Raw genomic sequence first — 111,641 nt, 5'->3', positions numbered from 1 at the left:
CAGCCGAAGGTGAGGTTGGCGCAGGGATCGGTGTCGGCGTTGCGGGAGTTCTCGGCTATGCCGGACGGGACGCCGCTCGGCGTGGCGCCGGGCGTGGACGGGGCCGAGCTCGGGCTCAGACTCGGGCTCGGGCTCGGGCCGTCCACGGAGTTCAGCTGGGTGCCGGCGGGCCGGAAGTCGCGGCCGAGGGTGACGGTGATCGACTCGGCGCCCGGCTCCTCGACCGCCCGGGCCCCGGGGAAGAGCGCGGCCACCTGGTCGGCGGCGGCCTTCATCGCCGGGTCGTACGCGACCTCGGTCTGCAGCCGCCCGCCGGTGGTCGCGCCGAGCGAGACGTTCTGGAAGCCCCGGGCCTTGAGTGCCTCCGCGCCCGAGCCGGCCAGCCCGGAGGTGCCGACCCCGTTGACCACGACCACCGGCGCCGCGGCCTGCTCGGGGGTGAGCGGCGCGGTCGTGGCGGGCGTCGCGGTGGGGGAGGCGGTCGCCGCGCTCGTCCCGGCGGTGCTCTGCCCGTCCAGGGTGCGGTCCTCCTTCAGGAGCTTCCAGAGGGTGTTGGCGTCCGGTTGCACCAGCCGGACCCGCTCCCCGGCGAAGCGCCAGGGCGCGGTGACGAAGGTGACGTCGGAGAGCTTGATGTCCTGCACCGAGCGGGCGAAGTCCACCAGCTTCATCGCGGTGCCGAGCCCCTCGTCCACGGTGAGGGACTTGGTGGCCGCGTCGGCGAGCGGCAGCAGGGTGGGCAGCGAGAAGCCCTGGCCCTGGACCTTCTTGATCATCGAGGAGAGGAAGGCCTGCTGGCGCTTCATCCGGCCGATGTCGGAGCTGTCGCCGATGCCGTGGCGCGCCCGCAGGTAGTCCACGGCGGACTGCCCGGAGAGCTTCTGCAGGCCCTTCTTGAGGTGGATGCCGTACTCGTTGACGTCGTTGGGGACGCAGGCGTCCACGCCGCCGAGGGCCTCGGTCATCGCGGCGGCGCCCTTGAAGTCGACCACGACGGTGTGATCGATCCGCAGCCCGGTCAGCGCCTCCACGGTGTTCTGCGTGCAGGCGGGGTTGCCCTTGGCGAATTCCCCGATTGTGAAGGCCGAGTTGAACATCTGGTCGGTCTTCGGCGCGGTCCAGGTGCCGGTCGGCAGCTTGCAGGACGGGATGGTGACCAGGGTGTCCCGGGGTATCGAGACGCCGACGGCGTGCTTGTGGTCGGCGTAGACGTGCAGCAGGATCGCGGTGTCCGAGTGGCCGACGCCCTCGTCGCCGCCGCCGAGCGAGCTGTTGCCCTCGTCGCGGGTGTCGGAGCCGAGCAGCAGGACGTTGACCGGCACCTGGGCGCCCGGGGTGACCGGGACGGGGGCCGGCGGGCGCTCGGTGGCGACACCCCCCGCGTCGAAGGTGGTGATGTTGTGGTCCAGCCGGTGGTAGAACCAGGCGCCGGCGCCCACGACGGACAGCACCAGGACGGCGGCCAGGCCGATGGCGGTCCGCAGGAATCGCCGCCGGCGCGAGCTGCTGCTCATCGTTGGGAGGCCCCCGTCTTCGTCTGCTGCTGTTCGGTGCTCGAACATTAGACGTTTCGGGAGGGTGTTCGGTTACCTGCCAGGGGGGCCGGTTCGGCTCCCTAGGCTGTGACGCTGGTCACGCTCCGGGGCCGGAGGCGCCCACGAGCATCCGCCGGAGCAGGTCGCGCAGGACGGTCCGCTCGTCCGGGCCGAGCGCGGCGAGCGGCTCGCGGGCGAAGTGCAGCGACTCGCGCAGTTCCTCGGAGGCGGCGGCGCCGCTGCCGGTGGCGGCGACCAGCTTGACCCGGCGGTCCTGCCGGTCGGCCTCGCGGGTGACGAATCCGCGCGACTCCAGCCGGTCGACGATGCCGGTGATGTTGGACGGCTCGCAGCTCAGCGTCTGAGCGATCTGCCGCATCGGCATCGGCCCGCGCCGCAGCAGTGCGAGCACCTTGGCCTGGGCGCCCGTCAGCGACCGGGCGGCGGCGGCTTCCTCGTACTCGCGGTGGAAGAGCGCGACCAGGTTGGCCATGAGGTCGACGACCTCGCGGGTGATCTCGTCGGGCTGCTGCGGCGTGGCGGCCGCGGCCGGCTGCGTGTCCATGGGGAGGAGTCTACCTGAAAAGTTGACAAGCTGAACCTTTCATGTCCATCGTTACTTCAGTTGCTCAACCTTTCAGATGCACAGCGACATCCAGCGACCCGTCGGGGAACCGCCGAACACACAAGGAGCACACCCCCATGGCAGAGCAGGCAGCGCCCGCCACCGCCCGTGAATGGCACCTCGCCGCCCGTCCGCAGGGCTGGCCGGTCCCGACCGACTTCGCCCTCGTCGAGGCCCCGGTCCGCATCCCCGGCCCGGGCGAGATCCTGGTCCGCAACGCCTTCCTCTCGGTCGACCCGTACATGCGCGGCCGGATGAACGACGTGAAGTCCTACGTCCCGCCGTTCCAGCTCGGTGAGGCCATGGACGGCGGCGCGGTCGGCTACGTGGTCGCCTCCGAGGCCGAGGGCTTCGCCCCGGGTGACGCGGTCCTGCACGGGCTCGGCTGGCGCGAGTACGCGACCCTGGACGCCGGGCACGCGGTCAAGGTCGACCCGGCCGCCGCGCCGCTCTCCGCCTACCTGGGCGTGCTCGGCATGACCGGCCTGACCGCCTACGCCGGCCTGCTCGCCGTCGGCGGGCTCAAGGAGGGCGACAAGGTCTTCGTCTCCGGCGCGGCCGGCGCGGTCGGCTCGATGGTCGGCCAGATCGCGAAGCTCAAGGGTGCCTCGTTGGTGGTCGGTTCGGCCGGCTCGGCGGAGAAGGTCGCCAAGCTGGTGGAAGAGTACGGCTTCGACGCCGCCTTCAACTACAAGGACGCCCCGGTCGCCGAGCAGCTCGCGAAGGCCGCCCCGGACGGCATCGACCTCTACTTCGACAACGTCGGCGGCGACCACCTGGAGGCCGCGATCGGTGCGCTCAACGTGCACGGCCGCGCGGTGCTCTGCGGCGCGATCGCCCAGTACAACGAGACCGCCGCCCCCGCCGCTCCGCGCAACCTCGCGCTCGCGATCGGCAAGCGGCTGCGCCTGGAGGGCCTGCTGGTCCGCGACCACGCGGCGCTCCAGCCGCAGTTCGTCGCCGAGGTGGCCGGCTGGCTGGCCTCCGGCGAACTGCGCCACGAGGAAACCGTGGTGGACGGCTTCGAGCGCGCCGCCGACGCCTTCCTCGATCTGCTGCGCGGCGTCAACACGGGCAAGATGGTTGTCCGCCTGGACGCCTGACGTATCGTCAGACCGCAAACCACCCCGCCGCCACCCTCCGGGTGCGCGGGGCGGTTCGCATGGACGGCGCAGAAGATCCGGCCGCACTACCGCATTCCGGCCGGATCCGAAAGTGCGTCATCCATCCTGCGGGGCGGCGCGGTACGGTGGTCCCGCCCGGCGATGGGGCCGTTCGGGGGAGAGATCCGGCCGAGGGGTAGACCTCGTTGAGGATTCGACTAGCATTGAGCGAAAGCCTGTCCGTTTTGCTCAATTTAGTAGCTTAATGTCGGTTAACGTGGGTAACCGTGGATCTACTGCAGGCACGAGGCAGCTGGGGAAGGCGACCCTCGTCCACAGCCTGGAGGTCCCGGTGACGACACGTGGAGTTCTCTACATCCACTCCGCGCCCCGCGCGCTGTGCCCGCACGTCGAGTGGGCCGTCGCGGGGGTGCTCGGTGTGCGGGTGAACCTGGACTGGATCCGGCAGCCGGCCGCGCCCGGGCACTGGCGTGCCGAGTTCTCCTGGCAGGGCGAGCCCGGCACGGCCTCGAAGCTCGCCTCCGCGCTGCGCGGCTGGCAGTTGATGCGGTACGAGGTCACCAGCGAGCCCTGCGCCACGGCGGAGGGCGAGCGCTACAGCAGCACGCCCTCGCTCGGTATCTTCCACGCCGTCACGGGCATCCACGGGGACATCCTGATCCCCGAGGACCGGCTGCGCGCCGTCCTGCTGCGCGCCCGCAGCGAGGGCGCCGACCTGGAGACCGAGCTCTGCCGCCTGCTCGGCAAGCCCTGGGACGACGAACTGGAGCCGTTCCGCTACGCCGGCGAGGGCGCACCGGTGCGCTGGCTGCACCAGGTGGTCTGAAGAACGAACGAGAAGGGGCCGGCGCTCGCGAAGAGCGCCGGCCCCTTTCGTGCGATCCGATCAGTGGGTGCGGAAGGCCAGCACCACGTTGTGGCCGCCGAAGCCGAACGAGTTGTTCAGCGCCGCGATCCGGCCCTCGGGCAGCGTGCGGGCCTCGCCGCGCACGATGTCCGCGTCCACGTCGTCGTCCAGGTCCTCGACGTTGATGGTCGGCGGAGCGACCCGGTGGTACAGCGCCAGCACGGTGGCGACGGTCTCGATACCGCCGGCGCCGCCCAGCAGGTGACCGGTCATCGACTTGGTGGCCGAGATGGCGATGTGGTCCAGGTGCTCGCCGAGCTCCTTGCGCAGCGCCTTCAGCTCGGCGGTGTCACCCTGCGGGGTCGAGGTGGCGTGCGCGTTGACGTGCACGATCTCGGCCTTGTCGAGGGTGTTGCGGTCGAACAGGTCGGCCAGTGCGCGGGCCACCCCGGCGCCGGTCGGCTCCGGCTGGGCGATGTGGTGGGCGTCCGAGGACAGGCCCTGACCCACGGCCTCGCAGTAGATCCGGGCCCCGCGGGCCTCGGCGTGCTCGACCGACTCCAGCACGACCACGCCGGCGCCCTCGCCCAGCACGAAGCCGTCGCGGCCCTTGTCGTACGGGCGCGAGGCGCGCTCGGGCTCGTCGTTGTTCTTGGACATCGCCATCATGTTGGCGAACGCGGCGATCGGCAGCGGGTGGACCGCGGCCTCGGTGCCGCCGGCCACCACGACGTCGGCGCGGCCGCTGCGGATCATCTCGATCGCGTAGCCGATCGCCTCGGCGCCGGAGGCACAGGCGGAGACGGGGGTGTGCACACCCGCGCGGGCGCCGACCTCCAGACCGACGTTGGCCGCCGGGGAGTTGGGCATCAGCATCGGGACGGTGTGCGGGGAGACCTTGCGGGCGCCCTTCTCCTTCAGCACGTCGTACTGGTCGAGGAGGGTGGTCACGCCGCCGATGCCGGAGGCGATGACGGCGCCGAGGCGCTCGGGGGCGAGCTTGGAGGACTCGTCGGTGGCCGGCGTCTCGTAACCGGCGTCGGCCCAGGCCTCGCGGGCGGCGATCAGCGCGAACTGCGCGGAGCGGTCCAGCCGGCGGGCCAGCGGGCGGGGCAGGATCTCGCCCGGGTCGACCGCGGTGCGCGCGGCGATCTTGACGGGCAGGTCCTCGGCCCACTCCTCGGTCAGGGCCGCCACTCCGGAGCGCCCGGCGATCAGGTTCTCCCAGGTGGTGGCGGCGTCGCCGCCCAGCGGCGTGAAGGCGCCGATACCCGTGACGACCACGGTACGGTTTTCAGCGGTCACTGGTCTCTTCTTCTCTCACGTTGGTGCGGGGGTCGGCGGCGAGCCGGGGGGTGGGCCCGGCCGGGCGCCCGGTGGGGCGTCCCGGCCGGAGATTCGGCCGGCTCGCAGGAGCCGGGCCGATGGTTGAGCTGATCGCTCAGGCGTTGGCGATGATGTAGTCCACCGCGTCGCCGACGGTCTTCAGGTTCTTGACCTCGTCGTCCGGGATCTTGACGTCGAAGCGCTCCTCGGCGGCCACGACGACCTCGACCATGGAGAGCGAGTCGACGTCCAGGTCGTCGGTGAACGACTTGTCGAGCTCGACGTCCTCGGTCGGGATGCCGGCGATCTCGTTGACGATCTCAGCGAGACCTTCCAGGACCTCGGCCTTGTCCATAGCCATACTGGCTGCTCCTCTTCGGTGTTGAACGCATCCGACCGGCGGACGGACGCGGGCTTGTGGATGAGTGGGGCGAAACGCGCCTAGGGGAGCGTAACGACTGCCGCGGCGTACACGAGACCCGCCCCGAACCCGATGATCAGCGCGAGGTCGCCACTGCGGGCCTCGCCGCTCTCCAGCATGCGCTCCATCGCCAGCGGGATGGAGGCGGCGGAGGTGTTGCCGGTCTCGGAGATGTCGCGGGCGACCGGCACCGAGTCCGGCAGCTTCAGGGCCTTGATCATGGCGTCGGTGATGCGCATGTTGGCCTGGTGCGGGATGAAGGCGCCGAGCTGGTCGGCGGTGATCCCGGCGGCGTCCAGCGCCTGCTGGGCCACCTTGGCCATCTCCCAGACCGCCCAGCGGAAGACGGTCTGACCCTCCATCCGAAGCGCCGGCCACTTGGCACCCTGCTCCGGGTCCTCGCCCGGCCCGTTGACCGCGTCGGGCTTGGCGAAGGCGGTGTCCCAGGCCTGCGTCTGCGAGATGACGTCCTTGTGGGAGCCGTCCGAGCCCCAGATCACCTTGCCGATGCCGGGCGTGTCGGACGGGCCGACGATCGCGGCGCCGGCGCCGTCGCCGAAGATGAACGCGGTCGAGCGGTCCGACTGGTCGGTCAGGTCGCTGAGCCGCTCGACGCCGATCACCAGCACGTACTCGGCGTTGCCGCCTCGGATCATGCCGTCGGCCAGGCCCAGGCCGTAGCCGAAGCCGGCGCAGGCGGCCGAGATGTCGAAGGCCGGGGCGGTGCCGCAGCCCAGCCGCTGGGCGATCTCGGTGGCGATCGCGGGGGTCTGCTTGAGGTGCGAGACGGTCGCGACGATCACGCCGCCGATCTGGTCGGGGGCGATCCCGGCCTGCGCGATGGCCTTGCCGGCGGCCTGCACCGACATCTCCGCGACGGTCTCCTCCGGGCCCGCCCAGCGCCGCTCGGCGATGCCGCTGCGGGTGCGGATCCACTCGTCCGAGGAGTCGATCCACTCCAGCACCTCGGCGTTGGGGATCACCCGGACCGGGCGGTAGCCGCCCACCCCGAGGATGCGCGAGAACCGGGCCCCGGTGGCCGGACGGATCTGCGGCTTGCTCATGCCTTGGTCTCCTGGTCCTTTCCGCCGTGTTCCGCGACGAGCTCGCGGGCCTTGTCCAGGTCGGCGGGGGTCTTGAGGGCAAGCGTCGCCACACCCTTGAGGTTGCGCTTGACCAGCCCGGTGAGCGTGCCCGCGGGGGCGAGCTCGATGACGGCGGTCGCGCCCAGCTTGTCCAGTGTCTCCATGCACAGGTCCCAGCGGACCGGGTTGGAGACCTGCGACACCAGACGGCTCAGCACCTCGGCGCCCGAGGAGACCACGCCGCCGTCCTGGTTGGACACGTAGCGCACCTGCGGGTCGGCCACGGTCAGCGTCGGGGTCAGCTTGGCCAGCCGCTCGACGCCCGGGGCCATGTGCTCGGTGTGGAAGGCGCCCGCCACCTTCAGCGGGATCAGCCGTGCGCCGGTCGGCGGGTCCGCCTTCAGCGCCTCCAGCTGGGCAAGCGTGCCGGCGGCGACGATCTGGCCGCCGCCGTTGTTGTTGGCCGGGGTCAGGCCGTGCTCGGCCAGCTTCGCCGCGACGGCCTCCGGGTCGCCGCCGAGGACGGCGGTCATGCCGGTCTCGGTGACGGCGGCGGCCTCGGCCATCGCGCGGCTGCGCTCCCGGACGAAGGCCAGCGCGTCGTGGGCGCTGAGCACTCCGGCACCGGCCGCGGCGGTGATCTCACCGACGCTGTGGCCGGCCACGGCGCCGACCAGCGTGCGGGCGGCATCCTCGTCGGGGAAGAGCGCGCGGGCGGTGACCAGACCGGCCGCGACCAGCAGCGGCTGGGCGACGGCGGTGTCCTTGATCTCCTCGGCGGACGCCTCGGTACCGGCGTGCAGCAGGTCGAGCCCGGCGACCTCCGACCAGCCACGCAGGCGGTCGGCGACACCGTCGAGCTCCAGCCAGGGGCTGAGGAAACCGGGGGTCTGAGCACCCTGTCCAGGGGCGACGATTACGAGCACGGTTCAACCCTCTCTCGCCAGGCGCCCAGGGGCGGGTAGGCGACGGTAACGAAGAAAACCATCCGGGATTGTAAGTTCCCTACATCCTGGTCAACCCTGCTCACCGACCGCCGTCAGTCGGCCGAGCGCCAGGGCGATCCGCAGCGTGAACGCCGAACGAACGTCAGAGGGCGCGTAGCCCGTGACGTCGGTCACACGTCGGAGCCGGTAGCGCACCGTGTTGGGGTGGACGAAGAGCATCCGGGCGGCACCCTCCAGCGAGGAGGCCTGCTCCAGGTAGACACTCAGCGTCTCCAGCAGGGCCGAGCCGGCCTCGTCGAGCGGTGTGTAGATCTCCTCCACCAGCTGGCGGCGGGCCGCCTGGTCGCCGGCGAGGGCGCGCTCGGGCAGCAGGTCGTCGGCCAGCACCGGGCGGGGAGCGTCCGGCCAGGCGGCGCAGGCCCGCAGGCCGGCCGCGGCGGCGTGCGCCGAGCGGGTCGCCGAGAGCAGGTCCGGCACGGTCGGGCCGACCACCACCGGACCGGGCGCGAACTGGCCGATCAGCGCCCGGGCGGCGTGCACCGGCTCCTTGTCGCCGCCGACCACGACCACCAGGCGCTTGCCCAGCACTCCGGTCAGCACGTGCAGCTTGGCGTACCGGGCGGCCCGGCGGATCGCCTCGACGACCAGCTCGCTGTCTCCGTCCGGGGCGCTGCCCATCACCACCCGGACCTGGCTCGGCTGGCCCCAGCCGAGCGCCGCGGCCCGCGAGAGCACTCCCTCGTCCGCGTCGCCGGAGAGCAGCGAGTTGACGACCAGCGCCTCCAGCCGGGCGTCCCAGGCGCCGCGCGCCTCGGCGGCCTGGGCGTAGACCTGGGCGGTGGCGAAGGCGATCTCGCGGGCGTAGACCAGTACGGACTCGCGCATGTCCGCCTCGTCGCCGGGGGCGGCCACCTCCTCGATGGCCTCCTCCATCACCTCGATCGTGGTGCGGATCAGCTCGACGGTCTGGCGCAGCGTGATCGCCCGGGTCAGCTCGCGCGGCGCGGTGCCGAAGACGTCGGTGGAGATCGCCTGGGCCGCGTCGGGGTGGCGGTACCACTCGGTGAAGGCGGCGATACCGGCCTGGGCGACCAGTCCGATCCAGGACCGGTGCTCCGGCGGCATCCGCCGGTACCAGCCGAGCTGGTCGTCCATCCGCGCGATCGCGGCGGTGGCCAGCTTGCCCGAGGACTTCTCCAGCCGCTTGAGCGTGGCGGCCCGCCGCTCGGCCCGCTCGGCGGCGATTCTGCGCTCCTGCGCGGTCAGGCGCGGCGCCGAGCGTCCGGGACGGTCGCGGCCCGCTCCGGGGGCCGGGCTCTTCCCGTCCTGCTCGGGCTTGCCCTTGTTCTCGGGATTCTCTGTGGGATCGCTCTTGGCGTCTGCGGAAGGGGCTGGCACAAGACAAGACTGCCTCACGTGAGTGACTGCTCGTGCACACACCCCGGCGAAGCGCCGTGGTGGCTCCGGTCACACCGGCTACCGTGGGGCCCGTGACCGACGCCCCCGCCCGCCCCCGCGCGGACCTCCGCCGCACCGCCGAGCGCCACCTCTCCACCCCGGCCGAGGGCGTCGAGACGAGACACGCGTTCTCCTTCTCGGGCCACTACGACCCGAAGAACACCCACTTCGGCGCGCTGCTCGCGTGCAACGAGGAACTCCTCGCCCCCGGTGCTGGGTTCGACGAGCACAGGCACCGGGACACCGAGATCCTCACCTGGGTGCTGGAGGGCGCGCTGGCCCACCGGGACTCCTGCGGCCACGGCGGGGTGGTCCGCCCGGGGATGATCCAGCACCTCAGCGCCGGCTCCGGCGTCAGCCACACCGAGCGCAACGTCGGCGGCGCCACCGGCCCGGTCCGGTTCGTCCAGATGTGGCTCCAGCCGGACGTCCTCGACGCGCCCCCGGCGTACGGGCTGCGCAGGGTGGAACCGGCGGGCGGCGGGTTGACGCTGCTCGCCTCCGGGCTGGAGCGCGACGCCGGGACGGACGCCCTGCGGCTGCGCCGCAGCGACGCCGCGCTCTGGCTGGCGACCGCCGGGCCGTGGCAGCCGCTGCCCCAACTGCCCGTCGCCGCCTGGCGGTACGCGCATCTGACGGCCGGCACGCTGGGCTACCGGACGATTCCCGGGCCGAAGGGCGCGGGCCGGTCGATGGTCCCCGGGGACAGCGTGCGGATCACCGGGGACGCGTTCGCCGACCCGACGGCCGGCGAGACCGGCGCCGAACTCCTGCTGTGGGAGATGCACTCGCCGGTCTCGTACGGCTGAGGCCTTACCCCAGGTCGGCGAGCACCGCGTCCGAGAGGGCCGGCCAGGCCTCGGCGGCCCACGGGCCGAAGTCCCGGTCGGTGAGCGCGATGCAGGCCACCCCGGCCTGCGGGTCGACCCACAGGAAGGTGCCGGACTGGCCGAAGTGGCCGAAGGTGGCGGGGGAGTTGGCGCTGCCGGTCCAGTGCGGCGCCTTGCCGTCGCGGATCTCGAAGCCGAGGCCCCAGTCGTTCGGGCGGCGGTGGCCGAAGCCGGGCAGCACGCCGTTGGTACCGGGGAAGGCGACCTCGCGGGTGGCCTGCCGGACGGTGGACGGGTCGAGCAGCTTGGGGGACTGCAGCTCGGCCGCGAACCTGGTGAGGTCGGCGACGGTGGACAGGCCGCCGGCGCCGGCCGGGGACCTGTGCGCGGTGTTGATCAGGGTGTCGTGCATGCCCAGCGGCTCGAACACCGCCTCGGAGACGTACCGGGAGAACTCGATCCCGGCGGCCTCGCCGAGGGCGCGGGCCAGTGCGTCGAAGCCCGCGTTGGAGTAGAGGCGGCGGTTGCCCGGCTCGGCGAACACCCGGTCCTCGTCGAAGCCCAGGCCGGAGGTGTGCGCGAGCAGGTGGCGGACGGTCGAACCGGGCGGCCCGGCCGGGTCGTCCAGCTCGAAGACGCCCTCCTCTACCGCGACCAGCGCGGCGTACGAGGTGAGCAGCTTGGTCACCGACGCCAGCGGGAAGAGGTGCTGCTGCGGCCCGTGCGCGCCCAGCACCGCGCCGTCCGCCCCCCGGACCACCGCCACCGCGGCGTGGGACACGGGCCAGTTGTCGATCATCCGCAAGCTCTCCATGGGCCCGACTCTAGTCGGGCCGAAATCCGGGTGGCGGGACCACCCGGACGGGAGGCTTGCCTGGAGTGCACTCCAACTCGGTAGCGTCATGGCCATCACACATCACCGGGGGGAATCGATCATGGCGACGCTCGCACCCGTCCACGCCGACCTGCGCAGCTGTGCCGAGGTGTTCAACCGGCCGCTCGGAGACGCGGATCCGACGCCGCGTCACACCATCAGCGAGGTCTCCGCGGCCAGCGGCCTGACCGCCCACACCCTGCGCTGGTACGAGCGGATCGGCCTGCTCGACCCCGTCGACCGCTCCGCGAGCGGCCAGCGCCGCTACTGCGACGCCGACCTGCACCGGCTGGCCTTCCTCGGCCGGCTGCGGCTCACCGGCATGACCGTGGCCGACATGCTCAAGTACGTGAACATGGCCCGCCGGGGCGAGGAGACCTACGAGGGGCGGCGGCAGCTGCTGGAGGCCCAGCGCGAGGAGGTCCGGCAGCGGATCGTCGACCTCCAGGCCACCCTCGCGGTCCTCGACTACAAGATCGATCTCTATGCCGGGAGGATCGCCGACCGCGGCGGCGCACCGGCCCCTTGCCAGCACCGAGCAGAGGAGGAGCAGAGCGCATGAGCCACCCCACCTTCCCCACCGCCCGACTCGGCACCGACGGCCCCCTCGTGGGCGTCCAGGGCCTCGGCTGCATGGGCATGAGCGAGTTCTACGGCCCGACCGACACGGACGAGGCGCTCGCCACCCTGGACGCCGCCCTGGAGACCGGGGTCACCCTGTTCGACACCGCGGACATCTACGGCTTCGGCCGCAACGAGGAACTGATAGGCCCCTTCGTCAGCGCCAACCGCGACCGCGTGGTGCTCGCCACCAAGTTCGCTATAGAGCGCAGGGAGGACGACCCGAACCACCGCGGCATCAACAACGACCCGGCGTACATCCGTGCCGCCGTCGACGCCTCGCTGCGCCGGCTCGGCGTGGACGTGATCGACCTCTACTACATGCACCGCCGCGACCCGGCCGTGCCGCTGGCCGAATCGGCCGGTGCCATGGCCGAGTTGGTGCAGGCCGGCAAGGTCCGTCACCTCGGGCTCTCCGAGGTGACCGGGGCCGAGCTGCGCGAGGCGCACGCGGTCCACCCGATCGCGGCCGTGCAGTCCGAGTGGTCGGTGTTCGCCCGGGACGTCGAGCGCTCCGCGGTGCCGGCCGCGGCCGAGCTGGGCGTCGCGTTCGTGCCGTACTCGCCGCTCGGGCGGGGCTTCCTGACCGGCGCGTTCCAGGCCGCCGAGCAGCTCGAGGCGGACGACGTCCGGCGCACCCAGCCGCGCTTCACCGGCGACAACGCCGCGGCCAACGGCGGGCTGCTGGAGCCGATCCGGCGGATCGCGACGGCCCGCGGGGTGACCCTCGCGCAGGTCGCGCTGGCCTGGGTGCACCAGCGGGCGCAGGTGCACGGGCTCACCGTCGTGCCGATCCCCGGCACCCGCAAGCGTGGCCGGCTCGCGGAGAACACCGCGGCCGCGACGGTGGAGCTCACCGCGGAGGAGCTGGCCCTGCTGGAGCCGGTGGCAGGCCGGGTGGCGGGGGACCGCTACCCGAACATGGCCTTCACCCAGGTCGGGCGCGAGTAGTCCGGACGGGCCCCGGGCATCGATCGCCGCTTCCCGGGGCCCTGCCGGCTCAGACGGCGCGGCCGAGCCAGGCGGCCAGGCGGGTGTGGACGTCGGCGTCCGCGGCGACCAGCCGGACCTCGGCGAACGGGACCTCCCCGCCGCGGCGCTCGGCCGGCAGCACCATCTCGGCGATCGCCAGCGCGGTGTGCGCGAGCGCGTCGTCCAGCGGGAAGCCGGTGCCGAGCGCCTGGGCGACGTCCCAGGAGTGGGTGACCGCCTCCATCACGTAGCCGCCGACCGCGGCCGCGCCGGGCACCTCGCCCCAGGGCGCGAAGGTCGGGCGGTTCAGCTTGGCGTCGTCCGCCCAGGCCGCCTCGACCCGGGCGCGGGCCCGCTGCAGCGCGGCCGGCCAGGCGTCGTCCGGCAGGACGCCGGTGGCCGCGACGACGTCCTCCGCCCGGCCGCCCTCGCCCATGTACGCCAGCCGGTGGATCCCGCCGACTATGTGGCCCAGCAGCTGGCGGAGGGTGAACTCCTCGCACGGGGTGGGCCGGTCCAGCAGGTCCGGGGTGATCTCGGCGACGAGCTTCTCCAGCTGGTCGAGTGCGCGGAAGTACTGCGGGCGGGGGTCCTGGTGGGCGGTCATGCGGGGTCAGCTCCCTTACGTCGGACGGGTTTTCGGCCTCGGAGAGCAATCTCCCAGTAAAACCTGACAAGTGCCGTCAGGATTTCTGCGATTCTTTCCGCCATGAAGGCCGACCGCCTGCTCTCGATCCTGCTGCTGCTCCAGACCCGCGGCCGGGTGCCCGCCACCGAACTGGCCGAGCGCCTGGAGGTGTCCGTCCGCACCATCTACCGCGACGTGGAGTCGCTGTCCTCCGCCGGCGTGCCGGTGTTCACCGAACGCGGCCGGCACGGCGGCATCGGCCTGCTGCCCGGCTACCGCACCGACGTCAGCGGCCTGACCGCGGACGAGGCCCGCGCGCTGTTCGTCCTCTCCGCGCAGGGCGCGCACAGCGACCTCGGGCTGGACGGCGCACTCGGCTCGGCGCTGCGCAAGGTGATGGCCGCGCTGCCGGCCCCGCACCGCCCGGCCGCCGAGCGGATCAGCGAGCGCGTGCTGGTCGACCCGGCGCGCTGGATGCAGAGCGGCGCCGCACCCGGCCCGGACCTGGGCGAGCTGCAGTACGCCGTGTTCGCCGACCGGCGGCTGCGACTGCGCTACCGGCACAGCGGCACGCCGGCGCCGGTCGAGTACACCGTCGACCCGTACGGGCTGGTGAGCAAGGCCGCGGTCTGGTACCTGGTGGCCGATCTGAACGGCGAGCCCCGGCTGTTCCGGGCCGACCGGGTGCTGCTCGCGGAGACGTCCGAGGAGCCGGTGCGCCGTCGCCCCGGCCTGGGGCTCGGCGACGTGTGGGCGGTGCTGCGCGAGCAGGTGGAGCGGGTGCCGAAGGAGCTGCCGGTGCGAGTGCGGGTCCGGCGCGGACGGCTGGACATGTTCGTCCGCATCCACGGCGGCAGGGTCACCGCGCCGCCGGAGGGGGCCGCCGGGCCGGCCGAGGAGTGGGTCGAGGTGGCGATGGCCTTCTCGTCCCCGGCGGCCGTGCGCTCGCTGCTCGCCTTCGGCTCGGACGTCGAGGTGCTGGCCCCGCCCCCGGCCCGCCGCGAGCTGGCCAGGGCGGCGGCGGACGCCCTACGGCTCTACCAGGACCAGGGCAGGGACTAGTTCGACGCCGGCCTTAGGAGTTGGCGGCGGGCCGGACGACGTCCTGGTAGTGGCCGAGCGAGATCGCCGCGAAGTTGTGCAGGCTGTCGGTGCCCGTGGCGAAGTAGCCGGTGTGGCCGGCCGCGCGGGCCGAGGAGATCTGCTCGGCGCCGAAGCCGGCCGCGGTCGGGTCGGCGCCGTGGCCGAGTCCGCCGACCTCCAGGTACGGGACGTTGGCGATCCAGTCGCTGGGGTTGCGGGTGGCCCAGACGTGCACGCCGGTGCCGAGCTCGCTGGTGCTCTGCACACCCATGCCGGGGCTGCCGAACACCATCATGTCCGTGAGGCCGGAGGTGTCGGACGGCGAGGCCGCGGCGCGCGGGATCTCGGGGGCGACGTCGCCGCAGACCACCGACCCGTACGAGTGGCAGAGCAGCGACGGCGGCGCGTCCGGGCGGGTGGTCTCCTTGAGCCCGGCGAGCAGCCGCTGGAGCCGAGGGGCGGCGATGTCGGCGAGCCGGGAGGTGACCGCGTCCGGGCCGAGGCCGGACGGGGTGACGTAGCCGGTCCAGGCGATCACCGCGGTGCGGGTGCCCGGCGCCTGCTTGCGCTGCTCGGCGTGCAGGGCGCGGGCCATGCCGGCCGGGCCGCGCAGCGGGTCGGCGGCCTGGTCGAAGTGGCCGAGGTCGGCGTCCGAGCCGGGGACGACGACGGAGATCCGCTCGGCGTCGGCGAGGTCGCCCCAGACCTCGGTGACCAGGCCGCGGCCGCGCGGGTCGAAGGCGAGGATCTGGCGGTCGGGGGCGAGCAGGTGCTCGACGTCGTTGGCGCGGGAGACGGCCAGCGCGCGGGTGTCGGAGTCGAGCTTGTGGTCGGCGGCGCGGGCCCGGGCGCGGTCGCGTTCCTGGGCCAGGGCGATCTTGTTGGCGCGGTAGCGCAGGTCGAGCGGGGCGCCGTCGTAGTTGCCGACGACCAGCGGGTAGTCCTGGATCAGCCGGTCGAGCTCGGTGGGGGCCAGCGAGGCGAAGAACTCAGCGGCGGCGGCCGGCGTGGTGGTGGCCGGGTCGGGCAGGCCGCGGCCGAAGGAGTGGTCTTGGACCCAGGCGGCGCTGCCGGCCGGGGGCGTGGAGATCGCGAGCTGTTCGGTGGAGGCCGCTGCCGCGGCGGCCGAGGCGCCGGCGTCGGCGAGCACGGCACAACCCGCGAACGCCCCGATCAGTACCCGCTTCCAGCGCCGACGGTTGTGCACCGCACCAACTCCCTAGGGGCCCGTCACCAATTCCTGGGCGGGGCCCGGAGGGTGTGAGACTGCCAACTTCCCTGCGCAAGCCTAGAGGTCACGGAAGGGTGACGGGCCCGCCCAAACTGTGGGATGGGTCACATGAACCGCGGGTGTCCTCGCGGAGTCAGGGTGTGGCTCGCGCGTCGAACTCCTTGACGAGCCGCTTGGGGGCGGTGCGCCGCCAGGCCTCGATGACCAGGTCGCGCAGCTCCTCCGGGTCGACCAGGTCCAGCCGGACGCTCACCCAGCCGTGCCGTCCGACGTACGGCGCCGAGGAGAACACCTCGGGCTCGGCGGCCAGCAGCTCGGCCTGGTCCTCCGGGCTCGCCTTGACGGTGACGCTCTCGCCCTCGGGGGAGCCCATCGCGAAGATCTTGGCCCGCACGCGCAGCGTCTCGATCTCCCAGGTCGGCTCCTGCGCGGCCTCCGGGAGGGCGAGGGCCATCGCGCGGAACTCGTCGAACGTCACCATGGCGGCAGGCTATTGCACGACACCGACAACGCGCCCCGGTGCGCGCCGAGGCGCACCGGGGGCGTGTGGGGCCGGTCAGGACAGCGAGGCCCAGGCGTCGCAGGAACGGTCACCGAAGACCAGCTGGTCCGGGTGGTTGCCGCCGTCGGCGATCGAGATCCGGCGGTAGTTCTGGCCGGAGAACACCCAGTAGTCGCTCCTGCCGCCGACCCGCTGGCAGTCCGGGACGGCCAGGAAGCAGTCGACGCGGTTCAGGCCGTTCAGCGAGCCCCACGGGGAGAGTTCGCGGTCGGTGCGCTCGCGCACGTCGGTGTGCGCGGGGCCGTCCGCGATCGAGACCAGCCGGTACTGCTGGCGGCCGCCGGTGGTGTGGAACACCCAGTACCAGCTCTTGCCGCCGACCCGCTGCTGGTCGGGCACCGGCAGCCAGCAGTCCACCTGGCCGACGCCGCTGAGCGAGCCCCAGGCGGTGAGGTCGCGGTCCGGGCGCTCCAGCGCGGTGGTGTGGCTGCCGTTGCCGCCGCAGGTGATCGAGACGGCCCGGTACTGCTGGTGGCCGGCGGTGCTGTGGAACACCCAGTACCAGCTCTTGCCGCCCGGGTTCTGCAGGTCCGGCATCGGCAGGATGCAGTCGATCCGTCCGATGCCCTGCAGGCAGGACCAGGTGGTCAGCCAGGTGTCGTCCTCGACCTTGCGGTCGGTGTGGGCGGACCCGTCGGCCACCGAGATCAGCCGGCACCGGTCGCCGTGGAACGCCCAGTACTGGCTCTGCCCGTTGCGGCGCTGCTGGTCCGGGACGGCGAGGTACTCGTCGCACGGGTACGCCTTCACCGGCTGCGGCTTGGGCTGCTGGCCGCCGCCCCCGGGGATCTGGGTCTGCCCGGACGAGCCGCCGGTGAGCCGCCCCTCGGAGAGCGCCCTGAGGGTGCTGATGGACGGCATGAAGGCGTACACCGAGCCGGTGGTCCGCACGAACTGCGCGAAGCTCAGCGGGGTGTGCCTGATCAGGCCGCTCTGGTCCCGGCTCTCGTAGTCGACGTCGATTGCCTCCTGGGTGACCGGGTCCTTGCCGGGCACGGGCACCGGCCCCGCGTGTCCGGGCGGGGTCGTGTCCGTCTTGCGGCCGGGCGGGAAGTTCGGCTGGTCCATCCAGTCGGCCTGGATGAACTCGAACTGCCGCTGGATGTCCGCCTGGTAGCAGATGAACAGCAGGCCGCGCGGGTCGTCGGGACCGCCCGGGCCCTCCGAGGCCGGGTCGAACGGGGCCCCGTACGGGGTGCCGCGGCGCATGATCCGGCGGCCGTCGAGGTCCTTGGCGGGGAGCGGCGGCGTGCTGGGGTTCGGCTGGAGCCCGGCGCGCGGGCTGGTCTTGCGCAGGTGCGACCAGAGCGGGGTGGCCAGGCCCTCCGGGTCGTCCCGGAAGTCGAAGTCGTTGTCCGAGGAGGACACGGGGTCGTTCGGGGTGTCCCGGTCCGGGTGCTTGCAGACCGGGGCGCCGGAGCGCCAGCGGCCGACCATCCGGGCGGCCAGCCACTCGGCGGTGGCGCTGTCCGGGACGGCCTTGGCCTGCTTGAGCTCCTGCAGCTTGACCGAGACCTGCGCCCACCAGGCGGGGACGTCCTGGGCGAGCCGGCGGACCACCTGGAAGGAGCCGCCCAGTGCCCACTCGGGGTAGTCGGTGAAGCTGCCCGGCGCCGGCTCCTCGCCGCAGACGAACTCGCCGGCCGGGATGATCCGGGTGCCCGGGTGGCCGGCCACCTCCTCCTCGTTGTCCTGGCTCGGCCGGTCGAAGAACCGCACGCCGGGCTCGCTGATGCCGTCCTTGAACCCGAAGTGCTCCTTGCCGCGGCGGGAGCCCTGCAGGGTCTGGGCGTTCTGCTGGAAGACGGTGAGGACCCGGGCCTCGGCGGCGGCGATCCGCTGGGCCTCGACCTCCGCGCTCAGGTCGCGCTCGGTGTCGGCGGAGATCTTCAGGATGGCGTGGACCGGCTGGTTCTTGCCGTTGCCGAAGAGCCAGTTCTCCGGGGAGTTGTCGCCGGTGTCGCCGAGCGCGCCGGCCCGCTTCGCCGCGCCCTCCTTGAACGCCTCCAGGCCGGTGCCGACCGGCGGGGGCGTCGGGAACGGGTCGGTGGTGGAGAGCATCCGCATGCCGTCGTAGGTGAAGCTGATGCCGAGCCAGGTGGCGGTCAGCGTCTTGGGGTCGTCGCCGCCGGAGGAGCGCCTGGCCTCGCTGAACGCGTCGTTGAACGCGGCGACCTGGCGGGTGGTGGAGATCCGCGGGGTCAGTGCGCGCAGCCAGTCGCGGGCCCGGGCGGCGTCCTCGAACTTGAGGAACAGCAGCGTGACGTTGTCCTTCTTGAAGCCGGCGAGGATGTCGCCCTGGATCTCGTCGCTCTCGCGCAGTCTCAGATCCGATGCCATGGGTGGATTCCTTTCTGGATGGGGCTTTCAGGACTGGGAGTTGAGCTGGACCCACTGCGCGACGCTGGGCACGCCCTGGTCGTTGAGCAGGAAGAGCATGTACCAGCCGGGCGGCGCGGCCTTGGCGTCCGGCGGGGCCTGGAGCTGCAGCCGGTTGCCGGCCCGGCTGGTGATCCGCAGGTCGATGTGGCGCTGGCTGGTGTTCACCGAGTGGGTCGAGGTGGTCGGCGCCAGCAGGACGGCCTTCGAGGCGAGGGTCGGGGTCGAGGTGGTGACAGTGAACATGCGGTTGTAGACGACCGGTGCCGTCGGCACGTTGTTCAGCGTGGGCCGGGCGCCCTGGTGCAGGTAGGCGGGCTCGTAGATCTCGATGGTGCCGTTCATGGTGACGGGGCCGGTCGTGCCGGGGATGCCGCTCACCGTGCCGTCGATGTCCGGGTTGTTGGCGAGCTGCTGGAGCTCGTCGCCGGTCACCATGACGCGTCCGTCGGGCAGGACCACGGCGTTGGAGTGGTAGCCGCGCGGCAGCCGCTGGACCGGGCCGAGCTTCCAGTTGCCCTGGTCGTCGCGCAGCTCGATCTGGCGGTACTTGAGGTCGGCGTTGGGGTTGTACGGGCCGTTGCCGTAGTCGCGGATGTCGTACGCCCCGTTGACGGTCATCAGCCCGCCGTTGGGCAGCAGGATGGTGTCGTCCTGGGTGCGGCCGAAGGCGCGGGACTTCTCGGCCGTCCAACTGCCGTTGGAGAAGCGCAGGGTGCTCGGGTTGTCGCGGTCGCCGCCGAGGATCAGCGCGGAGTCCGGGCCGTTGACGCCGCCGGGCAGCATGACGGCGGAGCCGTAGTTGCGTTTGCGGCCGTCCGGGCGGGGTGTCAGGTCACTGCGGGACTCGGTGACCGGGTCGAACTTCCACTGCTCGTTGGCCTGGCGGCCGAAGCCGTAGACGTTGCCGTCGTTGAGCGAGAACAGGTGCGGGTAGTCCAGGGTGAACGGGGCGTCCGACCTGAGCCGGTCCACCGGGGTGTTGGTGGGGGTGTCGGTCCTGGCCGTGGGCACCGGGAAGCCCTTGGCGGGGAACCGTTCGACCACCGGGGTCGGGGTGCCCCAGCCGAGTTCGGACTGGCCGGACATGATCAGCTGCCGGCCGTCGGCACCGGTCACCACGGAGGGGTACCAGCGGCCGACGGACATGTCGGGGTTCCTCGTCCAGGTCTCGGACCACGGGTCGAAGATCAGCGAGAGCTTGGCGCCGGTGCCGCCGTTGCCACCGAGGTTGCCGCCGAAGACGCCGAGCATGCCGTTGGGCAGGAAGGAGTGGCCGGAGCAGAAGAACGGCGCCGGGCGGGGCTGGCCGAGGCCGTCCGGCATGTCGACGGTCGGCGGGGTGACCTGCTTGAAGGCACCCGGGCCGGTGCCCTTGGCCGGGTCCCAGAGGAAGGCCCGGCCGGCGTTCTCCGCGCCGGTGGTCTGGGTGGGGGCGGGTTCCTTCTCCGGGTTGGTCTCGATGCGTTCGAAGGAGAACAGCAGGACCTTGCCGGTCGGCAGCAGTGCGACGTGGTCGCCGAAGTCGGGGGACGGGAAGTAGTCGTTGAACACGCCGAAGGTCGCCGCGTCGAAGGCGGCGTTGTGGGCGGCCTGGGAGTCCGTCAGCGCGTTCAGCCGGTTGGTGCGGGTGGTCTGCGGGTAGTCGCCGATGCCGCGGATGGCGGCGCGCATCCGGGCGTGCTCCTCGGCGTGCTCCGGGCCGAGCGTCGCGATCTCGTCGTCCCGCATCTCGGCCATCACCCGGGGAGAGGTGACGTGCGGGGTGAGGTCGGTCTGACCCGGTTCGGCGGGCCCGCCGTGGGCGGCGGCCGGGCCCGCGACGCCGAGCAGGGTGCCGGCGGTGACCGCGCAGACCAGTGCGGCGGCCGTGGCGGCGGACCGGCGTAAGGACCGTGACCGGGGCATCGGGCCCGATGGGGGCAGGGACATGAAACTCCTCGGGAAGGGACGTTCGGGAGAGGAAGAGGCGTTCGGGAGAGGCCGGCGAATGCGGACGACGGGCGGCCATGGGCGTGCGCGGCCACGGCGATTTGGTCGCCGACCGTCACAGGACATCACAGTGCGTGGTGGTTCGCATGCGGGTGGACCCGGCGGTGCGGACCTGCGCCGGAACGGCCGAAGGGGCGTGGACCGATCGGCCCACGCCCCGTCCTTGCCTCCCCTTCCGGCGCAGGTCACACCGCTTCCGGCGCATACGCACCGAACAGTGCCGCCTGGCGCCGGCCGCCGTCCTGTGGGTGCGGGAGCGGGTGTTGAGGGCCCGTCGAACCGTCGGGCGAACCACCCGATCGCCACCAGGACGGCTCCGAACAGCGGAAGCGGGGCCGGCCGTCAGCCCCGGGGAAGCGATCGTCGCCACCGGCAGCCGCACGGTGGGGATCGGCGAGGGTTGGAGGACCAGCGCGACGGCGCGCCCGGTGCTACGCGGGGGTGCCGCGCCAGTGGCCGGCCAGGGCCGGGCCGAGCTGGTCGAAGTGGCGCTCGATCAGGGCGATCATGCCCTCCGGACCGTCGGGCTCCTGGTCGGCGGTCCAGGACAGGTGGGCGGCGCGCAGCACGCTACCGAAGACGGCGGCGAGCACGGCGGGGCGCAGGTCCTCGGCCGGGTCCAGTCCCTCGCGTTCGGCGAGCACCCGGACGACGATCCGCTCCTGCTCGGTGACCCGGCGCAGGTGGGCGGCGAGCAGGGTGGGCGCCTCCTCGATCATCCGCATGAGTTCCAGGGCGCTGGTGACCGTGCCCGGCCCGGAGGTCTTCGCGTTCCCGAGGTCGCGCCAGGACTGGACGATCGCGGCGCGCAGGGCCTGGAGCGGGGATTCGTCGGCCGGGCGGCGGCGCAGGCACTCGATGAAGTAGTCCTCGGCGTCGGCCATGACGGCGAGCGCGACCTCGTCCTTGTTGGCGAAGTAGCGGAAGAAGGTGCGCTGGGAGACGTCGACGGCGGTGGCGATCTCGTCGACGGTCGTGCCGGCGAAGCCCTGACTGAGGAAGAGCGTGTGGGCGGCCTGGACCAGGGCGTCGCGGGTCTGCTGCTTCTTGCGCTCGCGCAGCCCGGGCGTCCGCTCCAGGGGCGTGATCGGCACCGGGCCGGTCGGGGCGGCGGGGTTGGTGGCGTGAGCGGCCATGGTCGGGGCCTTCCGGGCGCTGCGGGTGGGTGGAGTGCAACCTTATCGGCCTGACAAATGTCAGTACCGGCCAGAAGTCAGTGTTTGCCGAATGTCAGTGTCTGACATAATCTCCCGCAGTGGCGCCCGCCGGGCCGGGCAACTCGTGGGGACGGGAGGGCCGGGGCGCCACGCCCACGCCTGTTCGCTGCACACGCCCCCGGAGGGCCCAGATGAGCCAGTCCGTCGTCGACAACGCCAAGGCGGACGTCCCGCCGCAGCGCACGGCACCGCCGGGGGGTGGGATCAAGGGGCACCCCTGGCTGACTCTGCTGACCGTCGCGGTCGGTGTGATGATGGTCGCCCTGGACGGGACGATCGTCGCGATCGCCAACCCGGTGATCCAGGAGAAGCTGCACGCCGCGCCCTCCGAGATCCAGTGGGTGACCAGCGGCTACCTGCTGGCGCTGGCGGTCTTCCTGATCACCGCCGGAAAGATCGGCGACCGGTTCGGCCACAAGACGGCGTTCCTGGTCGGCGCGGTCGGCTTCGCCGCCACCTCCGCGGCGATCGGCTTCGCCGGCGACATCCGGACCGTGATCGCCTTCCGGGTCCTCCAGGGCCTGTTCGGCGCGCTGCTCCAGCCGGCCGCGCTCGGCCTGCTGCGCGGGGCGTTCCCGGCCGAGCGGCTGAACATGGCGATCGGCATCTGGGGCGGCGTGATCGGCGCCTCCACGGCGGCGGGCCCGATCGTCGGCGGTCTGCTGGTCGAGCACGTCAGCTGGGAGTCGGTCTTCTTCATCAACGTCCCGGTCGGCCTGATCGCGCTCGTCCTGGGCCTGCTGGTGCTCAAGGACGTCCGGGCCGAGAACGCCGCCAAGTCCTTCGACCTGCTCGGCATCGCGCTGCTCTCGGTGGCGATGTTCGCCCTCGTCTTCGGCATCATCAAGGCCCCCGAGTGGGGCTGGGGGGATCCGTCCACGCTGCTGTTCCTCGGCGGCGCGGTGGTCCTGATGGTGCTGTTCGCGCTCTGGCAGGGCAAGGCCCGGGAGCCGCTGATCCCGCTCGGCCTGTTCCGTTCGCTGCCGCTGTCGGCGGGCACCCTGCTCATGGTGCTGATGGCCTTCGCGTTCTTCGGCGCGATCTTCTTCGTGACCTTCTACCTGCAGAACGTGCACGGGATGTCGCCGGTCTCGGCCGGCGTCCACCTGCTGCCGATGACCGGCATGATGATCGTCGGCTCGCCGGTCGCCGGGATCGCGATCGGCAAGCTCGGCCCGCGGATCCCGATCGTGGCCGGCATGCTGATCACCACCGCCGCGATGTTCGGCATGTCCACCCTGGACACCGGCTCCGGCACCGGCGTGATGTCGCTCTGGTTCGTTCTGATGGGCCTCGGCATCAGCCCGGTCATGGTCGGCGCCACCGAGGTCATCGTCGGCAACGCCCCGCTGGAGCTGTCCGGGGTGGCCGGCGGTCTCCAACAGTCCGCGATGCAGGTCGGCGGCAGCCTCGGTACCGCCGTGCTGGGCGCGCTGATGGCCGCCAAGGTCTCCGACGTGCTGCCCGGCAACTGGGCCGAGGCCGGTCTGCCGCCGGTCGAGGGCCCGCAGGCCGAGGGCCTCAGGCAGGCCGCCCAGCTCGGCATCGCGCCGCCGGCCCCGCCCGGCACCCCGCAGCAGGTGGTGGACGCGATGGCCGGCGCGGTGCACGACTCCTTCGTCAGCGGCATGTCGCTCGCCTTCGCGGTCGCCTCCGTGGTGGCCTTCGGCGCCGCCCTGCTCGGCCTGCTGACCCGCCGCGGCACCACCGACGCGGGCCCGGCCGTCCACATCTGATCTTTCTGAACCAGCCCTGAACCCGCCCTGAACCGGCGGCCCCGGACACCGGCGGAGTCCGGGGCCGCCGCACGTCCTCGATCGGCCCTCGGTTTGACCGGGACCATCCATCAGCGTGTGCTGGAAGAGGTCGCACAGGATTGCGGGAACGCCATGGGCTCTCACGACGACACGGCACCCGGCCCGCCGCCGGCGGAGGAACCCCGGGTGATCGCCGGACGCTACCGGCTCGGCGAGCTGATCGGTCGCGGCGGCATGGGCACGGTGTGGGTGGCCCAGGACCTCAAGCTCGGGCGCCAGGTCGCGGTGAAGGAACTGACCGTCAGCGGTGTGCCGGAGAGCGAGCTGCCCACCCTGCACTCGCGGATGCTCCAGGAGGCCAGGGCGGCCGCCCAGGTCAGGCACCCGGGTGTGATCACCGTCCACGACGTGCTGGAGCAGGACGGCCGGCCGTGGATCGTCATGGAGCTGATCGACGGCCGCTCGCTCGCCGACGTCATCGCCGAGGAGGGCACCCTGCTGCCCCGGGACGCGGCCCGGGTCGGCGAGCAGGTGGCGGCCGCGCTGGACCAGGCGCACCGGCACGGCGTCCTGCACCGGGACGTCAAGCCCGCCAACGTGCTGCTGGAACGCGGCGGCCGGGTGGTGCTGACCGACTTCGGCATCGCGATCATGATCGGCTCGCCCAGCCTGACCAGGACCGGCGACATCGTCGGCTCCCCCGACTACGTCGCCCCCGAGCGGATCCTCGGCCACCGGGCGGGGCCGGAGTCGGACCTGTGGTCGCTGGGCGCCACGCTGTACGCGGCCCTGGAGGGGCAGTCGCCGTTCCACCGCACCACCACCATGAGCACGCTGCAGGCGGTCATCGCCGACCCGCTGCCCGACCCGCGCAACGCGGGCGTCCTGACCCCCGTCCTGGAGGCGCTGTTACGCAAGGACCCGTCCGCACGGCCGGACGCGGTCGAGGCCGTGCGCATGCTGCGCGAGGTGGCCGGCGGCAGAACGAGCGGTACCCTTCCGCACCTGCCGCCGGAGGGGCCCGCGCCCGACTACACCCGGACGCAGGCGACCCCGTCGACGCCGATACCCGGCCGGGCCACGCCTCCGCCGGCCGCGGGCGCACCGGTGGGCCCGCCACCGGCCGCGGGCCCCCTGGTGCCCGGGTACGGCCCGCCCGTGGCGCCCATGCCGACCGGCCCGCCGAGCCCGCCCGGCGGGTATCCCGGCCCGCCGGCACCGGCCGAGCGGCCGGGCCCGGACGACGACCGCGGCCGTCGGCGGCGCCGGGTGCTGGCGATTGCGGGGAGCGCACTGGCACTGCTGCTGGTGGGCGGTGTGACCTACGCGGTGGTCAACAGCACCTCCAGCGGGCCCGCGACCCCGGCCGTCGCCCCGGCCGCCTCGCCGTCGGCATCGGTCCCGTCCGCGCCGACCCCCACGCCCACCCCCACTCCCACCGCGGCGCCCACGCCAACCGTCACGGCCACGGCCACGGTCACGGCGCCGGCCACCCCCGCGCCCGCCACTCCCGCCCCGGCCACTCCAGCGCCCGCCCTGCCCCCGGCCCCCGCCGGCTACCGCTGGGTCGACGACCCGGCCGGATTCCTGGTGGCCGTCCCGCAGGGCTGGACACGGGCCGAGCACGGCGGGCAGATCGACTACTCGCCCGACGGCGGCGTCCACCTGCTCCGCTTCGGCGTCACCCCGGGCGCGACGCAGTCCTCAGAGCAGCACTTTTTGCAACTGGAGCAGACCGTCGGCCAGTCCCGCGACTACCAGCGGATCACGCTCCAGGCGAACGTCTACCAGGGCCGTGACGGCGCCGTGTGGGAGTTCACCTTCACCGACCAGCGTGGCCCCCGGCACGCGATCGACCAGGCCTTCATCGCCCCGAACGGCACCGAGTACGCGATCTACATGTCCGCGCCGGCGCAGGAGGACTGGACGACCACCCAGCAGCGCTTCAACACCGTCCTGAACACCTTCACGGTGAAGTGACGGCGCGGGCCGCACAATGCCGAACGGCCGGACCTCCCGAGGAGGTCCGGCCGTTCGCTAGGCGCGGGCTGCGCCATGTGCGGGCTGTCAGGCGTCGCCGCCGGCGGCGCCCGGGTCGGCCGCCGCCACGTCGAGCAGCCGGTAGCGGTCGATCGCGTCCTTCAGGGCGCTGCGGTCGATCTTGCCCTGCTTGGAGAGCTCGGTGAGCACCGCCAGGACGACCGACTGCGCGTCGATGTGGAAGAAGCGACGGGCCGCGCCGCGGGTGTCGGCGAAGCCGAAGCCGTCGGCACCCAGCGACTGGTACTGGCCCGGCACCCAGCGGGCGATCTGGTCCGGCACCGCGCGCATCCAGTCGGACACGGCGACGACCGGGCCCTCGGCGCCCTGGAGCTTCTGGGTGACGTACGGGACGCGCTGCTGCTCCTCGGGGTGCAGCAGGTTGAACTCCTCGGCCTCCACCGCGTCGCGGCGCAGCTCGTTCCAGGAGGTCGCGGACCAGACGTCGGCCTTGACGTTCCACTCCTCGGCGAGGATGCGCTGGGCCTCCAGGGCCCACGGCACGGCCACGCCGGAGGCGAGGATCTGGGCCGGGATCTGGCCGGCGGTGCCCGGGGCGTACTTGTGCAGACCCTTGAGGATGCCCTCGACGTCCACGTTCTCGGGCTCGGCCGGCATCTTGATCGGCTCGTTGTAGACGGTGAGGTAGTAGAACACGTCCTCGCCGTTCGGGTGCTCGGCGCTGGAGCCGTACATCCGGCGCAGACCGTCCTGGACGATGTGCGCGATCTCGAAGCCGTACGCCGGGTCGTACGCGACGACGCCGGGGTTGGTCGAGGCCAGCAGGTGCGAGTGGCCGTCGGCGTGCTGCAGGCCCTCACCGGTCAGCGTGGTGCGACCGGCGGTGGCACCGAGGACGAAGCCGCGGGCCAGCTGGTCGGCCATCTGCCAGAACTGGTCGCCGGTGCGCTGGAACCCGAACATCGAGTAGAAGACGTACACGGGGATCAGCGGCTCGCCGTGGGTGGCGTAGGCCGAGCCGGCGGCGATCAGCGAGGCGGTGCAGCCGGCCTCGGAGATGCCGTCGTGCAGCATCTGGCCCTTCGGCGACTCCTTGTAGGCGAGGAGCAGATCACGGTCGACCGACTCGTAGGTCTGGCCGAGCGGGTTGTAGATCTTCGCCGACGGGAAGAGCGAGTCCATGCCGAAGGTGCGGTACTCGTCGGGCGCGATCGGCACGAAGCGGTTGCCGATGCCCTTGTCCCGCATGAGGTCCTTGAGCAGCCGGACGAACGCCATGGTGGTGGCGATGGTCTGGTTGCCGGACCCCTTCTTGACCGCCTTGTACGCGTCGTCGCCGGGCAGCTCCAGCTTGCGCGGGCGCACCTTGCGGGTCGGCACGTAGCCGCCGAGCTCCTGGCGGCGGTCGTGCATGTACTGGATCTCTTCCGAGTTGCGGCCCGGGTGGTAGTAGGGCGGGTAGCCCTCTTCGAGCTGCTTGTCGGTGATCGGCAGGTGCAGCCGGTCGCGGAAGCGCTTCAGGTCCTCGACCGTCAGCTTCTTCATCTGGTGGGTGGCGTTGCGGCCCTCGAAGTTGGGGCCCAGCGTCCAGCCCTTCACGGTCTGGGCGAGGATGACCGTCGGCTGGCCCTTGTGCTCGCGGGCCGCCTTGAACGCCGCGTAGATCTTCTTGTGGTCGTGGCCGCCGCGACCCAGGTGCTGGATCTGCTGGTCGGTCATGTTCTCGACCATGGCGCGCAGGCGCAGGTCGCCGCCGAAGAAGTGCTCGCGGATGTACGCACCGGTCTCGGTGGCGTAGGTCTGGAACTGGCCGTCCACCGTGGTGTTCAGCTTGTTCACCAGGACGCCGTCGCGGTCCTGGGCGAGCAGCGGGTCCCAGGAACGGTCCCAGACCAGCTTGATCACGTTCCAGCCGGCGCCCCGGAACTGGGACTCCAGCTCCTGGATGATCTTGCCGTTGCCGCGGACCGGGCCGTCCAGGCGCTGCAGGTTGCAGTTGACCACGAAGGTCAGGTTGTCCAGGCCCTCGCGGGCGGCCAGCGACAGCTGGCCGAGCGACTCGGGCTCGTCCATCTCGCCGTCGCCGAGGAAGGCGTACACCTGCGAGTCGGAGGTGTCCTTGATGCCGCGGTGCTCCAGGTAGCGGTTCATCCGGGCCTGGTAGATCGCGCCGAGCGGGCCGAGGCCCATCGAGACGGTCGGGAACTCCCAGAAGTCCGGCATCAGCCGCGGGTGCGGGTAGCTGGAGAGGCCGTACGGAGCCTTCGACTTCTCCTGGCGGAAGGCGTCGAGCTGCTGCTCGGTGAGTCGGTCCAGCAGGAACGCGCGGGCGTAGATGCCCGGGGAGGCGTGGCCCTGGAAGAAGATCTGGTCGCCGGACTCGCCCTCGGCGTCCTTGCCACGGAAGAAGTAGTTGAAGCCGACGTCGTACAGCGACGCGGAGGAGGCGAAGGTGGCGATGTGGCCGCCCACGCCGATGCCGGGGCGCTGGGCCCGGGAGACCATGACGGCCGCGTTCCACCGGGTCGCGTTGAGGATCTTGCGCTCGATCTCCTCGTTGCCGGGGAAGAACGGCTCGTCCTTGGTGGCGATGGTGTTGACGTAGTCCGTGCTGCGCATCTCGGGCACGGCGACACGCTTCTCGCGGGCGCGCTCGATCAGGCGGAGCATCAGGTAGCGGGCACGCTCGCGCCCCCGCTCGTCGATGGCCGCGTCAAGCGACTCCAGCCATTCCGCGGTCTCCTCGGGATCGAAGTCCGGGACCTGACTCGGAAGGCCGCCAATGATGATCGGGTTGCGATCGGATCCGGAAGCCACGCTGTTCCTTCACTGTCGGTCGAAACTGAGGTGTGTCGCGCCGCCTCCATCGTGCTACCGCGCTCGGAGATCCGTCATCTCTACCGATCGGTAACCGTTCCGCCTGGTGGGCGGGACGGTCTGGCGGTGTGCGGTCACGGGCTTCGTCGCCTGCGCCGCGCACCCCCGGGTGTTACGAACAGAGGTGGTCCGACCTGGTTTCCCGTCGCCCGATGGCGGGCGCCCGGGATGAGGGCCAACAGGAGACTCTACGCCCGCGCGACGCGCGGACCCGAATGCCGTTCGCATCTCGGGCATGAGTGCGGCCTGTCGGCCGGGACCTCCCGAAGCATCCTTGTCTCACACAGAGAAGGGCAAATCGATGTGATTCCCGACACGTCGACCGGCGTGTCCCGCTGCGACACGTCAACCTTTGGAGGGGATCGGGGGTCGGGTACTTGCGCGAACCGCCGCGCCCGTGTGGACTACGGCCACAGCCTCGGCATGGACGCCGAGCCGAATACTGGAGGTTATTCCCGTGAGCGCGACCGCGGACCCCGCGGACAAGTCCAACCCGGCGGCCCGTCTCGGCTTCGAAGAGGGCCAGATCATTCAGGAGCTGGGGTACGACGAAGACACTGACCAGGATCTCCGCGAAGGCATCGAGGAGATCATCGGGGCGGATCTCGTCGACGAGGACTACGACGACGTCGCCGACGCCGTCCTGCTGTGGCACCGCGACGACGACGGAGACCTCACCGACGCCCTCGTCGACGCCCTGGAATACCTGGCCGAGGGCGGTCTGATCTGGCTGCTGACGCCCAAGACCGGCCGTGACGGCCACATCGAGGCCTCCGACATCGCGGACGCGGCCCGCACCGCCGGCCTCTCCCAGACCAGCTCGATCGCGATCGCCAAGGACTGGGCGGCCACCCGCCTGGCGACCAAGTCCGCGGCCAAGCCGGGCGGCAAGCGCTGAGCCGGCCCTGATGCCCTAGCCGGGCCCCGCTGGAGCTTCCTCCAGCGGGGCCCGGCCGTTTCCGCAGCCCGTTGGAGCCGCCACCGCAGTGGCGTTCGCCCAGGGCGAAAGCGGACGACCGAACGGCCCTGCGCCTCACCCGTCCGGCCGAATCCACTCGAACGGATGCAAGGATGTGGCTCGCCGCGCCCGCCGCGCGGCGCCGTCGCACCAGAAAGGTCCCACCATGGCCATCGAGGTCGGTACCGAGGCTCCGGACTTCGAGCTCAGGAACCAGCACGGCGAGCTGGTCCGGCTCTCCGACTTCCGGGGCGAGAAGAACGTCGTCCTGGTCTTCTACCCGTTCTCCTTCACCGGCGTCTGCACCGGCGAGGTCTGCGCGATCCAGAAGGAACTGCCGCGACTGCAGAACGACGAGGTCCAGGTGCTCGGCGTCTCCAACGACTCGCCGTTCACCCAGCGCGTCTACGCCGACCAGGAGGGCCTGGACTACCCGCTGCTGTCGGACTTCTGGCCGCACGGCGAGGTCTCCCGCGCCTACGGCGTCTTCAACGAGGAGAAGGGCTGCGCGCTGCGCGGCACCTTCGTGATCGACAAGGCGGGCGTGGTCCGCTGGAACGTCGTGAACGACCTCCCGGACGCCCGGGACGAGCAGGAGTACCTGAAGGTCCTCGGCGCGCTCTGACGCCGGCGCACGGCCGTACGGGCCCGGCCGGCCGAACTCGAACGGCCGCGCCGGGCCCGCATGCGTGTCCGGACGGGAACCCCGCACTACGCTCGAGCCGTTGATCGGAGGAGGCACGGGAGCCGCTGGCCGGCCGGCGCCTCGGACCGCACCACCCGGGGGTACCAGCGTGTGCCTCCCGATTCTTGGAGGACACGTGGGAGTCAGCCTGAGCAAGGGCGGCAATGTCTCGCTCACCAAGGAGGCCCCGGGCCTCGCGGCCGTGATCGTCGGCCTGGGCTGGGACGTCCGGACCACCACCGGTACGGACTTCGACCTGGACGCCAGCGCGCTGCTCTGCAACGACCAGGGCAAGGTCGCCACGGACGGCAACTTCGTCTTCTTCAACAACCTGCGGAGCCCGGACGGCTCGGTCGAGCACACCGGTGACAACCGCACCGGCGAGGGCGAGGGCGACGACGAGGCGATCAAGGTCAACCTGACCTCCGTCCCGGCCGACGTCCAGAAGATCGTCTTCCCGGTCTCCATCTACGACGCCGAGACCCGGTCGCAGAACTTCGGCCAGGTGCGCAACGCGTTCATCCGCGTGGTCAACCAGGCCGACAACAACGAGCTGGCCCGCTACGACCTCTCCGAGGACGCCTCGACCGAGACCGCGATGGTCTTCGGCGAGCTGTACCGCAGCGGCGGCGAGTGGAAGTTCCGCGCCATCGGCCAGGGCTACGCCTCCGGCCTGCGCGGCATCGCCCAGGACTTCGGCGTCAACGTCTGACGCGTCGCGGCTGCTGCGCCGTCCGCCGTGGCGTCGCGCGGTCCGATCCGTCCGCGGACGGGCCGGTCCTCGCCTGACGCGGCACCACCCGGCCGGGGCGGCCGTGGACACCTCGGGGTCCGCGGCCGTTCCGGCTTCGTGCTGCCCGGGGCGCTGCGAGGATGTGAGTTCAGGAAGTTCAGGCGGCCAAAGGGGGCCGCCCGGGGTCGCGGTGGACTAAACCTGGAATGTCGCGCCCCGGGAGAAGGCAGGGAGGAAGAACAAGTCATGGTTGTCACGCTCGCCAAGGGCGGGAACGTCTCGCTCAGCAAGGCCGCACCGAATCTGACGCAGGTGCAGATCGGTCTCGGCTGGTCCGCCCGCTCGACCACGGGCGCACCGTTCGACCTCGACGCGAGCGCACTGATCTGCGGCGGGGGCCGGGTGCTCGGTGACGAGTACTTCGTGTTCTACAACAACCTCAAGAGCCCGGAGGGCTCCGTCGAGCACACCGGTGACAACCTCACCGGTGGCGAGGAGTCCGGCGACGACGAGGTGGTCCTGGTCAACCTGGAGCTGATCCCGGCCCAGGCGGACAAGGTGGTCTTCGCGGTGTCGATCTACGACGCCGAGTCGCGCCTGCAGAACTTCGGCCAGGTGCGCAACGCCTACATCCGGGTCGTCAATTCCGTGGACGGTCAGGAGATCGCCCGCTACGACCTCACCGAGGACGCGTCCAGCGAGACGGCGATGATCTTCGGCGAGCTGTACCGCTACGCGGGCGAGTGGAAGTTCCGCGCGGTGGGCCAGGGCTACGCATCCGGCCTCCGGGGCATCGCCCTCGATTTCGGCGTAAACGTACAGTAAGGGCGATCTGGCGAAAATCAGACTGATCGCACTCACTTCATGGTCATGAGAACAGAGGGCAGTGCGGGGGTGACCTGACCGGGCCCGGCCCGGTCAGGGCGTCTCGGGACGAGGCCGCACCCCGGCACGCCCCGAACCCGAAAGGTAACCAAGTCCCGTGTTCCTCCGCACTTTCGGCTGGTCGTTCGCGATCACCGTCGTCGGCCTGATCGCGGCCGGCCTGCTCTGGGGAGCTGAAGGCTTCGGCGTCGTGCTGATCCTCTCCGTCCTGGAGATCTCCCTGTCGTTCGACAACGCGGTGGTCAACGCCACGGTGCTGAAGCGGATGAACCCGTTCTGGCAGAAGATCTTCCTGACGGTCGGCGTGCTGATCGCCGTCTTCGGCATGCGCCTGGTCTTCCCGCTGCTGGTCGTCGGCCTCACCGCCAAGCTCAATCCGGCCACGGTCATCGACCTCGCGCTCCACCCGGACAACACCCACAACGGCCTCACGTACGGCCAGTACCTGGAGGCGGCCAACCCCGCGATCGCGGCGTTCGGCGGCATCTTCCTGCTCATGATCTTCCTCGACTTCGCGTTCGAGGAGAAGGAGCACAACTGGCTCGCCTGGATCGAGCGCCCGCTGGAGAAGGTCGGCAAGCTGGACGCCTTCTCCTCGGTGATCGCACTGGTCGCGCTGGTGCTCTCGGCCCACTTCTTCGCCGGGGAGCACGCCGAGACCGTCCTGCTCGCCGGAATCCTCGGCCTGGTCACCTACCTCGTGGTCGGCGGCCTCTCGTCGATCTTCGAGTCGGGCCTGGAGGAGGAGGCCGAGCGCGAGGAGGAGGCCGAGAAGGCCGGGAAGTCCCTCGTCCAGGTGGCCGGCAAGGCCGCGTTCTTCCTCTTCCTCTACCTGGAGGTCCTGGACGCCTCGTTCTCCTTCGACGGCGTGGTCGGCGCGTTCGCCATCTCCAACGACATCTTCATGATCACGCTGGGCCTCGGCATCGGCGCGATGTACATCCGTTCGCTGACCGTCTTCCTGGTCCGCAAGGGCACCCTGGACGACTACGTCTACCTGGAGCACGGCGCGCACTACGCGATCGGCGCGCTCTCGGTGATCCTGCTGGTCGGCATCAAGTACCACATCCCGGAGATCGTCACCGGGCTGATCGGCGTCGCCTTCATCGGGCTGGCGCTCGGCTCGTCGATCCTGCGCAACAGGCGCGAGGGCGCGAACGACGAGAACGAACTGGTGAGTGCCGGCAAGTAGCCTGCCGGGCACGCGAAACGGCCGCCTCCGGGATTCCGGGGGCGGCCGTTCGCTTTGCGCCGGGCGTCAGCCGAGCTGCTGCTCGATCGCGCGCAGCTTGCGCTCCAGGGAGTCCAGCTTCGGCATCGACAGGGTGTCGTCGTCGGCCGTCAGGTCGATCGCCGAGCTGCGGTAGGAGGAGCTCGTCGAGTCGGCGGTGGACGAGGCCGAGGAGTACGTCGTCGGCGCGGAGTAGGACGACGACGAGCCGACGGCGGCACGCGGGCGGCGGCCGGCGTCCAGGGCGCTCAGCGAGGCGGGTTCGAGCGCGGAGGTCGCGGAGTTCGAGGCGGTGGTGTCCGAACCGGCGGCTAGGGCAGGCTCCGTAGCGGTCGGGCCGTCGCCGGCAGCGGTGAGCGCGGGCACCTGACGGCCGCCGCGGGCCCGTGCGAACATGCCGCCCTGGCGCGAGATCGCCTTCAGCTCGGCCCGCTCGCGACGGTCGGCCGTCCGGGCGCGCGCCTTGGCGTCCAGCTTCGCCTGGCGCTCCTCGCGCACCTCCTCGACGGCCTCGTCCAGGCTGCGGACGTTCTCCAGCAGCATCAGCGACCACGCCGCGTACGTCTCGCGCGGGGCGCGCAGCCAGCGGACGATCCGGATCTGCGGCAGCGGGCGCGGCACCAGGCCCTGCTCGCGCAGCGCGGCCTTGCGGGTCTGCTTCAGCGCCCGGTCGAACAGGATCGCCGCCGAGATCGACATGCCGGAGAAGAACTGCGGGGCGCCGGCGTGGCCGAGACCGCGCGGCGCGTGCACCCAGTTGAACCAGGCCGAGGCGATCGCGAACACCCAGACCAGCAGACGGGATCCGAGCGCGGCGTCACCGTGGCTGGCCTCGCGGACGGCGAGCACCGAGCAGAACATCGCGGCGCCGTCCAGACCGAACGGGACGAGGTACTCCCAGCCGTTCGACAGGCCCAGGTTCTCCTTGCCGAAGCCCACCAGGCCGTGGAAGGACAGCGCGGCCGCGACGCCGGCGCAGCAGAACAGCAGTGTGTAGGAGGAGATCCCGTAGATCATCTCCTTGCGGCGCCGGCGCTCCTCGCTGCGCTCCCAGGAGTCGCCGGAGTCGTCCTTGTTGGTGTTCTTGAAGCGCAGCGTCGCCACCAGGACGGCGACGAACAGCAGGGCTGCGCCGCCGACGACGGTCCAGACCAGCTGTATGGAGGTCAGGTTCATTGCGGGTCGGGCCTCGGGTTTCCGGCAGGGGACGGGGTTCACGATGCGACGCATGTGGTCAAAGTCCGTATATATGACATGACCTGACGGTCAGTTCGTCGCCGCACGGCGTGCCCCGCGCGCCCGCGCAGGGGCGGACGGGACACCTGTGCGGCTAGACGATATCGCGTCCGAAGGGGCCGCATGGTACGGGAGGGCGGCTTCCTCCGGCCAATCGGCCCGCCGGTGAACGCCGGTGGGCCCGGCGGGGTAGGGGAGAGGGAGGTTTCGGGTATCCGTCGGCCGGTTCGATGCCCGATCATGGAGCGACGGACCGTCAGATCGCCTGGCGGAGGCAGGGGGAGGACTGGATGGTCTCGATCTGGGAGTACCTGCGCGGGGACCGGAACTACACGTTCGACAACCCGGGCGGCCAGCACAAGGTCACCCTCACCAAGTCGGCCCCGCAGCACGCGATCACCGGCTCCGCGGCCACCACCGGCTACCTCTACGTCAACCTGCACTGGACCATGCGCTCCGGCGGCGCCCGGCCGAGCAGCCGGGAGACGTTCAGGCGCATGTTCAGCCCGCGCATCCTGAGCCCGATGGAGCCGGACTCGCCGCAGGGCAGCGCACAGGTGAACGTCGACCTCGACCTGGCGTGCATGTACGAACTCTCCGACGGCACCCGGGGCGTGGTGCAGCCGCTCGGCAACTTCTTCGGTGACCTCCAGCAGCCGCCGTACATCAAGCTCAGCGGCGACGACCAGTACGGGGCGCCGTCGGGCGAGACGATGTACGTCAACCTGGAGAAGAAGGACAAGTTCAAACGGCTGCTGATCTTCGTCTACATCTACGACGGCACACCGGCCTTCGAGCAGTCCCACGCGGTGGTGACGATCGTGCCGCAGACCGGGCCGCGGATTGAGATCAAGCTGGAGGAGCGGGCCCGGGCGGCGCGCTCGTGCGCGGTGGTGCTGATCGAGAACGCGGGGGACAACCAGCTGACGGTGCGTCGCGAGGTGCGGTACGTCAACGGGTTCCAGGCGGACATCGACCGGCTGTACGGGTTCGGGATGCAGTGGCAGCGCGGGTACAAGAGCCCGCCGGGGAGCGAGTAGGAGTGTGACGAGCCCCGCCGGGCGGCCGTCGTGGGTGGCGGCTTTCGCGCGGCGGGGCTCGGCGGGTCTCGTCGAGTCTTGTCGGGTCTCGTCGGGTGTCTTCGGAGCCGGGTGCGTCCGTCAGCGGGGCTGGAACTGCGGGCCCTGCGGCGGCAGCGCGAACTCCTCGGCCGGGGGCTGGGCTTGGTTCGTCTGCGGCGGGGCCGGGTGCTGGGGCTGCTGCTGCCCGGTGTTCGCGGGCGGCGGGTAGCCGTAGCCGCCGGCGGCGTGCGGCTGGTGCGGGACCGACGGGGTCTGCGGCGGGTACCCGTAGCCGGCCGGCGGCTGTGCCGGGTTCGGCGGGGGGTAGCCGTAGCCGGCCTGCGCGGGCGGCGGCGGATAGCCGTAGCCCGTACCGGACTGCGGGGGCGGGTAGCCGTACCCGGTGCCGGGCTGCGGGGCGGGGTGCGCCGGCGGCGGCGGGGTGGTCGGGGGTACGGCGGACGGCGTCATCGTCGGCGGGGTCGAGGGCGGCGGGGGAGCGGTGGTGCCGGTCGTCGGCGCCGCGGTGGGCGGGGGCGGGGTCGCCGGTGCGTTGGCGGCGGCGCCCGTGGCGGCCTCCTGGCGGGCCGCGTTCTGCGGGACCGCCGGAGCCAGGGTGAAGGTGCCGGGCTCGGGCCGGGCGGCCGGGCGCGGATCGGGCAGCGGGGTGCTGCGCGGGTCGACGGCGTGGGTGGGCGCGGGTGCCGGGGGCACGGGCGGGTTGGCCGCGGCCTCCGCCTCGTCGTCGACGGTGATGCCGAAGTCGGTGGCCAGTCCGATCAGCCCGGAGGCGTAGCCCTGGCCGACCGCCCGGAACTTCCAGGCGCCGGCCCGCCGGTACAGCTCGCCCGCGACCAGCGCGGTGACGGCGTCGGCGTCGGTGACCGCGAACTCGGCGATCGCGGGCCCGTTCTCGCCGGCCGCGGCGTCGAAGAGCAGCACGCGCAGCCCGGCCACGGCACCGAAGGCGCCGCCCTCGGCCGAGCCCGCCAGGACCACCCGGTCCACGTCGGCCGGCAGCTTGGCCAGCTCGACCTCGACGGTGTCGGTGATCTCGGCGCCGTCCGGGGTCTGCTGCTTGGGCAGGTGGCGGACCAGGCCGGAGGGGTGCCGCGGCTGGTTGTAGAAGACGAAGTCGGCATCCGAACGGACCCTGCCGTCGGTGCCGAGCAGCAGCGCGGACGCGTCCACGTCCGGCGCACCGGGCGTGGCGCTCCAGCGCAGCACGGCGCGGACCGCCGCGGCCGGCAGTGCGATGTTGGCGCCCTTGGCCATCACGTGCGTCATAGCCGACCATCCTGCCTCTTCGCCACCCCTTCGGACAACGTGACCGAAGCCGCCGCGGGTGCGGCGGATTTTGCCAAGGCTTGCGTTTGACGGCCCGTTGCCGGGTGTCGGCAAGTCCGGGTGAAGCGGACGGTAGTCTTCCGGGACTCCGGTGGTCCGGGACGGGGGCCGAGCCGCATTCGGCCGGAACTCGTCCGTACGATGGGCCGCCGGACGGCCCGGGAGGGCGTGGCGAAGGGCGGACGAAGGAGCGCACGAGAAGGGCGGGGCGCGGAGGGCAGCCGCAGTCCCGTGGCCGGGAACCACCATGCCCGGTGGACCGGTTAACCATCGTGTCGTCCCGTGCCGCCGCACGCCGCCTCGCACCCCCGGAACCGGACCGGCGGCCGTCGAAACCTCTGAGGAGAGCACCTTGCGCCATTTCGGCCACCTCGCCGACGACGTACGCGGCCGGCTCTTCCTCGAACAGCCTCGGCCGTTCTCCCCGGAGAGCGATGCGGCGGTGCTCGCCACCGCGCTCGGCGGCACCCTCTACAGCCCCGCCACCAGGCCCGCGCTGGCCGCCGACATCCGCAAACAGGCTGCTCGGGGCGTGGTGTCGATGGTGCTCTGCCTGGAGGACGCGATCGCCGACCACGAGGTGGACGCGGGAGAGCGCAACCTCGTCGAGCAGTTCGCGGACCTGGTCAATGATTTCACTGACTGCGCACATGTTCATCCCCTGCTCTTCATCAGAGTTCGCGCTGCCTCCCAGATCGTGGACCTCACCCGGCGGCTCGGACCGGCCGCCGCCCTGCTCACTGGCTTCGTCTTGCCCAAGTTCACCGGGCGGAGCGGCCGCGCGTACCTCGACGCGCTCGCCGAGGCCGAGACCGTCGGCGGACGGCGGCTGTTCGCGATGCCCGTGCTGGAGTCGCCCGAACTCGCCCACCTGGAGACCAGGCGCGAGCAGCTCTTCGGCATCGCCCGGCTGCTCGCCGAGCACCGCGACCGGGTGCTCGCCGTCCGCCTCGGCGTCACCGACCTCTGCTCCGCGTACGGCCTGCGCCGCTCGCCCGACCTCACCGCGTACGACGTCGCGCTCGTCGCCGGGGTGATCGGCGACGTGGTCAACGTCCTCGGCCGGGCGGACGGCACCGGGTTCACCGTCACCGGGCCGGTCTGGGAGTACTTCCCGGTCCAGGAGCGGATGTTCAAGCCGCAGCTGCGGCGCACCCCGTTCGCCGAGGCGTCCGGCTTCGCCGAGGCGTCCGGGGCGGCCCGGACCTCCGGCGAGGAGGTCCGCCGGCGGATCATCGAACACGACCTGGACGGGCTGATCCGGGAGATTGAACTCGACCGCGCCAACGGCCTGCTGGGCAAGACCTGCATCCACCCCAGCCACGTCCCCGCAGTCCACGCCCTCTCGGTGGTCACGCACGAGGAGTACTGCGACGCCCGGGACATCCTCCGCCAGGAGCAGGACGGCGGCGGGGTGCTGCGCTCGGCGTACACCAACAAGATGAACGAGGCCCGGCCGCACCGGGCCTGGGCGGAGCGGGTACTGCTGCGCGCGGAGGTGTTCGGGGTGGCCCGGGAGGACGTGAGCTTCGCGGAACTGCTGTCGGCCTGCCTGTGCGGGGCCTGAGCCTGAGCGTCCCCTGTTCGCCCGTCTGTTCGCCCGTCTGTTCACCCCGTCCGTTCACCCCGTCCGTTCGCCCCGTCTGTTCGCCCCGTCTGTTCGCCCCGTCGTTTCACCGTCGTACCACCGAAAGCAGGACCAGAGTGCGGGACCAGAGCGAAAGCAGGACCAGAGTGACAGCAGAGCAGACGTGGACCGGCCGCTGGGTCGCCGACCGGGCCGGGGTCGACCTCGCCGGATCCGACCGCCTCACCGCCCTGGTCGGCCTGGCCCTGCGCGAGAACCGCAAGCGCGCCCACCTGCTGGTCTCCACCGTGCTCGGCAAGCACGTCCCGCAGCGCCCCTCGGTCGTCCACGGCGCAGGGCTCGACCTCGGCCGCCGGGTCCGCGAGCTGCTCGGTGCCGAGGCCGCCGCGCGGGCCGTCGTCCTCGGCTACGCGGAGACGGCGACCGCGCTCGGCCACAGCGTCGCCGACGGCCTCGCCGCCCCCTACCTGCACTCCACCCGCCGCCCGGTGCCCGGCGTGCCCCCGCTCGGCGGTTTCGAGGAGGAGCACTCGCACGCCACCGCTCACCTGCTCCTCCCCGCCGACCCCGAACTCCTCGCCGGGGACGGCCCGTTGGTGCTCGTCGACGATGAGTTCTCGACCGGCCGGACCGTCCTCAACACCATCCGCGAACTGCACGCCCGCCACCCGCGCGCCCACTACGTCGTCGTCGCGCTCGTCGACCTGCGCGCCGAGGCCGACCGGCGCCGGCTCGCCGACGCCGCCGCCGAACTCGGCGTCCGGCTGGACCTGGTGGCCGCCGCCACCGGTGCCGTCCGGCTGCCCGCCGACCTCCTCGACCGCGCCGAGCGGCTGATCGCCGAGGCCGGTCCGGCCCCCGACCTCCCGCCGGCCGCGCCCGCCCCGCTCGTCCGGGTCGACCTGGACTGGCCCGCCGGCCTGCCCGACGGCGGGCGGCACGGGTTCACCGCCGAGCACCGCGCCCGGCTCGACGCCGCGCTGCCCGCGCTGGCGCGGCAGCTGGCCGACGCGCTCGGTGCCGAACTGCCGCGCCGCGCCCTGGTGTTGGGCTTCGAGGAGCTGATGTACACGCCGCTGCGCCTCGCCGACGCGCTCGCCGACCGGCTCGGCGGCGACCGCGTCCGGTACTCCACCACGACCCGCTCGCCCGTCCTCGCCGTGGACGACCCCGGCTACGCCATCCGCACCCGCCTTGCCTTCCCCGCCCACGACGACCCGCAGGACGACGCCTCGCGCGAGCGCTACGCGTACAACGTCGCTCCCGGCGCCGACCTGGCCCGCCGCTTCGACGCCGTCGTGCTGGTCGTCGACGACGTCGCCGACACCCCCGCCCTGCACGAGGGCGAGCGCGCGCTGCTCACCCAGCTGCGGCAGGTCACCGACCGGGTGGTGCTCGCGGTGCTGCCGTCCCACCGGCCCGTTCCCGCGCCCGTCCGGGCACTGCCCCGCCCGCTGCGCGGCCCCGCGTTCTCGTCCTACCGCCCCGACGAGGTGGCCTGGCTGCTCAAGGACCTCTCCGGCCTCGCACTCGAAGCCCCCACCGAGGAGCGCGAGGAGGCCGTCCAGAACGGCGGGGCGCACTACGCCGAATCGCTGCCGGTCGAGTACCAGCCCAGCCCCGAGTACCAGGAGCTGTTCCACCAGGCGCTGCGCGTCTCCGCCCGCCGGATCGCCCTCGCCGTCGGCACCGTCGCCGAGACGCTGGTGCGCGAGCGCGGGCGGGGCGTGGTGCTCGCCTCGCTGGCCCGGGCCGGCACGCCCGTCGGCATCCTGGTACGCCGCTGGCTCGCCTTCGCGCACGGCCTGGACACCCCGCACTACGCCGTCTCGATCGTCCGCGGTCGGGGCATCGACCCCGTCGCCCTGCGCTACCTCGCGGCCCGCCACCACGCCCCGGACGTCGTGTTCGTCGACGGCTGGACGGGCAAGGGCGCGATCGCCCGCGAACTCGCCGACGCCCTCGCCGGCACGCCCTTCGACCCCGACCTCGCCGTCCTCGCCGACCCCGGCCGCTGCGTGCGCACCCACGGCACCCGAGATGACTTCCTGATCCCCTCCGCCTGCCTCAACTCCACGGTGTCCGGCCTGGTTTCGCGCACCGTCCTGCGCGACGACCTGATCGGCCCGGACGACTTCCACGGCGCCAAGCACTACACCGAGCTGGCCGGCGGGGACGTCTCCGCCGCCTTCCTCGACACCGTGACCGACCACTTCGCCGCCGTCCGCGCGGAGGCGCTCCTGGCCGCCGACCGGCTCGGCGCGGCCCCCGACCGCACGCCCGACTGGGCCGGCTGGGCCGCCGTCGAGCGGATCAGCGCCGAGTACGGCATCGGCAGCGTCAACCTGGTCAAGCCCGGCGTCGGCGAGACCACCCGGGTGCTGCTGCGCCGCGTCCCCTGGCGGGTCCTCGCCCGCCGCGGCGCCGGCCCCGACCTCGACCACGTGCGCCTGCTCGCCGCCCAGCGCGGCGTCCCGGTCGAGGAGGTCGACGGCCTGCCGTACACCTGCGTCGGTCTCATCCACCCCCACTACAGCCGCGGAGCAACCGGGCCCACCGGCAAGGCCGTTCCGGTGAAGGAGTCCTGATGAGCGTCCTCGTGGCCAGCGACCTGGACCGCACCCTGATCTACTCCAACCGGGCCCTCGCCCTGGACGTCCCCGACCGGCTCGCCCCGCGGCTGCTCTGCGTCGAGGTGCACGACGGCAGGGCGCTCTCGTTCATGACCGAACAGGCCGCGGCGCTGCTCGTCGAACTCACCCGCGAGGCCTGCTTCGTGCCTTCGACCACCCGCACCCTCGCCCAGTACGAGCGGATCAACCTGCCCGGCCCGACGCCCGGCTGGATCCCCCCGTACGCGATCTGCGGCAACGGCGGGCAGCTGCTCGTCGACGGCGTGCCGGACCGGGACTGGCGCGCCGAGATCACCGCGCGGCTCGCCGACGCCTCGGCACCGCTCGCCGAGATCGTCGAGCACCTCGCCCTGTGCGCCGACCCGGAGTGGACGCACAAGCGGCGCGTCGCCGACGAGTCGTTCGCGTACCTCGTCGTCGAGCGCGCGCAACTGCCGGACGGCTGGCTCGACGGGCTCACCGGCTGGTGCGCCGAACGCGGCTGGACCGTCTCGCTCCAGGGCCGCAAGGTGTACGCCGTGCCGGCGCCGCTCTCCAAGAGCGCCGCCCTCGCCGAAGTCGTCCGGCGGACCGGCGCGTCCACCGTGCTCGCCGCCGGGGACTCCCTGCTCGACGCCGACCTGCTGCTCGCCGCCGACGCCGCCTGGCGGCCCGGGCACGGCGAACTCGCCGACGGCGGCTGGACGGCCCCCGGCGTCACCGCCCTGGACGAGGTGGGGGTGGCGGCGGGGGAGGAGATCGTCCGACGGGTCCTGGCGCGGGTGCGGGGTGAGGTGGCGGCGGTTCCCGCTTAGACCGGCCGTGTCGTCTTAGCCGCAGCACCCTCCGCCGCAGCAGCCGCCTCCGCCTCCGCCGGCGGGGGCCTGGCGCTGCGGCGTGCTGCTGCTGCCGGTGACGGCGACGGTGGACAGCAGCTTCACCGTGTCCTCGTGGCCCTGCGGGCAGACGGCGGGGTCGTTGGCCTGCGCCATCGTGCGGCGCAGCTCGAACGTGGCGCCGCAGGAGCGGCAGCGGAAGTCGTAGCGTGGCATAGGGGCAGGGTACCGATGCGTCGTCCTGGCCGGTGTCGGCGGTGACGTCCTTGCTGGGCATGCCGGTGCCTTGCCGGTGCCTTGCTGGTCTACCGGTGACTGCTTGCCGTCCCTACCGGTGCCCTGCCGGTCTACCGGTGACGTCCTTGCCGTCGCTACCGGTGACCGCCGAGATCGCCGCGGATCAGCTCGATCACCCGGGCCGCGGTCTCCCGCACCCCCGCCAGCTCCGTCAGGAACTGCCAGTAGTCCGGGTGCCGGCCCGCCGCCTCCAGCACGGCCACCGCCCGGTCCAGCCGGGCGACCGCCTCGTCCAGCGGTGCCGCGTGCCGCGGGTCCGGCGCCTGGCGGCCGGCCATCGCCAGCCGCTGCGCGTCGCGCAGGGCGAACCGGGCCCGCTCGACCTCCCGGTTCGGGTCGTGCTGCACCTCGTTCAGCTGTCGCAGCCGCTCGTTCACCGCGACCACCGAACCGTCCGCGGTGTCCAGCAGCGAGCGGACGGTGCCGATGGCGCCCGTCGCGTCCGCCCAGCGCTGCTCGTCGCGGGCCCGCGACGCCTCCGCCAGCTTCCGCTCCGCCGCCCGCCCGGTCTCCGCGACCTGCTCCGGCACCCGCTGGAGGTCCTGCCAGCAGGCCGCGCTGAACCGGCGCCGCAGCTCGCTCAGCGCCGGCTCGACCGTCGCAGCCTTCGTCTCCAGCGCCTGGATCCGGGTCCGCAGGCTCCCCACCCGCCGGTCGATCTCCCGTGCCCGCTCCGGCAGCTGCGCCGCGTCCGCCGCGACAGCGTCCGCCCGCTGCCGCACGCTGTCGGCTCGTTGCAGGGTCGCCGCCACGCCGTGCCGGGCCGCGCCCTCGTTCAGCCGCCCCAGCTCCGGCGCCAGCTCGGCCAGCCGGGCCGCCAGGTCGTCCGCCCGCAGACCGGCGGCGCGCACCGCGTCCAGCTCGTTGCTCGCCGCCAGCAGCGCGCGCTTCGCCTGCTCGACGGCCGGGGTGACACGCATCAGCTGCTGCTCGGCGTGCTGCAGCGTCGGCTGGAGGTGCTGCAGGAACTCGTTCAGCTCCGCACGCGCCGACCCGAGCTGCCCCCGGACGTCCTCCAGCACGCGCCGGGCCTGCGCCGCCGCCCCGGCGTCCAGCGTCTCGTCATCCAGGTCGTACGCGTCCAGCGCGCCCAGGTAGTTCACGGTGACCTGGTTCACCCGGCCGGAGATCGCCTCGAAGTCCGCCTGCGCCCGCTGCGAGGTCGCGCCGTCCCCGGCCGCCCGGACCGTCTCCACCGCCAGCTGCACCTCGCGCTGCGTCGAGTCCAGCTCGTAGAACGCCTCCTGCGCCGCGTCCCGGGCCGCCCGGGCGTCCGCCCGCACCCCGTCCCCGCCGCGCCGCCCCCACCAGCCGCTGCTCCCGGCCGACGCCAGCCCGAACGCCCCCAGCGCACCCGCGATCACCACCGGCAGCACCAGAGCGTCGGCCAGCGCACTCCCGGCCCGACGCCGCCCCTGCCCGCTCCCGCCGGCCACCGTCACTGCGCGCTCCCTGCTCCGATCGCTGATCCGCCGCCATTCTTCCCGATCACCCCACCCCACGGGCACCCCACCCGTCCCACTCCCCGACCACCCGCGCAACACCACCCCCCACGACCGGGTACCCTAGGCAGTCGTCGTGCCCCCGAAGGGCCGCGACGGGGGGCGCGTAGCTCAGTGGTAGAGCGCTGCTCTTACAAAGCAGATGTCGGCGGTTCGAAACCGTCCGCGCCCACCAGCGCAAGTGCCCCGGACCGATCGCGGTCCGGGGCATTTGTCATCTCAGGCTGACATCAGTGGCGGCGATTGAGCAGCCGATCTATGTTGCCGAGCGCCTCGCGCTGGGTGTCTTGGGCGACGTGGGTGTAGACGTTCATCGTCAGCCCGATCTGACTGTGGCCGAGGATCTCCATCACCACCCGCGGCGGCACGCCGCACGCGACGAGCAGCGTCGAGCACCCGTGCCGGGCGTCGTGCAGCCGGATGGCCGGGACCTCGGCAGCCTTGGACACCCGGACGAACGAGCGGTAGAGGTTGGTCGGCTCGATCGGCCGGCCGGTTCGGGTGGTGAAGATGTAGCCGCTCTCCTCCCACTTCTCCCTGGCCGCGCGCCGGGCCTTGTCCTGCCGCATCCGGTGCCAGCGCAGCGCCGCCACGCAGATCCGGGGGGAGCGGCACCGGTCGGCGCTTCCCGCTCTTCGTAGTTAGAGCGCGAATGGCAGGGGTCACAGCACTCTGCTGTGACCCCTGCCATTCGCGCGGGACTCACCACTCACTGCGCGGTGTCAGCCGCCAACCTGTATCGACGACCTGCGTTGCGGCTGCCGGCTGCCGCAGGTCACGCCAGGTGGCCCGCCGCGCTGCCAAGGGAGCGCAGGTGGGCGTGGACGGTGGCGGGATCGGTGCCGGTGAGCGCGGCGACCTCGGCTTTGGGCAGATCGAGGACGAGGTGAAGCACGAGTACATCCTGTTGAGTCTCACTCAGGTGGGATACCGAGCCGAGCGGGTGAGGGCCCGCCAGCGCGCAGACGCGGCGGCGCACGGTCTGCCAGGCGCAGGCGGCCGGGCTGCGAGCGGCCAGGACGCGAGGCCAGCGTTCGGCGAGTTCGTCGTACGCCGCCTTGATGGCCTGGTACGCCTCAGCCGCTGGCAGGAGGAGAGCGGCGTAGCGCAGGTATCGGTCGTGGTTGAGGTCGTGAAGGGCGCGCAGGCCGAAGTCAGGGTCGAGGAAAGCGGCGCCCGTGCGCTGGGGTCGGTGGGGTGAGGTGCGGGCAGGCGGTGGCGTCGTCGCGGGCATGGGGTTTCCCGAGTGGTCGGGGTGAGGGCGGCGGTCCGGCCGGAGCGTCGTGTGGTAGCCGGAGTGTTTCGGGAGGGGGTTGGGGCCGGGGCCCGGGCTGGGGACCCGGCGACGGGTCGGCTCTGGGCTGTTGGGGTCGGGGCTCAGGATCTACGGGGTGAGGTGGGCGGGCAGTAGCGACGCGGGACCCGGATAGGCAGGCCCGCACTGGTTGTGCCGGACGGCAGGTTGGGGGTCATGGGGCCGGGGGCCTCGACAAAGCCGCGCAGGCTCTTCGACTGGCGCAGGAAGTGGTGACGCAGGTAGCTGATGTCGCGCATCAGCCCGGGCACCTCGCCGCGCTCGTCCTCTTGGAAGAGGTCGGCGACGAGGAGGGCGGGCAGAGGGCGGGGTGGTGGCAAAAGCCGGCGCGGACGGGCCAGGCGGGGCTTGTCGGGGCGCATCCGATTGTGGCTGGCCCGGTCCCACGCGCCCGCCCATGCCGCCATCATGGTCGCGGACACCCCAAGGCCACGCACGAGCGCGATCACGTGCTGCCGGCTGGGTATCGCGCTGCCGCGTAAGATCGCGCAGAGCGTGCTCTTGGGCAGCACCAGCCCACCGTCCTCGCGGCGTCCCGCTCTCTTCTCCAGTTCCCGAAGCGAGGGCTGGCCCGAGCGCGCCCGCAGCTCCACCATCGCCCTGCACAGCTGCCCGAAGTCCTCGATGACGTCGGGGTGGCGGGCGGCTTCGGAGTCTAGGAAGTCGTTCATCACGCTTCGCAGATCACCGAAGCTGTGGTCGCGGGCGTGGTGGGTGCGGCGGCGCCGCTTCTGTTCGGCCAGGCGGGCGGAGCGCCACAGCTGCCGGGCTCGGGCGAGGTCGCCGCCGCAGGCGGCGGTGAACTCCTCCACGAGCTGCCAGGAGGGCACCCGCTCGCCGCTGGCGCCCCGGGAGAGCATGGTTCGGTGGTACTGGGTTGTCTTGGCCATTGCCGCGTAGGTGAGGCCGGACCGCTGGCGCTGTTCACGGAGCCACAGCGCCAGCGATTCCAGCTGCTTGGTATCGGCGGCAACGGCGTGTTCACGCCGTCCCATGAGAGGTCAGATCCGCCCCTCCGCGTGGGTGGCGCGCAGACTCTGGACGGTGCGGCCGGCCAGGAACGCGGCACCGCCCAGGAGGTCGAGGATCCCGGCCAGCGGCAGGCCGAGCGCGGCTAGGACCGCGGCCAGGACCGTGATGACGACGACGATCACCACCTCCCCGCCCCGCAGCGAGCCGGCGCCCTGCGTGGGACGGGGCCGCTGCGGAGAGCCGGACGGCGGGACCAGGCTGGGTGCGGTGGTGCGACTGCGCAGCCAAGCGCGCATGTGTTGCTCCTAGCGTCGTGAGGGACACGACCCGGACGAGGACACGGGCCGTGCGGTTTGTGCAGCGCACGCGTGATGGCCTATTCGTGCGATCTGCGGGACTCCACCAACACGCCCACCGCGAAAGGGGATTGCCGTCCCCTCCCTTGGGCGCGGTGTGATCCTCTCACCGGCAACAGGCAAGGGACGAATCCGAATTCAGCTCTATCGCACTTTGATTCATGCCTGTCCGAGCCCAGGACGTGTCGGAAACTTCACCAGTAGCGGAACGGGTGGGAAACACCGCAGGCCACAGCCATGGCTGGCTCGGGATTGGTGCGGGTTAGTCCAGGAAATGGTTGCCCTGTAGGCGTCCGCGATGACACCCTCACGTCAGCGCTGAATCCGGCCACTGCGCCGGTCCCCTGGGCGTCGTGGACTCCACCATGGAAGCAGGGACACCTCCGGGCACTAACTGCGTTGCCGCGCACGGGCCCTGAGGGTGGCCGCCCCATCTCTCGGGCGACCACCCTCTCCCCGCGCCCTCCCCTCACACCCCATCGGGTCGCCCCTCGCCCGCCTACCGGGGAGTGGCCGAAATCGGACGCTCGCACGATGGCCGGCAACAACATCGAGCAGGCCCGATCGCCCAGACGGTCCGACACGGATCGCCCTGGGAGAATCCTGAGGAGATCTCGGAACCGAGGCCGTCCCGGCCACGCCAAGGCCAACGCAAACCAACATTCTGACCAGGGCGAACGTCAATCCGCGCAGGTCGGCCTATACCCCGGACCTCATTCGGGACGAAGAGGTCGTGGGTTCAATCCCGCCACCCCGACCCAGGTCAGAGGCCCCTGCTGGAGGGATCCGGTAGGCCCGCTGTCGTTGTGCGTGGACAGCTGCGTGACTGCCTCAGGCCGGACGGAACGTGGTTGATCAACGACGCGGCTGCACCGGAGTCTGAGATCCTTTGATCGTTTCTGTCGTCAGCTTCTGACGCGTGGTCGCACAACTGATGGCTCTCGATGGTCGTGACGGAGAACGGGCGGACCGGGCGGCAGCTCATGGCAGCGGCTGCTCTGCTGCTTCCGCTGGTCACCGCCTGTGGAAGCTCCGGGCAGGCGCCCGCCTCGGGAAGCTCCGGCGCAGCTCCTGCCCAGGCTTCACCACAGACGCCGCCGGCCCCGTCCTGCTCCCGGCCACCGACCGGAAGAACCTCTCGAAGGCCGTCTCCGCCGACGGCAAGAAGCTCCTGTTCCGTTCCGTCCAGGGCAAGCAGGAGACCGCATTCGTCACCGACCTCGCCCCTGGCGCCCAGCCCCAGCAGATCACCCCCGGCGAGGGCGACTTCCCTCGGGCTACGGCGACGTCGTCCTGGAGTGGCGCTGACCCACCCGTCGGGCCCCACCAGAGGTCCAAGCGCCCCCGGGTATGCACCAGGGGGCTGACATCGCCACTGACACCAACATCTCTGGACGGAGGTGGACCCGCACACTCCGGGAAACACTCGCTTCGGTCCGCCGGAGGATATGCAAGCTGGTTGCGGGCGACTGCGTTTGATCTTGTAAAGCAGATGTCGGCGGTTCGAAGCCGTCCGCGCCCACCGACCGCCAGGGCCGGTTCGGGAGGCGCATGCCTTCCGGCCGGCCCTTCGGTGTTTTCGCGGCGACGACGCTTTCGGCGGCTGCGGACTGACGCTCCTGGGGGGCTGGGGGCTGGGGGCTGGAACGGCATGGGTCAGGCGTACTCCCGCGGGCGTACGCCCGACCGCCACTGGTGGAGGACGCCCGAGGGTGGGGCGCGGGTCTAGCCTTCCGGGCATGATGCCGCCCACGTCCCCGTCGCCGGAACAGCCGCCTGCCGGGCCGCACGAGGAGCCGCCCGGGCCGCCATGGCGTCCGCCGTGGGCGCGGGCGGGCGCGCGGGGCCGGCCGCCCGGGCTGGCGGTGGCCGCGGCGGTCGCGGTGGTGCAGGTGGTCGGGTCGACGCTGGCCGGGCGGAACCAGGGCGGGCGGGTCTCGCTGGACGCCTTCGGCTACGTTCTGTTGCTACTCGGACCGGCCCTGTTGGTGCTGCGCGGCCGGTGGCCGCTCGCTGTGGTGGCAGGTACCTCCGTCGTGACGGCGACGTACCTGGCGGCCGGGTATCCGTATGGGCCGGTGTTCGTGAGCTGGCTGATCGCCTGCTGCGCGGCGATCGGCGGCGGGCACCGCCGGGCGGCCTGGGCCGGGCTGGCGGGGGTGTACCTGGTGCACGTGCTGGTCACCTTCGTGCTGCCGCGCAGCTGGCAGCGCACGCCGCCGTCCACATTCTCCTGGCAGCAGGAACTCGGCTTGCTGGCCTGGCTGTTGCTGGTGATGGCGGTCGCCGAGATCGTCCGGTTCCGGCGCGAGCGGATCGCCGCCCACCGGGCCTACCGGCAGCAGTTGGCGCAGCGCCGGGCCGACGAGGAACGGCTGAAGATGGCACGGGAGTTGCACGACATCCTGGCGCACAGCCTGTCACTGATCAACATCCAGGCGGGGGTCGCGCTCGCGCTGCTCGACCGGCGGCCGGAGGAGGCCCGCACCGCGCTGACCACCATCAAGTCGACCAGCAAGGAGGCTCTCGGCGAGGTCCGCCAGGTGCTCGCGACGCTGCGCGGACCCGGGGCGGCGCCGCGCACCCCGGCGCCCGGGCTGGACCGGCTCGACGAACTCACCGCCCAGGCCGACCGGGTGGGCCTGGCCGTCGAAATGCACGAGCGTGGCGAGCGACGCCCGCTCACCGCAGCAGTCGACCTCACCGCCTTCCGGATCGTCCAGGAGGCGCTGACCAACGTCATCCGGCACTCGGTGGCCCGGCAGGCGGTCGTCGTCCTCGACTGGACCGTCCCGGGCGTGCTGGTCGTCAGGGTCGAGGACCCGGGGCCGGCGGTGCTCGGCGACGCCGGTGGGACGGGCAGCGGACTGGCCGGGATGCGCGAACGGGTGGCCGCGTTCGGTGGCACCATCTCCGCGGGGCCGCTGCCCGGCGGTGGGTTCCGGGTCCGGGCGGAGCTGCCGACACCGAAGGCGGAGGGCGAGTGATTCGGGTACTGCTGGCGGACGACCAGCTGCTGGTGCGGGCGGGCTTCCGCGCCCTGCTGGACCTGCAGGACGACCTCACCGTGGTCGGCGAGGCGGACGACGGCGAGGCCGCGCTCCGGCTCGCCCGCGAACTCGTGCCGGACGTCGTGCTGATGGACATCCGGATGCCGCGGATGGACGGCCTGGAGGCGACCCGGCGGATCGCCGAGGATCCGGCGCTGTCCTCCGTTCGGGTGGTCGTGCTGACCACCTTCGAGCTGGACGAGTACGTCTTCGAGGCGCTGCGGTCGGGGGCGGCGGGCTTCCTGGTCAAGGACACCGACCCGGCGGACCTGCTGCGCGCGATCCGGGTCGCGGTCGCGGGCGACGCTCTGCTCTCCCCCGGCGTGACACGGCGGCTGATCGGCGAGTTCGCGGCCCGGTCGAAGGCACCCGAGGCGGCGCCTGCCGGGCTGGCGGACATCTCCATGCTCACCGAGCGCGAGCGGGAGGTGCTGGCGCTGGTCGGGATGGGGCTGTCCAACGAGGAGATCGCGCGGCGCCTGGTGGTCAGCCCGCTGACCGCGAAGACCCACGTCAGCCACGCGATGATCAAGCTCGGTGCCCGGGACCGGGCGCAACTCGTCGTGCTGGCCTACGAGTCGGGGCTGGTGCGGCCTGGCTGGCTGGGCTGAGGCCCTCTTCACGCTACTCCCGGCCCGGCGTGTCGCGGACCGTCCGTACTCTCCCGGGAGTATTCCAACTGCCGCTGCTGGTAGGACGCGTGATGAGACCGCTCTGCGGGACGCTTCAGGCACTTCGGGAACCGCCCGAGGTGCTGGAGGCCCAACCGCCGAGGAGATGAACCACCATGTACACGCTGCTGGCCGACCGGGACGGGCCCGGTCCCTGGATCCTGCTGTTCCCGCTGGTCTGGATCGCCGTGTTGATCCTGGTGATCGCGGTGCTGCGCCGGACGGTCTGGCGGCGCGGCTTCGCGCACGGCGCGGACCACCCGATGGCCGTCCTGGGCCGCCGCTACGCCGAGGGTGACATCGACGCCGAGGAGTACCGCGCCAAGCGGGCCGTGCTCAGCGAGTCGCCGCGATCGCCGCGCGACCGCGGCGGAGGGGGTGCCGGCAGATGATGACCCTCGACGTAGAGCGCGAGACCAACGCCCGCTCGCCGACGCCGTCGAGATCTACGGCGTCGGCGGTACGGAGTAGGAGGTGAGATGGAAGGTCAGCTCGCAGCGCGCGGGAACACCTCCCGCAGCAGCGGGTTCGGCAGGCCGCGGCGGCGCCACTCGCGCGGGTAGCCGAGCGAGACCTCCTCGAAGGGCACGCCGTCGTAGCTGGTCTTCCGGGGGATGTGCAGATGGCCGTAGATCATCGCGGCGGTGTTGAAGCGGCGGTGCCAGTCGGCCGTCAGCTCGGTGCCGCACCACTGGGCGAACTCGGGGTACCAGAGGATCTCGGTGGGGTGGCGGACCAGCGGGTAGTGGTTGACCAGCACCAATGGCACGTCCGGGTCGCAGGCCGCCAGGCGCTGCTCGGTCAGCCGGACGCGCTCGCGGCACCAGGAGTCGCGGTCCGGGAATGGGTCCGGGTGGAGCATCCGCTCGTCCGCGCAGACGATGCCGCTCTCGTAGGCCGCCGCCAGGGAGTCCTCCTTGGTGGTCGTGCCGGGCGCACGGAAGGAGTAGTCGTAGAGGAGGAAGAGCGGGGCGACGGCGACCGGTCCGCCAGCGCCCTGCCAGACCGGGTACGGGTCCTCCGGGGTGACCACACCGAGGCCGCGGCACAGCTCCACCAGGTGCTCGTAGCGGGCGACGCCGCGCAGCTGCACCGGGTCCTCGGGGTGGGTCCACAGCTCGTGGTTGCCGGGGGCCCATACCACGCGGGCGAAGCGTTCGGCGAGCAGGCCGAGCGTCCACTCGATGCTGGTGGTCAGCTCGGCGACGTCGCCGGCGACGATCAGCCAGTCGTCGGGGGTCGTGGGCTGGAGCTTCTCCACCAGGTCACGGTTCTCCTGGTAGGTGATGTGCAGGTCGCTCACAGCGAGCAGCCGCCCGCCCGCTCCGGTGGGCTCCGGCTGTGTGCTCGTGCGGTACTCGGTAGTCACTCCTGCCCCCTGTGGTCACCCGGCCGTTGCCGCCACAGTACGGGTGCAGGCGGGAGTCGCGGGGCAGGTTGGCGGGATCAGCCGTTCGAAAGGTGGGTCTGACGTGGGCAAGTAAGGATTGCCGGGTTCAGGAGCCGGAGTCAGGATTCGGGCTCAGCAACCGAAGTCAGTAGCCGAGCTCGGAAGCCGGCACTCCGGGGGCCAGGACTCGGGGGGCGGGACTCGGGGGCCGGCACTCCGGGGGTCGGGACTCGGAGCCGGGCTCAGGAACCGAACTCCATGATCACGCCGTGCGCGGAGATGGTGGTGGCGGTGAAGATCGCCAGTGCGGCGATGCCGAGCACCAGACCCAGGACGGCCCGGCCGCGGCGCCGGGTGCCGCGGACCAGCGCCAGCGTGGCGAGGGTGATGGCGAGCGGCCCCAGGACGATGTTGAAGATCAGCAGGCCCGGGAGTCCGAGCAGGAAGGAGGCGACGGCCAGGTTGTCGGCCTCGACGGCCGCGGCCGGGCGGCGGGTGACGGGCCGGTGGTCGGTGGCGGTGCTCATGGCGGTGGCGGTTCCTCTCTGGTGAGTGCGCCGGGCGGGGGTCGGGGTCAGCGCTGCCGTAGGCGGGCGAGGCCCTCGCGGGCGCCGAAGGCGAGCAGCCAGGCGGTGATGGCGGCGGAGGCGGTGAGGAAGACCGGGAGCGAGGTGTGCGCGGCGGCGCCGATCAGGACGCCCATCGCGACCAGGGCGGAGAGCAGGATCACGGCTGGCCCTTCCTTTCGGTTTCGATTGCCGGTGTTCAATTGCCGGTGTTCGACTCCGGCCTCGGGTGCCGGCTCGGGGTTGCCGGCTTCGACGACCGCATTGGCTGACGGTCTCGACTGCCGGCTCGATACCCGATTTCGGTTGACAAGTGTTCACTGACTTCACCTCACTCTACGCCCGGCTGGCCAAGTTCGGCAAACACTTGTTTACTGAATGACGTGAATCACACCGTTGGGGCCAGGCAGGCCCAGAAGCAGCAGAGCCGCCGGGCGTTGCTGGACGCGGGCCTGGGCCTGCTGGCCGACCAGAACCTCGCGAGCCTCGGCGTGCGCGAGGTCACCCGCGCTGCCGGGCTCTCGCCGGCCGCCTTTTACCGGCACTTCCCTGACCTCGCCGCGCTTGGCGTCGCGCTGGTCGAGGAGTCACTGGCCAGCCTGCACGTCATGATCCGCTCGGTGCTCACCGGGGCGGGCGGCGCGGAGGAACTGATCGACCGTGCGGTGGACGTCATCCAGCAGCACGTCCGCGAGCACCGGCCGCACGTCCGCTTCCTCGCGCGCGAGCGGCACGGCGGGGTCCGGCGGGTGCGCGAGGCGATCGACGCCGAACTCGGCCGCTTCGCCGAAGAGGTGTGCGCGGCTCTCAGGCTCCAGTCGGCCTCGAAGGGCTGGAGCGAGGGCGACCTGCGGATGCTCGCCGAGTTGTATGTGGACCACATGGTGTCCACGGCCGCCGCCTTCCTGGAAGCGTTGGACGCGCAGGAGGCGGATCCGGCCCGCGAGGCGCGCATCGCCGCCACTGCGCGGCTTCAGTTGCGCCTGATCAGCCTCGGTAGGCGGCACTGGCAAGGGAGTTGACCGAGCCGGCCGGCCGGAGGCGGTGACGGCGGGCGGGTGAGACCGTGGCGCGCCCGAGCGGCTTCTCTGGGGGGGTAGGCCTCTTGACATAGCGTCATGTCCGCGACAGGTTTGGTGGGCCCCCACACCGAGAGGTCTCTCATGAGGAAGCCGCTCATAGGTGCGCTCGCCGCCGTCCTTGTCGCCGGAGCCACCGCACTGACCGGAGCCGTCCCGGCCCATGCCGCCGCCACCACCGTGAACAGCCAGACCGCCACCACCGTGAACAGCCAGACCGCCACCACCGCCGCCGCGAACGGCTGGACGGCGGCCCACCCCGCCACGGACACCAGGGCCGCCCCGCCCCTCGCCGCCGTCGACTTCGCCGGCACGGTGGCGCTCAGCAACTGTTCCGGCTCGCTGGTCCGGATGCCCCGTTCGGCCGGAAGCGATCCGGCGCTCGTCCTCTCCAACGGCCACTGCCTGGAGTCCGGGATGCCGGGCCCCGGCGAGGTGGTCGTCGATCAGCCGTCCAGCCGTACCTTCACACTGCTCAGCGGCTCCGGCGGCGGCGTCGCCACGCTGAACGCCACCAAGGTGGTCTACGGCGCGATGACCGACACCGACGTGTCGATCTACCAGCTCGACAGCAGCTACGACGCGATCCAGTCCCAGTACGGGATCGCCCCGCTGACCGTCTCCGCCGCCCACCCCGCCCAGGGGGTCGACATTCGGGTGGTCTCCGGCTACTGGAAGCGGATCTACTCCTGCTCGGTCGACGGCTTCGCGTACCAACTGCAGGAAGCCGACTGGACGTTCAAGGACTCGGTCCGCTACACCTCCGGCTGCAACGTGATCGGCGGCACCTCCGGCTCGCCGGTGGTCGACGCGAACACCGGTCAGGTGGTCGCCGTCAACAACACCATCAACGAGAATGGCGAGTCCTGCACGCTCAACAACCCGTGCGAGGTCGACCAGACCGGCGCGGTGACGGTCCACCAGGGCATCGGCTACGCCCAGGAGACCTACCTCCTTCCGGCCTGCTTCGCCGCCGGGAACCGGCTCGACCTCACCCTGCCCGACTGCGTCCTGCCCCGCCCCTGACCAGCACCGTTCCCCGATGGGTCACCCGCGACCGGCGGGTGGCCCATTCGGCCGTCTACCGGACGGCCGACGCACCGCCCGCACCGCAGAGTTGTGCCGACAAGGCGCCTGTCATGTCCGTTGACGAGATGGAGATTTGATGACCACCACGCTCAGAAGACTACTGGTCTCCGCTCTGCTGATACCGCTGCTGGCCGTCGGCGGCCTGGCGAGCCCGGCGTTCGCCGAGGGCCGGGACCATGTCGCGCAGAGCGACGTCGCCGCCGACCCGAACGCCGACATCAAGGCCCGCCTGGCGGCGATCCCCGGGATGACCGTCACCGAGGAGAAGCCGACCACCACCGGTCACCGCTACTTCCTGCTCACCTACACCCAGCCGATCGACCACTTCCACCCCTGGCTGGGCACCTTCCAGCAGCGCTTCAGCGTGCTGCACCGCGGCTACGACCGCCCGACCGTCTTCTACACCAACGGCTACACGCTCGGCACCAACCCGTCGCGCACCGAGCCGACCCGGCTGGTCGACGGCAACCAGGTCTCCATCGAGTACCGGTTCTTCACCCCGTCGCGCCCCGACCCGGCCGACTGGACCAAGGCCGGCATCCGCCAGGCCGCCGCCGACTCGCACCGGCTCGTCACCGCGCTCAAGAAGATCTACCAGCGCGAGTGGCTGTCCACCGGCGCCAGCAAGGGCGGCATGTCGTCCACCTACTACCGCCGGTTCTACCCGGACGACGTGGCGGGCACGATCGCGTACGTCGCGCCGAACAACACCGACGTCAGCGACGACGCCCCGTACACCGAGTTCTTCCAGAACGTCGGCACCCCCGAGTGCCGGGCGGCGCTCAACGCCGTCCAGCGCGAGCTGCTGGTGCGCCGGGACCGGCTGGAGCCCCGCTTCGAGGCCGACAACAAGACCGCCGGCTCCACCTTCAACGTCCTCCGGACGGCCGACCGGGCCTACGAGGGCAGCGTGCTCGACGTGGTCTGGGGGTTCTGGCAGTACAGCATGGCGTCCGACTGCGCCAAGGTCCCGGTGGCGGCCACCGCGACCGACGACGAGCTGTACAAGTGGTTCGACGCGCAGGAGGGCGTCACCACGGCCAGCGACCAGGCTCTGGCGAAGTACACCGCGTACTACTACCAGGCCGCGACGGAGCTGGGCGCGCCCTACTTCGACGTCTCGTACCTGAAGGACCTGCTGCACTACGACTACAAGGAGCTGTACGCGCCGCGGGCCTACGTGCCGAAGGAGATCCCGACCGCCTTCAACCCGTACGCGATGCGTGACATCGACCGCTGGGTGAAGCGCAGCGCCGAGCGGATCATGTTCGTCTACGGCGGCAACGACCCATGGGGCGCCAAGCCGTTCGAGCTCGGCTGGGGCAGCGAGGACAGCTACGTCTACACGGTGCCGGGCGGCAACCACGGCTCCAACATCGGCAAGCTGCCGGCGGCGGAGTCGGCGGAGGCGACCGCCAAGGTGCTGGAGTGGGCGGGGCTGGCCGACCAGGCCACCGCGCGCTCGCTCGTCGGGACGCAGCAGATCCCGCCGTTCGGTCCACTCGACGAGGAGGGCCAGAAGCTGGAGCGCCACCCGCTGTAATGAGCACCGCCCAGGAGGCCGCCCCCGGACCACGTCCGGAGGCGGCCTCCGCCACGTGTCCGAGCGCCCTCCGCCCGTATCAAGCCGCCAGCCGCCCGCCCTCCGCCGTATCGAAGCCGCAAGCCGCGGACTCCGCCACGTGTTCGACCACCCACCCTCCGCCGTATCCGGCCGTACCGCTCCCCGAAGCAGTGAATCAGTGCTTCAATTCTTCCATGGCCTATCGACGCACGCCCGCCGTGCAAGCCCGCCTGGACGCCCAGCGCGAGGCCGTGCTCCAGGCGGCCGTCGGGCTGCTCGCCGAACGCGGCTACGGCGGCTGCACGATGGCCGCGGTGGCGGACCGCGCCGGGATCGCCACCGGCAGCCTCTACCAGCACTTCGCCAACAAGGCCGAGCTGTCGGTGCAGTTGTTCCGCCGGGTGGTCAGCCGCGAGATGGCCGCGGTGAACTCCGCCGTCGCCCGCCGTGAGACGCCGGAGCAGCGGATCGCCGCCGTCGTCGAGACCTTCGCCGCCCGTGCCCTGCGCGCGCCGCGACTGGCGTACGCGCTGCTGGTCGAGCCGGCCGACGAGGTCGTGGACGCCGAACGCCTGGTGTTCCGGCGGGCGTTCCGGGACGTGATCGCCACCGAGATCGCCGCCGCCGTGGCGAGCGGACGGCTGCCCGGGCAGGATCCGGTGCTGACCGCCGCCGCCCTGGTCGGCGCGGTCGGCGAGGCTCTGGCCGGCCCGCTGGCCGCCGCACCCGACAGCACGGATTCCACCGCCGAGGTGGTCCCCGCCCTGGTCTCCTTCACCCTGCGTGCCCTGGGAGGACGCGATGACAGCGACGCATGAGGTCACCAACCAGGTGCCCCTGCCGTACGGACACGACACCGCCGCCGACCCCACCCTGCTCGCCGCCCTGCACCGGGCCGGCGCCGGCTGGGCCGAGCCGGAGCTGCGTGAACTCGGCCGCCTGGCCGGCTCCGAGCAGGCCGCCGAGTGGGGCCGGCTGGCCAACGAGAACCCGCCCGTGCTGCGCACCCACGACCGCTTCGGCCACCGGATCGACGAGGTCGAGTTCCACCCGTACTGGCACGAGCTGATGCGCACCGCCGTCTCGTACGGCCTGCACGCCGCGCCCTGGCGGGACGAGCGGCCCGGCGCGCATTCGGCCCGCGCGGCGAAGTTCTTCGTCTGGGGCCAGGTCGAGGCCGGCCACACCTGCCCGATCTCGATGACCTACGCCGCCGTTCCCGCCCTGCGCGCGAACCCGTCCCTGGCGGGCGAGTTGGAGCCGCTGCTGGCCGCGACCACGTACGACTACGGGCTGCGCGAGCCGCGCAGCAAGCGCGGGCTGATCGCCGGCATGTCGATGACCGAGAAGCAGGGCGGCTCGGACGTCCGCACCAACACCACCACCGCCACCCCGCACGCCGACGGCACCTACCGCCTCACCGGCCACAAGTGGTTCACCTCCGCGCCGATGTCCGACCTGTTCCTGACGCTGGCCCAGGCGCCGGGCGGTCTCAGCTGTTTCATGCTGCCCCGGGTCCTGCCGGACGGCAGCCGCAACCGCCTGCACCTCATGCGGCTCAAGGACAAGCTCGGCAACAAGTCCAACGCCTCGGCCGAGTTGGAGTACGACGGCGCGGTCGGCTGGCTGGTCGGCGAGGAGGGCCGGGGCGTGCCGACCATCATCGAGATGGTCAACATGACCCGCCTCGACTGCACCATCGGCGGCGCGTCCGGCATGCGCTACGGCGTCACGCGGGCGATCCACCACGCGCTCCACCGGCGGGCGTTCGGCAGGGCGCTGGTGGACCAGCCGCTGATGCGCAACGTGCTGGCCGACCTGGTGGTGGAGTCCGAGGCGGCCACCGCCGTCGCCATGCGGCTCGCCCACGCCACCGACCTCGCCCTCGCCGGGGACGAAACCGAGGTGCTGGTACGGCGGTTGGGCCTGGCCGTCGCCAAGTACTGGGTCTGCAAGCGCGGTCCGGCGCACGCGGCGGAGGCGCTGGAGTGCCTGGGCGGCAACGGCTACGTGGAGGAGTCCGGCATGCCCCGGCTGTACCGCGAGGCGCCGCTGGTCTCGATCTGGGAGGGCTCCGGGAACGTCGCCGCCCTGGACGCGCTGCGCGCCATGGCCAGGCGCCCGGAGACCGTCGACGCCTTCCTCGGCGAACTCGACGCCGCCGCCGGGGCGGACCGCCGTCTGGACGCGGCCGTGGCCGACCTGCGCAAGCAGCTCACCGACCTGACCGACCTGGAGTACCGGACCCGCCGGCTGGTCGAGGCCATGGCCCTGGCCTTCCAGGGCTCGCTGCTGGTCCGGTACGGCAGCCCGGCGGTGGCCGACGCGTTCTGCGCCACCCGCCTCGGCGGCGATCACGGGGCGGCCTTCGGCACCCTGCCGGCCGGCCTGGACGTGGCCGGGATCATCGACCGCGCCCGCCCGGTGCCCGCATGAACCCGGTGACCGACGAGGCCGAGAAAGTCCGCGCCTTCTGGCGGGCTCTCGGCCTCCCCGGCCTGATGGACGTGCACACCCACTTCATGCCGAAGAGCGTCCTCGACAAGGTGTGGGCGTACTTCGACGCCGCCGGCCCGCTGGTGAACCGCCCCTGGCCGATCACCTACCGCGAGGCGGAGGAGCAGCGCGTCCGGCGGCTGCGGGACTTCGGCGTCCGTGCGTTCACGTCCATGCTCTACCCGCACAAGCCCGGCATGGCCGCGTGGCTGAACGCCTGGTCCGCCGACTTCGCCGCCCGCACCCCGGACTGCCTGCACACCGCGACGTTCTTCCCCGAGCCCGAGGCGCCCGGGTACGTGGCGCGCGCGATCGAGGACGGCGCCCGGGTGTTCAAGGCGCACCTCCAGGTCGGCGGCTACGACCCGGCGGACCGGCGGCTGGACGAGGTGTGGGGCCTGCTCGCCGAGACCGGCACCCCGGTGGTGACGCACTGCGGATCCGGGCCGGTGCCCGGCAGGTTCACCGGCCCCGGCCCGATCGCCGAGGTGCTGGCCCGGCACCCGGGGCTGGTGCTGGTGGTCGCCCATCTCGGCATGCCCGAGTACCGGGACTTCCTCGACCTCGCGGAGCGCCACCGCGCCGTCCGGCTGGACACCACCATCGCGTTCACCGACTTCGCCGAGGCCGACGTCCCGTTCCCGCGCGACGAACTGCCGCGCGTGCGCGGGCTGCAGGACCGCATCCTGCTCGGCAGCGACTTCCCGAACATCCCGTACCGGTACGTCCACCAGCTGGAGGCGCTGGCCGGGCTGGGCCTGGGGGAGGAGTGGCTGCGGGCCGTCTGCCACGACAACGCGGCCGCGCTCTTCGGGATCAGCTGACGGCCCGCAGCACCCCCACCGCGTCCTCGTGCAGCCCGGGCGCGGCGGCGAGGAAGCTGTCGGCGGTGGCCGTCCAGGCCGCTCCGGCGGCGTCCGTCACCGTCGCGCCCGCCTCGCTCGCGATCAGCGCGCCGGACAGCAGGTTGCCCGCGTCGGCGCCGTACTCCCAGAACAGCGACAGGTGCCCGGAGCCGACCTGGGCCACCTGGAGGGCGGTCGGCCCGAGGTTGCGCACCGCCAGCACGGCGCCCGCCATCGCGGACAGCGATTCGCCGGCCCGGCGCAGCGCCACCGGGTCGGCGGCGACCAGCGGCGGCTGGCTGGTGCCGGCGACGGTCACCCCCAGCTCGCGCGGCAGCGGCGCGATCGGCCGCCCGTCCAGCTGCGCGCCGCCGCCGAGCACCGCGCGGTAGGTCCGCCCGCCGGCGAGTTCGGGCGCGTGCACCACGGCCAGCACGGCCGCGCCGTCCCGGACGAGCGTCGCGGTGACCGCCCACTGCGGCTGGCCGAGCAGGTACTGCACGGCGCCGTCGGTGGCGTCGCATAGCCACCACTCGCCCTCGGCGGGCACCGTGCCGTCGAGCTCCTCGTCGACCCACCCGGCCGCCGGGCGCAGGGCGGCCAGCCGCTCCCGCAGTTCGGCGGCGGCCGGGCCGTCCACCTCGGCGAAGCGCGCCATCGCCTCCTGGGGCGTCCGCCCCGGGGTGGGCTCGGCGGGCCGCTGCGCCGCCAGCTTCGCGCCGACCTCGCGCACCGCGGCCTCCACGCCCTCCGTCAGCGTCCACAGCTCCATCGCCGTACTCCCTGTCTCCGTCCCGGGCCGGAGTGGTTCCGGCCGCGGCAGGACAAGGAGTACCGTCAGATCTGCTGGACAGGACGCTCAAGCTCGCCAGAACGGCGGAGATCGGACGCCATGGACCTTTCGACTGCCGATCCGGACACCGTTCTCGACACTCTCGACCGCCGCCTGGTCTGCGCCCTCCAGGTGGACGGACGGGCCGAGACCGGCCAGATCGCCGAGGTGCTGGGCGTGTCCGCCCGGACGGTCACCCGCCGCCTGTCCCGGATGCAGCAGGCCGGCGTACTGCGGGTGGTGCGGATGCCCGACGTCGAGGACGCGGCCGTCGGCGCGCTGCTGCTGCGCGTGCGGGTCCTGCGCGGCACGGTGGACGCCATCGCGCGGGCGCTGTCCGACCGCCCGGACGTCCCGTTCGTCGACGTGATGCTCGGCGGCCAGGAGATCGGCGCCGTCATGCTGAGCGACACGGGCGCCCGCGACCGCCTGCTGTACGGGCAGCTTCCCGCGACGGCCGCCGTGACCGAGACCACCACCCATGCCGTCCTGCACGCCTTCGCCGACGCCGGGCAGTGGCAGGCCGGCTACCTGGACGAGGCCGAGGCCGCCGCCCTCGCCCGGCCCGTTCCGCCCCGCCCCGCGACGCCCCCGCCGCTGGACGAGCTGGACCGCGCGCTGCTGGCCCGGCTCGCCGAGGACGCCCGGCAGCCGCACGCCGCCCTCGCCGCAGCCGTCGGCGCACCCGAGTCGACCGTCCGGCGCCGGCTGCACCGGCTGGACGACGCCGGGCTGCTGCGCACCCACGCCACCGTCGACCCCCGGCTGCTCGGCATGGCCGTGGACGCGAACCTCTGGCTGGACGTGCCGCCCGGCCGGCTCGCCGAGGTCGGCACGGCGCTGGCCCGGCATCCGCAGGTGCACGGCGTGCTTGCCACCAGCGGCCCGACCAACCTGATGGCCGCCGTGTTCTGCCCGGACCACGGCGGGCTCTACCGGTTCCTCACCGACACCCTCGGCCCGTTCGGGGTGATCCGGGCCGAGACCGCGATCGTCGCCCGCGCGATCAAGCGCGCGGGCGTCCCGCTCCAACGGCCGGGCGCCGCCCGCTAGCAGGGACTTCGGACCGGAAGAGACCTTCGGACCGGAAGAGACATCAGACGCCGGTGGTCGACCCCGGCCGGACGATCATCAGCACCACGACCACCGCCCACAGCAGGTTGAACACCCCGGCCGTCATCGGCAGCAGCCGCAGGCCCTGGACGGCCTTGCCGTGCTGCTCGTCCCCGGAGTCGAGACCCAGCGCGTCCACGGCGGCCTGCTGCCCGGGCAGCACGAACAGCAGCAGCGAGAGCGCGGCGACGGCGGTCAGCACCATCGAGACGATCAGCCAGGACTGCCCGAGCACGTCCATCACCTGGGCCAGCCCGATGCCCATGACCGGCACGGCCACCCCCAGCAGCGCGTAGACCTGGGTGATCCGGTGCAGGATCCGCAGCACCCCGGCGTCGGAGGCCTGGTCGGGCCCGCCGGCCAGCGCCGCCTTCGCCCGGCGCGGGAACATGCTGACGGCCACCGCGACCGGGCCTATGAACAGGACCGAGGCGAGGACGTGCAGGCTCAGCAGGAACTTGGCCATGGCGGGGACACCCTTAATCCGGCGGTGGGAAGCTGACTCGGCGGGCGCTCGGTTCCGGCGCCCGATCCGGCACGCTAACACCGCTTACCCGGCGGCCCACCGCTCGGGTGGACTCACCTCGGCTGACCCGGCTCGCTCCGGCTCGCCCCAGCTCACCTCGGCTGACCCGGCTCGCCCTCCGGGCCCCTTCAGCCCGCCGTCGTCAGCTCGACGACCCGCGGCTCGGCGGTGCTGACCGCCGCCACCGCCGCCCCGTGCCCGGGGTCCGTCCAGTCGAGCAGGTGAAGATCCCGGTACCGGCTGCGGAGCGGGCCGTCCGCCGGGACGTCCAGGGGCACCGCGGAGAGGTCGACCTCGGACAGGGTGTCCATGCTCGCCCGCCCGATCTTGATCAGCGACTCCTTCCGCACCCACAGCCGCAGGAAGGCCCGTTCCGGCTCCGGGGCCGCGTCGACCAGCGCCAGTTCGGCCGGGGTGAGCACCCGCTCGGCCACCCCGCGGAGCGTGCCGCCGCGCGCAGCCAGCTCGACGTCCACGCCGACCGGATCGAACCCGGCGGCGGCCGCGACCACCCCGTGGGTGTGCGACAGGCTCACGTGGACGTCCGGGTGGTCCGGCAGGAACGGCTTGCCGTGGTCAGCCCGGCCGCAGTCGGGGCAGTTCTGGGCGAGCGTCAGGGTGGTGACCGGCACGCCGAGCAGCCGTGCGGCGCACAGCCGGACCAGGACGTGGCCGGCGGTGAAGTCCCGCCGCCCGGACTCCTTCCGGAAGCGCGCGGCACGCTCGTGTTCGAGGGCGGTGAGCAGGTGCTCGCCCGCCTCGGGGTGCCGCAGGACGGCCTCGGCGGAGGCGACGGCGACGAGCGGGGCGGGCCGGTCCTGGCGCTGGTCCTCGGTGGTCATCCCCCCAACCTAGGCCATGCCGCTCGACCCGTGGACGGCGTCGGCTCATGCGCCGTTCGGCTGGTCTTCGTCTCCGGATCCGAGGATCTGTGGAGTGCGGCCCGGGGGAGGCCGAGCGGGTTCAGCGGCCCGCCGGGTAGCCGTCGAGTCCGGACGCCAGCAGGCCGAACGCCCGCTCCACAGCCGCCTCGACGCGCCTGCGGACGGTCTCCACCGGCTCTCCGGCCACCATGCCCCGCCGGATCTCCGCCAGCACGGCCTGGTGCGCGCCCGCGATCGCGCCGGCCAGCACCCGGGGGAGGGGGTCGTCCGGCCCGGCTCCCGACTCCTCCGCCAGGGCCGTGGCCAGCGCCGCCTCGGCGCGTTCGCCCAGCTCCAGCAGCCGGGCCCGCAGTGCCGGGCTGTCCGCGACGATTCGCCAGAACGTCGCCATCGCCGGGTGCAGCCCGACGGTCGGTTCACCGCCCGCCAGCGCCGCCAGCAGGTCGGCCCGGACCGCCGCGACGGCGGAACCGCCCGTGGGCCGGCCCCGGACCACCTCGGCCAGGTGCGCCACGACCTCGTCCTGCCGGTCGAAGAACAGGTCCTCCTTGGTGGGGAAGTAGTTGAACACGGTGTTGGTCGAGACCCCGGCGGCCCGGGCCACCTCGGCCACCGTGACCTGTTCGAACCCGCGATCGGCGAACAGGCCCATGGCGGTGTCGGACAGCAAGGCCCGGGTCTGCTGCTTCTTGAGTTCGCGAAGTCCCATGGCGGCAGCCTACGGCAGAATCATGGTGTCACACTAAATTTGCAGTGACACCAAAAATATCGGCTACGGTGGCGGCATGACCTTCACCTTCGGCATCTATCCCGGCGGGCTGACCGGCGACGACACCGGCATCATCGAGCCCGTCCGCCCCGACGACCCGGCGCTGATCACCGCCGCCCTGAGTGAACTCCAGGGCGAAGCGCCCGAGTTGCTCGTCCGCGCCTATCGCTCCCACCCCAGCGGCGCGCACAGCCCTGAGTGTCCGGAGCAGTACGCCGCCGACGGCCGGAAGCTCGACCTCGTGCTCCAGTTCCGCAATCCCGCCGGCCAGTTGGACGGTTGGACGGAGTTCGTCCGGCGAACCGTCCGGGCCGAGGGCCACCGCCTCGCCGTCCTCCAGATCTGCGAGGAGCCGAACCTGGACCTCCCGCCCGTGGACGGCAGCATCCCGAACGTCCTCCAGGCGCTGGTCGACGGGGTGATCGCGGCCAAGGAGGAGGCCCTGGCCTGCGGATACGACGACCTGGCGGTCGGCTTCAACGCGGTGCCGTCGTTCGACCCGGCCGACACCTTCTGGACGGACCTCGGGCGGCTCGCCGACGAGCGCTTCCACCGTGCGCTCGACTACGTCGGCCTGGACTTCTTCCCGGACGTCTTCCGACCGGTCCCACCGGCTCAACTCGCCGACGCCGTACGGGCCGTGCTCACCGGCTTCCGGCGGGCCGCGCTGACCGCGGCGGGCATCGGCCCGGGGGTGCCGATCCGGATCTGCGAGAACGGCTGGCCCACCGGCCCGGGGCGCGACGAGGCGCGGCAGGCGGAGGTGGTCGAGGAGGTGGTGCGGACGGTCGCCGGCCTGGCCGACGAACTCGCCGTCACCGGCTACGCGTTCTTCGCCCTCCGGGACGCCGACAGCGCGGGCCCGGGCCTGTTCCATCACTTCGGGCTGCTCCGGGACGACTACTCCCGCAAGCCCGCCTTCGACGTCTACCGGCGCCTGATCGGGGAGTTGACCGTGGCGCGCTGAGCACGCGAAAGGCCCCTCGCCGTGGGCGAGGGGCCTGCGTATGCGCGTCGGTGGGCGTCAGTGCTCGTCAGTGCTCGTCGAAGAACCGGTCCACCGTGCCGCGCCTCTCGGCGACCGCACCCACCGGCTCGCCGACCACCCGGCCGGCCAGATCGACAGCCAGCGTGCCGACTTCGTGCCGGAGTTGGGCCTCGGCCAGCACGCGGTCGGCGGTCAGCTGCACGTGCGCCGACGCGAGCAGCCGGTCCCGGTCGCGGCTGCCCTCCTCGCGGGCCGCCGCGATGGCCGCCGCGCCCTGCTCGGCGTACTCCTGCCGTATCCGCGCGGCCTCGTGCCGGGCGTTCGCCAGCTGTTCCCGGGCGGCGTCGTACGCGGCCTCGGCCTCGGCGCGGATCGCCTCGGCCCGTTCGGCACGGCCCTCGGTCGCCTCCCACCGCTCGGCCCGGATCCGTTCGATCCGGGGGATGATGCCGCGGCCGAAGGCCCACATCATCAGGAAGAACAGGACCAACCCGAGGACCAGCGGGGCGGGTTCAGGCTGGAGCGGACCGAGTTCGAGATTCATGCGACCTCCCCTGGGGTCTGGCGAACAGTCACGAACGGTTCACCGAGGAGCGTCCCCAGGGGAGGTGAGCATGGAACTTTACCGAGGCATGACCTTCGTCACGCGGTGCGTCAGGTCACCTCGCCGCGACGGGAGAAGCGCTCCGCCCGCCACTCGCCGCTCTCCAGCACCTCGGCCAGCTGCCGGGCCGCGTCCCAGACGTCCGTGTGGGACAGGTAGAGCGGGGTGAACCCGAACCGCATGAGGTCCGGCGCGCGGAAGTCCCCGATCACGCCGCGCTCGATCAGCGCCTGCACCACCGGGTAGCCGTCGGCGTGCCGCAGCGCGACCTGGCTGCCGCGCCGGGCGTGCTCGCGCGGGGTCGCCACCTCGATCCCGTCCAGGCCCTCGACCAGCGAGATGAACAGGTCGGTCAGCGCCAGGCTCTTCGCCCGCACGGCGGCCAGGTCGGCGCGCTCCCACACGTCCAGGCTGGCGCCCAGCGCGGCCTGGCCGAGCAGCGACGGCGAGCTCGTCAGGAACCGCCCGATGCCCGCCTTCGGGTCGTACCCGGGCTCGAAGGCGAACGGCCGCGCGTGTCCGAACCAGCCGCTCAGCGGCTGCAGCGGACCGGCCGCCAGGTGCCGCTCGGCGACGTACAGGAACGCCGGCGCACCCGGGCCGCCGTTCAGGTACTTGTAGGTGCAGCCGACCGCGAAGTCCGCGTTGGAAGCGGCGAGTTCGACGGGCAGCGCGCCCACCGAGTGGCAGACGTCCCAGATCATCAGCGCGCCCGCTGCCTGCACCCGGGCGGTGATCCCGGGCATGTCCAGCAGCTCGCCGGTGCGGTAGTCCACGTGCGAGAGGACGACCACGGCGACGTCACCGTCCAGGTGCGCGTCCAGCTCCTCCGGCCGCACCAGCACGCTGCGCGCGCCCTCGACCAGCCCGGTCACGCCCTCGGCGATGTACAGGTCCGTCGGGAAGGCCTCGCCGTCCCCGAGCACCGTGCGCCGCCCCGGGCGCAGCCGCAGCGCGGCCGACAGCACCTTGAACAGGTTCACCGAGGTGGTGTCGCAGACCACGACCTCGTCCGCCGCGGCCCCGACCAGCGGCGCGATCCGCCGACCCAGCGCGTACGGCTGCTCGAACCAGCCGGCGTCGTTCCAGCTGCGGATCAGCTCCCGGCCCCACTCCTCCTCGACCACCTGACGCACCCGCTCGGGCGTGCGCGCCGGCAGCGCGCCGAGTGAGTTCCCGTCCAGGTAGATCACCCCGTCCGGCAGGGCGAACTCCTTGCGGAACGCCGCCAGCGGGTCGACGGCGTCAAGCGCCGCGCACTCCTCGCGCGTGATCATGCCCATCCTCTCGCTCACATCCCGTCCCGGATCGTCCACAGCTCCGGGAACACGTCCTGCTCGGCCGACTTGCGCAGCCAGGTCAGGCCGCTGGAGCCGCCCGAGCCCGGCTTGCCGCCCATGGTCCGCTTGACCGCGTTGAGGTGGCGCTGGCGCCAGCGGGTGACCCGCTCGGCGACGTCCAGCAGCGCCTCGGCGAGCGGCTGGAGGGCGGCGAACTCCGGCTCGGTGTATACCCGGCGCCAGGCCGCCTCGACCTCGTCGCTCGCGCGGTAGCGCTGCTCGGACACCTCGGGGCGGACCGCCAGGCCGCGGCGGGCCAGCAGGGCCAGCGCGTCGTCGTACAGGCCGGGGGAGCGCAGGGCCTCGGTCAGCTCGGCGTGCGTCTGCGGCACCTCGTCGTACATCTTCAGCAGCGCGGCGTTCTTGTTGCCGAGCAGGAACTCCAGGTGCAGGAAGGCCGAGGACTGGAAGCCCGAGGCCTCGCCGAACACCGAGCGGAAGGAGTTGAACTCCTGCGGCGTCATGGTGGCCAGCAGGTCCCAGGACTCCACCAGCACGTCCTGCACGTGCGTGCCGCGGCGCAGCGCGGCCAGCACGGACGGCAGGTCGTCCTCGCGCAGCGCCTGCTGGGCGAGCGTCCACTCGTGCCGCAGCAGGTCGAACAGCAGCTCCATCACCTGCGTGGTGACGATGAACGACAGCTCGGCCGGTACCTTGCTGCGCGGGTGCTGGAGGCTGTGCAGCTCGTCCAGGCGCGCGTAGCGGGCGTACGGAGTGCCCCGACCCGGCTCGCCGCCCCGACCGAACGACAGGTTGGGTGTCTCCACCGTGTCGTGCCCCATCCCGATCCCTTCTGTGCCCCGGGCGTCGTCGCCCGTCCGTGCCCCGGGCGATCGCCCGGACCGGTGATCAGACGGAAGGCCTGGTTCCACCGGGGGCCCCATTGTGCGGCGGTGTCGGCCCTCGATTGAATGGCCGCTGGACACCGCAACCGTCCCCGGGGCTGTTGTTCGCGAGGTGTTCGGCCGATTCTCTTTACGATCGAGAAGACAGCTGTTTTCAGCCACTCTGGGAGCCACCATGGACGCCGTCGACCGCCGCCTGCTCGCCGAGCTCCAGACCGACGCCAGGCTCTCGTACAACGAACTCTCCCGCCGGGTGAGTCTGTCCGCACCCGCGGTGGCCGAACGGGTCCGCCGGCTGGAGGCGGACGGCGTGATCACCGGCTACCACGCCCACGTGGACCTCACCCGCTCCGGCCTGCCGATCACCGCGCTGGTCCAGATCCAGTGCTACGGCCCGCGCTGCGTGCTGCGCGATCCCGATGTGGCGAAGTGGCCGGAAGTGCTCCAGTTGCACCGGGTCACCGGCGGGGCCTGCTGCGTGCTGCTGGTGGCGGTGCCGACGATGGCCGAGTTCGAGGCGCTGTGCGACCGCCTCGGCGGCTACGGCCAGCCGTCCAGCTCGATGATCCTCTCCAGCCCGGTGCCCTGGCGGCCGGTGGTGGCCCCGTAGGAGTGGAGGGGTAGGTTCCTCGGCATGCCGAATGATCGTCAGATCCTGCTGCTGCCCGGAAGCCTCCGCGCCGGTTCCACCAACGAGACGGTGCTGCGCACGGCCGCCGCCGTCGCCGCCGCCACGCCGGGCGTCGGCACCGCCTTCTACACCGGGCTGGCCGAGCTGCCGCACTTCAACCCGGACCACGACACCGACCCGCTGCCGGAGCCGGTCGCCGGGCTGCGGGCGGCCATCGAGGCCGCCGACGCGCTGCTGATCTGCACCCCCGAGTACGCCGGGACGCTGCCCGGCTCGTTCAAGAACCTGCTGGACTGGACGGTCGGCGGTACGGAGATCTCGGACAAGCCCACCGCCTGGATCAACGCCGCCGGTCCGGGCCGCGGCCAGGGCGCCGAGGCCACCCTGCGCGCCGTCCTCGGGTACACCGGCGCGGCCGTGCTGGAAGAGGCCTGCGCCCGGATCCCGCTGGACCGGCAGGCCGTCGGCCCGGACGGGCTGGTCGCCGACCCGCTGGTGCGGGAGCGGATCGGCGAGGTGCTGGCCCGGCTCGCGGCGGGCTGACGACCCCGGAGGCCGGCTCGGAGGTCGGGCTCAGTAGTGCGCCTCGGGGAGGTGGACGCCGAGCCCGGTCAGGCCGCTCAGGATCAGCTCCACGCCGACCGCCGCCAGCAGCAGTCCGAGCAGCCGGGAGAGCACCTCCAGCGAGGTGCGGTGGATGCGCCGCATCAGCGGCGCGAGCAGGGCCACGACGACGTAGTTGATCACCATGACGGCCAGGTAGGCCTCGGCGACGGTGGCCCGCCAGCCCCAGTCGTCCTTGGCGAGCGAGGCGACCAGGACGGCGGTGACGGCGAGCGGGCTCGCGATGTACGGCAGCAGCAGCGCGCGGAAGCCGTCCAGCATCGGGTTCCGCAGATGCTCGTCCGCCTCGCTCTCGGCGCCGAGGTGGACGCCGAAGACCAGCGCGACGGCGTAGACGAAGAAGATCGTCCCGCCGGCGAGCTGCAGCGACTGGTCGCTGATGTGGAAGAGGGTCGTGACCTCGTCCGCGGCGAAGTCGAGCACCAGGCCGACCACGGCCGCCACGATCGTGCTCAGCGCCGCCAGCCGCCGCAGCTCCCGGGTGGTCCGGGTGGCGGCCAGCCGGGCGAAGGCCAGCAGGACCTTCGGCGGGCCGACGACGGCGAAGAACGTGATGAACGCGCTGCTCAGGTTGAACACGGGCATGGGCCAAGCATGGCCGCGGCGATCACCGCGACCGGCTCGCCACGCCCCGGGCCCGGTGTGGCGCGAATCGTGCGGTCGGACGGTTCATTCCTGATCGCCGGCCGATTCGCCCGGATGGCGGTCCCGACTCGAAGGGGTGCGCACTCTCGGGTCCCATGGAAGTCGGATCACCACCCCGGGGACGAGCGGAAACGAGGATGCGACATGTGTCTCAACCGTAGGGACCTGGGCCTGCTGGCCCTGCGCAGCGCGATCGGCGGGGTGCTGATCGCGCACGGCACCCAGAAGCTGTTCGGCTGGTTCGGCGGCGCCGGCCTGGAGGGCACCACCAAGGCGATGGAGCACATGGGCTTCCACCCGGCCCGGCAGAGCGCGATCGCGGCCGGTCTCGGCGAGGCGGGCGGCGGGGCGATGCTGGTGGCCGGGCTGGCCACCCCGGCGGCCGGCGCGGTGGTGGCGGGGACGATGGCGGGCGCGGTGGCGGTGCACGCCCCGGCCGGCTTCTTCATGACCGCCGGCGGCTACGAGTACCCGGCGTTCCTCGGCGCGACCGGGCTGGCGCTCGGCCTGGCCGGCCCGGGCCGGTACTCCGCGGACCACCTGACGGGCCACGCCTTCGACCGGCCGTGGGTGGGCGTGCTGTCCTTCGCGGCGAGCGCCGCGGCGGCGTACGGGGTGGTGGCCCGGCGCCGGCACGTGGTGCGGCTGCGCGAGGAGCGGGCGGCGGTGGAGGCGGACGAGCAGGAGGGCTCGGGGCTGTCCTGACGGCGGGGGTGCCACCGTCACCCGGAGGCACCGCCCGGCTGGCGGGCCCGGCCGCCGCCCCGGAGGGTGGGCCGGGAGGTGTGCCGGGCAGCCCGGCGCCGGGCAGAAACGAGGGACGTCACATGGATCGCCAGCCGCTCACCCGGGCCACCCGCAGGGCGACGGCCGAGCCCCGGGCCACCGTGCAGGACCTGGACGCTCCGCTGCTGCGCCGCCGACTGCGGCCGGTGTCATGGGTGTTGGCCGCCGTCCTGGTCGGCGGGGCGGTCATCGCCGGCTGTTCGTCGGGCAAGAGCGCGAGCACTGTGGTGTCCTCGGCCGCCTCCGCGGTGGAGAAGGGCGCCTCCGCCGCCGCCTCGGCCGCGGCCTCCGCCGCCTCGGCACTGGCCTCGGCGGCGAGCGGCCTCGGTGGAGCGGTCTCCTCGGCGGAGGCGCGGGCATCGGCGGCGGTGTCGGCGGCCTCGTCCGCCCTCGCCGGGATCAAGGGCGGGCTGGACGCGAAGGGGGACGTGACGGCAGGCGCTACGACCATCGGCTCGGACGGGAAGGCGCAGGCGGAGCTGACCGTCACCAACCACGGGCAGCAGACGTACCGGTACGTGATCCAGGTCAACTTCACGGACGGCTCCGGCAAGGTTCAGGACGCCACCGTGGTGACCGCCCCGGACGTGGCCGCCGGGCAGAGCGCCCGGACCACCGCCCGCAGCAACCGGGACTTCTCGGGCACCGTCACGGCCGTGGTGGCGGCCGCGGTCCGCTACTGACCGTCAGTCACCGACCCTGCGGACCGGCGGGGGTGGCCCGGACGGGGCCGAACCTTAACGGCGGCTCAAGGTCCGGCAGCACCCCTTGACGGCGGAGTTGGTCTAGTCCATTTTTGTGCCCAGGTGCAGGGAGCCCCTGAACCGGCGTCGGCGGCCTCGCGCCGCGGGTGCCGGTTCGGCGCATCCCGGCGCCCCGTCACGGCCTGATCCCGCTCGATTCCCCTCCCTGATCTGTCATGCCCCTGTCGTCCGACCCCACCTCGGACGAGCCTCCGGAGCGACGGAACTCCCACGGACACCCCCCGCGGAAACCCCCACAACCAGGAGTCACGCACGCATGCTGCGCTCACGCATCGAAAGGGCCGAGGCCCCGGCTCAGGAAGGCGTCCGCCGCCGGCGCCCGAAGAGCCTGGCCGCGATCGCGGCCGGCACCACCGCCTCCCTGCTGCTCGGCGCGGGCCTCGCCCTGTCCGGCGGCGCCGCGGCCACCGCCGCGACCACCAACACCACCGGCGCGCCCGCCACCAGCGGCGGCATCAAGGTCGCCTACTTCGACCAGTGGTCGATCTACGCGAACGCGTACTACCCCAGGACGGTCCAGGACACCGGTGTGGCCGGGAAGTTGGACTACCTGATCTACGACTTCGCCAACATCCACCCGACCGACCTCGGCTGCTTCGAGGCCACCAAGGCCGCCAGCCAGGACGAGAACAATCCCAACGCGGGTGACGGCGCGGGTGACGCGTTCGCCGACTACCAGAAGAGCTTCGGCGCGGACATCTCGGTCGACGGTGTCGGCGACGTCTGGGGCCAGCCGATCGCGGGCAACTTCAACCAGCTGAAGAAGCTCAAGGCGAAGAACCCGAACCTCAAGATCCTGATCTCGCTGGGTGGTTGGACCTACTCCAAGTACTTCTCCACGGCGGCCGCCACGGACGCGTCGCGCAAGCACCTGGTCTCGTCCTGCCTCGACATGTTCATCAAGGGCAACCTCCCGGCGGACGCCGGCTACGGCGGCCCGGGCTCGGCGGCCGGCATCTTCGACGGCGTCGACATCGACTGGGAGTACCCGGGCGGCGGCGGCCACACCGGCAACATCTCCAGTCCCGCCGACAAGCAGAACTTCACGCTGCTGCTGCGGGAGTTCCGCAACCAGCTGGACGCGCAGGGCAGGGCCGACAACAGGACGTACGCCCTGTCGGCGGCGGTCGGTGCCGGCCAGGACAAGATCATGAACGTCGAGACCGACAGGATCGGCCAGTACCTCACGTTCCTCGACGTCATGACCTACGACATGCACGGCGCGTGGGACGCGCAGGGCCCGACCAACCACCAGGCCCCGCTCTACTCCGGCCCCGGCGACCCGATGACCCCGGCCAAGCCGGGCCACGGCAAGTACTCGATCGACAACGCGGTCAAGGCGTGGACGGTCGGAGACCCGGACTACGGCATCCCCGGAGGCTTCCCCGCCAACAAGATCAACATGGGTGTCCCGTTCTACTACCGCGGCTGGACCGGCGTCGCGGACAACGGCCACAACGGCCTGTTCCAGCCCGCCACCGGCCCGGCGGCCGGCGCGGCGATGTCCGGCAACGTCCCCGGCATCCAGATGTACAAGGAGCTCGGCGGCTTCGTCGACAACCCGGCCAGGACCTACTGGGACGACGCGGCCAGGGCCACGTACTTCTACGACGGCACCACCTTCTGGAGCGGTGAGGACGCCCGGTCCGTCCAGGCCAAGCTCGACTACGCGCACTGCAACGGCCTCGGCGGCTCCTTCGCCTTCTCGCTGTACGACCTGGGCACCAGGACCGCCCTGTTCGACACGATGGTGAACGCCACCAACGGCTCCGCCGCCGCCTGCCCGGCCCCGCCGTCCCCGACCGCGACCGCCACGGCCACCGGCACCGCGACGCCGACCCCGACGGCCACCGCCACCGCGACGGCGACCTCCACCCAGACCGGCCCGGCCGGCTGCCCGGCGGCCCCGAGCTGGGAGGCGAACGCCACCTACGCGACCCCCGGTCACAAGGTCTCGTGGAAGGGCCACTACTACACCAACAAGTGGTGGACCACGGGCGAGGACCCGAGCCTCAGCGGCCAGTGGGGCGTCTGGGCCGACAACGGCCCCTGCTGACACCCGGCTGACGGCAGTGTCCGGCCCGCCGGGAGAGTGACTCTCCCGGCGGGCCGGAGCCGTGTCCGCCTACGTCAGATCGGCGGTGCGCCCGAGCGCGTCCGGCTGGCTCTCCTCGATCCGCCGCAGCATCCGCGCCAGCATCGCGGACAGCACGGCCCGCTCCTCGCCCTTGACGTCCTGGAGCAGTTCCTCCTCGAACACCGCCGCCATCCGCATCGACTCCAGCCACTTGTCGCGGCCGTTCTCGGTGAGCTCGATGATCACCCGCACCCGGTTGGACTCGTCCCGTTCCCGGGTGACCAGGTCCTCGGCCACCATCCGGTCGATCCGGTGCGTCATCGCCGCAGGCGTCAGCCCGAGCCGCTTGGCCAGCTCGCCCGGCCCCAGCCGGTACGGGCTGCCGGCGACGACCAGCGCCTTGAGTACCTCCCACTCGGCGGAGGTGATCCCAAGCACAGTCAGTTGCCGGTCGTAGGCCACGCCCATCCGCCGGGCGACCCGGGACAACGTCTGCACGATGGTCTCCACCTGCGGGTCCACCGTGGGGAATTCCCGCTGGTAGACGGCCACCTGCTCGGCGATGCCGAGCTCCCGGGACTTGGCCGGCGCGGGCTTGTCCGTAGTCATGCGCACCAGTGTCGCACGGGGCCGTGCATCTCTTAAGCCTTTGACTCCTCAGCCTTCCAATGCTAAGACTTAACCATCAAAGTTTAGCTCTGAAATCTTCTGGACTTAAGAGTATCCAGTTGAATCCAGGAAGGGATGTGCACGGTGACCGGCACGGTGAAGCAGCAGAGGCAGCAGCGGCACGGGGCGGGCGGCCCGCTGCGCCGCGTCCAGATCGGCAACGCGCTCAGTGCGTTCGGCAGCGGGTTCACGATGCCGTACATGTTCGTGTACGTGGACCAGGTGCGCGGGCTGGGCTCGGTGGCGGCCGGGACGGTGTTCACCGTCTTCGCGCTGGCCGCGCTCGCCGTCCTTCCGCTCACCGGCCGCGGCATCGACCGGTACGGCCCCCGGCCCGTCCTGCTGGCCGGCACCGCGCTCGCCGCCACCGGCGCGTTCGCCTTCGGCCACGCCACGACCACCGCGGCCCTGCTGGTCTCGTCCTTCCTGTTCGGCGGGGGGATCACCACCTGCCAGCCGGCGCTCGCCACCATGATCGTCCGCTGCTCCACCACGGCGACCCGGGCGCACGCCTTCGCGCTGCAGTTCACCCTGGTCAACCTGGGCATGGGCCTCGGTGCGCTGGTCGGCGGGCAGATCGTCGACGTCGCCGACCCGGCCAGCCTGACCCGGCTGTTCACCATCGAGGCGGCGACCCTCGTCGGCCTGGCCCTGATCACCGGCACCGCCCGGATGCCGGCGGCCCCGCTGACCCTCGTCCAGCAGAAGACCGACGGGCCCCAGGGCCTGCGCGCGCTGGTCGCCGACCGGGCGATGCTGCGGCTCTGCGCGCTCGCCGGGCTGATCTTCTTCACCTGCTACGGCCAGTTCGAGTCCGGCGTCGCGGCCTTCGCCACCGACACCGTCGGCACCGCGCCCTCCACCCTGGGCTTCGCGATCGGCGCCAACGCGCTGACCATCGTCGTGCTGCAGATGTTCATGGTGCGCCTCACCGCGCGCCGCCGCCGCACCACCGCGATGGCCGCGGCTGGCCTGGTCTGGCTCGGCGCCTGGACGATGGCCCTGGTCGCCGGTCTGATCCGGACCGAGACCATGGCCGCCACGATCGCGATCGTCTCGATCTACGCCCTGTTCGGCGTCGGCGAGTCGCTGCTCGCGCCCACCATGGCCCCGATCGTCGCCGATCTCGCCCCGACCCGCCTGCTCGGCACGTACAACGCCGGGTTCGCCCTGGTGAAGCAGATCGCGATCGCGGTCGGCCCGGCCGTCGGCGTGCTGCTGGTCGGCTCCGGCACCTGGCCGCTCTACCTCGCGGCCATGGCGGGCTGCACGCTGCTGATCGTCGCCCTGGCGCTGCGGCTGCGCCCGCACCTCACGCCGGAGCAGGACAACGCGGCCCCGGCCGTGGTGGTCCACGCCATCCCGGTGCGGGAGCTGCAGACGGCCGCGTAGCGGGACGCGTGCACGGGCGTACGGACGGGCGCCGACCAGGTCACCTGGTCGGCGCCCGTCGCGCTTGGCTTGACCACCACCGCCCACATAGTGTCAGTGCCTGTTGACCGCCCGGCCCCGGCCGGCACGGCAGCCACCGGCACAGCGGCACACAGGCGAATCGGCGAGGCTATGACGCAAGCGGCGCTCACGCACCCTCCGGCAGCACCGGCCCCCGCACCGGGCCGGCCGGGACCGCTCCGCCGGGCCGCCGACCGGATCGAGTGGTCGGGCTGGCTCGGGCCGATCGGCGTCGCGCTCTTCGCCGGCCTGCTGCGGTTCTGGAACCTCGGCTACCCCAACGCCTTCGTCTTCGACGAGACGTACTACCCCAAGGACGCCTGGTCTCTGCTCCAGCAGGGCTACGAGGGCACCTGGCCGGACCACGCCAACACCGACATCCTGGCCGTCCCGCAGAGCATCCCGCTCACCCCCGCGTCCGAGTTCATCGCCCACCCGCCGCTCGGCAAGTGGGTGATCGCCATCGGCGAGCAGCTCTTCGGCCTGCACCCCTTCGGCTGGCGGTTCATGACCGCCCTGCTCGGCACCGTCACGGTGCTCATGCTGGCCCGGATCGGCCGCCGCCTCTTCGGCTCCACCCTGATCGGCTGCACCGCCGCCCTGCTGATGGCCGTCGACGGCCTCCAGCTGGTGATGAGCCGGGTGAGCCTGCTCGACGGCGTCCAGATGTTCTTCGTCCTCGCCGCCTTCGGCAGCCTGCTGATCGACCGCGACCACGCGCGCGCCCGGCTCGCGGTCGCCGAGGACGGCGACACGGTGACGCTCGGCCTGCGCCCCTGGCGGATCGCCGCCGGGGTGCTCGTCGGCGCCGCCGCCGCGGTCAAGTGGAACGGCGTCATGATCCTCGCCGCCTTCGGCATCCTGACCGTGCTCTGGGACCAGTCCGGCCGCCGCTGGGCCGGCGCCCGCCGCCCCTGGCGCTCGATGCTGCGCCGGGACGCCGTGCCCGCCTTCCTCGCCATGGTCGGCTCCGCCGTCGTCGTCTACGTCGGCGCCTGGAGCGGCTGGTTCGCGAGCGGCGGCAACGGCGGCGGCGGGTACGACCGGCACTGGGCCGACGGTCGGGCCGGGCTATCCCCGGACAGCTTCCTCGGCATCCCGCTGCCGCAGGTGTCGATGAGCTGGGTGCCCGCGCCGCTGCGCAGCCTCTGGCACTACCACTCGCAGATGTACGACTTCAACACCGGGCTGAGCACCCCGCACACCTACCAGTCGAACCCGTTCAGCTGGCTGGTCGTCGGCCGCCCGGTCTCCATGTACTGGGAGCAGGTCCCCATCGGGCAGCGGGGCTGCACCGCCCCCGGCGGCTGTGCGGCGCAGATCCTCGGCCTCGGCACCCCGCTGCTGTGGTGGACGGCCTGCTTCGCGCTGGTCTACCTGCTCTGGCGGTGGTTCTTCCGCCGCGACTGGCGCTCCGGTGCCGTGCTGTGCGCGGTGGCCGGGATCTACCTGCCCTGGTTCCAGTACCAGGAGCGGACGATCTTCTCCTTCTACATGGTCGTCCTGGTGCCGTTCCTGTGCCTGGCCGTCGCGCAGCTGCTCGGCGCGATCCTCGGCCCGCCCGGCTGCACCCCCCGGCGCCGCCGGATCGGCGCGGCGGCGGCCGGGCTGATCGTGCTCGCGATCGTCGGGTGCTTCGCCTTCTTCTACCCGCTGTACACGGCGGAGGTGATCCCGCTGACGTCCTGGCAGGACCGGATGTGGTTCACCAGCTGGGTATGAACGCCGGCGGCTCCTGCGGACTCGGGCGCCGGACTGCTGACCCGACCTCGTCGGGTACCCTGGACGGCGTTGAAGGGGAGTAGCCCTCCACCGGACCGTCGACATACTGGCCCCCCCGGGGCCCGGCGCCCGGGGCATCGCTCGGTGAGCGGTGCCGGCGAGACCTTCGGCCGCAGTGCTGTGACCATGACCAGTGCTGTCGGGCCGAGGCGACCCCTGACGGAACCGCGGCGGCCGGACAGCCCGACCGAGGAATCCGATCCCGATGAGTTTGACCGTGGCCGTCCTGACGTTCGGCATCATCTTCCTGGCCGAACTGCCGGACAAGACCGCCCTGGCCAGCCTGGTGCTCGGCACCAGGTACCGCGCGAGCTACGTCTTCGCGGGCATCGCCGCCGCCTTCGCGCTCCACGTGGGCCTCGCCCTGGCCGCCGGGCACCTGCTCTCGCTGCTGCCGCACCGCTGGGTGGAGGGCGTCACCGCGGCGCTGTTCCTCGTCGGCGCCGCGATGCTGCTCTTCCACGGCGGGGACGACGAGGACGGGCATGCCGCCAAGGAGCCGTCCGCGAACAGCTTCTGGAAGGTGGCCGGGGCGAGCTTCGCGGTCGTCGCGGTCGCCGAGTTCGGCGACCTCACCCAGATCATGACCGCCAACCTGGCCGCCAAGTACGCCGATCCGGCGGCGGTCGGCCTCGGCGCGTGGCTGGCGCTGTGCGCGGTCGGCGGGATCGCCATCGTGGGCGGGCAGAAGCTGCTGAAGCACGTGCCGATGAAGCTGATCGTCCGGGTCGCGGCGGCGATCATGGTGGTGCTGGCGGCCGTCGGCATCGTCAAGGCCGTCATCGGCTGACGGACGGCAGGGCGCCGGGTTCAGCAGCCCTGGTCGGAGGCGAGGGCGGCCTGGGTCTTGGGGCCGTAGACGCCGGTCTCGCCCTTGATGCGGTTGTCCCGCTGGTAGCTCATGAGCACCGTCCTCGTCCAGTCGTCGAAGGTGCCGGAGATGATCGACTTGTCGACGAGTCCGCACTCGGCGGCCCAGAGGCGTTGCTGCATGTCCCTGACGTCGGCCCCGATCATCCCGACCTGGAGCACCCGCAGGGTGGGCGTCGGTGTCGGGGTGGGGGTGGGCGTCGGTGTCGGGGTGGGGGTGGGCATCGGTGTCGGGGTGGGCGTGGGGGTCGGCGTCGGGGTGGGGGTGGGGGTGGCCGTTCTGGTCGGGCTCGGCCTGGTCGTTCTGGTGGGCGTCGGGCTCGGCGTCTCGCTGGTGGGCGGCGCCGAGCTCGGGGTCGGGGCGGCCTGGGTGGTCGGGTCCATCGGCGCGGGCACGAGCGTGTTGGTGGGCAGCGGCTGCGCCTGGTGGACCGGCTCGGGCGAGGGCGTCACCGCGTACGCGAGGCCGACGGTGAGCGCCAGCAGCCCGGCCCCGACGCCCGCGATCAGCATCTTGTGCCGGGCGATGGGGCTCTGCTCGGCCTGCTCGGCCGCCCGCCGCACGGCCCGCCCTCCGGCGGGCTCTGGTTCGGGTGCCGACTGGTCGAACGGGAAGAAGCCGATGTCGTCCCCGGGCTGGGGGTGCCCCGGCTGTCCCACGGGGGGCAGCACCGTCGTCGCGTACGCCCCGGGCCCGGTCGGGGGCATCGGCGGCAGGACGGTGGTGGCGTAGGCGTCGGCGTCCGGCCCGAGCGGAGGCGGCCCGAGCGGGGGCTGCACGGGGGCGAACGGCGGTTGCATCGGGGCGACCGGCGGCAGGACGGTGGTCGCGAACGGGTCGGCGGGCGGTCGCGGCTCCTCGGCCACCTGGCCGGCCGCCTGCGGCACGTACGGGCGGACCAGCGGCGGGCCCTCGACGTGCGGGAGGACGGTGGTCTCGGTGAGGCTCGGATCCGGGAGGCAGCCGCACCCGGCGGAGCGTGCGGTGCCGCACGTCGGGCAGTGCTGGTCCGGCATCGGCCGGTCCTCCTCGGGTCTCGGGCGTGCTGTCCGGGGCGGTCCCGGGCTCGCGATCGCGCCTGATTATGCAGGACGTCCCTGAGGGTGGACAGGGCCGTCCGACCGTCCCGCGGTGGGGTTGTACCGGTTGGTGGTGGTTGGCCCCTGATGAACAGTCGAGGTGAGGGTGACTGTTGTGGCGGTTACGGTCGGCTCGCGCGGGCGGTGCAAACCAGAGCAATTCCGGCAGTATTTCGGTGGCTTGGTGAGCGCGGAGTGATCACCGGCGCGGATCCGGCCTCAGCTGCTCCTTCTGTGCCGGCCGGCCGCCCGGGCCGGTGCGCCAGGGCCGCCGGAGGGAATGACGCCAGCAGCGGGTCGCGCCGGTGAAGACGGTCAGGTCGATCGCGGAGATCGGGGCGAGCCGCGCCTGACAACTTCCTGCCGATCCAAGGAAATTGATGCGTCTGTGGTGGCAAGTCCGCAGACGTCGAGCAGATCTGGACGTTCCTGAGCGGCACCGCCACCGTCGACCTCGCCGGCGACACGGTAGCCGTCGCCGCCGGCGACACCCTCGTCCTGCCGGCCGGCGCCGCCCGCGGGTCACGACCGACAAGGGTTTCACCGCCGTCGTCGCCGGTCCGTCCCCGGCGCACGCCTACAACCCGGACGCCGTCACCCCCGAGGGCGCCTGCGGCCTCGCGCCGAAGAACGACGAGCGCGTCGTGCCGCCGTGGATCGCCTGACCTACGGGGTGTGAGGTGTAGGAGACTGCTCGCAGTAACCGAGCCGGCGGCCGTTCGCGAGCCCCGGCGGACGAGAAGGAGCGGCATGTCCGTCGTCAAGATCAACGTACTGACGGTTCCCGCCGAGCAGCGCGAGGAACTGGAGAGGCGGTTCGCCTCGCGGGCCGGCGCCGTGGAGAACTCGGACGGCTTCGAGTGGTTCGAGCTCCTCCGCCCGGTCGAGGGCACCGATCAGTACCTGGTCTACACCCGCTGGCGCAGCGAGGAGGACTTCAAGGCCTGGATGGAGGGCCCCATGCAGGCCGCCCACCGTGGCGGTGCGGAGGGCGAGGCGCCCAAGCGCCCCGCCGCCACCGGCTCCACCCTCTGGTCCTTCGAGGTCGTCCAGTCGGCGGGCCCGAAGGCCTGAGCCCGTCGCGAACTCAATGCGAACAGCGCGCCCCGGGCTGCGTGAGCCTGGGGCGCGCTGGGCTGTGTGCGCTTGCGCCGCCCGAATGGGTGACTGAGATCGGAGTTTGACGCATCGTTGCCGCATTACGGTGAACATTGCGGCGCGGGCGGCTATCAGCGCTCCGCAAACAGTGAGCCCCGGCGGTGCTACCAACACCCCGGGGTATGGCACTAGGAGTAAAGGGCTCCCGAATGCACATCAATCGTATCCCTCGGCATGCCCCCGGGTACACGATCCTCGACAACGGGCACGTCGTCCGGAAGCACTCGCTGAGTTGGGCGGCGCGTGGCCTGCTCGGGTACCTGCTCAGCCTGCCCGACGGGGCTCGCGAGGACGTCCGCACGCTCGCCGCGAAGAGCGTGGAGGGGCGGGCGACTGTGGCGCGCGCCCTTCGCGAGCTGGAGACGGCCGGGCACTACGTGCGGCGGACGCAGCGGGACCCGCTGACCGGGCAGGTCCGGACCGTCGTCTCGGTCCACGAAGTGCCGGTGACGGGCAAGGCGGTTCACACCGTGCCGCCGCTTCCCGTGTCCCCGGCCGCCGGTTCGCCTGGAGCTGGGGCGGCAGCCGCCGGGAGGACGGGAAGCCCTTCCAAGAAGATGGTTCTCAAGGAAGTGGAAGTCCCTTCCGTCCGTCCATCCGAGAAGTTGACGGTCGGCATGGCGCTGCTGCTCGAACTCGGGCGGCGCGACCCGCGCATGGCGTTGGCGGGCAAGCCGCTGACCGACCAGGCCACGCGGGTGGAGGGGCTGCTCGCGAGGGGCTGGACGCGCGATGCGCTGACGGGGATCCTTTCCGCGCCGCTACCGGAGACGGTCACCCACAGCGTGGGGGCGATTCTCGCGGCGCGGTTGGCGAAGGTGCCGTCCGTCCCTTCGCCCCGCCATGCCGTGGACGGGGCGCGGCGACATGAATGTCCCGGGCGGGACGGGATGTGCGGGCGGCCTGTCGCGGTGGATGGGCAGCTCTGCAACTCCTGCGAGAAGCCTTAGACGGGGTTTCACTCACCCGGTGGCCGGAAGGTCACCGGTGCGGCGAAGGCGGCCCGTCGCGTCGTGCGGCGCAGGGCGCGCAGGACGGGGGTGCCGAGGGTGAGGCACAGCACGACGGTCAAGGCGGCCCGAGGCAGGTCCCAGCCCAGGGACGTGGTGAGGCAGTAGGTGGCGAAGCGGAGCAGGTTGGCCGGGAGCGGATCGCCGGGGACGAAGGAGACGGAGCTGGAGAGGCCGCCGATGTAGGGCCAGCCCTGAAGGTTCATGATCGTGCCGTACAGGAGGGAGGCGGCGGCCCCGTACCCCGCGAGCAGGACGAGTTCGCGGCGACCGCGCACACGGGCGGAGCCGGGGAGAAGGCCCGCGCCGAGGCAGACCCAGCCCATCGCGAGCATCTGGAACGGCAGCCACGGCCCGACGCCGCCGGTCAGCAGCGCGGAGGCGAACATCGACAGCGCGCCGAGGACGAAGCCGAAGCCCGGGCCCAGCACCCGCCCGGACAGCACCATCAGGAAGAACATCGGCTCCAGGCCCGCCGTCCCCGCGCCGAGGGGGCGGAGGGCGGCGCCGGCCGCGGCCAGAACACCCAGCAGGGCGACGGACTTGGCGTCCAGGCCGGGAGCGCCGCCGCCCGCCGAACGGCCCTCGGAGATCTGGGCGATCACGACGGCGAGCAGGAGCGGCAGGAGCAGGGCGAACAGCCAGGGCGCGTCGGCGCAATGGCCGACCAGGGAGGACTTGGTGGAGGCGAGCAGCGGCCAGCCGAAGGCGGTGACACCGACGAACGAAACCAGGAGAAGCGCCGCGACGGAGCGGCGGCCGAGCGGGACGGGGCGGCTCATGAGGCCAGCGCCTCCGCCACCTGGTGGACGGTGAGCCACGGGCCGGGAGCGAGGACCTTGGCCACCTGCGGAGCGAAAGCGGGCGAGGAGACCACCACGTCCGCCGTCGGCCCGTCCGCGACGATCTCGCCCTCGGCCAGGATCACCGTGCGGTGGGCGAGTTCGGCGGCCAGTTCGACGTCGTGCGTCGCCAGCAGCACCGCGTGGCCCTCACCCGCGAGACCGCGCAGGATCTCCACCAGCCGGGCCTTCGCCGCGTAGTCGAGGCCCCGGGTCGGCTCGTCGAGCAGCAGCAGCGGGGGCCGGGCGGTGAGCACGACGGCCAGGGCGAGGGTGAGCCGCTGGCCCTCGGAGAGGTCGCGCGGGTGGGCGGTGTCGGCGATGCCGGGCAACAGCCGCTCGACCAGGGCGCGGCAGGTGCCCGGAGTGGCGCCCGCGTCGGCGTCGGCAGCAGCGCACTCGGCGACGACGCTCTCGCCGTAGAGCAGGTCGCGCGGGTCCTGCGGGACGAGGCCGACCTCGCGGATCAGTTCGGCGGGCCGGGTGCGGTGCGGGGTGCGGCCGTTGACGCGGATGTTGCCGGAGGCGGGCGCGTGCAGGCCGACCAGGCTGCCCAAAAGCGTCGACTTGCCGGCGCCGTTGCGGCCCATCAGCGCGGTGATCTCGCCGGGGCGCAGCGCGAGATCCACCCCGCGCAGGGCGTGGACGGGGCCGCGCCGGACGGCCAGCCGCTCGGCGACGGCGATCGGGTCCCCAGCCAAGGCGGGCGCGGCCGCCGGTCGGTGGCCGTCGAGCTTCTCCCGGAGGGAGGCAGCCTTGCGGCGGGCGTCGCGCACGGACAGCGGCAGCGGCCGCCAGCCCGCCAGCCGTCCGAGGCCGACCACCGGCGGGTGCACCGGCGAGTGCGCCATCACCTCGGCCGGCTCGCCGAGGACGGGCGCGGCGCCCGGGGCGAGCAGCAGCACCTGGTCGGCGTACTGGACGACGCGCTCCAGCCGGTGCTCGGCCATCAGGACGGTGGTGCCGAGGTCGTGCACCAGCCGCTGGAGCACGGCCAGCACCTCCTCGGCGGCGCCCGGGTCGAGCGCCGAGGTCGGCTCGTCGAGGACCAGCACGCGCGGGTGGACGGTGAGCACCGAGCCGATCGCGACGCGCTGCTGCTGGCCGCCGGAGAGGGAGGTGAGGGAGCGGTCGCGCAGCTCGGCGAGGCCGAGCAGGTCGAGCGTCTCCTCGACGCGGCGCCGCATGACGTCCGCGGGCAGGCCCAAGGACTCCATGCCGTAGGCGAGTTCGTCCTCGACGGTGTCGGTGACGAAGTGCGCGAGCGGGTCCTGGCCCACCGTGCCGACCAGGTCGGCGAGTTCGCGCGGGCGGTGTTCGCGGGTGTCCCGGCCGCCGACGGTGACCCGGCCGTGCAGGGTGCCGCCGGTGAAGTGCGGGACGAGCCCGCTGACGGTCCCGAGCAGGGTGGACTTGCCGGAGCCCGACGGGCCCACCAGCAGGCAGAGTTCACCCTCGGGGACGGTCAGGTCGACGCCGGAGAGGGCAGGGGCGGCGGCGTCCGTGTACTGGACGGAGACCTGCTCGAAGGTGATCACGAAGCCCTCCGGGGCGGGGTCGGGGTGGCGAACGCCGGTACCAGGCCGAGGAGTACGGTCGCGGCGGCGGCCAGCGGCAGCACGGGGACGGTCGGCGGGACGACGGTCGGGGCGAAGGCGGCCGGGTCGCGGGTGGAGAGGTAGACGGTGAGGGCCGCGACGGTGGCGCCCGATCCGGCGGTGAGCCACTCGGGGAGCGTCCAGGGATCGGGCCGGTAGCGGGTTCTGACGGACCGTCGACTACCGAGCAGCAGTCCGGTGAAGGCGGCGGCCAGGCCGAGCAGCAGGATGGGGAGTGCCCAGCCGCCTCCGTCGGCGCTCAGCAGCCCGTACGCGGCCAGGCAGACCCCGAGCAGGCCGGCCAGGGTGAGCGCGGCCGTCGCCCGGGCGAGGCGGGGCGGGACGTCGGCGGTGCGGCCGAACCCGCGGGTGTCCATCGCGGCGGCCAGCGCCACCGAACGCTCCAACGCCCCCTCCAGGACGGGCAGTCCGACGCTCAGCAGGGCGGCGATCCCCTTGTCCGTCCGGCCGCGCAGCCGGCGGGCGGCACGCAGCCGCCGCACGTCGGCGACCAGGTTCGGCGCGAAGGTCATCGCCACGACGACCGCCACGCCCGCCTCGTAGAGCGCGCCGGGCAGGGTGCGCAGGAGGCGGGCCGGGCTGGCGAGCGCGTTCGCGGCGCCGACGCAGACGAGCAGGGTCGCCAGGCGCAGCCCGTCGTACAGCGCGGCGAGCAGGCCCTCGGCGGTGACGCGGCCGCCGACCCGCACGCCCTGGGCCCAGGCCGGGAGCGGCACTTCGGGGAGCGTGAACAGCACGTGCGTGCCGGGGATCGGCGAGCCGAGCAGCACGGCGAACAGCAGCCGGACACCGAGGACGAGGAGTCCGAGCCGCAGGAACGCGCCGTACGACCGGGACCAGGGTGCGTCGCCGCGCCGGGCCGCCACCACGTAGCCGGCGACGGCGGCGAGCAGCAGCAGGATCGCCGGATTGGTGGTGCGGGTGGCGGCGGCGCCCAGCCCGAGCGCCCACAACCACCAGGCCCCGGGGTGGACTTGGCGGGAAGCATGCATGGTGACGGACCTCATCGGTGACGGCGGCGCGCCTGCCGGACGGCACCGGCGGCGAGGGCGGCGACGAGGACGCCGCCGGCGATCAGACCGAGGTCGGGGCCGCTGGAGTCGGGGCCGCCGGACGAGGCCGAGCCGCCGGGCTGTGCGCCGGCGCCGAGTTGGTCGGCGCAACCGGCCTTCGGATAGCCGGTGATGGCGCAGAGCAGGCCGTTGGAGTCGTACCGCAACGGCGGCGCGACGGCGGCCAGCACCTCGGCGGAGGTGGCGCTCACGGGCACGGCGGCACACGCGGTGCGCTGCTCGGGCGGCTGCTCGGCGGAGCCGGCGTCGGCGGCCGTGCCGAAGTCCAGTACGACGGCCACCCGCTTACGGCCCTCCTGCGGAGGCGTGCCCGCGCACACGGAGGCGAAGTCGCCACCCGCGCGAGGCCGCGCGGCATCCCGCCCGCCGTCAGAGCTGACGGCGAACCGCCACCCTTCCACACCCCCGTCCGCCGGCACGTACACCGCGGGCCCCTGCTGCTGATACGCCCACCCGCCACTGCCGTCCCCCTTCCAGAACGACCAGTACCGGTACCCCGCCGCCTCCGCGGGAACGGCGGAGGCGGCGACCAGCATCACCCCGAGGAGGGCGGCGAGGAGGGCTCCGCGCCGCCTCCTCGCGGCGGAGCGATTGGTCAACGTCACAGCTTGGCGCCGCGCTTGCGCTGGAGGCTGAGGACGAGGCCGCCGCCGATGCCGATGAGCAGGCCGACGGCGATGAGCCAGTACTGGCCGATGCCGTCGTCCTCGGCCTTCTCGGAGGTGGGGCCGGCGCTCGGGGAGACGGCGGCCTTCGGCGCCGGGCCCAGCGCGGTCAGCTGGCCGACCAGGGCGGAGGTGTCGCGCTGGGCGGCCTGGGTGACGAGCAGGAGCGTCGCGGTGGCGCCCGCGTCGGTGCCGCCCTTCGTCCACGTCGCGCCGTTCTGGCCGAGCCAGTCGAGGGCGCCGGCAGCCTGCTGCGGGTGGCCGCTCTGGGTGAGGCCGAGGGCGGCCCAGGCGGTGGCGGTGTAGTCGGGGGTGGGCGCGGCGCCGGGAGTGGTGAGGGTGAGGTGGTTGCCGCCCGCGGCGAGCTGGGCGGTCAGGTACGCCCCGACGGCCTCCGCCGAGTCGGCCCGGGCGACCGGCGCGGCGGGTGCGCCGTCCGGGCACGGCAGCGGCTTGGGCGCGGCGTCGCTGCGGACGCCGGCGGCGACGGGCAGCCACCCGCCGGCCGCCGCGAGCGAGGCCTGGGCGGTGGCGAGGGCGTTGGGCGCGAGGGCGCCGGCGGACGGGTCGGGCTGGTAGGCGAAGGCGCCGCGCTGGTCGGCGGGCACGGCGCAGCCGAGCTGGAAGTGGGCGAGCCCGTCGAAGGCGTTCTTGCCGGCCTTGGCGACGCCTGCCGGGTCGGCCTTGGCGGCGAACAGGGCGTTGACGGCGAGGCCGGTGGAGTTGGCGTCGCCGGGGCTGCCCGGGTTGTAGGGCCAGCTGCCGTCGGCGTTCTGGTTGGCCTTCAGCCACTGGACGCCCTTGTCGACGGCGTCCTGGTGGCCGCCGAGCGCGGCGAGTGCCTGGATCGCGACCGCGGTGGCGTTGCTGTCCTCGGTCTTCGCGTCGCATCCCGCTCCGGAAGCGCGGAACGACGGCCAGCCACCGTCCTCGCACTGCTGCCCGGTGAGCCAGGAGACCGCCGAGTCGGCCGGGGCGACCTTGGCCGCCGCGAGCGCGGTGAGCGCGAGGGACTGCCGCCACACCCCGTCGTACGTCGGGTCGCTCTTGCCGTACAGGCCGTCGGGGGCGGCGGCTGCGGTCGGGGCGGGGCTGTCGGCGAGGGCCGGTGCGGCGGCGGTGCCGGCGAGCAGCGCGGCGGACAGGGCGGCGGCGCCCAGGCGGGCGACGGTGAGCATGGTGACGGGTACGCCTTTCGGTGAGCGGTGGTGGCCCGTTCGGGCCGTTCCGTAGTCCTCGACGGTGCCGGGCGCGTGCGTCCGGGCCGGCCGCTCGCCCCTCCCCGGGCGCTCCGACTCGCCCGGCCGCCAGGGGCGCCGGACTCACGGTTGCGGGTCAGTGCCGGATTCGCACCGGCTTCCCCCGGAGGTGGGGCGGGATGGAGTTGTGATGCCCGACGACTCTAGCCGCAGGGCCCCGCGGCACCCGACGGTGCGGGCAAGAACATGTTCCAGTTACGGCCGCCGGTCACGGCAGGCCGAGCACGGTCACGGCAGGGTGAGCAGCCGGGCCGCGGTGTGCAGGTCGGCCCGGACCTCGGCGATCGAGGCGCGGCCGGAGAGCCAGGCGACCAGCGCCGAGTGCCAGGTGTGCTCGATCACCCGGACGGCCGCGCGCTGGCTCTCGGTGGGCGGTTCGGACTGCCCGATCGCGTCCAGGATCAGCTGCCCGGTGGCGATGCTGACCTGGTCCACCTCGGCCCCGACCGAGCGGTCCGCGAAGGACAGCGCCCGGACCATCGCCTCGGCGAGCAGCGGCTCGCGCTGGAGCGCGTGGAACGCCCGGGTGAGCGTGTCGGCGACCCGCGGCGCCGGTTCGGGGTCGGTCGGCGGGTGCCGCCGGATGTGCTCCTGGAGGCCCTGCAACTGCTCCAGCATGACCGCGACCAGCAGATGCACCTTGGACGGGAAGTACCGGTAGAGCGTGCCGAGGGCGACCTGCGCGCTCTCCGCGACCTCCCGCATCTGCACCGCCTCGTACCCGCCGCGGGCGGCCAGGGCGGTGGCGGCCCGCAGGATCCGCCGCCGGCGCTCGGCCTGGCGGGCGGTCAGCGGCGGCTCGCCGCCGGCCGTCGCGGGCGCGGCGTGCGGCGCGGGAGTCGGGGGCGTGGTGGACGGCGGCAAGAGTGCTCCCGGGGCGCGAGAGTGGCGGCGTGCTCCGACCGGTCCGGCGGAGCGGACCGCGCAGGCGTGGCGCGAATCACCAGCCCTGACTCCTGAGTGAAAGCTACGGGCCGGTATCTTCGAGGTCTCTCATTGTTCACATGGTCGATGCCGAGTTCCACACCCACTGAAACCTGATCTACTTTAGCGACCGGCAGCACGATCGGCAGCCGCCGACGCAGCCACTGGTAGCAGCACCGATAGCAGCAGAGATGAGGGCCCAGGATGACCGCGCAGCCGCTGCGGATTGCCCTGCTGTCGTACCGCGGCGACCCCTTCTGCGGCGGTCAGGGCGTGTACGTACGGCACCTCTCCCGTGAGCTGGCCAGGCTCGGCCACCACGTGGACGTGATCGGCGCCCAGCCGTACCCCGTCCTGGACGAGGTCGAGGGCCCGGGCTCGGTGCGCCTCGTCGAACTGCCCAGCCTGGACCTGTACCGCGCCGACGACCCGTTCCGCACGCCCGCGAGCGACGAGTTCCGCGGTCCGGTGGACCTGCTGGAGTTCGCCACCATGCGCACCGGCGGCTTCCCCGAGCCGCTGACCTTCTCGCTGCGTGCCCGGCAGTACCTGGCCCGGCACAAGGGCCGCTACGACGTCGTGCACGACAACCAGACGCTCGGCTACGGCCTGCTCGGGCTCGCCCGGCACGGGTTCCCGCTGGTCACCACGATCCATCACCCGATCACCGTGGACCGCCAGTTGGAGCTGGACGCGGCCACCACCCGGCTGCGGCGGCTGTCGCTGCGCCGCTGGTACGCCTTCACCCGGATGCAGCGCCGGGTCGCCGCCCGGCTGGACCACGTGATCACCGTCTCCGGCAGCTCGAAGCGGGAGATCGCCGAGCACCTGGGCGTCGCGCCGGTCGGGATCTCGGTGGTGCCGGTCGGCGCCGACACCCGCCTCTGGGCCCCGGCGGCGCAGGTCGCGCGGGTGCCCGGGCGGATCGTCACCACGTCCAGCGCCGACGTGCCGCTCAAGGGCCTGGTCTACCTGGTCGAGGCGCTGGCCAAGGTGCGCACCGAGCGGCCGGCCCACCTGGTCGTGGTCGGCAAGCCGCAGAAGGAGGACGGCCCCGTCACCGAGGCGGTCCGCCGGTTCGGGCTGGAGGAGCACATCGAGTTCCGCAGCGGGCTGACCGACCAGGAGCTGGTCGACCTGTACCGCTCGGCCGAGGTGGCCTGCGTGCCGTCGCTGTACGAGGGCTTCTCGCTGCCGGCCGCCGAGGCGATGGCCACCGGCACCCCGCTGGTCGCCACCACCGGCGGTGCGATCCCCGAGGTGGCCGGGCCGGACGGGCGGACCTGCCTGGCCGTGCCGCCGGGGAACGCGGACGCGCTGGCCGCGGCGCTCGGCCGGCTGCTGGACGATCCGGAGCTGCGCGCGGAGCTGGGCGCGGCCGGCCGCGAGCGGGTGCTCGCCCGGTTCACCTGGGAGCGGGCCGCCGAGCTGACCGTCGACGCGTACCGCGCGGCGATCGCCACCGGCGTCGGCGCACGGGCCCGCTCCGGGCCCGGCTGGCGGTACGTGCCCTGAACCTCCGGACACGCCCCGAACCACCCGGAACCGAACGGCCCGGACTCCGAACCACCCGGAACCGAACCACCCGGACTCTGAACCACCCGGACGTGCCCCGAGTCGCCTCGGCCGCCCGCCACGACGCCGGACCGATCTGATGAGGCGTCAAGAATGCTCGGTAGCAAAGGAATGGGAGCTCTGCAGTGCTGACCGTCGATTTCTCGCGCTTCCCGCTCGCCCCCGGCGACCGGGTGCTCGACCTGGGCTGCGGCGGGGGCCGGCACGCGTTCGAGTGCTACCGCCGCGGCGCCAACGTGATCGCCCTCGACCAGAACGCCGAGGAGATCGCCGAGGTCCAGAAGTGGTTCGCCGCGATGGAGCAGGCCGGTGAGGCCCCCGAGGGCGCGTCGGCGGTCGCGATGGAGGGCAACGCGCTGGCCCTGCCGTTCGAGGACGAGTACTTCGACAAGATCATCATCTCCGAGGTGATGGAGCACATACCCGACGACAAGGGCGTGCTCAACGAGATGTTCCGCGTCCTCAAGCCGGGCGGCCTGCTCGCCGTCACCGTGCCGCGCTGGCTGCCCGAGAAGATCTGCTGGGCCCTCTCCGACGAGTACCACGAGGTCGAGGGCGGCCATATCCGGATCTACCGCGGCGACGAACTGCTCGGCAAGCTCAAGGACGCCGGCCTGGAGCCGTACGGCACCCACCACGCGCACGCGCTGCACTCGCCGTACTGGTGGATCAAGTGCGCGGTCGGCGTGGACAACGACAAGGCGCTGCCGGTCAAGGCCTACCACAAGCTGCTGGTCTGGGACATCGTCGGCACCCCGGTGATCAGCACGCTCACCAAGGCCGCCGAGAAGGCGCTCAACCCGGTCATCGGCAAGAGCTTCGTCGCGTACGCCTCGAAGCCGAACCGCGCCGAGCCCCGGCAGGCCGGCGCATGACCGCCGCCGTCCCCGAGGTGCTGCTGCTCGACGGGGTGCTCGACGCCGAGCAGGCCGCCGGCACCGTCCGCAGCATCCTCGCCGAGCAGCGGCCCGACGGCGCCATACCGTGGTTCACCGGCCACCACCTCGACCCGTGGGACCACACCGAGGCCGCGATGGCCCTCGACACCGCCGGCGAGCACGCCGCCGCCGAGGCCGCCTACCGCTGGCTCGCCGCCCACCAGAACCCGGACGGCTCCTGGTACGCCGCCTACGTCGACGGCGAGGTCACCGACCGGGCCAAGGAGACCAACTTCTGCGCCTACGTCGCCGTCGGGGTCTGGCACCACCACCTCAGCACCGGCGACGACACCTTCCTGGAGTGGATCTGGCCGGTCGTCCGGCGCGCACTGGACTTCATCGTCGGCCTGCGGCTGCCCGGCGGCCCGATCGCCTGGCGCCTCGACGAGGACGGCACCGCCACCGACGAGGCGCTGCTCACCGGCTCGTCCAGCATCCTGCACGCACTGCGCTGCGGCCTGGCCATCGCCGCGTACCTGGAGGAGCCGCAGCCCGACTGGGAGCTCGCGGCCGGCCGGCTGGGGCACGCCGTGGCCCACCACCCCGAGCGGTTCCTCGACAAGGACCGCTATTCGATGGACTGGTACTACCCGGTGCTCGGCACCGCGCTGCGCGGCAAGGCGGCGCTGGCCCGGATCGAGCGCGACTGGGACCGCTTCGTCGTCCCCGGCCTCGGCGTGCGCTGCGTCAGCGACCGCCCGTGGGTGACCGGCGGCGAGAGCGCCGAACTGGCCCTGGCGCTCTGGGCGATCGGCGAGTCCGACCGCGCGGTGGACATCCTGCGCTGGATCCAGAAGCACCTGCGGCACGACGACGGCTCGTACTGGACCGGGTACGTCTTCGAGGACGACGCGATCTGGCCCGAGGAGCGCACCACCTGGACGGCCGGCGCGCTGCTGCTCGCCGTGGCCGCGCTCGGCGGCGACCCGGCGACGGTCGCGGTGTTCAGCGGGGACGACCTGCCGGAGGGGCTGGTCGTCCAGGACTGCTGCTGAGGTCCTTCGGCGGGCATTCCTCAGCGGGCATCTTTCAGCGGGCATGAACAAGGGGCGGGACCGATCCGGTCCCGCCCCTTGTCGCTGCGTGGGCGTCAGCCGCGCTGGAGGCCCGACGTGTCGTTGAGCACGCCCTGGGTGCCGTCCTGGAGCTGGGCGACCAGCGCGGCACCGCGCTGCTCGACCGCCAGGTACCAGGTGCCGGGGACCAGCTCACCGACCGGCGCGCCGGCCGGGTTGTCCTTCGACGCCAGCGGACGCGGGGACGGGACGGCGAACCAGAACGGCGCGAAGTCGGCCGCCGGGCCCGGCCGCGGGGCCGGAGCCGGGGTCGGCTGCGCAGCCGCGGCGGCGACGTCCTGCGGGCCGGGCTGGCCGGGGGCCGGGTAGCCGTAGCCGCCCTGCTGGGCGCCGTACGCCGCGGCCTGGTTCGGGTCCTGACCCGGCGCCGGGTAGCCGTACTGGCCGGGCGCACCCGGCTGGCCGGGCTGGCCGGGCATCGGGTAGCCGCCCTGGTACGGGACGGCCGGACGGTCGGTCACCAGCGGCGCCTTCAGCGCGGGCACCAGCGGGCCGGCCGCGGCCGCGCCGGCGAGCACGATCAGCGAGATGAAGCCCAGCCAGGCGCCGAAGCCGTGGCCGACGTTGGGGCCCGAGTAGCCGCCGCCCAGCGCCCAGATCGAGGTCCACAGCGCGCAGACCGCGAACGCGACGCCCCACTGGTCCAGCCGCAGGCCGAGCACCTGGCGGTTGGTCGCGGCCGGGCCCTGGAACCGCTGCACCAGGATCAGTGCGGCGGCGGCGATGCCCAGCAGGTAGATGGAGGGCAGGATGGGGAACAGCTCGGTGCTCCACGCGTTCTGCGAGGTGTTGAGGCCCGCGCAGTACGCCCCGGCGCAGCTCACGGTCCAGTAGGGCAGGAAGGAGGCGATGAAGAGCAGGACGGCCGCGCCTGCGACGGCGGCGTCTCCCCTGGTGAGAGCGCGCAGATTCACTTACGTTCCCCTCGTTGACGTGTCGTGGACGGTGGTTCGTCCGGTCGGACCGACCGGCCGAGAACCCCCGAACGGACCAGAAGCCTAGGGCCAACCGCCCTGCCGGTGCACGGCGGGACCGGGAATGGGGCGAAGTCGTTGCAAACGGCGCAGCCCGTCGTCGCCGGACGTCAGCCCCGCGTGGTCAGAAACGCCGTCAGCGCGTCGGCGATCCCCTGGGCGGCCTGCTGCCGCCACTGAGGGTCCGTCATCCGTTTCGCGTCCGTCGGGTTGCGCATGTTACCGCACTCGATGAACACCTTGGGGACCGTGGAGAGGTTGAGGCCGCCCAGGTCGGAGCGGGTGTCCAGGCCGTCGTTCGCCGTGTAGTCGGCGTACGGTTCGCCGGTGGCGGCATGGAACTGCTCGCGCAGCAGCAGGCCGAGCCGGCGCGACGGTTCGACGATCGCCGAGTTGTCCGCCTTCCCGGCGACCACGCGGGCGGGCAGGATCACGTGGAACCCGCTGCCGCTCGCCGGCCCGCCGTCGCCGTGCACCGAGAGCGCCACGTCGGCGTGGGCGTCGGCGGCGGCCTTGGCGCGCTCGTCGATGCACGGGCCCCAGGGGCGGTCGCCGTCCTGGACGAGCACGACGCTGGCGCCGCGGGCGGCCAGGATCGCGCGGGCCCGGCGGGTGACGTCCAGGGTGTACTCGGCCTCGGTGTAGCCGGAGTTGGTCTCGGTGCCGGTGGTGTCGCACTCCTTGCGGGCGTTGCCGATGTCGACCTGGCGGTTGATCTCGGTGGCGTGCGAGAAGTTGCCGGGGTTGTGGCCGGGGTCGAGCAGGATCGTGCGGCCGGTGAGGGCGGCGGGGGAGGCGGGCCCGGTGGGGGTGGTGTCGGGCGTCGGGGCCGGGGTGGGCGCGGGGGCGGCGGTGGCTGCCGTGGACTGCGGGGCCGCTTCGGGCTGGGCCGGCGTGGGCTGGGCCGTTGCGGTTGCGGCGGTGGCAGCTGTGGTGGCGGCGGCCGAGGAGCCCGCCGGGGTGCCACCGCTGACGGCCTGCCAGCCCAGCCAGCCGGCCGTGCAGAGCGGCACGGCCGCGCCCACCACCGTGGTGACGCGCAGCAGGGTGGAACGGCGGGGCGGTCGGTTCGTCGGGACGGTCACGGGTGGTTCAGATCCTGTCCTGGGTCCGCGGGGTGAGACCGAACGCGTCGGCGATCGGCTTCCACTTGCCGACGAAGTCCGTCTTCGCCTGGGTCGCCTGCGGGTTGAGCTCGTCCGCGTGCTTCTTGTCCGGGGTGGTCGGGGCCCTGCCGGAGCAGCCCTGGGTGGCGACGGCACGCGCCCAGGCCGCGTACGCCCGGTCGATGTCCGCCGACAACTGCCACGCGGACTTCAGCGACTGGACGGCGTCCGCGCCGCCCGGCACGTCCGTGGTGGTCAGGGCGGAGAGCTTGCGCAGGAGTTCGTCGCGCTGCTTGGCGCCGTTGTCGAAGACCTGCGCCGCGCTGTCGATGTCGGTCTTCGCCGGGCAGCTGCTCACCTTCGCGACCGCGCTGCCGATCGGGGCCTTCGCGTTCTCGCCCTGGGTGAGCAGTTCGTCCAGGGCCGCCGCCTGCGTCTTGGCGCCCGGCCCGGCGGTGGCGGTCGGGCTGGCTCCTGCGCCCGCCGACGCCGGGTCGGGCGAGGTGGCGCTCGGCGCGGCGGCCGAACCGGTGGGCGCCGGGGCCGGCTGCGGGTTCCCGGACGGGGCCGCCGCCGTGGTGGCCGCGGGCGGGGCGGGTGCGGCCTGGTCCTTCTTGTCGTCGTCCTTGACGGCCATCAGCAGACCGCCGCCGATCGCCAGCACCATGAGGAGGGCGAAACCGATCAGCAGCGGCGCCTTGCGGTTGTTCGAGCGGTCCTGGTCGTCGTCCAGGTCCTCGTAGCCGGTCGGGTAGTCCGGCTGGGCCGGGTACGGGGGCTGCGGCGGGTACTGGTAGCCCGGCCCGGGCGCCTGCGCGGTGGCATGGGCGGGGAACGGCGACGCGGGCGGGGCGGGCGGTGGCACCGTCGGCGGAGCGGGCGGCGGCTGGGGAGCGACCTGCGGGAAGGCGGGCGCGGTCGGGGCGTCGAAGCCCGGGGCGGTCGCCAGGTACGGGCGGGCGCCCAGCAGCGGGCCCTGGTCTCCGACCTCGCCCGGTGCGGGCGGCGGGGCGACGGGCGAGGCGGGGGGCGGCTGCGGAGCGGAGGCCCGGGCGTCGGCGTCGGGCTGGCGCTGCCCGCGCACCCAGCCGCCGGCGCCGCCGCGCGCGGTGGGATCCCAGACCGCCGGAGCGGTGTCGTGCTGGTCCGTCATGTGCCGCAAGCCCCCACCGTCCGCCGATGCTCTGCCTGGTGCTGCGCGGACACCGTACCCTTCGAACCCCCGCCCGACAGCCCCGGCACGACGTTAGAGCATCGGCGCGCGACGGCGCAGCACACGCAGCGATCCCGTCACCGAGACCTCCTCGAAGCCCTCCGCCAGCGCCCGCAGGTACACCCGGTACGGGGCCTGACCGCCGTCCGCCGGATCCGGGAACACGTCGTGCACCACCAGCAGGCCCTCCGGCGCCAGGTGCGGCACCCAGCCCTCGTAGTCCCCGGTCGCGTGCTCGTCGGTGTGCCCGCCGTCGACGAACACCAGGCCCAGCGGACGTCCCCACAGCGCGGCGATCCGCGGCGAACGCCCGACCAGCGCCACCACGTGCTCCTCCAGCCCTGCCGCGTGCAGCGTCCGGCGGAACCGCGGCAGCGTGTCCATCAGCCCGACCTCGTGATCCACCAGCGTCGGGTCGTGGTACTCCCACCCCGGCTGCTGCTCCTCCGAACCCCGGTGGTGGTCCACCGTCAGCGCGACCGTCCCCGCCTCCCGGGCCGCCGCCGCCAGCAGGATCGCCGACCGGCCGCAGTACGTCCCGATCTCCAGTACCGGCAGCCCGGTCCGCCGTGCCGCCGTCACCGCGGCCGCGTACAGCGCCAGCCCCTCGTCCACCGGCATGAATCCGGTCGCCGCCTCGAACGCCGCCACCACCTCGTCCGCCGGACGGGCGCTCTCCAGCAGATCGGACATAGGGCTGCTCCTCGCGATGGGGGTGACGATGGGGCTGACGATGGGGGTGCTGCGTCGAACGGACCCTACTCGACGGTACGCCCGGCCCGGCCACCCCCCTTGTTCTGGAACGTGTTCCAGTCACGCTCCGGCCGGCGTGCCAGAATCGGCGCGACCGTGGATCCGAGGCACACCGGGAGCAGCCCATGCGCGCAGCCGTCCTGCACAAGACCGGCCAGGACACGCTCGACGTCCGGGAGGACGTGACGGCGGTCGGGTTCGGGCCCGGCATGGTCAGGGTGCGGATGCGGGCCGCGAGCCTGTGCCACTCCGATCTCTCGGCGATGAGCGGCGTGCTGCCGCAGCCGGCGCCGTTCGTGCCCGGGCACGAGGGCGCGGGCGACGTCGTGGAGGTCGGCGAGGGGGTGCGGGGTGTCACGCCGGGGGACCGGGTGGTGCTCTGCTGGATGGCGCCCTGCGGCGGCTGCGCGCACTGCGAGCGGGGCCGCGGCCACCTGTGCGTCGCGAGCCTGCGCCGGCTCGGCGCGCCCGCGTTCCGGTTCGAGGAGGGCGGCGCCGCGGTGGAGGCGTCCGGGTTCTACGGCACGGGGGCGTTCGCCGAGGAGGTGGTGGTCGCCGCCGACGCCGTGATCAAGGTGCCCGCCGACCTGCCGTACGAGGCCGCCGCGCTGATCGGCTGCGGGGTGACCACCGGCGTCGGCGCAGCCGTCAACACCGCGCGGGTGGAGCCCGGCGCGTCGGTGGCGGTGATCGGCGCGGGCGGCGTCGGGGTCGCGACCGTGCAGGGCGCCCGGGCGTGCGGGGCGGGCCGGATCACCGTGGTCGACCCGGTGGTGTCGCGGCGGGAGCGGGCGCTGGCCTTCGGCGCGACCGACGCGATCGCTCCGGAGGAGCTGAAGGCCGCAGCGAAGGGCCTGCCCGGCGGCGGGTTCGACTACGTCTTCGAGGCGGTCGGTCGGGCGGCGACCGTGCGGGCCGGGTACGACGCGGCGCGGCGCGGTGGCGCGGTGGTCGTGATCGGCGCCGGGGCACAGGACGACCCGGTGCAGTTCTCCATGGGCGAGCTCTTCTTCAACGAGAAGCGCCTGCTGCCCTCGCTGTACGGCGGGGCGCCGGTGGCGTCCACGGTCGCGCTGGTCGTGGACCTGTGGCGGGCCGGGCGGATCGACCTGGACGGCATGGTCACGCACCGGGTGGGGCTGGCGGACGTGAACGAGGCGATCGCGCAGATGCGCAGCGGCGAGGCGCTGCGGACGGTCGTCACCCTGGGCTGAGCCACTTGGTTGATCTGCTGGCCGCCGGGCCACTGGGCCGGGCCGACGAAGGGCCCGCACGCGCAGGGCGGTTTCTAGTGGTCGTTGCAACACGTGGTCGGTTGTCTAGGCCGCGAGGAGTTTAGCCAGACGCTCGGCTGGGGTTTCCCAGCCGAGCGTTTTGCGTGGGCGGCGGTTGAGCTGGTCGGCGACGGCGGCCAGGTGCTCGGGCGTGTGGACCGACAGGTCGGTGCCCTTGGGGAAGTACTGCCGCAGCAGGCCGTTCGTGTTCTCGTTGGAGCCGCGCTGCCAGGGACTGGCCGGGTCGCAGAAGTAGACCGGGATGTCGGTGGCCAGGCTGAACTCCGCGTGCCTGGCCATCTCGCTGCCCTGGTCCCAGGTCAGGGACCGCTTCAGCTGGACCGGGAGTGTCCGGGCGGTGGCCACTAGGGCGTCGCGGACGGTCTCGGCGGTGTGGTCGCCGGGCAGGTGCAGCAGCATCACGTAGCGGGTCGAACGCTCGACCAGGGTGCCGATCGCGGACTTGTGCTCCTTGCCGAGGATCAGATCGCCCTCCCAGTGGCCGGGGACGGCCCGGTCCTCGGCCTCGGCGGGGCGCTCGCTGATCATGACCATCGGGTCGGTGAAGCGGGAACGCCGGCAGTTGGCCTGCCGCTGGGGCCTGCGGCGGGCCCGGCCTGAGCGCAGGGCACCGGCGAGCTCGCGCCGCAGCTCGCCGCGGCCCTGGACGTAGAGCGCCTGGTAGACGGTCTCGTGGACCACGTGCATCTCCGGCCGGTCGGGGAACTGTCGACGTAGAGCGTGGCAGATCTGCTCCGGGCTCCACTGCTCGTCCAGCATCGCCTGGACGGCGGCGTGCAGCTCGGGGTTCTCGGTGATCTTGCGGGCCTTGGGGCGGGGCCGGCGAGCGTCCGCCCTGGCCTGGGCGGCGTGCGGACGGTAGTGCCACTGCCCGCGAGTGCCCTCGGTGCGGTTGCGGCGGATCTCCCGGCTGATGGTGGACGGACTGCGGCCCAGCTCCGCGGCGATGGCCCGCACGGTGGCCTTCTCCCGCAGCCGGTCGGCGATGTGGATCCGCTCGTCCTCGCTCAGATACCGGGAGACACCGGAAGGCGGCACCACCATGCGAATCGGTGGTGCCGCCTTCTGCCGCTGCTCGGCTCCGCGGCCGTGACGCCACTTCTGGCCGGTCCGGCGGGCGATGCCGACGATCCGGCACGCCTCGGTGTTCGTGTAGCCCTGCTGCATGAGCCGGGAGTATGCCTCCCGTTCCCGGCGCAGCTTCACAGGCCCCTGGGCCGTCCGGTCCTTGCGGATCTCGAAGTCCAATGCATCCCCTGAACTGGGGTGTTGCCACGACTCCTAGAACCCAAGGTTCCCCGGCGGGCCCTTGTGGCGGTCTGGTCAGCCCTGCTGGGCGGCGGCGCGGTGCCGGCCGTGCGGGTCGGCCTCGGAGCTGTCGTCGGCGGCGGACCGGCCGCGGTGCCGGCCGTGCGACGCGGTGTCCTCGGCCGTGGTCTCGTCGGCGTCGGTCCCGTAGAACGCGGGTCCGGTGGTGTCGGTGAGGGTGTCGGACATCAGAATCGTCTTTTCCGTGCGGAGGTTGCGGATGCATCGGCGCCCGCCCGGCACCGTGGATGCGCGGTCGGGTCCCCGTTCGGGCGTTGGGAACACGCCACAGCCGGTGATCGCGGCCCGTGCCCCGGCCACCATAACGGCCGGGACGGGCGAGATCCTATCGAGATCACGACGCGTGTCCCGCGCGCGGCGCGGTGCCGCCCGGGGCCGGCCGGGGCCGTCGGCGGGCCGGTTGGCAGACGAAGCGTCCGGTCGGCGCACCGGTGGCGGCGGTGTCCGGGGCGACGGTCGGTCAGTCCGCCCCACCAGTCCGCCCGGTCAGCCCGGCTGGTCAGCCCGGCCGGCCGGTCCGCAGGAAGCCGGCCAGCAGCTCGTGCAGCACGGCCGCACCCTCCTCGGCCAGCACCTCGTGCCCGGACCCGGCCGCCTCGACGTACCGGAAGTCCGCGCCCTCGACCCGGCCGATCCGCAGCAACTCGTGCCGCAGCGTACGGGACTGGCTCACCGGCACGACCTCGTCCCGGTTGCCGTGCACCACCAGCAGCGGGGCGCTCAGCCGGTGCGCGAGCTGGAGCACGTCGCGCGGCCCGCGGGCGTCGGCGATCGGCTCGCCGCCGCCCAGCCGGATGGCCAGCGCCCGTACCGGCGGCGCCGCCTCGGCCAGCAGCCGGGCGCCGGACAGGAACGGCGCGACCACCGCACAGCGCGCCACCTGCCCGGCCGGGGCGTGCGCCGCGGCCAGCAGCGCCAGGAACGCCCCGTAACTGACGCCGAACAGGGCCGGCGGCTCCAGCCCCAGCGCCGCGCGCTGCCCGGCGATGCCGTCTAGCAGGTACAGGACGTCGTCGAGGTCCGGCCCGCCCCAGGCGCCCCGGATCGCCAGCGCGTGCGCCACGCCGTAGCCGGTCGAGCCGCGCTGGTTCGGCGCGACCACGGCCAGCCCCTCCGCCGCCATCCGCTGCAGGGCCGGGTCGAACTCCAGCCGCCAGGCGTCCGCCGGGCCGCCGTGCAGCGCCAGCACCAGGTGCGGGCTGCTCAGCCAGGCGTCGCCGCCGTACACGACCGCCTCCAACGGGCTGGCGGGGCCGGCAAGTTCGAGGCTCTGGGCAGGCTGCCAGCGACCGCCGTCCCCCGGTGTCGTGCTGCCGTCCAGCCGCCAACCACCCGGCTCCGTACGGGAGATGGACGGGCCGCCCGGCTGCCAGGGCTGCCCGGTGTCCCGCCACGGCCCGGGCGATCCGGAGGCCAGCGGGGCCAGTTGCAGCGGCAGCGGCATCGGACCGGACGGCGCGGACAACGGGCCGTGCGCCAGCAGCGCGTCCACGTCCAGGGTCGCCAGGGCGGCCGGGTGGTCGGGCGAGGAGTACGGCATCCGCAGTCCCGCCTCCCCCCAGTGCCCGACCGCGCCGAGCCGGCCCGGCGGCACCGGCAGCGGATCCAGCCGGCCCGTCGCCGGCCGCCACAGCGCCAGGGTCGATCCGGCGCCGTGGTCGATCTGCACCGCCACCCGCGGCCCGTCCGCCGCCTGCCGCAGCGCCACCGGCCGCAGGAACACCCCCGCGACGTGCAGGGACTCCGGGAAGCGCAGCGGCTCGCCACCGCCCAGCACGCCCCAGCCCAGCCGATCGGTGCCCGGCGCGTCGCTGCGCACGATCGCGAACCGGGTGTCCGGGTCGAACAGCACCAGGCGGTCGTTGCTGTGCTCGGCGATCTCCAGCAGCGGGGTGACCGCGCCGGTGCGCACGTCCAGCGCGACACTGCGGACGGTCCCCGCGCTCACCCGGTCCAGCGCGAGCAGCGCTCCGGCGTGGTCCAGCCAGACGCCCCCGGCGTGCAACCCCGCCACCTCGGCGATCTGTTCGGGCTCGCTGCCGTCCGCCCGCACCAGCCAGACCGTGGTCGCCGGGCGGTGGTCGGAGCCGAGCGCGAGCGCCACCGGCGTCCACGCGGCTGAGCCGGGCGTCGACGGGAGCGGCAGCAGGCGCAGGTCGGGCATGCGCAGCGTGCCCAACTGCTGCTCGACGGCCGCGCCTTCGCCGGGGGAGCCGGGGGAGCCGGGGGAGAGGCGGACGAGGTCGTGCCGCTCGCCGTCGTGCCGGCAGACCAGGACGGAGCCGTCCGGCAGCGCGACCAGCTGCGAGCGCAGGCTCTCCGAGCGGTTCCCGGGCAGCGGCAGCGCGGTCGGCGTGGCCGGGCCCCCGTTCGTGGGGAGGTGCCAACTCTCGGCGTACCAACCGCCGTCGGCGGCGGAGGCGAGGCAGGCGGCACGGCTGCCGTCGGCCGCGAAGGCGAAGCCCAGCCGGCGCAGCGCCTGCGTCACGGTGCGGGTGGCCACGTTCACGCCGGGACCACCTCGCCCGCGCCGTCCCGGTCGCCGCCTCCCCGGTCGCCGCCGCCGTCCCTGTCGCCGCCTTCACGGCCTCCGGCGCCGTCCGCCGATCCGCCGCCCCCGGCCGTACGCAGCGATGTGCCCGCCTCCATGCCGCATTCACATCCCTTCGTCTCGGCCGGCGCGCACCGGTGCCCACTGCTCCGGCAGCGGTGGGCGCGGCACGGCCTGATCGTTTCCTCGGACGGATCGGGAGGCCTCGCCCGGACCTCGTGTCCCGCCCCCGGTCCGCGCCGGCCGAGGGTAATGTCCGGGTAACTCCCTTTCGCGGAAGTGAAGTTACTTTCGAGGGAGGGGAGGCTCAACGCGAATCGGGTCACTTCACTCATAAGGGTGAGCCGCTGCGGATCCGATGGTGTGCGAGGGGCGCGGGGCGGGCAACGGGCGCCCGTCGCACCGGCGCGCACGGCCCGCGGCACCGTCGCCCGAACCTCTCCGCCGGTTGACGCGCATCCGTACGCCGGCGGCACCCGCGTCCGAAGCGCCGTACGGCCCGGGGCGCGCAGCGCGGGCGGCGCCGACCGGGAGCGGCCGCGGCCCGACCGCGCCCGCGCGCACGGTAGTCTCGACAGGTGCCGAAACTGTCCGACGTCATCACCGCGCTCGAAGAGGTCTACCCGCCGCAGTGGGCGGAGTCCTGGGACGCCGTCGGCCTGGTCTGCGGGGACCCTCAGGCCGAGGTCAGCCGCGTCCTGTTCGCCGTCGACCCCGTGCAGGCCGTCGTCGACGAGGCCGTCGAGTGGGGTGCCGACCTGGTCGTCACCCACCACCCCCTCTATCTGCGCGGCACCACCAGCGTCGCCGCCACCACCTTCAAGGGCCGGGTGGTGCACACGCTGATCAGCAGCGGGATCGCCCTGCACGTCGCGCACACCAACGCCGACCACGCCGATCCGGGCGTCTCGGACGCGCTCGCCGAGGCCGTCGGCGTCCGGGTGACCGGCCCGCTGGTGCCGGATCCGACCGACCCGCTCGGCCGCCGCGGTACCGGACGGATCGGCCTGCTGGAGCCCCCGCTGCCCCTCTCCGCCTTCGCCGCGCAGGTCGCGCAGGGCCTGCCCGCCACCGCCGCCGGCGTGCGCGTCAGCGGCGACCCGAACCGGCTGATCAGCAGGGTCGCGGTGTGCGGCGGCTCGGGCGACAGCCTCTTCGCCGAGGTCCGCGCGGCCGGCGTGGACGCCTACCTCACCGCCGACCTGCGCCACCACCCGGCGTCCGAGGCCGCTGAGGCGGCCCCGGTCGCGCTGGTCGACGCCGCGCACTGGGCCACCGAGTGGCCCTGGCTCACCCTGGCCGAGCGGGCCCTGCGGGCCGCCGCCGACATGCGCGGCTGGGCCGTGGAGACCAAGGTCTCCCACCGGGTCACCGACCCGTGGACCGCGCACGCCCCCATGTCCTTCACCGCCTGACCCGATTCACAGGAGCTTTCCGCTTGAACGCCGCGCCCGCCGACCAGATCCGCCTGCTCGACCTCCAGGCCATCGACTCCAAGCTCGACCAGCTGGCCCACCGGCGCCGGAGCCTGCCCGAGCACGCCGAGATCGAGCAGGCCACCGCCGACCACACCGCGCTCAAGGACCTCGTCGTCGCCGCCCAGGCCCAGCAGGGCGACACCGCCCGCGAGCTGACCAAGGCCGAGCAGGACGTCGAGCAGGTCCGCGCCCGGGCCGCCCGCAACCAGCAGCGCCTCGACTCCGGCGCGATCACCTCGCCGAAGGACCTGGAGAACCTCCAGCACGAGATCGGCTCGCTCGCCAAGCGCCAGGGCGACCTGGAGGAGGTCGTGCTGGAGGTCATGGAGCGCCTGGAGAACGCCCAGACCCGGGTCACCGAGCTGACCGCGCGCCTGGAGCACTCCACCGTCGTCCTCGCCGAGGCCGAGTCCCGCCGGGACGCCGCCTTCGCCGAGATCGACGGCGAGGCCGAGAAGGTCCGGCGCGACCGCGAGACCGTCGCCGCCGTCGTCCCGGCCGACCTGCTCAAGCTCTACACCAAGCTGCGCGAGCAGCAGGGCGGCGTCGGCGCTGCCCGCCTCTACCAGCGCCGCTGCGAGGGCTGCCGCACCGAGTTCTCGATCACCGAGCTGAACGCCATCAAGGCCGAGCCGGCCGACAAGGTGGTCCGCTGCGAGAACTGCTCGCGGATCCTGGTCCGTACCGCCGACTCGGGCGCCTGAGCCCGTGGCGGCGCGCTTCATCGTCGAGGCGGACGGCGGGTCCCGGGGCAACCCGGGGCCGGCCGGCTACGGCGCGGTGGTCCGGGATGGTGACACCGGGCAGATCATCGCCGAGGCCGCCGAGTTCATCGGCCACGCCACCAACAACGTGGCCGAGTACAAGGGCCTGATCGCCGGGCTCAGGGCGGCCCGCGAACTCGACCCGGACGCCTCCGTGGACGTCCGGATGGACTCCAAGCTGGTCGTCGAGCAGATGTCCGGGCGCTGGAAGATCAAGCACCCCGACATGCAGCCGCTCGCCGCCGAGGCGCGGACCGTCTTCCCGCGCGGCCGGGTGACGTACACCTGGATCCCGCGCGAGCGGAACAAGGACGCCGACCGGCTGGCCAACGAGGCCATGGACGCCGGCCGGGCAGGGCGCCAGTGGGAGCCGAAGAAGCCGCCGAAGGCCGTCGCCGTCGACCAGCCGCCGCTGGAGACCATCGCCCCCAAGGCCGGCTGGGCCACCGAGGCCGACCTCGGCACCCCCACCACCTTCGTCCTGCTCCGCCACGGCGAGACCCCGCTCACCCCCGAGAAGCGCTTCTCCGGCAGCGGCGGCACCGACCCGGAACTCTCCGAGAAGGGCCGCTGGCAGGCCGAGCGGGTCGCCGAGGCGCTCGCCGCCCGCGGCAGCATCCAGGCCGTCGTCGCCTCCCCGATGCGGCGCACCCGGCAGACCGCCGAGACCGTCGCCGCCCGGCTCGGCCTGGAGGTCCGGTACGAGGAGGGGCTGCGCGAGGTCGACTTCGGCGCCTGGGAGGGCCTGACCTTCGCCGAGGTGCAGGAGCGCCACCCGGACGACCTGGCCGCCTGGCTCGGCTCCGCCAAGGCCAAGCCGACCGGCAGCACCGAGAGCTTCGCCACGCTCACCCACCGGGCCGGCGTCGCCCGGGACAAGATCCTCGCCCGCCACCCCGGCAAGACCGTGCTGGTCGTCTCGCACGTCAGCCCTATCAAGACGCTGGTCCGGCTGGCGCTCGGCGCCCCGCCGGACTCGCTGTACCGGATGGAGCTGTCCGCGGCCTCGCTCTGCGCCGTCCAGTACTACGCCGACGGGAACGCCTCGCTGCGGCTGCTCAACGACACGTCGCACCTGCGCTGAAAGTGGCGGGCTCGTCCGAGCCCGCCACTTGCCTCAGCGCACGTCGGGGTTCAGTGCACGTCGGTGACCACCACGTCCAACTGCCACGGCTTGCGGGCCGTGCCCTCCGCCGCCAGCTCCACCCGGTGGCCCAGCTCCAGCAGCGCGTCCATCAGCTCGCCCGGCGTCTTCGGCTCCGCACCCGCCACCAGCAGATCCCGGACCAGCCGGCCCTTCGTCGCCTTGTTGAAGTGGCTGACGACGCTGCGCCTGCCGTTCCGCTCCTGGAGCACCCGGACGGTCGCCGTCCGGGACACCACCTCACCGGCCGGCTTCCACGCCGCCGCGTACGCGGAACTGCGCAGGTCCAGCACCAGCCCGTCCGCGACCTCCGGCAGCACCGACGCCATCGCGCTCCGCCAGTACGCCCCGAGCGCTCCCAGCGCGGGAAGTTTCACGCCCATCGAGCAGCGGTACGGCGGGATCCGGTCGGTGATCCGCACGGCGCCCCACAGGCCGGAGAACACCAGCAGCGAGCGCTCCGCCCGGCCGTACGCGGCCTCGTCCAGGCTGGCCAGGCCCAGGTTGTCGAACAGCACCCCGGTGTACACCTCACCGGCCGGACGCGCCCCGGCCGACGGCAGGCCCGCGTTCCGGGCGATCTCGCCGCGCAGACCCGGGCTGAGCCCCAGCACCTCGGCGGCGGCGTCCTCGTCCCCCCGGCAGAGCCCGACCAGGGCGTCCAGCACCTCGCCACGCGCCGCCGTCAGCCCGGGCAGCGACAGCCGGTCGAGTGCCACCGGCACCCCGTCCCCGGACGCGGCCTTGCCCTCCGAGGGTGGCAACAGCACCAGCACAGCGGACTCCTCAACAGTTTGTGGCGCACGGACCCCGCCACCCTACTGCGACCGCTACTCGCCACCCGCCCCCGCGACGACGGCCGCCCCGGCCGCGAGCGCCAGGCAGAACGGCGAGTAGTACCGGGTGTCCAGCCGCCTGAACCGCTCCGAACGCTCGACCAGGTTCCCGAACACCGCCAGCCCGCCGATCCCGCGCGCCAGCATCACCCCGGACACCGCCCGCACCCCGGCCCGCCGCAGCCGTCGCGGCCCCACCGGCGGCAGCACGCCGGCCTCGGCCCCCACGAGGTACGCGGCCGACCCCAGCAGCCCCGCCACCGCGAGGCAGGCAGCCGCCGGCGGCACCCCGTCGCCCGTCCCGACCACGGTGTCCGCGAACTCCTCCGGCGTCCGCAACGGCCACGGCGTCACCGCCCACACCGCATGCAGCGCCCCCACCCCCGCCAACGCCGCCGACACCACGACCCCGGTCGCCTTCACCGCACTGCCCATCGACCGAACCCCCCTCCGAGAAGGACCACGTGAGCCACACCCTACGAGCCCTTACACCGGGCACCGCCGCCCGCTGAGGACGAGCCCAACGCCACCCGCCTGAGCACGTTTCCGTCCGCTGCCTCGCGGGTGCCCGGGAGGCAGCGGTCCACGGGAGTGGGCCATGCCGCGCCCCGACGACGCGGGCGCGTACGTCCTGCGGCTGGCCACCGGCGGGTACGACGACTCCGTCGCCCTCGCCGCCAAGGACCTCAAGTCGCTCTTGGGACGCTGAGGACGCTGAGCCTCCGTCCGGAATCACCCGATTCGCCCTACCCTGGCGTTCATGCCCCGCCGAAAGCTGCGCGTCAAGGCCGCCGACTCCGCCCGGATCAATGCCGAACTGGCCGAGCTCAGGGCCCGCCTGGAGATCCACGCCGAGTGGCCGGAGGCCGTGCTGGCCGAGGCGGAGGAGGCGGCCGAGCGTCCGCGGCTGCCCGAGTACGACGCCACCGACCTGCCGCTGTTCACGGTCGACCCGCCCGGATCGCGCGACCTCGACCAGGCCATGCACCTCACCCACCGCCCGGGCGGCGGCTACCGGGTGTACTACGCGATCGCCGATGTCGCCGCCTTCGTCCGCCCGGGCGGGGCGATCGACGCCGAGGCCCGCCGCCGGGTCGAGACGCTGTACTTCCCCGACCACCGCATCCCGCTGCACCCCACCCGGATCTCCGAGGACGCCGCGAGCCTGCTGCCCGGCGAGCCCCGCCCGGCGCTGCTCTGGCAGCTGGACCTGGAGGCCGACGGCGCCGTCGTCCTGGCCGACCTGCGCCGCGCCCTGGTCCGCTCCCACCGCCGCCTCGACTACGCGGCCGTGCAGCGCGCCGTGGACCTCGGCGGCGCCGACGAGCAGCTCGCCCTGCTGGCCACCGTCGGCCGGCTGCGCGAGGAGCAGGAGCGCGCCCGCGGCGGGATCAGCCTGCCGGTGCCCGAGCAGGAGGTCGAGGAGACCCTGCACGGCTACGTCCTCGGCTACCGGGCGCCCGGCCCGGCGGACGGCTGGAACGCCCAGATCTCGCTGCTCACCGGCATGGCCGCGGCCGACCTGATGCTCGACGCGGGGGTCGGCCTGCTGCGCACCCTGCCGGCCGCGCCCGCCGCCGCGTACGAGCGGCTGCGCCGGATCGCCCGCGCCCTGGACGTGGACTGGCCGGAGGGCCTCCCGTACCCGGAGCTGATCCGCTCGCTCGACCCGGACGTGCCGCTGAACGCCGCGTTCCTCAACGAGTGCACCGGGCTGCTGCGCGGCGCGGGCTACCGCGCCTTCGACGAGTCCCGCGGTCTGCCCGCCCCCGGCGATCCGGGCCATGCCGCGCTGGCCGCGCCGTACGCGCACTGCACCGCGCCGCTGCGCCGGCTCGGGGACCGGTTCGCGCAGGAGGTGTGTGCCGCGGTGGCCGCGGGGGAGGACGTGCCGGACTGGACGCGCGAGGCGCTGCCGGCGGTGCCGGCGCTCATGGCGGGTGGGGACCGCCGCTCGGGCGAGGTCGAGCGGGCCTGCGTGGACCTGGTGGAGGCCGAGTTGCTGGCCGGCAGGGAGGGCGAGGACTTCGCCGCGGTGGTCATCGACGTGGACGAGAAGCGGCCCGGCTCCGGCACCGTCCAGCTGCGCGAACCGGCCGTCCGGGCCCGCTGCGAGAGCGCCGGCGGACCGGCCGCCCTGCCGCTCGGCGGGCTGATCCGGGTTCGGCTGGCGGCGGCCGATCCGGCCACCCGGACGGTCCGGTTCGCCGCCCTCTGAGCGGCGCGGGTGGGAGGATCGTCCCGTGTCCGAACCTCACGCCCCCACCGCCCCCGGCCGGCGCCGCCGCCTGCTCGTGCTGGCGATCTGCTGCCTGAGCCTGTTCATCGTCGGCCTGGACAACACCGTGGTGAACGTCGCCCTGCCGGTGATCCGGCGCGACCTGGACGCCCCGGCGTCCGGGCTGCAGTGGATCATCGACGCGTACACCCTGGTCCTGGCCTCGCTGCTGATGCTGTTCGGCTCGGTGGCCGACCGGTTCGGCCGCCGCCGGGTGTTCCAGTCCGGGCTGCTGTGCTTCGCGGTCGGTTCGCTGCTGTGCAGCCTGGCGCCGAGCCTGGAGTGGCTGGTGGCGTTCCGGGCGCTCCAGGCGGTCGGCGGCTCGATGCTCAACCCGGTGGCGATGTCGATCATCGCCAACACCTTCACCGACCCGAGGGAGCGGGCCCGGGCGATCGGCGTCTGGGGCGGCGTGGTCGGCATCTCGATGGCGCTCGGGCCGCTGCTGGGCGGGTTCCTGGTGGACGGCGCGGGCTGGCCGTCGATCTTCCTGATCAACGTTCCGGTCGCCGTGGCGGCGATACTCCTGACCGCCCGTTACGTCCCCGAGTCGCGCGCCCCGCGGCCCCGCCGGCTCGACCCGGTCGGGCAGCTGCTGATGATCGTCCTGCTCGGCTGCGGCACCGCCGCCATCATCGAGGGCCCCGGGAGCGGCTGGACGTCCCCGCTGATCCTCGCCCTCGCCGCGACCGCCCTGGCCGCGCTGATCGCCTTCCCGCTGTGGGAGCGGCGGGTGGCCGAGCCGCTGGTCGACCCGCGGTTCTTCGCCAGCCCGCCGTTCACCGGCGCGACCGTCACCGCGGTCTGCGCCTTCGCCGCGCTGGGCGGCTTCCTCTTCCTCAACACGCTCTACCTGCAGGTCGTCCGCCACTACGACCCGGTCGAGGCGGGCCTGTGGACGCTGCCGATGGCCGGGATGATGCTGGTCTGCGCTCCGCTGTCCGGCCGGATCGTGGGCAGCCGCGGCCCGCGGGGACCGCTGGTCGCGGCCGGGATCGGCCTCGCCGCGAGCGGAGCGCTGCTGACCCGGCTGACGGCGGACTCCCCGGCGGTGCTGCTGCTCGTCGCGTACGCGCTGTTCGGTTTCGGCTTCGGCATGGTCAACGCGCCGATCACCAACGCGGCCGTCTCCGGCATGCCGCGCGCGCAGGCGGGCGTGGCCGCCGCCGTCGCGTCGACCAGCCGGCAGGTCGGGCAGTCGCTCGGGGTGGCGGTGATCGGCACGGTCGTGACCTCGGCGGTCGTCGGTCCGCTGGCCGCCGGTTTCGCCCCGGCCAGCCACGCCGGGTGGTGGATCCTGGTCGGCCTTGGCGGCGTGATCCTCGTCCTCGGCCTGGCCACCACCTCCTCGTGGGCCACCGCAGGTGCCGCCCGGGTCGCCGCCCGGCTCGGCGGCGACGTGCCGCTGCCCCGGGCCGGGGTGCGGGAGGCTCCTCCGGAGCGGCTACGATGACCACTACGGCGGAAGAGCCGGCCGGGCGGTCGCGACGGGTCCCTGACCCGCCGAGGAACGTCCGGGCTCCACAGAGCAGGGTGGTGGGTAACGCCCACCCGGGGTGACCCGCGGGACAGTGCCACAGAAAACAGACCGCCCGCCGCTCAGGCGACGGGTAAGGGTGAAACGGTGGTGTAAGAGACCACCAGCGACCGGGGTGACCCGGCCGGCTCGGTAAACCCCACCTGGAGCAAGGTCAAGATCGGTGCCCTCGGGCGCCGTGCGCGGATGTTCGAGGGCTGCTCGCCCGAGTCCGCGGGTAGACCGCACGAGGCTGTCGGCAACGGCAGTCCTAGATGGATGGCCGCCTCCCTGGGCCGCGCAAGCAACCCGGGAGACAGAACCCGGCGTACAGGCCGGCTCTTCCGTCGCCGACCTGAGGGAAGGCCCCCTGACCTGCGAAACAGCAGGTCAGGGGGCCTTTTCCTGCCTCGAAGACCTGTAACCACTTGCTGACTCTTCGTTTCTGTTTCTGCCTGTTTCTGGGTGTGCTGTGGCGATCGCGTGGCGGTGAGAACTGTCGAAACGACCATCCGAGACCCATGCGCTGATCACGACGGCACTCGACGCGCGACTCAGCTGGCCAGCGCCTCCCCGAGCAGCGCGTACGGCCGACCGGTGAGCTGGCGATGCAGCGTCTCGGCGCGGGATCGGATCAGACCCTCACGGTAGGTGGCCGGCAGCCGCTCCCACACCCCGGATGCCATTTCGGCGGCACCGGACGGGTCGCCGTCGACGTGCAGGCATGCGGCGGTGTCCACTGCCAGCAGGGCGCGCACCATCACCGACGGAGAATCCGTGAGCGCCAGGGCGTCCTCCTGTGCCTGGTAGGCGCTGCCCGTGTCGCCCAGCAGTGTGTACGCCTGCGACAGGTGCACGTGGTGCTTCTGCTCCGGGTAGCCGAACCAGGTGTCGGCGGCCTCGGCGCCGTCCAGGCGCTCCGCGAGATTGCGCGCGTCGTCCAGTGCTCGCCGGGCCCCATCGAGGTCTCCGGAGGCCGCCTGAGCCCGCGCGGTGACGGCCGCAGCGAGTGCACCACTCACCACTTGCTGCGGCGACTGACTCTGCCTCCGACTGGCGGTCCGCGATTCGTCGCGCACTCTGCCCGTGGTCATCAAGAGTGGGGTCACCGAGACGTCCGGGGGCGGCATGGGCCTCGTCGACAGCATCGCCAACCGCTGGGGCGTCGATGAAGCCCCATTCGGCAAATGGGTTTGGGCCGAGATCGGTTGACCCCACCAAACGCACTGCGGCAGGTGGGCCAGCACGGCGTCACAGCTACCGAATGCCGCTCAGCGAAGGAGGAAACACGTGCATGACCTGATCGCCAGCCCGTTCCTGGACGAATACCTGTTGGTGCGCCCCGGCGGCCGGGGTGGTCTCCGGCTCCCGCGGGCCAAGTACGAGGATCTGCGCCCCCTGGGTACCGCCGAGACCGCCCCCTCGTGGCTCGCGGACGCCGTGCGCGCCCAGTGGGCCGACCTGGACGTGACCGGCCGTCCTGCAAGTGACTTCCTGCTGGTCCGCCAGCCCTCCACCTGGGGCTATTCGCGAGCCAGTTGGGAGATCAACCTCGGCTGCAACTACAAGTGCAAGCACTGCTATCTCGGGCTCAAGGTCAACTCAGGTATGCCGCTCGCGGACAAGCTCACTTGCGTGGGCATCATGGCCGAGGCCGGTGTCCTCTGGCTCCAGATCACCGGGGGCGAGCCCACCGTGGACCGGGACTTCATGCCCTCGTATCGTCGCGCGTTCGAGCTGGGCATGATGATCACCGTCTCCACCAACGCCTCGTTGCTGTGGCGGGAGAACCTGCTGGAGATGTTCCGCGAGTGCCCGCCCTACCGGGTCACGGTGTCGATGTACGGGGCGACCAAGGCCAGCTACGACGAGCTGACCCAGCGACAGGGCGCCTGGGACCTGTTCATCCAGGGCATGAACGCCGCCCGCCGCGCCAGGCTCCCACTGCGGATGAGCATCATCGTCACCGAGGACAACGCCACCGAGGAACAGGCGATGATCGACCTGTGCGAGGGCTGGAGCCTGGAGTACAACGTCTTCACCAACATGACGCCGACCATCTACGGCGGCGGGGAGACGCTGACCGCGCAGTCCAAGGAGCACCTGCGGATGCGCAGGCCGTTCGGTGGCTGCAACGCCCGACACACCTTCTTCCACACCGACCCACACGGGCTGGTGTCCATCTGCAAGATCGGCCGTGACGACCAGATCAGTCTTCCCGCCGAGGGGATCGACGGCCTCGCCCGGCTCGGCGCCATCGCCGACCGCCTCATGCTTCGCACCGGTGGCTGCTCCGGCTGCCAGCTCTCAGGCTCGTGCACTGTCTGCCGGCCGCTGGCCAAGCACTACCAGGAGGCGAAGGCACCACTCGCAAGTTACTGCCAGCACGGGATCAAGAAAGCAGGATGACATGACCGCTGTAGCTGTCGAACTCTCCCCGAGGCGTCCGCTCCCGGACGACGGCCCGGCCCAGCGCCTGCCGTACCTCACGAGGCCGATCGCGGCCCCGACCCCGCCCGTCACCGAGATCATCGCCGTCGGCGACCTGGACGACGTCATGGACAGCGTGAAGTGCTCGTGCAACGCGGGTGACGACAACCCCCACTGAACCACCCGCTGATCGCACCTGATCAGTAACGCTCAGGCCCCGGCGCTCTCTGCGTCGGGGCCTGAGCCGTGCGGGGCGGGCGAGTAGGGTGCGGGTATGGATCTGCGCTGGGACTTGCTGCGCCCCGTGATGTGCGTCCCGTATTTTCCGACGCTCGGGCCGCTCCACCCCGAAGCTGTTTCCGCTGAGCTTCTGGCCGAGGTGTTCGCCGTCGCTGGCACTGGAGAATTCCTGCCGCACGACAAGGACCGGCGGTGGTCCGACCACAAGGACGAGCATGTCCTGGTGGACGCCGTCATTCAGGACCAGGCTCGCACACTGATCCCCACCATCACCGGTCGCGGCATCCTGCGCGTCCATCTCTATGGCGCCCGCGAGTACCGGCCGGAGGCCGAGGAGCTGGCCGCCAAGCTCGCCGCCGGGCGCGATGCATTCAAAGCCCGTGTGGTGTGGTTCCAGGACGCCGCCGACCCAGTGGCCGCCTCTACCCGTGTACAGCTCCGTGCCTTCGATCAGGACGCACCTGCCGTTGAGGGAATCGAGGCCCTCGGCCAACAGCCCGAAGCCATCCGGACCACCTTCCCCGAGTTCGCCGAGAAGCTGGCCGGCGAGGGCTTTGTGTTCCTGCACTCCCGGATCGACAGCGTCGGCCCCGTGCTGGTCGCTGTCCAGGACGAGCGCGTAGTAGGCGCAATCGGCCCCATGGAGACCATGGCCGACCCCATCGGTAGGCGACGCCTCCTCCCGCAGTACTTCGGTGTTCTGCCGGAACACCGAGGCCTCGGCCTCGGGCGGCTCCTGTGGCGCTCGGCGATGCACTGGGGCAAGGAGTGCGGCGCCGACTACCAGCTCTTGCAGACAGCTGCCGGGGGCGCATCCGACAGGCTGTGCCAGAGCGAGGGCCTGGCCGACCTCGGATTCGTCTGCACCACCACCGTCTGACGAGAGCCTCACGACGGACGAGGAGCCGCAGAAGAGGCGAAGTGGGTGGCGGTCGCCGAAGGTGTGGCGATCACGTGGCGATCGGACCGCCGGGAACGACGTTTCCGCAGGTCGCTGCTCGTAAAGAGACTGTTCCCGGCGTACAGGCCGACTCTTCCGCCCCCACGACGCCCCGTCGCGATGTTTCCTTCGTGCTGGTTCCTTCGTGACGGCCCTTTCGTGACGCCCCGTCATGCCCCCGGTCAGGCCGGGTGGGCGCCGACGGCGTCGCGGATCTGCTCGCCGAGGCCGCCGTTGACCCGGGCGCAGTTGGCGCAGCAGAAGAACCGGCCGGCCACCTCCACGCCGTGGCCGACGATGCGGACCTGGCAGTGCTCGCAGCGCGGTGCGAGCTTCTCCATCGCGCACTCGAAGCTGTCGAAGGTGTAGGTGTCGCCGGTGACCGTCTTGATCTCGAAGGCGAGCCAGTAGTCGTTCCCGCAGGTGACGCAGATGGCCATGGCGGCCGTCTCCTTCCGGTGAGGGGCCGGCGGGCCTGGGTGGCCGCGCGGACTCTCCCAGTGTCGGAGCCCCCTTCGGGGGCGGCCACTCGGCGCCACCGTCAGGCGGAGCGGGCCGACAGCTCCTCCAGTGCCCGGACGGCGCGCTCGGCGTCGTCGGCGCCGACGAACAGGTGGT

104 protein-coding genes, 1 tRNA gene, 1 other RNA gene and 1 pseudogene (2 of these 107 only partly in view) are annotated in these 111,641 nt (G+C 72.8%); 53 read left to right on the top strand and 54 right to left on the bottom strand.

The genetic code is table 11. The features are described from left to right. Together F7Q99_RS07240 and F7Q99_RS07235 are read right to left on the bottom strand one after the other, a co-directional pair. Positions 1–1,514 carry the 5' portion of an LCP family protein gene (locus tag F7Q99_RS07240; RefSeq protein WP_230210171.1) on the bottom strand. It extends 1 nt beyond the left edge of the window, so the window shows 1,514 of its 1,515 coding nt (coding positions 1–1,514); the start codon lies at positions 1,512–1,514; its stop codon straddles the left edge of the window (only 2 of its three bases are visible, at positions 1–2). Between the two features lie 118 nt (positions 1,515–1,632). After that, positions 1,633–2,100 (bottom strand): MarR family winged helix-turn-helix transcriptional regulator, encoded by a 468-nt coding sequence (locus F7Q99_RS07235; protein ID WP_153460557.1) that lies wholly within the window; start codon positions 2,098–2,100, stop codon positions 1,633–1,635. Positions 2,101–2,237: 137 nt separating this feature from the next. Between F7Q99_RS07235 and F7Q99_RS07230 the strand changes: the two genes are divergently transcribed. Next, positions 2,238–3,263: an NADP-dependent oxidoreductase gene (locus tag F7Q99_RS07230; protein ID WP_153460556.1), complete on the top strand. Its 1,026-nt coding sequence runs from the start codon at positions 2,238–2,240 to the stop codon at positions 3,261–3,263. Positions 3,264–3,615: 352 nt separating this feature from the next. After that, positions 3,616–4,110: a DUF3145 domain-containing protein gene (locus F7Q99_RS07225; protein WP_326846371.1), complete on the top strand. Its 495-nt coding sequence runs from the start codon at positions 3,616–3,618 to the stop codon at positions 4,108–4,110. 60 nt (positions 4,111–4,170) lie between these two features. On the opposite strand, the gene fabF is transcribed toward F7Q99_RS07225, so the two are convergent. The 5 genes from fabF to F7Q99_RS07200 all read right to left on the bottom strand — a co-directional run bounded on the left by fabF (position 4,171) and on the right by F7Q99_RS07200 (position 9,176). Continuing rightward, positions 4,171–5,436, bottom strand: a complete 1,266-nt coding sequence (fabF, locus tag F7Q99_RS07220) for a beta-ketoacyl-ACP synthase II (protein ID WP_326846370.1) — start codon at positions 5,434–5,436, stop codon at positions 4,171–4,173. A gap of 136 nt (positions 5,437–5,572) precedes the next feature. After that, positions 5,573–5,818, bottom strand: coding sequence for an acyl carrier protein (locus F7Q99_RS07215; protein ID WP_153460555.1), 246 nt, complete (start codon positions 5,816–5,818; stop codon positions 5,573–5,575). 80 nt (positions 5,819–5,898) lie between these two features. Continuing rightward, positions 5,899–6,942 carry a beta-ketoacyl-ACP synthase III gene (locus F7Q99_RS07210; protein ID WP_153460554.1) on the bottom strand — a complete coding sequence of 348 codons (1,044 nt, stop codon included), beginning with the start codon at positions 6,940–6,942 and terminating at the stop codon, positions 5,899–5,901. Further along, the gene (locus tag F7Q99_RS07205; protein ID WP_326846369.1) at positions 6,939–7,889 is read right to left on the bottom strand and encodes an ACP S-malonyltransferase; all 951 of its coding nucleotides are present in this window, start codon (positions 7,887–7,889) and stop codon (positions 6,939–6,941) included. The genes F7Q99_RS07210 and F7Q99_RS07205 overlap by 4 nt, the downstream gene beginning before the upstream one ends. Before the next feature lie 90 nt (positions 7,890–7,979). Next, complete coding sequence (locus F7Q99_RS07200) at positions 7,980–9,176, bottom strand: PucR family transcriptional regulator (RefSeq protein ID WP_153465904.1); 1,197 nt, start codon at positions 9,174–9,176, stop codon at positions 7,980–7,982. Between the two features lie 224 nt (positions 9,177–9,400). Here F7Q99_RS07200 and F7Q99_RS07195 point away from each other — a divergent pair, with 224 nt between their 5' ends. Continuing rightward, positions 9,401–10,177 carry a pirin family protein gene (locus F7Q99_RS07195; protein WP_195911006.1) on the top strand — a complete coding sequence of 259 codons (777 nt, stop codon included), beginning with the start codon at positions 9,401–9,403 and terminating at the stop codon, positions 10,175–10,177. A gap of 4 nt (positions 10,178–10,181) precedes the next feature. Here the strand turns inward: F7Q99_RS07195 and F7Q99_RS07190 are convergent, their stop codons facing one another. Then, positions 10,182–11,012, bottom strand: coding sequence for a serine hydrolase domain-containing protein (locus tag F7Q99_RS07190; RefSeq protein ID WP_153460552.1), 831 nt, complete (start codon positions 11,010–11,012; stop codon positions 10,182–10,184). A gap of 121 nt (positions 11,013–11,133) precedes the next feature. Between F7Q99_RS07190 and F7Q99_RS07185 the strand changes: the two genes are divergently transcribed. Continuing rightward, positions 11,134–11,634 (top strand): MerR family transcriptional regulator, encoded by a 501-nt coding sequence (locus F7Q99_RS07185; RefSeq protein ID WP_153460551.1) that lies wholly within the window; start codon positions 11,134–11,136, stop codon positions 11,632–11,634. Further along, positions 11,631–12,644 (top strand): aldo/keto reductase, encoded by a 1,014-nt coding sequence (locus tag F7Q99_RS07180; protein WP_153460550.1) that lies wholly within the window; start codon positions 11,631–11,633, stop codon positions 12,642–12,644. Before F7Q99_RS07185 ends, F7Q99_RS07180 begins: the two co-directional genes overlap by 4 nt. Before the next feature lie 49 nt (positions 12,645–12,693). Here F7Q99_RS07180 and F7Q99_RS07175 read toward each other — a convergent pair whose 3' ends face one another. Then, positions 12,694–13,272: a TIGR03086 family metal-binding protein gene (locus F7Q99_RS07175; RefSeq protein WP_153460549.1), complete on the bottom strand. Its 579-nt coding sequence runs from the start codon at positions 13,270–13,272 to the stop codon at positions 12,694–12,696. Between the two features lie 102 nt (positions 13,273–13,374). Between F7Q99_RS07175 and F7Q99_RS07170 the strand changes: the two genes are divergently transcribed. After that, positions 13,375–14,355 carry a helix-turn-helix transcriptional regulator gene (locus tag F7Q99_RS07170; protein ID WP_153460548.1) on the top strand — a complete coding sequence of 327 codons (981 nt, stop codon included), beginning with the start codon at positions 13,375–13,377 and terminating at the stop codon, positions 14,353–14,355. A 13-nt stretch (positions 14,356–14,368) separates the two neighbouring features. On the opposite strand, the gene F7Q99_RS07165 is transcribed toward F7Q99_RS07170, so the two are convergent. The 5 genes from F7Q99_RS07165 to F7Q99_RS07145 all read right to left on the bottom strand — a co-directional run bounded on the left by F7Q99_RS07165 (position 14,369) and on the right by F7Q99_RS07145 (position 21,676). Beyond that, positions 14,369–15,583 carry an alpha/beta hydrolase gene (locus F7Q99_RS07165; protein WP_326846368.1) on the bottom strand — a complete coding sequence of 405 codons (1,215 nt, stop codon included), beginning with the start codon at positions 15,581–15,583 and terminating at the stop codon, positions 14,369–14,371. A gap of 157 nt (positions 15,584–15,740) precedes the next feature. Then, a complete protein-coding gene (locus F7Q99_RS07160) occupies positions 15,741–16,088 on the bottom strand; it encodes an MmcQ/YjbR family DNA-binding protein (protein WP_153460547.1) in 348 nt (115 codons plus the stop codon). A gap of 75 nt (positions 16,089–16,163) precedes the next feature. Next, complete coding sequence (locus F7Q99_RS07155; protein WP_230210170.1) at positions 16,164–18,509, bottom strand: Dyp-type peroxidase; 2,346 nt, start codon at positions 18,507–18,509, stop codon at positions 16,164–16,166. A 27-nt stretch (positions 18,510–18,536) separates the two neighbouring features. Then, positions 18,537–20,480 (bottom strand): glyoxal oxidase, encoded by a 1,944-nt coding sequence (locus tag F7Q99_RS07150; RefSeq protein ID WP_230210169.1) that lies wholly within the window; start codon positions 20,478–20,480, stop codon positions 18,537–18,539. A 491-nt stretch (positions 20,481–20,971) separates the two neighbouring features. Continuing rightward, positions 20,972–21,676, bottom strand: coding sequence for a TetR/AcrR family transcriptional regulator (locus F7Q99_RS07145; RefSeq protein WP_153460546.1), 705 nt, complete (start codon positions 21,674–21,676; stop codon positions 20,972–20,974). Positions 21,677–21,888: 212 nt separating this feature from the next. Between F7Q99_RS07145 and F7Q99_RS07140 the strand changes: the two genes are divergently transcribed. Together F7Q99_RS07140 and F7Q99_RS07135 are read left to right on the top strand one after the other, a co-directional pair. Continuing rightward, positions 21,889–23,493 (top strand): MFS transporter, encoded by a 1,605-nt coding sequence (locus F7Q99_RS07140; protein ID WP_153460545.1) that lies wholly within the window; start codon positions 21,889–21,891, stop codon positions 23,491–23,493. Between the two features lie 153 nt (positions 23,494–23,646). Next, positions 23,647–25,494 (top strand): serine/threonine-protein kinase, encoded by a 1,848-nt coding sequence (locus tag F7Q99_RS07135; protein ID WP_153460544.1) that lies wholly within the window; start codon positions 23,647–23,649, stop codon positions 25,492–25,494. An 87-nt stretch (positions 25,495–25,581) separates the two neighbouring features. On the opposite strand, the gene aceE is transcribed toward F7Q99_RS07135, so the two are convergent. Further along, positions 25,582–28,332, bottom strand: a complete 2,751-nt coding sequence (gene aceE / locus F7Q99_RS07130) for a pyruvate dehydrogenase (acetyl-transferring), homodimeric type (RefSeq protein WP_326846367.1) — start codon at positions 28,330–28,332, stop codon at positions 25,582–25,584. Between the two features lie 517 nt (positions 28,333–28,849). Here aceE and F7Q99_RS07125 point away from each other — a divergent pair. The 5 genes from F7Q99_RS07125 (at position 28,850) to F7Q99_RS07105 (ending at position 32,845) form a co-directional block, all read left to right on the top strand. Further along, entirely contained in the window at positions 28,850–29,290 is a 441-nt protein-coding gene (locus F7Q99_RS07125; protein ID WP_326846366.1) for a DUF3052 domain-containing protein, read from the top strand. A gap of 226 nt (positions 29,291–29,516) precedes the next feature. Beyond that, entirely contained in the window at positions 29,517–29,975 is a 459-nt protein-coding gene (locus tag F7Q99_RS07120; RefSeq protein WP_153460543.1) for a peroxiredoxin, read from the top strand. A 196-nt stretch (positions 29,976–30,171) separates the two neighbouring features. Beyond that, a complete protein-coding gene (locus F7Q99_RS07115) occupies positions 30,172–30,747 on the top strand; it encodes a TerD family protein (protein ID WP_326846365.1) in 576 nt (191 codons plus the stop codon). Between the two features lie 267 nt (positions 30,748–31,014). After that, positions 31,015–31,593: a TerD family protein gene (locus tag F7Q99_RS07110; protein ID WP_153460542.1), complete on the top strand. Its 579-nt coding sequence runs from the start codon at positions 31,015–31,017 to the stop codon at positions 31,591–31,593. A 157-nt stretch (positions 31,594–31,750) separates the two neighbouring features. Further along, positions 31,751–32,845 carry a DUF475 domain-containing protein gene (locus F7Q99_RS07105; protein ID WP_326846364.1) on the top strand — a complete coding sequence of 365 codons (1,095 nt, stop codon included), beginning with the start codon at positions 31,751–31,753 and terminating at the stop codon, positions 32,843–32,845. 66 nt (positions 32,846–32,911) lie between these two features. Here the strand turns inward: F7Q99_RS07105 and F7Q99_RS07100 are convergent, their stop codons facing one another. Then, complete coding sequence (locus tag F7Q99_RS07100; protein ID WP_153460541.1) at positions 32,912–34,060, bottom strand: DUF2637 domain-containing protein; 1,149 nt, start codon at positions 34,058–34,060, stop codon at positions 32,912–32,914. Between the two features lie 350 nt (positions 34,061–34,410). On the opposite strand from F7Q99_RS07100, the gene F7Q99_RS07095 reads away from it, so the two are divergent. Then, the gene (locus tag F7Q99_RS07095; protein WP_153460540.1) at positions 34,411–35,160 is read left to right on the top strand and encodes a TerD family protein; all 750 of its coding nucleotides are present in this window, start codon (positions 34,411–34,413) and stop codon (positions 35,158–35,160) included. 120 nt (positions 35,161–35,280) lie between these two features. On the opposite strand, the gene F7Q99_RS07090 is transcribed toward F7Q99_RS07095, so the two are convergent. Next, positions 35,281–36,468, bottom strand: coding sequence for a TerD family protein (locus F7Q99_RS07090; protein ID WP_153460539.1), 1,188 nt, complete (start codon positions 36,466–36,468; stop codon positions 35,281–35,283). Between the two features lie 412 nt (positions 36,469–36,880). Here F7Q99_RS07090 and F7Q99_RS07085 point away from each other — a divergent pair, with 412 nt between their 5' ends. The 3 genes from F7Q99_RS07085 to F7Q99_RS07075 all read left to right on the top strand — a co-directional run bounded on the left by F7Q99_RS07085 (position 36,881) and on the right by F7Q99_RS07075 (position 41,543). Next, positions 36,881–38,095 (top strand): HpcH/HpaI aldolase/citrate lyase family protein, encoded by a 1,215-nt coding sequence (locus tag F7Q99_RS07085; RefSeq protein WP_153460538.1) that lies wholly within the window; start codon positions 36,881–36,883, stop codon positions 38,093–38,095. A 167-nt stretch (positions 38,096–38,262) separates the two neighbouring features. Further along, positions 38,263–40,704 (top strand): phosphoribosyltransferase, encoded by a 2,442-nt coding sequence (locus F7Q99_RS07080; protein WP_326846363.1) that lies wholly within the window; start codon positions 38,263–38,265, stop codon positions 40,702–40,704. Beyond that, positions 40,704–41,543 carry an HAD family hydrolase gene (locus F7Q99_RS07075; protein WP_153460537.1) on the top strand — a complete coding sequence of 280 codons (840 nt, stop codon included), beginning with the start codon at positions 40,704–40,706 and terminating at the stop codon, positions 41,541–41,543. The genes F7Q99_RS07080 and F7Q99_RS07075 overlap by 1 nt, the downstream gene beginning before the upstream one ends. A gap of 15 nt (positions 41,544–41,558) precedes the next feature. On the opposite strand, the gene F7Q99_RS07070 is transcribed toward F7Q99_RS07075, so the two are convergent. Both F7Q99_RS07070 and F7Q99_RS07065 read right to left on the bottom strand, forming a co-directional pair. Continuing rightward, positions 41,559–41,780, bottom strand: coding sequence for an FmdB family zinc ribbon protein (locus F7Q99_RS07070; protein ID WP_153460536.1), 222 nt, complete (start codon positions 41,778–41,780; stop codon positions 41,559–41,561). 155 nt (positions 41,781–41,935) lie between these two features. Next, on the bottom strand, positions 41,936–43,303 hold the full coding sequence (locus F7Q99_RS07065) for a hypothetical protein (RefSeq protein WP_153460535.1): 1,368 nt from the start codon (positions 43,301–43,303) through the stop codon (positions 41,936–41,938). Between the two features lie 160 nt (positions 43,304–43,463). Here F7Q99_RS07065 and F7Q99_RS07060 point away from each other — a divergent pair. Further along, a tRNA-Val gene (locus F7Q99_RS07060) sits at positions 43,464–43,538 on the top strand. Positions 43,539–43,593: 55 nt separating this feature from the next. Here F7Q99_RS07060 and F7Q99_RS07055 read toward each other — a convergent pair. The 4 genes and pseudogenes from F7Q99_RS07055 to F7Q99_RS07040 all read right to left on the bottom strand — a co-directional run. Further along, a pseudogene (locus F7Q99_RS07055) lies at positions 43,594–43,999 on the bottom strand (tyrosine-type recombinase/integrase); the annotation flags it as partial. A 139-nt stretch (positions 44,000–44,138) separates the two neighbouring features. Then, complete coding sequence (locus F7Q99_RS07050) at positions 44,139–44,597, bottom strand: sigma factor-like helix-turn-helix DNA-binding protein (RefSeq protein ID WP_153460533.1); 459 nt, start codon at positions 44,595–44,597, stop codon at positions 44,139–44,141. A 143-nt stretch (positions 44,598–44,740) separates the two neighbouring features. Next, the gene (locus F7Q99_RS07045) at positions 44,741–45,673 is read right to left on the bottom strand and encodes a helix-turn-helix domain-containing protein (protein ID WP_153460532.1); all 933 of its coding nucleotides are present in this window, start codon (positions 45,671–45,673) and stop codon (positions 44,741–44,743) included. 6 nt (positions 45,674–45,679) lie between these two features. Then, positions 45,680–45,946 (bottom strand): hypothetical protein, encoded by a 267-nt coding sequence (locus F7Q99_RS07040; RefSeq protein WP_153460531.1) that lies wholly within the window; start codon positions 45,944–45,946, stop codon positions 45,680–45,682. Positions 45,947–47,745: 1,799 nt separating this feature from the next. On the opposite strand from F7Q99_RS07040, the gene F7Q99_RS07035 reads away from it, so the two are divergent. The 3 genes from F7Q99_RS07035 (at position 47,746) to F7Q99_RS07025 (ending at position 50,119) form a co-directional block, all read left to right on the top strand. Beyond that, a complete protein-coding gene (locus tag F7Q99_RS07035) occupies positions 47,746–48,993 on the top strand; it encodes a sensor histidine kinase (RefSeq protein WP_230210168.1) in 1,248 nt (415 codons plus the stop codon). Then, positions 48,990–49,667, top strand: a complete 678-nt coding sequence (locus F7Q99_RS07030) for a response regulator transcription factor (protein WP_326846362.1) — start codon at positions 48,990–48,992, stop codon at positions 49,665–49,667. The genes F7Q99_RS07035 and F7Q99_RS07030 overlap by 4 nt, the downstream gene beginning before the upstream one ends. A gap of 176 nt (positions 49,668–49,843) precedes the next feature. Continuing rightward, positions 49,844–50,119 carry an SHOCT domain-containing protein gene (locus F7Q99_RS07025; protein WP_153460530.1) on the top strand — a complete coding sequence of 92 codons (276 nt, stop codon included), beginning with the start codon at positions 49,844–49,846 and terminating at the stop codon, positions 50,117–50,119. Positions 50,120–50,214: 95 nt separating this feature from the next. Here the strand turns inward: F7Q99_RS07025 and F7Q99_RS07020 are convergent, their stop codons facing one another. The 3 genes from F7Q99_RS07020 to F7Q99_RS07010 all read right to left on the bottom strand — a co-directional run bounded on the left by F7Q99_RS07020 (position 50,215) and on the right by F7Q99_RS07010 (position 51,847). Then, positions 50,215–51,096 carry a metallophosphoesterase family protein gene (locus tag F7Q99_RS07020; RefSeq protein WP_326846361.1) on the bottom strand — a complete coding sequence of 294 codons (882 nt, stop codon included), beginning with the start codon at positions 51,094–51,096 and terminating at the stop codon, positions 50,215–50,217. 263 nt (positions 51,097–51,359) lie between these two features. Then, positions 51,360–51,644: a DUF4190 domain-containing protein gene (locus tag F7Q99_RS07015; RefSeq protein WP_153460529.1), complete on the bottom strand. Its 285-nt coding sequence runs from the start codon at positions 51,642–51,644 to the stop codon at positions 51,360–51,362. A gap of 47 nt (positions 51,645–51,691) precedes the next feature. Continuing rightward, a complete protein-coding gene (locus F7Q99_RS07010; protein WP_153460528.1) occupies positions 51,692–51,847 on the bottom strand; it encodes a hypothetical protein in 156 nt (51 codons plus the stop codon). A gap of 219 nt (positions 51,848–52,066) precedes the next feature. On the opposite strand from F7Q99_RS07010, the gene F7Q99_RS07005 reads away from it, so the two are divergent. The 6 genes from F7Q99_RS07005 to F7Q99_RS06980 all read left to right on the top strand — a co-directional run bounded on the left by F7Q99_RS07005 (position 52,067) and on the right by F7Q99_RS06980 (position 58,735). Continuing rightward, complete coding sequence (locus F7Q99_RS07005; RefSeq protein WP_326846360.1) at positions 52,067–52,705, top strand: TetR family transcriptional regulator; 639 nt, start codon at positions 52,067–52,069, stop codon at positions 52,703–52,705. A 141-nt stretch (positions 52,706–52,846) separates the two neighbouring features. Then, positions 52,847–53,788 carry a trypsin-like peptidase domain-containing protein gene (locus tag F7Q99_RS07000; protein ID WP_153460526.1) on the top strand — a complete coding sequence of 314 codons (942 nt, stop codon included), beginning with the start codon at positions 52,847–52,849 and terminating at the stop codon, positions 53,786–53,788. Between the two features lie 139 nt (positions 53,789–53,927). Further along, positions 53,928–55,394 carry a S28 family serine protease gene (locus tag F7Q99_RS06995; protein ID WP_153460525.1) on the top strand — a complete coding sequence of 489 codons (1,467 nt, stop codon included), beginning with the start codon at positions 53,928–53,930 and terminating at the stop codon, positions 55,392–55,394. A gap of 215 nt (positions 55,395–55,609) precedes the next feature. Continuing rightward, the gene (locus F7Q99_RS06990) at positions 55,610–56,233 is read left to right on the top strand and encodes a TetR/AcrR family transcriptional regulator (RefSeq protein ID WP_153460524.1); all 624 of its coding nucleotides are present in this window, start codon (positions 55,610–55,612) and stop codon (positions 56,231–56,233) included. Continuing rightward, a complete protein-coding gene (locus F7Q99_RS06985; protein WP_153460523.1) occupies positions 56,217–57,851 on the top strand; it encodes an acyl-CoA dehydrogenase family protein in 1,635 nt (544 codons plus the stop codon). The genes F7Q99_RS06990 and F7Q99_RS06985 overlap by 17 nt, the downstream gene beginning before the upstream one ends. Beyond that, the gene (locus tag F7Q99_RS06980) at positions 57,848–58,735 is read left to right on the top strand and encodes an amidohydrolase family protein (protein ID WP_153460522.1); all 888 of its coding nucleotides are present in this window, start codon (positions 57,848–57,850) and stop codon (positions 58,733–58,735) included. Before F7Q99_RS06985 ends, F7Q99_RS06980 begins: the two co-directional genes overlap by 4 nt. Here F7Q99_RS06980 and F7Q99_RS06975 read toward each other — a convergent pair. Further along, complete coding sequence (locus F7Q99_RS06975) at positions 58,728–59,528, bottom strand: inositol monophosphatase family protein (protein WP_153460521.1); 801 nt, start codon at positions 59,526–59,528, stop codon at positions 58,728–58,730. The genes F7Q99_RS06980 and F7Q99_RS06975 overlap by 8 nt on opposite strands. A 120-nt stretch (positions 59,529–59,648) precedes the next feature. On the opposite strand from F7Q99_RS06975, the gene F7Q99_RS06970 reads away from it, so the two are divergent. Next, entirely contained in the window at positions 59,649–60,641 is a 993-nt protein-coding gene (locus tag F7Q99_RS06970) for an Lrp/AsnC family transcriptional regulator (RefSeq protein ID WP_153460520.1), read from the top strand. A 43-nt stretch (positions 60,642–60,684) separates the two neighbouring features. Here F7Q99_RS06970 and F7Q99_RS06965 read toward each other — a convergent pair whose 3' ends face one another. The 3 genes from F7Q99_RS06965 to F7Q99_RS06955 all read right to left on the bottom strand — a co-directional run bounded on the left by F7Q99_RS06965 (position 60,685) and on the right by F7Q99_RS06955 (position 62,820). Beyond that, on the bottom strand, positions 60,685–61,167 hold the full coding sequence (locus F7Q99_RS06965) for a DUF2269 family protein (protein WP_153460519.1): 483 nt from the start codon (positions 61,165–61,167) through the stop codon (positions 60,685–60,687). A 188-nt stretch (positions 61,168–61,355) separates the two neighbouring features. Then, on the bottom strand, positions 61,356–62,069 hold the full coding sequence (locus F7Q99_RS06960) for a 4'-phosphopantetheinyl transferase family protein (protein ID WP_153460518.1): 714 nt from the start codon (positions 62,067–62,069) through the stop codon (positions 61,356–61,358). Between the two features lie 121 nt (positions 62,070–62,190). After that, on the bottom strand, positions 62,191–62,820 hold the full coding sequence (locus tag F7Q99_RS06955; RefSeq protein WP_153460517.1) for a TetR/AcrR family transcriptional regulator: 630 nt from the start codon (positions 62,818–62,820) through the stop codon (positions 62,191–62,193). 76 nt (positions 62,821–62,896) lie between these two features. On the opposite strand from F7Q99_RS06955, the gene F7Q99_RS06950 reads away from it, so the two are divergent. Continuing rightward, positions 62,897–63,847, top strand: a complete 951-nt coding sequence (locus F7Q99_RS06950; protein ID WP_153460516.1) for a hypothetical protein — start codon at positions 62,897–62,899, stop codon at positions 63,845–63,847. 67 nt (positions 63,848–63,914) lie between these two features. On the opposite strand, the gene F7Q99_RS06945 is transcribed toward F7Q99_RS06950, so the two are convergent. From F7Q99_RS06945 to F7Q99_RS06935, 3 genes are all read right to left on the bottom strand, one after another. Continuing rightward, a complete protein-coding gene (locus tag F7Q99_RS06945; RefSeq protein WP_153460515.1) occupies positions 63,915–64,412 on the bottom strand; it encodes a F0F1 ATP synthase subunit B family protein in 498 nt (165 codons plus the stop codon). Positions 64,413–64,522: 110 nt separating this feature from the next. Then, complete coding sequence (kynU, locus tag F7Q99_RS06940; RefSeq protein WP_407697753.1) at positions 64,523–65,749, bottom strand: kynureninase; 1,227 nt, start codon at positions 65,747–65,749, stop codon at positions 64,523–64,525. Between the two features lie 14 nt (positions 65,750–65,763). Beyond that, a complete protein-coding gene (locus F7Q99_RS06935) occupies positions 65,764–66,594 on the bottom strand; it encodes a tryptophan 2,3-dioxygenase (RefSeq protein WP_153460514.1) in 831 nt (276 codons plus the stop codon). Positions 66,595–66,832: 238 nt separating this feature from the next. Between F7Q99_RS06935 and F7Q99_RS06930 the strand changes: the two genes are divergently transcribed. Beyond that, a complete protein-coding gene (locus F7Q99_RS06930) occupies positions 66,833–67,267 on the top strand; it encodes an Lrp/AsnC family transcriptional regulator (RefSeq protein ID WP_153460513.1) in 435 nt (144 codons plus the stop codon). 24 nt (positions 67,268–67,291) lie between these two features. After that, positions 67,292–67,831 carry an NADPH-dependent FMN reductase gene (locus F7Q99_RS06925; protein WP_153460512.1) on the top strand — a complete coding sequence of 180 codons (540 nt, stop codon included), beginning with the start codon at positions 67,292–67,294 and terminating at the stop codon, positions 67,829–67,831. 30 nt (positions 67,832–67,861) lie between these two features. Here the strand turns inward: F7Q99_RS06925 and F7Q99_RS06920 are convergent, their stop codons facing one another. Then, a complete protein-coding gene (locus F7Q99_RS06920) occupies positions 67,862–68,497 on the bottom strand; it encodes a MarC family protein (RefSeq protein WP_153460511.1) in 636 nt (211 codons plus the stop codon). Positions 68,498–68,701: 204 nt separating this feature from the next. On the opposite strand from F7Q99_RS06920, the gene F7Q99_RS06915 reads away from it, so the two are divergent. The 3 genes from F7Q99_RS06915 to F7Q99_RS06905 all read left to right on the top strand — a co-directional run bounded on the left by F7Q99_RS06915 (position 68,702) and on the right by F7Q99_RS06905 (position 72,163). Continuing rightward, positions 68,702–69,262, top strand: coding sequence for a DoxX family protein (locus F7Q99_RS06915; protein ID WP_153460510.1), 561 nt, complete (start codon positions 68,702–68,704; stop codon positions 69,260–69,262). 122 nt (positions 69,263–69,384) lie between these two features. After that, the gene (locus tag F7Q99_RS06910; protein ID WP_153460509.1) at positions 69,385–70,026 is read left to right on the top strand and encodes an FxLYD domain-containing protein; all 642 of its coding nucleotides are present in this window, start codon (positions 69,385–69,387) and stop codon (positions 70,024–70,026) included. A 337-nt stretch (positions 70,027–70,363) separates the two neighbouring features. Further along, positions 70,364–72,163: a glycosyl hydrolase family 18 protein gene (locus F7Q99_RS06905; protein ID WP_153460508.1), complete on the top strand. Its 1,800-nt coding sequence runs from the start codon at positions 70,364–70,366 to the stop codon at positions 72,161–72,163. A gap of 69 nt (positions 72,164–72,232) precedes the next feature. On the opposite strand, the gene F7Q99_RS06900 is transcribed toward F7Q99_RS06905, so the two are convergent. After that, positions 72,233–72,793 carry a MarR family winged helix-turn-helix transcriptional regulator gene (locus F7Q99_RS06900; RefSeq protein WP_153460507.1) on the bottom strand — a complete coding sequence of 187 codons (561 nt, stop codon included), beginning with the start codon at positions 72,791–72,793 and terminating at the stop codon, positions 72,233–72,235. A 144-nt stretch (positions 72,794–72,937) separates the two neighbouring features. Here F7Q99_RS06900 and F7Q99_RS06895 point away from each other — a divergent pair, with 144 nt between their 5' ends. The 3 genes from F7Q99_RS06895 to F7Q99_RS06885 all read left to right on the top strand — a co-directional run bounded on the left by F7Q99_RS06895 (position 72,938) and on the right by F7Q99_RS06885 (position 76,877). Beyond that, positions 72,938–74,245, top strand: a complete 1,308-nt coding sequence (locus tag F7Q99_RS06895; RefSeq protein WP_326846359.1) for an MFS transporter — start codon at positions 72,938–72,940, stop codon at positions 74,243–74,245. A 171-nt stretch (positions 74,246–74,416) separates the two neighbouring features. After that, the gene (locus tag F7Q99_RS06890; RefSeq protein WP_153460505.1) at positions 74,417–76,027 is read left to right on the top strand and encodes a dolichyl-phosphate-mannose--protein mannosyltransferase; all 1,611 of its coding nucleotides are present in this window, start codon (positions 74,417–74,419) and stop codon (positions 76,025–76,027) included. 265 nt (positions 76,028–76,292) lie between these two features. After that, positions 76,293–76,877 (top strand): TMEM165/GDT1 family protein, encoded by a 585-nt coding sequence (locus F7Q99_RS06885; RefSeq protein ID WP_153460504.1) that lies wholly within the window; start codon positions 76,293–76,295, stop codon positions 76,875–76,877. Between the two features lie 20 nt (positions 76,878–76,897). Here the strand turns inward: F7Q99_RS06885 and F7Q99_RS40320 are convergent, their stop codons facing one another. Then, positions 76,898–77,974, bottom strand: coding sequence for a peptidoglycan-binding domain-containing protein (locus F7Q99_RS40320; protein WP_195911005.1), 1,077 nt, complete (start codon positions 77,972–77,974; stop codon positions 76,898–76,900). Positions 77,975–78,787: 813 nt separating this feature from the next. Between F7Q99_RS40320 and F7Q99_RS06875 the strand changes: the two genes are divergently transcribed. Both F7Q99_RS06875 and F7Q99_RS06870 read left to right on the top strand, forming a co-directional pair. Then, a complete protein-coding gene (locus tag F7Q99_RS06875; protein ID WP_153460503.1) occupies positions 78,788–79,111 on the top strand; it encodes an antibiotic biosynthesis monooxygenase family protein in 324 nt (107 codons plus the stop codon). A 233-nt stretch (positions 79,112–79,344) separates the two neighbouring features. Further along, positions 79,345–80,145 (top strand): helix-turn-helix domain-containing protein, encoded by an 801-nt coding sequence (locus F7Q99_RS06870; protein ID WP_153460502.1) that lies wholly within the window; start codon positions 79,345–79,347, stop codon positions 80,143–80,145. An 8-nt stretch (positions 80,146–80,153) separates the two neighbouring features. Here F7Q99_RS06870 and F7Q99_RS06865 read toward each other — a convergent pair whose 3' ends face one another. The 6 genes from F7Q99_RS06865 to F7Q99_RS06840 form a co-directional block, all read right to left on the bottom strand. Then, on the bottom strand, positions 80,154–80,987 hold the full coding sequence (locus F7Q99_RS06865) for an ECF transporter S component (RefSeq protein WP_153460501.1): 834 nt from the start codon (positions 80,985–80,987) through the stop codon (positions 80,154–80,156). Further along, a complete protein-coding gene (locus F7Q99_RS06860) occupies positions 80,984–82,585 on the bottom strand; it encodes an ABC transporter ATP-binding protein (RefSeq protein WP_326846358.1) in 1,602 nt (533 codons plus the stop codon). The genes F7Q99_RS06865 and F7Q99_RS06860 overlap by 4 nt, the downstream gene beginning before the upstream one ends. Continuing rightward, a complete protein-coding gene (locus F7Q99_RS06855) occupies positions 82,582–83,673 on the bottom strand; it encodes a CbiQ family ECF transporter T component (RefSeq protein WP_153460500.1) in 1,092 nt (363 codons plus the stop codon). Before F7Q99_RS06855 ends, F7Q99_RS06860 begins: the two co-directional genes overlap by 4 nt. Further along, positions 83,670–84,338, bottom strand: coding sequence for an SCO2322 family protein (locus F7Q99_RS06850; protein WP_230210167.1), 669 nt, complete (start codon positions 84,336–84,338; stop codon positions 83,670–83,672). The genes F7Q99_RS06855 and F7Q99_RS06850 overlap by 4 nt, the downstream gene beginning before the upstream one ends. Before the next feature lie 2 nt (positions 84,339–84,340). Further along, positions 84,341–85,582, bottom strand: coding sequence for a prenyltransferase/squalene oxidase repeat-containing protein (locus F7Q99_RS06845; RefSeq protein ID WP_153460499.1), 1,242 nt, complete (start codon positions 85,580–85,582; stop codon positions 84,341–84,343). Between the two features lie 309 nt (positions 85,583–85,891). Next, on the bottom strand, positions 85,892–86,527 hold the full coding sequence (locus tag F7Q99_RS06840; RefSeq protein WP_153460498.1) for a TetR family transcriptional regulator: 636 nt from the start codon (positions 86,525–86,527) through the stop codon (positions 85,892–85,894). A gap of 264 nt (positions 86,528–86,791) precedes the next feature. Between F7Q99_RS06840 and F7Q99_RS06835 the strand changes: the two genes are divergently transcribed. From F7Q99_RS06835 to F7Q99_RS06825, 3 genes are all read left to right on the top strand, one after another. Then, a complete protein-coding gene (locus tag F7Q99_RS06835; RefSeq protein WP_153460497.1) occupies positions 86,792–88,102 on the top strand; it encodes a glycosyltransferase family 4 protein in 1,311 nt (436 codons plus the stop codon). 185 nt (positions 88,103–88,287) lie between these two features. Continuing rightward, positions 88,288–89,037, top strand: coding sequence for a class I SAM-dependent methyltransferase (locus F7Q99_RS06830; protein WP_326846356.1), 750 nt, complete (start codon positions 88,288–88,290; stop codon positions 89,035–89,037). Beyond that, complete coding sequence (locus tag F7Q99_RS06825; RefSeq protein WP_153460496.1) at positions 89,034–90,095, top strand: prenyltransferase/squalene oxidase repeat-containing protein; 1,062 nt, start codon at positions 89,034–89,036, stop codon at positions 90,093–90,095. Before F7Q99_RS06830 ends, F7Q99_RS06825 begins: the two co-directional genes overlap by 4 nt. A gap of 95 nt (positions 90,096–90,190) precedes the next feature. On the opposite strand, the gene F7Q99_RS06820 is transcribed toward F7Q99_RS06825, so the two are convergent. From F7Q99_RS06820 to F7Q99_RS06805, 4 genes are all read right to left on the bottom strand, one after another. Beyond that, positions 90,191–91,090, bottom strand: a complete 900-nt coding sequence (locus F7Q99_RS06820) for a hypothetical protein (protein ID WP_326846355.1) — start codon at positions 91,088–91,090, stop codon at positions 90,191–90,193. Positions 91,091–91,260: 170 nt separating this feature from the next. Next, complete coding sequence (locus F7Q99_RS06815) at positions 91,261–92,235, bottom strand: N-acetylmuramoyl-L-alanine amidase (protein WP_326846354.1); 975 nt, start codon at positions 92,233–92,235, stop codon at positions 91,261–91,263. A gap of 7 nt (positions 92,236–92,242) precedes the next feature. Further along, positions 92,243–93,418: a hypothetical protein gene (locus tag F7Q99_RS06810; protein WP_153460495.1), complete on the bottom strand. Its 1,176-nt coding sequence runs from the start codon at positions 93,416–93,418 to the stop codon at positions 92,243–92,245. Between the two features lie 84 nt (positions 93,419–93,502). Beyond that, on the bottom strand, positions 93,503–94,162 hold the full coding sequence (locus tag F7Q99_RS06805) for a class I SAM-dependent methyltransferase (RefSeq protein WP_153460494.1): 660 nt from the start codon (positions 94,160–94,162) through the stop codon (positions 93,503–93,505). Between the two features lie 185 nt (positions 94,163–94,347). Here F7Q99_RS06805 and F7Q99_RS06800 point away from each other — a divergent pair, with 185 nt between their 5' ends. Continuing rightward, positions 94,348–95,436 carry an alcohol dehydrogenase catalytic domain-containing protein gene (locus F7Q99_RS06800; RefSeq protein WP_153460493.1) on the top strand — a complete coding sequence of 363 codons (1,089 nt, stop codon included), beginning with the start codon at positions 94,348–94,350 and terminating at the stop codon, positions 95,434–95,436. 105 nt (positions 95,437–95,541) lie between these two features. Here F7Q99_RS06800 and F7Q99_RS06795 read toward each other — a convergent pair whose 3' ends face one another. From F7Q99_RS06795 to F7Q99_RS43060, 3 genes are all read right to left on the bottom strand, one after another. Then, positions 95,542–96,765: an IS30 family transposase gene (locus F7Q99_RS06795; protein WP_153460101.1), complete on the bottom strand. Its 1,224-nt coding sequence runs from the start codon at positions 96,763–96,765 to the stop codon at positions 95,542–95,544. 75 nt (positions 96,766–96,840) lie between these two features. Further along, a complete protein-coding gene (locus F7Q99_RS06790; protein ID WP_153460492.1) occupies positions 96,841–97,014 on the bottom strand; it encodes a hypothetical protein in 174 nt (57 codons plus the stop codon). A gap of 331 nt (positions 97,015–97,345) precedes the next feature. Beyond that, positions 97,346–99,355 (bottom strand): S9 family peptidase, encoded by a 2,010-nt coding sequence (locus F7Q99_RS43060; protein ID WP_153460491.1) that lies wholly within the window; start codon positions 99,353–99,355, stop codon positions 97,346–97,348. Between the two features lie 620 nt (positions 99,356–99,975). Here F7Q99_RS43060 and F7Q99_RS06780 point away from each other — a divergent pair. From F7Q99_RS06780 to F7Q99_RS06770, 3 genes are read left to right on the top strand one after another with little or no spacing between them, the layout of a single operon-like run. Next, positions 99,976–100,812 (top strand): Nif3-like dinuclear metal center hexameric protein, encoded by an 837-nt coding sequence (locus F7Q99_RS06780; RefSeq protein WP_326846353.1) that lies wholly within the window; start codon positions 99,976–99,978, stop codon positions 100,810–100,812. 23 nt (positions 100,813–100,835) lie between these two features. Next, entirely contained in the window at positions 100,836–101,579 is a 744-nt protein-coding gene (locus F7Q99_RS06775; RefSeq protein WP_195911004.1) for a zinc ribbon domain-containing protein, read from the top strand. A 4-nt stretch (positions 101,580–101,583) separates the two neighbouring features. Next, on the top strand, positions 101,584–102,723 hold the full coding sequence (locus F7Q99_RS06770; protein ID WP_326846352.1) for a bifunctional RNase H/acid phosphatase: 1,140 nt from the start codon (positions 101,584–101,586) through the stop codon (positions 102,721–102,723). A 50-nt stretch (positions 102,724–102,773) separates the two neighbouring features. On the opposite strand, the gene yaaA is transcribed toward F7Q99_RS06770, so the two are convergent. Then, positions 102,774–103,559 (bottom strand): peroxide stress protein YaaA, encoded by a 786-nt coding sequence (yaaA, locus tag F7Q99_RS06765; RefSeq protein WP_326846351.1) that lies wholly within the window; start codon positions 103,557–103,559, stop codon positions 102,774–102,776. 54 nt (positions 103,560–103,613) lie between these two features. Continuing rightward, positions 103,614–104,054, bottom strand: coding sequence for a DUF3995 domain-containing protein (locus F7Q99_RS06760; protein ID WP_153460490.1), 441 nt, complete (start codon positions 104,052–104,054; stop codon positions 103,614–103,616). A 325-nt stretch (positions 104,055–104,379) separates the two neighbouring features. On the opposite strand from F7Q99_RS06760, the gene F7Q99_RS06755 reads away from it, so the two are divergent. From F7Q99_RS06755 to rnpB, 3 genes are all read left to right on the top strand, one after another. Further along, the gene (locus F7Q99_RS06755) at positions 104,380–105,837 is read left to right on the top strand and encodes an RNB domain-containing ribonuclease (RefSeq protein WP_153460489.1); all 1,458 of its coding nucleotides are present in this window, start codon (positions 104,380–104,382) and stop codon (positions 105,835–105,837) included. Positions 105,838–105,862: 25 nt separating this feature from the next. Further along, positions 105,863–107,350, top strand: a complete 1,488-nt coding sequence (locus F7Q99_RS06750) for an MFS transporter (RefSeq protein WP_326846350.1) — start codon at positions 105,863–105,865, stop codon at positions 107,348–107,350. Positions 107,351–107,363: 13 nt separating this feature from the next. Continuing rightward, positions 107,364–107,760: RNase P RNA component class A (rnpB, locus tag F7Q99_RS06745), an RNA gene on the top strand. A 207-nt stretch (positions 107,761–107,967) separates the two neighbouring features. Here rnpB and F7Q99_RS06740 read toward each other — a convergent pair. After that, a complete protein-coding gene (locus F7Q99_RS06740; RefSeq protein ID WP_153460488.1) occupies positions 107,968–108,435 on the bottom strand; it encodes a hypothetical protein in 468 nt (155 codons plus the stop codon). 64 nt (positions 108,436–108,499) lie between these two features. Between F7Q99_RS06740 and F7Q99_RS42485 the strand changes: the two genes are divergently transcribed. From F7Q99_RS42485 to F7Q99_RS06725, 4 genes are all read left to right on the top strand, one after another. Then, on the top strand, positions 108,500–108,625 hold the full coding sequence (locus tag F7Q99_RS42485; RefSeq protein WP_268267536.1) for a hypothetical protein: 126 nt from the start codon (positions 108,500–108,502) through the stop codon (positions 108,623–108,625). A 78-nt stretch (positions 108,626–108,703) separates the two neighbouring features. Continuing rightward, the gene (locus tag F7Q99_RS06735; RefSeq protein WP_326846349.1) at positions 108,704–109,822 is read left to right on the top strand and encodes a radical SAM protein; all 1,119 of its coding nucleotides are present in this window, start codon (positions 108,704–108,706) and stop codon (positions 109,820–109,822) included. Between the two features lies 1 nt (position 109,823). Continuing rightward, a complete protein-coding gene (locus F7Q99_RS06730; RefSeq protein ID WP_097238145.1) occupies positions 109,824–110,021 on the top strand; it encodes a hypothetical protein in 198 nt (65 codons plus the stop codon). Between the two features lie 96 nt (positions 110,022–110,117). Next, entirely contained in the window at positions 110,118–110,963 is an 846-nt protein-coding gene (locus F7Q99_RS06725; protein ID WP_153460487.1) for a GNAT family N-acetyltransferase, read from the top strand. A 242-nt stretch (positions 110,964–111,205) separates the two neighbouring features. Here F7Q99_RS06725 and F7Q99_RS06720 read toward each other — a convergent pair whose 3' ends face one another. Together F7Q99_RS06720 and F7Q99_RS06715 are read right to left on the bottom strand one after the other, a co-directional pair. Continuing rightward, the gene (locus F7Q99_RS06720) at positions 111,206–111,463 is read right to left on the bottom strand and encodes a Prokaryotic metallothionein (RefSeq protein ID WP_153460486.1); all 258 of its coding nucleotides are present in this window, start codon (positions 111,461–111,463) and stop codon (positions 111,206–111,208) included. 101 nt (positions 111,464–111,564) lie between these two features. Beyond that, a protein-coding gene (locus tag F7Q99_RS06715; RefSeq protein ID WP_153460485.1) for an ACT domain-containing protein crosses the window boundary here: on the bottom strand, positions 111,565–111,641 show its 3' end. It continues 322 nt past the right edge of the window; the window shows 77 of its 399 coding nt (coding positions 323–399); its start codon lies beyond the right edge, outside the window — the gene reads right to left on this strand; it ends in the stop codon at positions 111,565–111,567.

Source organism: Streptomyces kaniharaensis (assembly GCF_009569385.1).
GTDB lineage: Bacteria > Actinomycetota > Actinomycetes > Streptomycetales > Streptomycetaceae > Kitasatospora > Kitasatospora kaniharaensis.
The sequence above is the reverse complement of the archived record's forward strand: the minus strand, read 5'-3'. Positions and strand labels throughout refer to the sequence as shown.

What these genes read in the sequence shown, in the direction of transcription:
- F7Q99_RS07235 (WP_153460557.1), bottom strand. Translation starts at nt 2,100, where the DNA reads ATGGACACGCAGCCGGCCGCGGCCGCCACGCCGCAGCAGCCCGACGAG.
- F7Q99_RS07230 (WP_153460556.1), top strand. Translation starts at nt 2,238, where the DNA reads ATGGCAGAGCAGGCAGCGCCCGCCACCGCCCGTGAATGGCACCTCGCC.
- F7Q99_RS07215 (WP_153460555.1), bottom strand. Translation starts at nt 5,818, where the DNA reads ATGGCTATGGACAAGGCCGAGGTCCTGGAAGGTCTCGCTGAGATCGTC.
- F7Q99_RS07210 (WP_153460554.1), bottom strand. Translation starts at nt 6,942, where the DNA reads ATGAGCAAGCCGCAGATCCGTCCGGCCACCGGGGCCCGGTTCTCGCGC.
- F7Q99_RS07190 (WP_153460552.1), bottom strand. Translation starts at nt 11,012, where the DNA reads ATGGAGAGCTTGCGGATGATCGACAACTGGCCCGTGTCCCACGCCGCG.
- F7Q99_RS07185 (WP_153460551.1), top strand. Translation starts at nt 11,134, where the DNA reads ATGGCGACGCTCGCACCCGTCCACGCCGACCTGCGCAGCTGTGCCGAG.
- F7Q99_RS07180 (WP_153460550.1), top strand. Translation starts at nt 11,631, where the DNA reads ATGAGCCACCCCACCTTCCCCACCGCCCGACTCGGCACCGACGGCCCC.
- F7Q99_RS07175 (WP_153460549.1), bottom strand. Translation starts at nt 13,272, where the DNA reads ATGACCGCCCACCAGGACCCCCGCCCGCAGTACTTCCGCGCACTCGAC.
- F7Q99_RS07170 (WP_153460548.1), top strand. Translation starts at nt 13,375, where the DNA reads ATGAAGGCCGACCGCCTGCTCTCGATCCTGCTGCTGCTCCAGACCCGC.
- F7Q99_RS07160 (WP_153460547.1), bottom strand. Translation starts at nt 16,088, where the DNA reads ATGGTGACGTTCGACGAGTTCCGCGCGATGGCCCTCGCCCTCCCGGAG.
- F7Q99_RS07155 (WP_230210170.1), bottom strand. Translation starts at nt 18,509, where the DNA reads ATGGCATCGGATCTGAGACTGCGCGAGAGCGACGAGATCCAGGGCGAC.
- F7Q99_RS07150 (WP_230210169.1), bottom strand. Translation starts at nt 20,480, where the DNA reads ATGTCCCTGCCCCCATCGGGCCCGATGCCCCGGTCACGGTCCTTACGC.
- F7Q99_RS07145 (WP_153460546.1), bottom strand. Translation starts at nt 21,676, where the DNA reads ATGGCCGCTCACGCCACCAACCCCGCCGCCCCGACCGGCCCGGTGCCG.
- F7Q99_RS07140 (WP_153460545.1), top strand. Translation starts at nt 21,889, where the DNA reads ATGAGCCAGTCCGTCGTCGACAACGCCAAGGCGGACGTCCCGCCGCAG.
- F7Q99_RS07135 (WP_153460544.1), top strand. Translation starts at nt 23,647, where the DNA reads ATGGGCTCTCACGACGACACGGCACCCGGCCCGCCGCCGGCGGAGGAA.
- F7Q99_RS07120 (WP_153460543.1), top strand. Translation starts at nt 29,517, where the DNA reads ATGGCCATCGAGGTCGGTACCGAGGCTCCGGACTTCGAGCTCAGGAAC.
- F7Q99_RS07110 (WP_153460542.1), top strand. Translation starts at nt 31,015, where the DNA reads ATGGTTGTCACGCTCGCCAAGGGCGGGAACGTCTCGCTCAGCAAGGCC.
- F7Q99_RS07100 (WP_153460541.1), bottom strand. Translation starts at nt 34,060, where the DNA reads ATGAACCTGACCTCCATACAGCTGGTCTGGACCGTCGTCGGCGGCGCA.
- F7Q99_RS07095 (WP_153460540.1), top strand. Translation starts at nt 34,411, where the DNA reads ATGGTCTCGATCTGGGAGTACCTGCGCGGGGACCGGAACTACACGTTC.
- F7Q99_RS07090 (WP_153460539.1), bottom strand. Translation starts at nt 36,468, where the DNA reads ATGACGCACGTGATGGCCAAGGGCGCCAACATCGCACTGCCGGCCGCG.
- F7Q99_RS07075 (WP_153460537.1), top strand. Translation starts at nt 40,704, where the DNA reads ATGAGCGTCCTCGTGGCCAGCGACCTGGACCGCACCCTGATCTACTCC.
- F7Q99_RS07070 (WP_153460536.1), bottom strand. Translation starts at nt 41,780, where the DNA reads ATGCCACGCTACGACTTCCGCTGCCGCTCCTGCGGCGCCACGTTCGAG.
- F7Q99_RS07050 (WP_153460533.1), bottom strand. Translation starts at nt 44,597, where the DNA reads ATGCCCGCGACGACGCCACCGCCTGCCCGCACCTCACCCCACCGACCC.
- F7Q99_RS07045 (WP_153460532.1), bottom strand. Translation starts at nt 45,673, where the DNA reads ATGGGACGGCGTGAACACGCCGTTGCCGCCGATACCAAGCAGCTGGAA.
- F7Q99_RS07040 (WP_153460531.1), bottom strand. Translation starts at nt 45,946, where the DNA reads ATGCGCGCTTGGCTGCGCAGTCGCACCACCGCACCCAGCCTGGTCCCG.
- F7Q99_RS07035 (WP_230210168.1), top strand. Translation starts at nt 47,746, where the DNA reads ATGATGCCGCCCACGTCCCCGTCGCCGGAACAGCCGCCTGCCGGGCCG.
- F7Q99_RS07025 (WP_153460530.1), top strand. Translation starts at nt 49,844, where the DNA reads ATGTACACGCTGCTGGCCGACCGGGACGGGCCCGGTCCCTGGATCCTG.
- F7Q99_RS07015 (WP_153460529.1), bottom strand. Translation starts at nt 51,644, where the DNA reads ATGAGCACCGCCACCGACCACCGGCCCGTCACCCGCCGCCCGGCCGCG.
- F7Q99_RS07000 (WP_153460526.1), top strand. Translation starts at nt 52,847, where the DNA reads ATGAGGAAGCCGCTCATAGGTGCGCTCGCCGCCGTCCTTGTCGCCGGA.
- F7Q99_RS06995 (WP_153460525.1), top strand. Translation starts at nt 53,928, where the DNA reads ATGACCACCACGCTCAGAAGACTACTGGTCTCCGCTCTGCTGATACCG.
- F7Q99_RS06990 (WP_153460524.1), top strand. Translation starts at nt 55,610, where the DNA reads ATGGCCTATCGACGCACGCCCGCCGTGCAAGCCCGCCTGGACGCCCAG.
- F7Q99_RS06985 (WP_153460523.1), top strand. Translation starts at nt 56,217, where the DNA reads ATGACAGCGACGCATGAGGTCACCAACCAGGTGCCCCTGCCGTACGGA.
- F7Q99_RS06980 (WP_153460522.1), top strand. Translation starts at nt 57,848, where the DNA reads ATGAACCCGGTGACCGACGAGGCCGAGAAAGTCCGCGCCTTCTGGCGG.
- F7Q99_RS06975 (WP_153460521.1), bottom strand. Translation starts at nt 59,528, where the DNA reads ATGGAGCTGTGGACGCTGACGGAGGGCGTGGAGGCCGCGGTGCGCGAG.
- F7Q99_RS06970 (WP_153460520.1), top strand. Translation starts at nt 59,649, where the DNA reads ATGGACCTTTCGACTGCCGATCCGGACACCGTTCTCGACACTCTCGAC.
- F7Q99_RS06965 (WP_153460519.1), bottom strand. Translation starts at nt 61,167, where the DNA reads ATGGCCAAGTTCCTGCTGAGCCTGCACGTCCTCGCCTCGGTCCTGTTC.
- F7Q99_RS06960 (WP_153460518.1), bottom strand. Translation starts at nt 62,069, where the DNA reads ATGACCACCGAGGACCAGCGCCAGGACCGGCCCGCCCCGCTCGTCGCC.
- F7Q99_RS06955 (WP_153460517.1), bottom strand. Translation starts at nt 62,820, where the DNA reads ATGGGACTTCGCGAACTCAAGAAGCAGCAGACCCGGGCCTTGCTGTCC.
- F7Q99_RS06950 (WP_153460516.1), top strand. Translation starts at nt 62,897, where the DNA reads ATGACCTTCACCTTCGGCATCTATCCCGGCGGGCTGACCGGCGACGAC.
- F7Q99_RS06945 (WP_153460515.1), bottom strand. Translation starts at nt 64,412, where the DNA reads ATGAATCTCGAACTCGGTCCGCTCCAGCCTGAACCCGCCCCGCTGGTC.
- kynU (WP_407697753.1), bottom strand. Translation starts at nt 65,749, where the DNA reads ATGATCACGCGCGAGGAGTGCGCGGCGCTTGACGCCGTCGACCCGCTG.
- F7Q99_RS06935 (WP_153460514.1), bottom strand. Translation starts at nt 66,594, where the DNA reads ATGGGGCACGACACGGTGGAGACACCCAACCTGTCGTTCGGTCGGGGC.
- F7Q99_RS06930 (WP_153460513.1), top strand. Translation starts at nt 66,833, where the DNA reads ATGGACGCCGTCGACCGCCGCCTGCTCGCCGAGCTCCAGACCGACGCC.
- F7Q99_RS06925 (WP_153460512.1), top strand. Translation starts at nt 67,292, where the DNA reads ATGCCGAATGATCGTCAGATCCTGCTGCTGCCCGGAAGCCTCCGCGCC.
- F7Q99_RS06920 (WP_153460511.1), bottom strand. Translation starts at nt 68,497, where the DNA reads ATGCCCGTGTTCAACCTGAGCAGCGCGTTCATCACGTTCTTCGCCGTC.
- F7Q99_RS06915 (WP_153460510.1), top strand. Translation starts at nt 68,702, where the DNA reads ATGTGTCTCAACCGTAGGGACCTGGGCCTGCTGGCCCTGCGCAGCGCG.
- F7Q99_RS06910 (WP_153460509.1), top strand. Translation starts at nt 69,385, where the DNA reads ATGGATCGCCAGCCGCTCACCCGGGCCACCCGCAGGGCGACGGCCGAG.
- F7Q99_RS06905 (WP_153460508.1), top strand. Translation starts at nt 70,364, where the DNA reads ATGCTGCGCTCACGCATCGAAAGGGCCGAGGCCCCGGCTCAGGAAGGC.
- F7Q99_RS06900 (WP_153460507.1), bottom strand. Translation starts at nt 72,793, where the DNA reads ATGACTACGGACAAGCCCGCGCCGGCCAAGTCCCGGGAGCTCGGCATC.
- F7Q99_RS06890 (WP_153460505.1), top strand. Translation starts at nt 74,417, where the DNA reads ATGACGCAAGCGGCGCTCACGCACCCTCCGGCAGCACCGGCCCCCGCA.
- F7Q99_RS06885 (WP_153460504.1), top strand. Translation starts at nt 76,293, where the DNA reads ATGAGTTTGACCGTGGCCGTCCTGACGTTCGGCATCATCTTCCTGGCC.
- F7Q99_RS40320 (WP_195911005.1), bottom strand. Translation starts at nt 77,974, where the DNA reads ATGCCGGACCAGCACTGCCCGACGTGCGGCACCGCACGCTCCGCCGGG.
- F7Q99_RS06875 (WP_153460503.1), top strand. Translation starts at nt 78,788, where the DNA reads ATGTCCGTCGTCAAGATCAACGTACTGACGGTTCCCGCCGAGCAGCGC.
- F7Q99_RS06870 (WP_153460502.1), top strand. Translation starts at nt 79,345, where the DNA reads ATGCACATCAATCGTATCCCTCGGCATGCCCCCGGGTACACGATCCTC.
- F7Q99_RS06865 (WP_153460501.1), bottom strand. Translation starts at nt 80,987, where the DNA reads ATGAGCCGCCCCGTCCCGCTCGGCCGCCGCTCCGTCGCGGCGCTTCTC.
- F7Q99_RS06855 (WP_153460500.1), bottom strand. Translation starts at nt 83,673, where the DNA reads ATGAGGTCCGTCACCATGCATGCTTCCCGCCAAGTCCACCCCGGGGCC.
- F7Q99_RS06845 (WP_153460499.1), bottom strand. Translation starts at nt 85,582, where the DNA reads ATGCTCACCGTCGCCCGCCTGGGCGCCGCCGCCCTGTCCGCCGCGCTG.
- F7Q99_RS06835 (WP_153460497.1), top strand. Translation starts at nt 86,792, where the DNA reads ATGACCGCGCAGCCGCTGCGGATTGCCCTGCTGTCGTACCGCGGCGAC.
- F7Q99_RS06825 (WP_153460496.1), top strand. Translation starts at nt 89,034, where the DNA reads ATGACCGCCGCCGTCCCCGAGGTGCTGCTGCTCGACGGGGTGCTCGAC.
- F7Q99_RS06805 (WP_153460494.1), bottom strand. Translation starts at nt 94,162, where the DNA reads ATGTCCGATCTGCTGGAGAGCGCCCGTCCGGCGGACGAGGTGGTGGCG.
- F7Q99_RS06800 (WP_153460493.1), top strand. Translation starts at nt 94,348, where the DNA reads ATGCGCGCAGCCGTCCTGCACAAGACCGGCCAGGACACGCTCGACGTC.
- F7Q99_RS06790 (WP_153460492.1), bottom strand. Translation starts at nt 97,014, where the DNA reads ATGTCCGACACCCTCACCGACACCACCGGACCCGCGTTCTACGGGACC.
- F7Q99_RS06760 (WP_153460490.1), bottom strand. Translation starts at nt 104,054, where the DNA reads ATGGGCAGTGCGGTGAAGGCGACCGGGGTCGTGGTGTCGGCGGCGTTG.
- F7Q99_RS06755 (WP_153460489.1), top strand. Translation starts at nt 104,380, where the DNA reads ATGCCCCGCCGAAAGCTGCGCGTCAAGGCCGCCGACTCCGCCCGGATC.
- F7Q99_RS06730 (WP_097238145.1), top strand. Translation starts at nt 109,824, where the DNA reads ATGACCGCTGTAGCTGTCGAACTCTCCCCGAGGCGTCCGCTCCCGGAC.
- F7Q99_RS06725 (WP_153460487.1), top strand. Translation starts at nt 110,118, where the DNA reads ATGGATCTGCGCTGGGACTTGCTGCGCCCCGTGATGTGCGTCCCGTAT.
- F7Q99_RS06720 (WP_153460486.1), bottom strand. Translation starts at nt 111,463, where the DNA reads ATGGCCATCTGCGTCACCTGCGGGAACGACTACTGGCTCGCCTTCGAG.